Here is a 115343-nt window from a genome sequence, read left to right as displayed (position 1 = left end):
TGGCTAGATGTTGCGACTAAGATATCATATAATACAAGCAATTATAACGAACCATATATGAATTATCAAAAAGGTAACGTATGGGAGGCTATGAAAAATGATCCGGTTCGTAATATGAACATGCCTATTAAAACAGGTCCAAATGATCCGATTCCAGACGCATGGACAGATAATATTCTTGGTTGGTTAGCTTATGGAGCAACACAAAGTACCCAAAAAACAAGTACCGTATTCAACATTACTCCAACTATCACTATTTGTCCTGAATTAAATGTGAAAGCAGAATTATCCTACCGCCCAACAGAATATTTCCAAAAGCGTGTTATTCCGGTTCGTAACTATGTAGTAGATAACTGGAACTCAACAATCAATTCGCATACATATCCTTCTACTGTAAGAGAAGAAACAAGACATTCGGATTACTATACAATCAATGCTTATGCCAATTTTAACAAAGCATTTGGAAGTCATAATGTATCGGGAACTGCCGGTTTTAACCAGGAATGGTATTACTACCGTCAACTTCATGGAGAAGCTGAAGATATTTTGACTAATGATCTTCCTACTTTAGGTATGACAACAGGTTCTCAATACACAGGTGACAATGCTGAACATTGGGCTATCCGTGGTGCTTTCTTACGTGCTAATTATGACTATGCAGGACGTTACCTATTTGAATTCAGTGGTCGTTATGATGGAACATCTCGTTTCGGCCATGACACTAGATATCAGTTCTTCCCTTCCTTCTCTGCCGGTTGGAGAATTTCTGAAGAAAAGTTCATGGCTAATACACGTAACTGGTTAGATAATTTAAAAGTTCGTGGTTCTTGGGGTTCATTAGGGAACCAGGATGTAGCCAATTACGCCTATATTGCCAGCTATGGAGCAGCAGGTTATATTTCATGGGTTATGAACAATGAGCAGATCAAAGGTATGAATCCTACAGGAATCATAGCCAGCGACTTAACCTGGGAAACAGCTAGTACACTTGACTTCGGTATTGATGTAACCACATTAAACGGTCGTTTGGATGCGACTTTCGACTGGTATACTCGTCGTACAACAGACATTCTTATGAGCGGAACAAAACTTCCAGCAGTATTAGGGGCCACGGTTCCTAAACGTAACTCAGGAGAATTAAAAACCAACGGTTGGGAACTAAGTCTGAAATGGAAAGATCAGCTAAGTAATGGTATTCGTTACGATGTAGGTTTAGTTTTATCAGATTACCAATCTAAAGTTGTTAAATTTACTGGCAATGAAAACAACCTACTTTCATCTCTTTATGATGGAATGAAAATGGGAGAAATCTGGGGATATGAAACTATAGGCATTTTACAGGAGAGTGACTTTACAATTGATGAAAATGGTAAATATGTTCTGATAGGCCCAAGTCAAACAAAAATTAATTCAACTATTTACCCGGGAGATGTACGCTATGCAGATTTAGATGGCGATGGTGAAATCACAAAAGGAGATGAAACTGTAGAAAATCCAGGAGACCGTAAAATCATTGGTAACTCAACTCCACGTTTCCAATATGGTATTACAGGAAACATTTCCTGGAAAAACTTCGATTTAAATATATTTTTCCAAGGTATAGGTAAAAGAGACATATGGATTAGTGATAATGTATTTTGGGGTGGTTCCGGAAATGCAGGTAACTGGGAAATGTATAATAACTCTTGGACTCCCGAACATACTGATGCAAAATACCCTATGTATGCAGGACGTATTTCAGGTACAACTCAAAGTGGTTATCTTTTCAATGCAGCCTATCTTCGTTTGAAAACATTAGCTTTAGGTTATACATTACCGAAAACATGGGTTAGTAAAGCTAAACTTTCTAATGTTCGTTTAAGTTTATCTGGTTATAATCTGTTTGAAATCACCCAGATACCTAACCTTTACGACCCTGATCAGATTTCATCAGCTTATCCAATGATGCGCTCTGTTGCATTTGGCTTACAAGTTGGTTTCTAAGTAACACAAATCTAAAAACAAAATATAATCAATTATGAAATTCAATTTCAAAAAATATATATTAGCACTTGGAATAGCTTCGGTTTTACTACCAAGTTGTAACGATGATTTCATGGAGCGCTACCCGCTAGATGAAATTACCGATGAAAGTTTCTGGAAATCAGAAACAGACCTGAAGATGATGTTAAACAGTCTTTATCCACTTTACATTATTGGACATCAGAGTGGTTGGTCTAATTCTAAAAATTATCCTATTGGATATACAGGCAGTCCACTTATGTATGGAGATATATATTCTGATAACTGTGTCAAAACAGGAAACGAATTTAGTAGTTTAGCCGGAGAATTAATTGTTCCTACAGGATCTGGAGAAAGTACAGGTTGGTATTGGTGGAATCTGCGTAAAGTAAATTTCTTCCTTACTCATTATGACAAAGCGGAACTTAGTCAGGATAAGAAAAATGCATACGCGGGAGAAGCGTATTTTTTTAAGGCTTGGGAATACTATAAAAAAGTACTTTATTTTGGAGATGTTCCTTGGATTACAAGAGATTTAAATGTAGATTCAGAAGAATTATATGCACCACGTACACCACGTGCAGAAGTTATGGACTCTGTTCTAATGTGTATTAATAAAGCAGTAAACTGGTTACCTGAAAAAGCTGATCAGGAAACAGATCGGTTAAATAAAGATCAAGCTAATTTCTTAAAAGCTCGTATATGTTTATTTGAAGGTACCTTCCGTAAATATCATACAGAACTTGGTTTACAAGAAACTGCTAATAAATGGTTAGAAGAAGCTGTAAAAGCTAGCGAGGCATTATTAGGGAAATATTCCCTCTATAAAAATGGTGATGAAACCTATTGGAAGATGTTCGCTGTTACAGATCTCTCCGACAATCCGGAAGTTATATTAGCTAGAAATTATTTGGAAAATAAAGTTGGCCATGCGGCACAACGTTATTATAATCAAAACAATTCTTCATACCAATCAATGGGTGCAACACGTAGCTTGATTGATGAGTATCTCTGCCTTGACGGTCGTCCTATTTATACAGGAGGAAGTGAAGGAAACTACGAAAAAAATTCAAACTTCCTCGGTTATGGTAAATGGACTGAATTAGAAAATCGTGATCCGCGTCTAACACAAACAATATGTCGTCCAGGAGAACATGTTACAATTTATAAGGGTGGAATTGTAGATAAAGATTTAAATGGTATTACTTACCCTGGACTTAGTTATACAGGTAGTGGTCCTACAGTAACCGGTTATCGGGTAATTAAACATTGGATGGGAGATGTAGTTGAAGAAGACCGTTTATATAATGGTATCCAGGCTGCAATCGAATTTCGTTATGCCGAATTATTATTAAATTATGCAGAAGCCAAATACGAACTGAATGGAACCTTATCCCAGTCTGATATAGATTTAACTATTAATGCATTGCGTGAACGTGCAGGATTTGATTTTTCCAAATATCCGACAGCAAAATTAACTGTTGGTCAAGAACCAGCAGATCCTCGTTTGGATAAAATTTATGCAGAAAAATTAGACTATACAGTCAATCCTTTATTGCGTGAAATTCGTCGTGAACGTCGTATTGAATTAGCTATCGAAAATCATCGCTATGAAGATTTGATGCGCTGGAAAGCCGGAAAATTACTGACAGTTCCTTTACGCGGCATGAACTTCAACGCCGTAAAAGACTTATATGATGGTACACATACAGATAAACCGGAAATTGCTGTAAAAGTAGAATTAAACAAAACCGTATTCGTTGACGACGAAGGTTTCCTGATTTGCTATCCGAAAAGTCCGTATCAAAATACGATCAAAGGCACATTACCTTGGGATGATTATCGCTACTACTGGCCTATTCCGAAAGAAGAGTTAATTATGAACCCCAATTTGGTACAAAACAAAGGTTGGGAAGATAAATAACTATTTATTACACAACAAAATAAATATATCAATTATGCAAAACTATATCAAGATAATATTTTTGTTTCTACTATTTGTATCATGTGAAAAATCAGTAGAAGCAAGATTTAGCAAAGATGAAAAATCAAATATGATTCTTTCCACTAAAAGTCAAGATTCAAAAGAATCCACTTTTGACCAAGAAAGAATTCCTGATTACACATTTAGGGCTTATGAATTATTAACTCCTATTGTATCAAGTAGTGATAGATTTTTTTATGCAGAAATAAAATTGAAAGAGGATGAGTATCCATTTGAAATAATACCAGAAATACATGGTTACTATCCAAGTTCAAATATTCAAGAAACAGAATATCAAAAAAATTATATCTGTATAAACGACAAAACACTAGGTATTCATATAGGATATGTAAGAGACAATATTTTAGCACTCAAATTCACATACATACCACCAGAATTGTCTGCAGGTGAGTTAATTCTGCATACAGTCGTAAAATGTGGTAACAATGTATATGACCGATATATAATGATCACAGATTTTAGCGGAAGTTTATATTATCAAATATTAAATGCTGGAGAAAATATAACAGATGATGGTATATTAGAATTTGTACCTGGAGGAAAAGCAGACCCTGATAAAATCACTTATAAACCAGGTTTCAGTCCTGTTTATTGTGATGGGAGAGATAATTAAACTGCTACTAATTTATCCCAAGCCTATCCCGAAAGAAGAATTGGTTATGAATACGAACTTAGTTCAGAACAAAGTTGGAAAGAGAGATAATCCAGATACCTGCTAATCAGGAGAGAGGCTATTTAGGTTACTGATAGCCTCTTTCTGTTATGAGATAATAATACTCGCTTTTGATACGATTTTATACATTTCCACATACAAATATCTCATACATTTGTTTCTGTAAATTAAAATAATATCATGAACATGAGATACAAAGCTTTTTTACTTTCCCTTCTCATCGCTTCCCCTTTAGCCGGTAAGACTACGAATGAGACAGATTCCTTTCGCTTTTTGCAGATACATCGTTTGCAACAACAGATTGATTGGGTCAACCCGGAAGCAATCCGTGCCTACCTGGACGATATGAAACCAGCACTGGGCGACCAAGCTCCCGCCCTCTTCCTGAAGCTGAAGGAATTGGATACACTGCTCCCCATCGTGCAACAGGATCTGGCGCGGGATACCACCCGGCAGACCATTGCCGAGGCAGAAAAACTACTCGCTCTCAAACGGGAAATCATACTGGCTAATCCCCTTCTGGATGTCGACAACCTATTGATAGCCCGTTATCATCTGGGCGATAAAGCACGCAAAGCAATGGGACCGTCACTCGGTACATCTACCGCCAACTATAACTCGCTCTTCTCCAACAGACGCAAAGGATATGACGCTGAAATCTGCCGTCTTTCCAATCTGCGCGGAGAAATTCAAAGCAAGACACTCTATAAACCAAACGCCGATGTTCCTATTTCCGATATCCAGCTGCATTGGGATGCCGACCGACTGCTCTTTTCTTCTCTCGACGAAAACCGGAAATGGCAGATCTACGAAATGAACACAGATGGAAGCGGACTCCACCAGAAGATAACGGTCGATGAACCGGACCTGGAATTCTGCGATGCCAACTATCTGCCGGACGGCAAAGTCGTAGCCACCTGCAATATCGGTTATAACGGCGTTCCCTGTGTACACGGAGATGATGTTGTCGCAAACCTCATCTCTTATGATCCGGAAACAAAAAACATACGCCGGCTGACATTCGACCAGGACGGAAACTGGGCACCGATCGTTATCCCGAACGGTCGCCTGATGTACACCCGCTGGGAATACACCGACCTGACACATTATTTCTCCCGTATCGTGATGCACATGAATCCGGACGGTACAGAAAATAAAGCCTTATACGGAAGTGGTTCTTATTTTCCGAATAGTACGTTCGATATGAAACCGCTTTCCAAATACAACAGCCGTTTTATCGGCATCATATCCGGCCATCACGGGACTTCACGTTCAGGGCGGTTGATCATCTTCGATCCGGCCAAGAGCCGCAAAGAAGAAAAAGGAATGATACAGGAACTCCCTTTCAGCAAACGTCCCATCGTCCCGATCATCAAGGATGAACTCGTAGAAGGCGTTTGGCCCCAGTTCATGAAGCCTTATCCGTTGAATGAAAAATATTTCCTGGTAGCTTGTAAACCGGCTCCCGATGCACTTTGGGGAATCTATCTGGTGGACGTATTCGATAACCTGACCCTGATAGCCGAACAGGAAGGCGAAGGCCTCACCGCCCCTATTCCTCTGAAGAAAACGGAAACGCCCCCTATCATCCCGTCCAAGATCAAACCGGGAGAAAAAGAGGCTACCGTATTCATTCAGGACATTTATGAAGGGGAAGGAACGCAGGGAGTACCCCGCGGAACAATCAAATCGCTTCGTATCTTTGCCTACGAATATGCTTATATCCTCGCTCCGTCCGACCACGATGCGCAAGGTATCCAGAGCGGATGGGATATCAAACGTATCCTCGGCACGGTTCCGGTCGAAGAGGACGGTTCCGTCATGTTCAAGATACCGGCCAATACGCCTGTTTCTATCCAGCCGCTGGACAAAAACGGAGCTGCCATCCAATGGATGCGAAGCTGGCTGACGGGTATGCCCGGCGAAATCGTATCCTGTACGGGCTGTCATGAAGACCAGAATACAATCGCTATGCCCAAGCGTACGATCGCCTCGACAATCACTCCGCATCAGTTGAAAATGCCCGAAGGAGGCATCCGGCCGTTCACTTTCCGCCTGGAAGTGCAGCCGGTGTTAGATCGTAACTGCGTTTCCTGTCATAACGGTACAATAGCTCAGCCGGACTTCCGCAAAGACCAGATGGTCACTTACAAACGAGGTGTCCTGACCAAGCTAGAACGTCCTTATGACCAGAGTTACCTGAACCTCCATCCATACGTATACCGCCAGGGACCGGAATCGGATATTTACGTACTCCGCCCTTATGAATATTACGCGAATAACAGCGAACTCATCCGTATCCTGCAGGCAGGCCATCATGGTGTAAAAATCCCGGAACAAGATATGAAGACGTTATATACCTGGATCGACCTGAATGCTCCTTATTTCGGTGCGTTCACTCAATTGGACTTAAAGAAGGAAGCACCAAAGAACCAGGTAGAGCGACGTATGGAACTGGCAGAAAAATACAGTGGCGTACGGGTTGACTGGCAACAGGAAATCAAAGATTACGCTGCCTGGTTAAAAAACAAAGAAGACAATGTTGTCGATGCAACTACCGGTGCGAGTACATCCGCAGAAACCGGTTCTTTGAAAGAGGCAAAAAAAATAAAAACAGTCAAAGTCAAAGGTTTTCCTTTTAGCCGGGAAGAAGCTGTAAAGAAGCAGACGGCAGATAACAAAGCAAACCGCCAGCTGACCGTAGCTCCCGGTATCACCCTCGACATGGTCTGGATACCTGCAGGTACATTTGTTATGGGTGATAACAATGATCCGTCAACCTCCCCAGCTTTCAAGACACAAGTCAGGAAAGGATTCTGGATGAGTACAACGGAGATCACGAACGAACAGTTCGGTGCACTGTTTCCCGAACACGACAGTCGTTTCATTGGTCAGACCTGGAAAGACCATACAACTCCCGGTTATGCTGCCAATCTCCCCAAACAACCGGTTATACGTATCAGCTGGGATGAAGCAAACGATTTCTGTAAAAAGCTGGGGGAAAAGAATCAATGTAACGTCACCCTCCCTACCGAAACACAATGGGAATGGGCAGCCCGTTCAGGATCAGCAAACGATTTCTGGTTTGGAGACCGTCAGGCGGACTTCGGTTCCTATGAAAACCTGGCAGACAGTACGACCGTCGACCTTGCCGTTACCGGTGTAAACCCCAAACCGATGCGCCCGAATGACCCAATGCGTAAATTCTGGGATTTTCTACCGAAAGAGCTGGCTGTAAACGACCATCATCTGATCTCCGCAGATGTGGCATCGATGAAACCGAATCCCTGGGGTGTATATGATATGAACGGAAATGTAGCAGAATGGACACGTTCCGACTATGTTCCCTATCCGCTTAAAGAAAAAGCAGAGAAAGTGAAAGCAGAACAGAAAGTCGTACGCGGCGGTTCGTGGCGCGAACGTCCGAAGTATTCCACTTCGGCTATCCGTAAAGCTTACTATCCGTGGCAACGTCCGTTCAATGTCGGATTCCGTATTATCATAGAAGATTAAAAGCGCATCACTACAGTATAATTCAAAGTACCCTTCAGCCTTCAGGACATCGTTAAGCATTGTTATTCAAAGCCAGATATCTGAAGGCTGTTTTTTTTCAAACGGATAACTATCCGTACATTCATCGACAGGCACCGGAACCATTTCCGGCAGGCAGCGAGAAACATATATGCTTTGAATGTAAAACATATATGTTTTGACTACAAAAGACTTATGTTTTGTGATCTAAATACTTATGTTTTTGTAGACAAATACTTAAGTATTTTCATCAGAATATGCATTGTTTCCTTTCAGGTCAAAACGGTTGTAAATCAACATTCTGAAAACAGCTGAAAGCTGAAAGGTCTATATGAAATAAACCGCAGGACAAGCACTATTTCTTAAATCTTAAATTTGGAACACTCATTCTTCAAAATAGCCATTGCCAGATAATAAAGAAAGCTGTTAATTTGTCATGTTTTTGATGAACTTTATTTTATAATTAATTAAACGAATTTATTATGAGCAAAAAATTACTGTATCTACTTACACTGATTTGTTCTATCTGTTTATTTACAGCATGTAGCGATGACGATGATGAGAAGAAAGAAGAAGAAGTAGATAATAGCTGGGAACAGGTAGTCGGCGATTACAACGGAGAAAAGCTGACATTCTCATACGGTGAAACGACTCTGACAGGAAAAGAAGTGAAATTTTCAGCAACAAACGGAACAAACGGCAGTCTTTTACTAAAGAATGTAATCCCGGGTGAAAACGAAACGACAATCTCTGATATAGCTGTTACCAAAGGCGAATTCTCCGGGACAGCGACTACAACCAATGCAAACGTCGAATATACCGGCTCTGTAAAAGATGAGGTTATGACGTTGAAACTGACTGTGGTTATGAATGATCCGAATGGATGGGCAAAAAAGTATAATCTGGCTGATTATACCACAGGAGAACTTGAATATAACGGACATACAAATCCTAGTGCCGTTCTATCCGGTGCAGGTTATGTAAACTATGTCTGCGTGACTTCTTCCTCCGATTACGGTACTTCCTACGGAGCCATGTTCAGAGGATTGTTCGGCGTATTACTTCCACAGGTATTAAATTCTGTTACTTTAGGTGCAGACGGAACAATCACTGCCGAATATGTAAAAGGGAAAGGGGTTCAATTCGAAACGAACTGGATTTTCCAGTCTCCTGAAAAAGAAATAGCAGAAGCACTTTTCCCTACTTCCGGTTGGGAAGAAGCTCCTAAACACCTGGCCTACTGGTATCATAAAGATGGCAAATTCTATACAAAGCTTGATCTAGGAAACATCATCGGACAAGTAATGGGAAGCAACGCAGAAGGCATGTCTGCCATCATCAACTCTGTATTAACAAGCGAACCCGCTCAATTAAAACAGATATTGGCTGGTTTACTTGGTGTTAGCGAGATTCCGGTGAGTGATGAAACCATTGCTTTATTACAGAATTGGACTATTAACGGGATTCCTATGAATGTAAAAACAGCGAATGGTCATACTTATATTTATCTCGATAAAGCAACATTAACCCCAATCATGAAAATGCGTAGCGGATCTTCTGATTTGCAGAACCTATGGAATATGCTGAGTGCAGCAGGCGTCATTCCGGCAGAAGCCGCTATGGCAGGTATGTTGTTAACTGCGATCAGCAGCAATTGGGATGCTACGGAGACGTTCGATCTAGGTCTTGATCTACAGTAAAAGAACTTATTCTTATCTAAATAAAACAAAAGGATGTGGCGCATACCACATCCTTTTGTTTTATTACCTCAATCTTTCTATACGACTTCCAGATAACTCCTCCCATTCCCTGCCCGATTCACGCGGATCTGTACCGGAATACGCTCCGTCATTTCCTGCACATGTGAAATCACTCCGATTTTACGACCCTGGGTACGCAGGCTTTCCAATGCATCCATAGCAATACGTAACGTATCGGCATCCAAAGATCCGAAACCTTCATCGATAAAGAGACTTTCTACCTTCATCCGGTTTGAAGATAAAGAAGATAACCCCAATGCCAGCGCCAGCGAAACCAGAAATGACTCCCCGCCTGACAAACTATGTACCGTACGTATTTCATCGCACATATCACGGTCGATCACCTGCAAGGCCAACGTTTCGGGTACCCTCTCCAAACGATACCGACGGCTCAGGTCACGTAACTGGACATTGGCATAATTAAGCAAGACATCCAGTGTATAACCCTGCGCAATACGGCGGAACTTGGCTCCATCCGCAGAACCCGCCAGGTCATTCAGTTTCGCCCAACGTTCACTCTGTACACGGCATGCCTCCAGTTCTTTTTGCTGACTGGCTATTTTTTGTTTGTTCTCTGCATTGGAGCGGAGACGGAAAGCATACTCATTTTTATCTTGGGTGACACGAGCCAATAAAGCATCCAGGGACTCCCCTCCGTGTTTCTCATTCCAGGATTCGGACCAGTCGGACAACGCTTTCTGACGAAGCAACAAATCCTCCGATGCTTTTTCCAGATCACGGGCGATCTGGTCGGAAATACCTTTCAACTGATCGGCAATGCCCGATTGTTCAGTCTGGACGGTTTGCAGACGTTTCAAACGTTCTTTTAATTCTTCTTTACGAAGGTTATACTCCTGTTCAACCTGATCGGCAGGTTTACCGGACAAGAGTTTTGAACGTTCCGCCTGTAGTGCGGACAACTCCGTTCGGTTTTTCTCATGCCGTAAGGTAGCCTCCTCCGTCTCCCTGATCAATGAAGGAAGAAAAGAAGCATACGATTCGCACTCGGCTTTCTGAGCGCTTTGCTCCCGTTGCAGTTGCTGTAACTTCTCCGTATTTTCATGCCACCCGCGAGCAAACGCCGTTAATGTTTCCCGGAAAGAATCCGGGTCCTGTAACCATGCTTTCTGCCATTCATCATTCCCGAAAAGCCGGTTTGCGGCAGAGAGGGATTTATTGAGTGTTTCCTTGCTCTCCGCACAGATGGACTCTTCGCGGGTGATCTGGGTTTCAGCCAGTTTCTGTCGTCCCAGAATATCCGTACGGGATTGTTCGGCCTCGGTCAGTTCCTTATGAAGTTGCAAAAGCTGCTGACGTAATTGATTCAACTGCTTTTCACCTGCTCCATAAGCCGCTTTACGAGCCGTCAACTGCTGAAGTTGCAAAGTCAAGGCAGCGATCAACTTCGGCATTTCAGATACGGCAGCATGTGTCACAGCAGGATGATGCAGGCTTCCGCATACCGGACAGGGACTACCTTCCTGCAGTTTTTTCCGCAACTCCATGATATCGCCGCTGGCCGTTTGCCGTGCCTGTTCGACCAACAGATTTTCGCGCTCCACACGAACCGACTCTATCTGTTTATCGAGGGTCTCCATATCCTGCGATTTCAGTTCTTGTTCCTGTTTGCCGATAGCTTCCTCCGTTTTCCGGAGAGCTACCTGCTTATTTCCGGCTGTCTTCTGAACTGTCTCCAACTGGACAACCAGGCGAGAAGCCGTTTGTTTAATGCTCTCTATCGTCTTTGTCGATTTCTCAATGGTTTGCCGTGCGCCGGAAGCTGTATCCAGATGCAGTAATAAAGCAGAAAGTTGTTCCGCGATACTCTCTTTACGCTCATATCGTTTCCGCCAGTCGGTCAAACGGTTGATCTCTGCCATGCTATGCTCCTGTCTGGTCCGGGCGGCTTTCAATTTATCCTCGCCTTCCTTTTTCCGTTGAAGCGCATCCCGAAGACGAGTCTCCGTATCTTTGACGGAACGGATAGCTTCATCTAACCGGACATCCAACCTGCGAGCCTGTTGCAACTCCTGCAGCAAAGCTTTGAAGTCAGCATCCGAACGCTGTTCATCCTGAATACCTTGTTCATATTCTTTACGGGCAGTATTCAGAAGTTCCGTTGCCCGGAGCAGTTTACCGGCAGCCTCCTTTTGTTGTACCTGACGGGTAGCGATCTGTTGCCCGGTGGCTTTAACCCCTTCCTGTAACGCCTGTTGTTCTGCTTTCGACTTCTCCAAATCCGACAAGGCTGCTTCTGATTCTGTCAGGCGTGTTTGCAACTCCTGTTCCGCTTCTTCCGTCAGCAACTCGATGCCCTGGATACGGGCTTGTATCTTATCATAAGCCTCTTTGGCGACAGCATTCTTTTCAAAGATCAGACGGGAGACCGAAGAATAAAGTTCGGTACCAGTCAACTTTTCGAGCAATGAAGCCTTTTCCCCCTGTTCCGCTTTCAGGAAAGTAGAAAAATCATTCTGTGCCAACAGGACAGAGCGGGTAAACTGTTCAAACGTCAAACCGATCAGTTCAACCACACGCGATTGTAATTCCGAGCGGGTCCCCTGCTCCTCCTTTTCCTGATCTATATTATATAAGGCAACACGGGGACTTTGCAAACGTCCGTTCTCTTTGTCACGGGCACGTCCAACCGACCAGCGCGAACGGTAACGATGTCCGTTCAACGCCAGGAAATCGACTTCGGCATAACCGGAAGCCGTCCCTCTCCGCAACAAAAAGCGGGGGTCGCTTTGCGGAAGTACTTCCTCATTCACATCCCGTAGTTTCACATTGTTCTCTTTTGCCTGATCCGTACGCGGCGTACGGGCAAACAAAGCGAGGCACATGGCATCCAATATGGTAGATTTTCCAGCTCCCGTCGGTCCCGAGATAGCAAAGATCCCGGCAGACAACAAAGGTTCGACAGTAAAATCGACTTCAAATTCTCCTTCCAGCGAGGCCAGGTTACGGCCTCTTATCGCTAATACTTTCATAGAGAGACCTCCCGCATTACATCGTTGAACAATGATTCGATATCCTCCGGCAACTCCCCGCCATATTTACTGGTAAAAGCATGTCTCAGCATATCCAGCGGGGCAATCCGTTGCAGGTCGCCGTAAGACAACGGACGGACCGTATCTTCCCCCTCCCGTTTCGGGTAAGAAGGAACGATAGAAGTCAGACGAACCGCCTTACCGGCAAGCGTCTCCTCTACCCTATGACGAAATCCCGGGTCGGGTTCGGTCAGTAACACCCGTACTTCGACGTATGGCCAACGACTCGGATTATCGGAATCTTCCTCTCCGGCAACAGGCAATTCTGCCAGCCGGGCAATTACTTCTTCCGGGGATGCGGGATGTTCCGGAATCCGGTGCAAGTCGACAAGCAAGGGCACAGGCACCGGTTCGACCGTCGACAAACATCCGTTATCGATTGTAACGGCAACAACCTGATGACGATAATTTGTCTCCGAAAAAGACATCGGTAACGGACTACCGGAATAACGCAGGTTCTCCCGGCCACCTATACGCTGTGCCTTATGAATATGTCCGAGAGCAGTATAAGCCAATCCCTCGTCGAATGTATCGGAAGATACAGACTCCAACCCTCCCATAATGATACGTTCACTCCGGTCGTCTTCCGACAGTTCGGCTCCGGTTGCATGCAGGTGCCCCATAGCGACCAAGGCTTCGCCCGGTTGCCGCTTTCCATCGGCATAATCATACAGTTGCCGGTACATACGGTTTATACCGGCAATATAGGTATCGTGTGTTTCTTCCGAAGCCGGATAATCACCCTGCCGGAGATAAGGGACAGCCAGGCACCAGGCTTCACGCTTCTTTTCCTTATTATACAAAGGTATCAGCAGGGAGTCAAAATCAATCTCTCCGGTTTCCGTGCGCCGGATAATTCCGGCGATAGAAGTATTCAACTCTTCCAGCAAAGGGACAGGAGATTCTAACCGGGCCGCCGAATCATGGTTTCCGGCAACAACCACAATTTGCAGGTGCGGATTTCGCCGGTTCGCCTCTTTCAGGAAATGAAAGAAACGCCGCTGGGCCGCGGCAGACGGATTAGCGACATCGAATACATCTCCGGCAATCAACAGTACATCAGTCTGATGCTGCGCCAAGATATCGACCAGCCAGTTCAGAAAAGCATCGTGTTCCTCCTCCCGGTCGTAACCGAAAAAGGTCTGCCCGAGATGCCAGTCGGCAGTATGTATGATCTTTAAAGACATCGTTTGTTTATCTTATTTTCATCAAATGAGTATTCAAAGATAAAAGATAATTCACATATATCCGGCCTGCCGGACACAGAATATGCAAACAGAATTCATTACATCGCATCGCTTATTGATTATTAATAAAATAGAACAACAGAAAAATCCCTTACTGTTTTAAAAGATTCATTATAAGCGAAAGCTAACTTAAAAAGCCCTATCTTTGTAGCTTCAACAAATAACACTGGTATGGATTGGTTGCAGGAAGCTTTTTTTGAGCCGACGATGTTGCAGGCTGTTATAGTGATCTCACTGGTTTCGGCGGTGGGGTTATTTCTGGGAAGACAGAAGATATTCGGTATCTCACTGGGTATCACCTTTGTTTTCTTCGCCGGGATTTTGGCCGGACATTTCGGGATTGTAGTCAATAAGGATATGCTGAACTTTGCACAGAGCTTCGGTCTGATCTTGTTTGTCTATTCCCTCGGATTGCAGGTCGGTCCGGGTTTTTTCTCGTCTCTGAAAAAAGGCGGTGTCGCCATGAACATGATGGGGCTGGGCGTGGTACTGCTCGGATTGATACTGACACTTGTCCTGCACTGGACTACAGGCGTTTCGCTTCCCAACATGGTCGGATTACTCTGTGGAGCAGTCACCAACACACCCGCACTGGGAGCCGCACAACAAGCCCTGTTACAAGTAAACCCTGCAGACAGCAAGGAAGTGACAGACATGGCACTGGCTTGTGCCGTGGCTTATCCGTTAGGAGTCGTTGGCGTTATAATGGCGATCATCCTGTTAAGAAAAGTGTTCGCCAACAAGAACCTGCCGGACGATAAGGAGAAACACAACACGAAACCCAATATCACAGAATTCCATATCAGCAACCCTGCTATCTACGATAAAAGTATCAAGGATATCATGAAGCTGACAGAGAAACATTTTGTTATCTCCCGTGTATGGCATAACGGAAAAGTCAGTATTCCCACTTCCGACACTATACTTCGTGAAGACGACCATTTGCTTATCATCTCCCATAAATCGGACGTAGAAACGATCAAAGTTCTTTTTGGGGAACAGGAGAACGTCGACTGGAACAAGGAAGATATCGACTGGAATGCAATCGACTCGCAACTGATTTCCCGCCGTATCGTCGTCACCCGTAACCGCGTGAACGGGGTAAAACTCGGATCACTCCGCCTGCGTAACCTGTATGGAATCAATATTACCCGCGTAAACCGTGCCGGTATCGACCTGGTTGCAGACTCTGCCCTTCATTTACAGATAGGCGACCGCCTGACGATCGTCGGAGAAAAAAATGCGATAAACAATGTCGGTAAAATCCTCGGTGATGAGATCAAACGCCTGGATAATCCGAATCTGTTAGCCGTATTTATCGGTATCTCGCTGGGAGTCCTGTTAGGTTCTTTGCCAATTATGCTGCCGGGTATGAATACACCGATCAAACTGGGTATTGCCGGTGGTCCGATCATTGTCGGCATCCTGATGGGAGCCTTCGGTCCGCGTTTTCATCTGACCACCTATACGACGATGAGTGCCAATCTGATGCTGCGTCAGCTAGGTATCGTTATCTATCTGGCAGGATTGGGTATAGACTCGGGTGCCCACTTCTTTGAGACGGTATTCCGGGCAGAGGGGCTGCTTTGGGTAGGTCTGGGGTTCCTGCTGACAATCGTACCTGTTCTGATAGTCGGTTTCATCGCTTCCCAGTTCCTCAAACTCGATTATGCCCATAACGTAGGAATGCTCTGCGGCAGTATGGCAAATCCGATGGCACTAACCTATGCCAATACAACGGTCGAAGGCGATGAGCCTTCGGTGGCCTATGCGACTGTCTATCCCCTTTCCATGTTCATCCGGGTGATATCGGCTCAATTGATCATTATGCTATTTATGTAAAGCTTATACCAAACAGGTCCGGATCAACAATACCGATAGCAGAAGAGTAAAGATGAAGACATTCCGCGCCGTATGTCCCAATGTTTTGTTGAGCTCACGCCCTTCAAAACGGTAGAGTTCACGCCAGGTCGCATAGAAAAGGGCGAAAAAGGCAGCGAACAGAAACAAGATCCACCACGGGGCATCAAACAAAAGCGGCATTGCGAGTATAAGGGCGACCGCCCCGTTCAACAGATAGAATATCCGACCGAAGCCACGTCCAAACAAGACGATCGTAGTCCGTTTCCGGGCTGCCTTATCCTGTGCATAGTCACGGTAATTATTCACAATCAGAATATTTGTGGATAGTAATCCGACCGATAATGATAAAAGGAACGATAACAAAGAGAACGACAATGCCTGCACGTAATAAGTGAAGCACACCGGAATAACCCCGTAAAATAAGACCACACAAACATCTCCCAGCCCGTTATACGCCAAAGGAAAAGGTCCGGCAGAATAGGCTAACACGCAAATAGCGATAGCAATCCCGACAGGGATCAGTTCCCAACCGGCATAAAATAAAAGCATACAGCCGCATAGGCAAGACAACCCCAATGTTATAAAGGTAGCCTTCAGCATCGCCTTCGGAGTGATCCATCCCTGGGCAACCGCACGTTCAGGTCCCAGACGATCTTCCTTATCCGCTCCCTTTTTAAAATCGAAGTAATCGTTTGCAAAATTACTGGCAATCTGTGCCAACAAAGCAACACCAAAACATAAAAAAGCCGGTACTAACCGGAATACTCCCTCACACCAGGCTAAAACACAAGCCAATAACACCGGACTTAACGATGCAGGCAGTGTTTTCGGACGTGCCGCTTCCACCCATGATTTCAAAAGGCTCTTCTTCTCTTTCATCTTCTCTCGTTCATATTAACAGGCAAAAGTATAAACAAAAACTACAATGATTTGTTATTTTATTAAGAATTCGTATATCTTTGCAGCATGAAAAATTTTCTGTTCATACTGACTCTGCTTTTCGGCATCTTGCTTTTCTCTCCACAAGAGGAGAATGAAAGCAACGATATTGCTGTGTCTAAAAAAGAAGCAGTCATGAAAGAAAAAAGTTCTGCCGATGTACAATACTATCTTACTGTATTGAGCACAGACCTCAAAGAAAGCAAAGGTCTGACTGCACGCAGAACCGTTCAGTTGACAAATAATACATTTCATTTACGCACGCTGAAAATAGCAGAGAAAGTGCTTCAGGATATTCGCCTGAAAGAAATGAATGCACAACGAAAAGTGTTGGAAAATGTATCGGAATGTCAAACCGTAAATCTGTCTACCCTATTTTGCCGTATGGCACAACATGTGTTCGCCTTACGGAAACTCATTATTTAATTTTTAAAGGATAATTACGTACTTATGTGTAGTGACTATCACTATACGTGTCATTTTACGGACCCATTGATCCGTAAAATCATCGTACACCCGTTCATTTCAGGATGTACAAATCATAAATAGTATTTATTCATTTAAAAATTAAAACATTATGTCTACTAAAAAATCAAATAAAAGCCGTATTTATCTGTCAGTTATTATCACAATCATCGGTTGCGTATTAGCTTGTAGTTCCATCATTCCTAATGACTATCTGAAGTTATTAGTAGTAATGTTTGCTTTAGGGTATGGTTTATTCGGTATAATGAAGGGTCTGAGCAACTCTGGTTCTACTGAAGAAGCTGCCATTGAAGAAAAAAAGTGAAGATAGTTGAACAAAAGTAACCTTTAAAAAGTTTATAAAATGAAGATAAATAAAGATTTGGTAGACGCTGTCATGATGGTATCGTTTATCATATTGGTTTTGATCGGTACAACCGATTTTGAAAATATAATTGCGAAAGATGTAACAATGGGAGCATTAGGGCTACTGACAGTCGGTATGGTCATACTTCGTGGCATACAATTGAGACAGGCTGCCAAAGAGCCAAAGGAAGAATACGAATATTAAATCACTAATACGAATATTCCTAACAACCCTAACTAAATGTCTAGTTGCTTCCTGCTGTTACTCCGAAGTGATTCCGGGGTTATCCAAGGTACGTTTTTCTGCCTAAAAAATAACTTGCTGTTTACTTGGTTACGATAATCATTGATTATTGGGCAACAGGAAGCCGGACATTGTAATAAAAGATTCGTAAATTTGCAGCCATGATAACAAGCGTTACATTATTAATTCTTTCATTGTTTGCTCTCTATATCGGAGCAGGCTGGTTGGTAAAAGGGAGTACGGAATTAGCGCTGAAAGCCAGAATATCCAATCTGGTGATCGGACTTACGATCGTTGCATTCGGGACCAGTGCTCCGGAATTGGTAGTCAGTCTGAATGCCTCCTTGTCCGGACAGGGAGATATAGCTGTCGGAAATATTATCGGTTCCAACATTTTCAATATAGCCGTCATTCTCGGTATTTCCGCCGCCATCCATCCCTTACAAGCCAAACGCCAACTCACACGTCTGGACATTCCCATCCTGATCGTTGCAACTGTTGTTTTCACCCTCCTCTTTTGGAACGGGACTCTCAACAGACTGGAAGGTTGCCTGTTTTTAGCCGGTATCATTATCTATACAGTATTCAGCCTGTATTACTCACGAAAACACGAAAAGAAAATAGAGGAACAAACCGGAGAACTGGAAAAACAACCTGAACCCTGGTATAAAGACGTCCTGTATATTGGAGGCGGATTGGTTATCCTGATATTTGCTTCCAACCTACTCGTCGATAATGCCGTTTCAATCGCTCAGGAGTTAGGTGTCAGCGAAGCTGTGATCGGACTGACAATTGTCGCTGCGGGCACAAGCTTGCCGGAACTGGCCACATCGGTCGTCTCGGCACTCAAGAAGAACCCGGATATTGCGATCGGAAATATCGTAGGTTCCAACTTATTCAATATCCTGGCGATCGCAGGTACCAGTTCGGTAGTCAATCCCATTGTAGCGAAAAACGTGAATTATGTCGATTTGCTGGTCATGCTGGGATTATCCCTACTTCTGCTTCCACTGGCAAAAAGCGGACAAAAAATATCCCGAACCGAAGGATGGGCACTGATAGTAATGTATTTATGTTACCTGGCCTGGTTGCTCAGGGATCTGATCTGATAATGTAAAAGCAGGACTCTTTGAAGGTCTTGCTTTTTTTATACCTTTGTAACTTTCATACATATTATTTTAAACGATCAGCATGAGAAAGTTTTTTACCCTGACGATTTTATTACTTGCTGTTTTCTGTGGGAAAGCACAAAACATTCAGTTACATTATGATTTTGGAGGAGCCCTCTATGACAAAGACCTGGACGGACGTCCGGCATTGACCTCCACGGTGGAAATGTTCAAACCGGATAAATGGGGAAGTACTTACTTCTTCGTGGATATGGATTATAAAAGCAGCGGAGTAGCTTCAGCTTACTGGGAGATTGCCCGCGAACTGAGTTTCTGGAAACCGCCTTTCTCTGTCCATTTAGAGTATAATGGCGGTTTGATGAAAGGAGCCTCCTATAATAACGCCTATCTGGGTGGTGCGACTTATACTTATAACAGCAAGGATTTCAGCAGGGGAATCACCTTCACTGCTATGTACAAATATATCCAGAAACATAAAACACCCAACAACTTCCAGTTGACAACAACCTGGTATCTTCATTTTGCGAAGAACGGATTGTGCACTTTCAGCGGCTTTGCCGATTGGTGGCGGGAAAAGAACGATCACGGAAACTTCATCTTCCTGTCTGAGCCTCAGATATGGGTAAACCTCAACAAGATAAAAGGGATAGATGATAAATTTAAGTTGAGTGTTGGTAGCGAAGTCGAGTTAAGTCATAATTTCGGAGGACGGGACGGCTTCTATACCATTCCCACACTCGCTGTAAAATGGACATTCGATTAAATAAAGTTGTATGATACAAAAACTATTAGGGTTTGATAAACAGACCATGACAATCCGAACGGAAGTCATTGCCGGCATTACTACATTCCTTACAATGAGTTATATCCTGGCTGTCAATCCGTCTATCCTCGGTACAACCGGCATGGATAAAGGTGCGGTTTTCACAGCTACGGCATTAGCCTCCGCCATAGCGACGCTTCTCCTTGCTTTCATGGCAAAACTACCGTTCGCACAAGCTCCGAGCATGGCATTGAACGCTTTTTTTGCATTCACTTTGGTTCAGGGGATGGGATATACCTGGCAGACAGCCATGACAGCCATGTTTGTAGAGGGCGTGATATTTATCCTTATTACCTTTCTTAATATCCGGGAGCTTATACTCAATAGTATCCCCATGAATCTGCGTTATGCTATATCATCGGGGATCGGTATATTCATCGCTTTCATAGGATTGAAAAATGCAGGGATCATCGAGTCAAACCCGGCAACCTTCGTGATGTTCGGGGCTTTTACACCATCTTCTGTCCTGGCGATGGTCGGTATATTATTAAGTGGCATACTGATTGTCAAGAAGGTAAAAGGGGCCTTGTTCTACAGTATCCTGATCTGTACCCTGATCGGCATACCACTCGGGGTGACGGAAATACCGGAGGGGTTCCTTCCTGTTTCCATGCCTCATTCGATGGAGCCTACCTTCTGCAAATTCGATTTTTCCGAGTTCTTCACGTTGGATATGGCAGTCGTGATCTTTACTCTATTGTTCATGAATATATTCGATACGGTAGGGACATTGGTCGGTTTGGCTTCCAAGACCGGGATCATGGGAGAAGACGGACATATCCCGCATGTGAAAGAGGCGATGATGTCTGATGCGATAGGTACTACTATCGGGGCGATGATGGGTAGCTCCACCATTACAACGTATGTGGAAAGTGCCTCAGGGATCGCAGAAGGCGGCCGGTCCGGTTTCACATCCCTGGTAACAGGTTTACTGTTTATCCTGGCGTTGTTTTTTGCACCGTTGTTCCTGCTTATTCCCAGTGCGGCAACAAGCGGGGCTTTAGTCCTTGTCGGCGTCTTCATGATGGATTCGATCTCCAAGATAGATATGGAAGATATGTCGGAAGCGCTTCCGGCTTTCATTACCATTATAATGATGGTTCTTACCTACTCCATCGCCGACGGAATGGTGTTAGGATTGCTTTGCTACGTGCTGATAAAATTATTCTGCGGTAAGCACAAGGATATCAGTATTACGATGTATATACTGGCTGTCCTGTTCTTATTGAAATTCATCTTTGCATAAGAGAATATTTTCCAGATATAAAAAAGGGGATAATCTGCGTAAGATCATCCCCTTTTCTACTTTTATATATCAGTGTTACCAGATCACTACCCGTTCAGCCGGCATCATATACATCGGATCGCCTTCTTTAATATCGAATGCAGAATAGAAAGTATCGATATTACGTAAAGCTGCATTTACACGCCATTTCCCCAAAGAATGCGGGTCGATCTTAGTCAGGCGCAGAATCTCTTCCGGACGGATATTCTGCCCCCAGAGGGTTGCATATCCCAGATAGAAACGTTGTTCGTTTGTAAACCCGTCGATCGGAGCCGGAGTTTCTTTTCCTTTCAATGAATTCAGATAAGCCAGATGCGAAACTAGCAGACCACCCTGATCGGCGATGTTTTCGCCCAAAGTATAACGTCCATTGGCATGAACACTGTCTACGACGATGATATTGTCGTATTGTTGTACCAAACGGTCGGCACGTTCTGTAAACCGTACAGCATCTTCCGGAGTCCACCAGTCGGTCAGGTTACCGTCTTTATCGTAGTTACGTCCCTGGTCGTCAAATCCATGTGTCATTTCATGACCGATCACCACACCGATAGCTCCATAATTGACAGCATCGTCGGCTTCCGGATTGAAGAAAGGAGGTTGCAGGATAGCGGCAGGGAAACAGATTTCATTTGTTGTCGGATTATAATAAGCATTCACTGTCTGCGGAGTCATTCCCCAGCGAGCTTTGTCGACCGGCTTTCCAGCCTGTTGCAACATATAATCCATTTCAAAGATATTTGAACGGCATACATTTGCCCAGTAAGAATCGTCTTTGATCTCCAGAGCCGTATAATCACGCCATTTATCCGGATAACCGATCTTTACGACAAAAGCAGACAGTTTTTCCTGTGCTTTCACCTTCGTCTCATCGCTCATCCATTCAAGACCGGCAATACGTTCCGACAAAGCTTTCTGTAAATTACCTACCAATTCCAACATCTTCTCCTTGGAAGAAGCCGGGAAGTATTTAGTAACATACATTTGGCCTACAGCCTCACCCAAAGCATCATTCACTGTTGACAAAGAGCGTTTCCAACGAGGCTTCTGCTCCTGTTTTCCAGACATTATTTTTCCATAAAAATCAAATTCGGCAGATACAAAATCATCGCTCAGGTAGGCTGCTCCCGCATTCAGCAAGTTAAATGCCAGATAATATTTCTGTTCGTCGATGGATACATTTTTCATAAATTCACCCAATGCGTCATAGAACGGAAGTTGTTTGGCATCCAGATATTCTATTTCCATCAAACCCATGCTCTCGAAATAGACATCCCAGTCCAAAGGATTGTTCCTGGCTTTAAATTCTTCCAGTTTGATCTTATTATAATTCTTCTGTGTATCGCGGAGATCCTCACGGCTAAAAGAAATTTCAGCAATGCCGGTTTCTATTTTCATCACAGCATTTACTGCTGCATCTGCCTGTTCCGGAGATGCTCCGGTCAAAGTAAACAGTTGTTTGATGAATTGCTTATAAGCATCACGGACCTTCACCGTTGCCTCATCGTCAAGCAGGTAATAATCGCGGTCGCCCATGCCTAAACCGGCTTGATACATTTGAACGATATTCATCGAACTGTTCTTTTCATCGGCATCGACAAACAAAGCAAAGAAAGGAGCCATTCCCTCTTTATGCAGAACTGCGACCATTTTAGCAACATCCGCTTTTGTTCCCAGGCGTTGGATAGCTTCCAGCTGTTCTTTGACAGGGGCCATTCCGTCCTTATTCAACTTGATACTGTCAAGACCCATTGCATACAACATACCGATTTTCTGGGCAACACTTCCGGCTTCCTGCGGAGTTGTTCCTAATTCATTGATAAGAGTACGTAATTGTTCCTGATTATTTTCATTCAGCTGGTCGAATGTTCCAAAGCGTGAATACTCCGGTTTAAGAGGATTGTTCTTTATCCATCCTCCACAGGCATACTCATAAAAATCAGTACCGGGAGCTACTGTTGTGTCCAGATTTGCCAGATTGATAGCGTCCACTTTTGCAGTTTCCTTCACAGGTGATTTACTGCACCCCGTCATTGCCATCATACCGGCAGCAACCAACGGAATTACTATTAACTTCTTCATTTTTGTTCAACGTTTACTTGAATTATGCCGCAAAGGTACATAAATTCAGATAAATAGAACCGATTTTAGCCTAATATGACCGATTATTATACCTCTGATCTTTCTTTTTTTACCTACTTTTACCATCGGAAAATATTTATAAACTTAATTTTTATCATGAATCACCTTATGAAGACCGTAACATTTCTAATGTTCATGTTAATTTGCGTACTGTCCGGATGCAAAAACCAATCCGGTGGTAACAGCTCCTTTGAAATCGGAGACAAAACATTCCTGCTGGATGGAAAGCCGTTCGTTATAAAGGCTGCCGAAATTCATTACACCCGAATCCCCGTAGAATATTGGGAACATCGCATACAGATGTGCAAAGCTCTGGGCATGAACACCATCTGTATTTATGCTTTCTGGAATATCCATGAACAGAAACCCGGAGAGTTTGATTTCAGCGGACAAAACGATATTGCGGCATTCTGCCGCCTGGCACAGAAACAGGGTATGTATATCATGCTCCGTCCCGGCCCGTACGTTTGTTCTGAATGGGAAATGGGGGGACTGCCCTGGTGGTTACTTAAAAAAGAAGACATACAACTGCGTACCAACGATCCTTATTTTATCGAACGTACACGTATCTATATGAATGAGATCGGAAAACAACTGGCCGATATGCAGATCACACGAGGCGGTAATATTATTATGGTACAGGTCGAGAACGAATACGGCTCATACGCAACGGATAAGTCTTATATAGCCAAGAACCGCGATATTCTGCGTGAGGCCGGGTTCACAGATGTGCCACTATTCCAATGTGACTGGAGTTCCAACTTCCTGAACAATGCACTCGACGATCTGGTCTGGACCGTCAACTTCGGCACAGGAGCCAATATCGAGGAACAATTCAAAAAACTGAAGGAAGTCCGCCCGAACACACCGTTAATGTGCAGTGAATTCTGGAGCGGCTGGTTCGACCACTGGGGAAGAAAACATGAGACACGCGATGCGGAAACAATGATCGCCGGTCTGAAAGATATGCTGGACCGCAATATCTCTTTTTCCTTATATATGACGCACGGAGGTACGACATTCGGACATTGGGGAGGTGCGAACAGCCCTGCCTACTCGGCCATGTGCAGCTCGTATGATTACGATGCTCCGATCAGTGAGGCCGGCTGGGCCACTCCCAAATATTACAAGTTACGCGAATTTATGGCAAATTATATGGAACCGGGAAAAGTACAGTCCGATATTCCGGAAGCATTCCCGGTTATTGAAATCCCGGAATTCGAACTAAAAGAAACGGCTTTAGTTTTTGATAATTTACCGGAACCCAAAACCAGCCACGACATCAAACCGATGGAACAATTCGACCAAGGTTGGGGCAGCATCCTGTACCGTACGACCTTACCGGCCGTCAAAGCAGGCACGACCTTATTGATAGACGAGGTACACGACTGGGCACAGGTTTTCATAAACGGCAAATTGATCGGTCGTCTGGACCGCCGTCGCGGAGAATTCACGATCAAATTACCGGCTACCACTGCCGGAGCTCAATTGGACATCCTTATCGAAGCAATGGGACGTGTTAATTTCGACAAAGCGATCCATGACCGGAAAGGTATCACAAACAAAGTGGCACTTATCACCGAGTCTTCTACGGATGAATTAAAAGATTGGCAGATTTACAATTTGCCTGTGGATTATTCATTTGCAGAAAATAAAAAATATGTACCCGGAACAAAGGTAGACGGTCCTGCTTATTACCGTGCCACTTTCAATATCGAATCTCCCGGCGACGTATTCCTGGACATGCAGACATGGGGAAAAGGAATGGTATGGGTTAACGGAAAGGCCATGGGACGTTTTTGGAAAATAGGTCCCCAGCAAACTTTATTCATGCCGGGATGCTGGCTTAAAAAGGGGAAAAATGAAATTATCGTCCTCGACCTGAAAGGACCTGAAAAAGCGACTATTAAAGGTTTGAAAACTCCGATTCTCGATATGTTACGCCCGGAATCGCCACTTACCAACCGTAAAGAAGGAGAAGTTCTGAACCTGAAAAACGAAAAACCTGTCGGACAAGGATCTTTAAAAGCCGGTAACGGCTGGCAGGAAGTAAAATTCGATGCACCTGTTCAGGCACGTCACTTCTGCCTGGAAGCAATGAACGCACAAGACGGAAAAGATAATGCCGCTCTTGCCGAATTTTATTTGCTGGATGAAAACGGTAAACCGCTCTCCCGCCAGCATTGGAAAATTGCTTATGCGGATAGCGAAGAGACATCCGGCGGAAATTTTACAGCAGATAAGATATTCGATTTACAAGAGTCAACTTACTGGAGCACAGCCAGAGGAGCAAAATATCCTCACCAAGTGGTTATCGATCTGCGTGAAAACGTAACAATATCCGGATTCCGTTACCTACCCCGTGCAGAAGAGGGTTATCCCGGAATGATCAAAGATTATAAAGCGTACGCGAAAATGACCCCGTTCAGTTATTAAAACGGCTCGTTGTTTTTCAGTTGACAGATGACAGTTGACAAGTGACAGTTTAGCTTCGCGCTCTATAAATCGGCTGAAAGCCGAAATAACTGTCAACTGTCACTTGTCAACTGTCAACTATCTTTGTCCAAGTATTCTTTCTTAAACATGCTGAAGCAAAGTATAAAGACAGAGATCAGGAGCGGTCCGAATATAATCCCCATAAAACCAAACAAAGACAGTCCGATTATTACGCCGAAAATGGTAATCAACGGATGAGTATCCGCCATTTTCTTCTGAAGGACGAAACGTATCAGATTGTCTACATTCGTTATAACGATCAACGCATAGGCTACCAATCCCAGACTATTCACCCAGTCTCCGGTCAAAGCCATATAAACGACAAGCGGCAACCAGACCAAAGCCGTTCCAACCACCGGTATAATAGTCGCAAAACAGGTTAGAAAACCGAACAGGAACGGACTCGGTGCATTAAATATCCAATACCCGACCATCGCAATAGCACCTTGAATAATAGCCAGCAAAGGAATACCGATCGCATTGGAAGTTACGATCATGTTGATCTCTTTCAATACTTCGCGTTTATTTTCTTTACTGAAAGGAAGGATATCATAAATATATGTCTCCATCTTACTTCCTCCGATCAGCATAAAGTAAAGAATAAGGACAAGAACAGCAATGTTCACGGCAAAGCCGCTGATCCCTCCCATCAAAGCCTGGCCGATTTTAGGCAACACCGATACGATGGATGCTATATTATCCTTTTCCAGCAAGTCATAACCTGTTTTCTGCCGGATCAGATCAGCGATATGTTCAAAAGAACTGACCAGTTCGGAAGGATTCAGGTTTATATTCTGTAACTTATTGACAAATAGCCAGACAGCCAGGGATAACGGAATAAGAAAGCATAAAATAGTCTCCAGCAATAACAGGATAGCTACCAGGCTACGATTCAGACGTTTCTTTTCCGTCAGGTATTGCAATTGTTTTCTCAATAAAATATAGATGGTGAATGCCCCTAATATACCTCCCAGGAACGGAGTAAATTCAATAAAAAGTATGATTCCCATCACCACGATAATAGTAATCAGGGAATATTTCCAGTACGATTCTTTCAAGCTCATATTTGTTTACAATATAATATTCGACATCCTATTTAAATTCATAACTTCCGGTCATTTTATATAAAACAAATTATTTACCGGAGTTGTTAAGGTTATCATAACAAAATATCAAAATGACAATTTAAGTATTTCATTACTTGAATATAAGACCCGGGAACATGCACAGGCAATTTTATACGATTCTCCAGATATTGGATTTTATCAAATTGAATCACCCTAGAAGAATAAAGACTTCTTTTTAATAGAGACATTCAATATATGACAGCTATTTATTCTTAAATATCACTTTTCACAAGATACACAAAAGATTATTTCAGTCAACTCCAGGACATCTTCTGTAGAAAAAACATGCCAAAAAACATAAAATAAGAGACAATAAAATAGACAAAACCATCAGGAATAAAGCATATTTAACACTTTTTTCTGCTTAATCGAGCCCCCATTTCATTTAAAATGAAAAAAAATTCGTTTAAAACGAGATGGATTTTTATTTAAACTAAATTCAATTGGACGAAAAAATCGGGAATCAGAAAGGCATATGTTAAATAATGTATTAACAACTTCTCTAAAACTGTTATTCCGAACAATATACACGTAAGTGATTTTGAGAATATAAAATCCATTTGACACAAATAAGCGATATTATATATCCATTCGTAACCACTAACCCAAACATCATTCTTGATGTATGAAACAATACATAACAAACCACCAGCAATAAAAACCATCCAAATTTTCCACAAGTATAAAAGAAATTAGTGTATCTTCGTTGTTATATATAAAGAACTATTAAAATATACTCATATGAAAAGAATTAACAACTCAGTCCTGCGAAGCGCATTTGCTATGATTCTGGGGTTTGTATTGGTTTTATGGCCGGAAGCAGCTATTACCTATCTGGTTATTGCGATCGGTATCTGTTTTATTATACCGGGAATATTTTCTCTACTGAACTACTTCACAAGGGAAAAAGTGGAGGGTGAACCCTCTCCTATGTTCCCCATCGACGGAGCCGGAAGTATTTTATTCGGGGCATGGCTCGTGGTTATGCCGGAATTTTTTGTCAATATATTAATGTATATTCTGGGAGCATTACTGGTCATTGCCGGAATTCAGCAAATAGCCATGCTGGTATCCGCCCGCAAATGGAGTATAGTACCGTTAGGCTTCTATATCATGCCGGCATTGATCTTATTGACAGGTATCATGATCATCGCCTATCCGTTCGGAGCTGCGGCTAACACTTTCGTTATCTTTGGCGTAGCCAGTATCTTCTATGGAGTCATAGAATTAATCAACTGGTACAAATTCCGCCAAAGATAGAAGAGTTGATTAGGACTTGCGGTATTCCATCGGGGAAATACCCATGTGCTTTTTAAAGAATTTTCCAAATGTAGACTGATCGGAAAAATGCAGAATGTCTGCGACCTGTTGCACAGTTGCCTGCGGAGCCTTCAACAAGATCTTCGCCTCAACGATCAATGCATCGTCAATCCATTTATTAGCAGATTTTCCGGTCAGTTCCTTTAAGATCAAAGACAGATATTGCGGAGTGATAAAAAGCTTCTCTGCATAGAAAGTAACCACATGCTGCTCTTTACAATGTTCAAACAGCAATTGAAGGAACTGTTCGAAAAGTTCTTCTTTGCGGGAAAGAGCCGGCATTAACAGACCATCTTTTTTTCCCATAAATATATTGGCAATCTCCAGAAGGAACCCGACAAAAGAATTCTGCATCACTTCTTTCTGGAAAAAATGAGTCCGGTTCTTTATTTTAGTCCTCAGCAACTCGATGTAATTGTCCACCAACTCCGTTTCCTCCGGTTCGAAAGTCGTACAGGGGTTTTTTCTCAATTGCATATAATTAGCCATTGAAGGGCTACGCTTCGCCGTATTACATTCATCAAGAAATTCACGGGAGATAACCAAAAGCTTCCCTTTAAAATCTTTACTAATCTTATTGAGTTGTATCGTATGCGTCGGCATAATAATAGTAAAGCTATTAGTTCCTATAGTATAAGGGACATAATCCAATGCTATTTCCGAAGAGCCTTCCAACACCAGGACCATCAACAGTGCATCCAATCGCATCGGCATAGTATGTTCATAGACTTCCTGATCATCAACTCCCTGATTACCATCAATATCGGCTATCAGAAATATATCCTGGAAACTGTCGCGAATTATTATACCCCTATTTAACTCTGCGAACTTTATTAAAGGGAGATTTTCCATAATTTTATATTTTACTCATCATTATAGTCTGCACAAAGATAGGTATTGTTTACAATCCCGCAAGGAATTTGTTTCATTTTTCACCAATTCAGATGTTTTTTTCACCTATAAGCCTTTATTTATCAAAAACACCTTTCGTTTCAAACCAATCCTGTAACAGAATAAACCTTTTGAGTTTTCTAAATTAGACAGAACTTTGTCACCGAGCATAATGGCTGATGATTCAAAAAAATAAATATGACAAAAGAACAAGTTATGACGACGGCATTGGATCTGTTCTCACAATACGGTATCAAGAGTGTGAGCATGGACGATATTGCCCGGAATATCGGTATTTCAAAACGTACGATCTATGAATTCTTCGAAGACAAGGAAACATTATTACAGGAAGCTATCAAATCCTATAATAATAGCATGCGAAGCACACTTGCCGAACTGGAAAAAGGTCCATACACGGCTCTCGATGTTTTCGTCCTGTTCTACGAAGATTTTATGAAACGCCCCCGTTGGTACAATAAAAAATATTATGATGATCTGAAACGTTATCCGAAAGCATTGGAACAGGTAGAGAAAGACAAAGCGGATTTCACTAAAAGATGTATCAAGTTACTCAATCGGGGAGCTAAAGAAGGTGTTTTCCAAAAAGATGTAAATATCGAAATATTAGCTTTGCTGGCAAAAGAACAATTGAAAATGATCCGCCCGTCGAAAACATTTCTGAACCATTCGGTGGCAGAAGTATTCCAGACGGTATTGTTTACCTTCCTCCGGGGTATATGCACAGAGAAAGGCCTGACGATTTTGGAGCGTTATGCTTTGAAACACTCGCAGGACATATTATTAAGTGAAGAGTAATAGGAATTTTATTCAAAATCAAATCTAGTTTAAATGAAACGAGTATTAATTACTAAGAAGATGATGTGGGTAGTCATGATGTTGCTGCCTTCTCTGGTCTTTTCTACGGTGAAAGCACAGGATGTCCTGAAGCTCGACCTGGAAAAAGCATTGGAGATAGCGTTAAGTGAAAACCCGACCGTAAAAGTCGCTGACAAAGAGATCGAAAAGAAAAAGTATGCACAGAAAGGTACATATGCCGCTCTGTTCCCTCAGATTAATTTTACAGCCGATTATACCCGCACGTTGAAAAAGCAGGTGATGTATATGGATGGTTTCGATATGGGTGGCGGCAGTGACGAACCGACGCCTGGTATGGAAGGTATCGATATGAGCAAAGGTATTGAGGTTGGCCGTGATAACAACTGGACTACCGGCTTCAATCTATCGATGCCCCTTGTCAACGCTACATTATGGAAAAGCCTCAGCATATCTGCCCTCGACGTGGAACTGTCTATAGAGCAGGCCCGGTCATCCAAAATATCGATGGTAAATCAGGTTAAGAAAAGCTTCTATGCCGTTTTACTGGCAAACGATTCTTATCGTGTTTTCAAGGAAAGCTATGATAACGCGATGGAAAACTATCTGGATATCAAAAAGAAATATGACCAGGGAACGGTAGCCGAATACGATCTGATCCGTGCAGACGTGACCGTAAAGAACAGTGAACCGAATATGCTCCAGGCAGAAAACTCGCTCACATTGGCTAAATGGCAATTAAAGGCACTCCTGGGAATGGATCTGGAAATGGCTATCGACTGCGAAGGAGAACTGGCCGATTTCGAATCAGTCCTGTTTGCGGACTATATGGCAACCGATACGACATTGGCTGGCAACACCGATTTGAAACAGATCGATCTGCAGATGCAACAGTTGAAAAAGACTTTGACCATGCAGAAGTTCGACTATCTACCTACATTATCGCTCACAGGTATGTACCAGTGGAATGCCATGAACAATGATTTCAAGTTCAAGAACTATAACTGGACTCCTTACTCGATTGTCGGTGTATCGCTTACAGTTCCTATCTTTTCCGGAGGCAGCAAATATCATAAGATCAAGCAGACACAGGTATCCATGCATCAGATGGATTTGCAGCGCGACGATACGAAACGCAACCTGCAGTTGGCTATCAAACAATATCTGGATAATATGAAAACCTGCGTGAAACAATTCGATGCCGCTCAGAAAGGTGTCGAACAGGCAAACAAAGGATATAAGATCGCCCAGAAGCGCTATGACACAGGAGCCGGAACATTGCTTGAAATGAACGATGCGGAACTGGCACTGACACAAGCGAAACTGAATCTGAACCAGTCCATCTACAATTATATGGTAGCTAAATCGGATATGGAAAAAGTCTTAGGTCAGGAACAAACGAATTAAGAAACAAGAATGAGAACAAAAATAAAAACAGTTTACAATATGAAAACACGTGAAATGCTGAAAGTTGTACCGCTCGTAACATTAGCCCTGCTGATGTCATGTTCAGGTGAAAAGAAAGACACAGCAACAGATACCACTGATGAAAAAGTAAAAGTGAAGATAGAGCAGGTATCGGCTCAGGATGTAGACCAGATAGCGGAATTTACTGCAACCGTAGAGGCAAATATTAAAAACAATATTGCCCCTCAGTCACCGGTTCGTATCGAGAAGCTGTTTGCCGAAGTTGGCGATCATGTAAAAGAAGGCCAGGTACTCGTTAAAATGGATGAAACAAACCTGAAACAAGCCAAAATACAATTGGATAATCAGGAAATCGAGTTCAACCGTATCGACGAACTATACAAGGTAGGCGGTGCGTCCAAGTCAGCCTGGGATGCCCAGAAGACCCAACTGGATGTAAGCCGTGCAAGCTATAAAAACCTGCAGGAAAACACGAAACTGTTAAGCCCTATCACAGGTATCATCACTGCCCGTAATTATGACAGCGGCGACATGTACAGCGGCGGCGATCCGATCTATACGGTAGAACAGATCCGTCCGGTCAAGCTACTCGTAAATGTTTCCGAAAGTTACTTTACACAGGTGAAGAAAGGAAATGAAGTGGATATAAAACTAGATGTATATGGTGACGAAATATTCAAAGGCAAAGTAAGTCTGGTTTATCCGACCATCGATTCTTCTACCCGTACTTTTCCGGTAGAGATCAAGATTGCCAACACCGACGAACGCGTACGTCCGGGAATGTTTGCACGTACAACGATGAATTTCGGTACACGTAACCACGTAGTTACACCGGATCAGTCCATCGTAAAACAATCCGGATCGGGTGACCGCTACATCTATGTTTACAAAGATGGAAAAGTATCCTACCAGAAGGTAGAATTGGGACGCCGTATGGGGAACAAATACGAAATCGTATCCGGCGTAGAAAATGGTGACCAGGTGGTAATAACCGGTCAGAACCGTTTGACTAATGGAATGGAAGTAGAAATTGACAAGTAAGAAATAATACTATATGAGTTTATATGCAACAGCGGTAAAAAAGCCGGTAACCACCGCCCTCGTATTCGTGGCTGTGGTGATTATGGGGCTTTTTTCCTTAACCCGATTATCAGTCGACTTGCTCCCGGAGATCGAGACCAACATGATCATGGTCATGACGGCTTATCCCGGAGCCAGCGCCACAGATATTGAAATGAACGTATCCAAACCATTGGAGAACGTATTGAACAGTGTGAGTGACCTGAAACACATCACCTCACAGTCCCGCGAAAACATCTCTATCGTTACACTGGAATTTGAATACGGTACCGATATCGATGTCGCGACCAACGACGTCCGGGATAAACTGGACATCGTAGAATCGTCTCTGCCAGATGATGTGGAAAACCCGATCATCTTTAAGTTCGGTACCGACGATATTCCAATCCTGTTGCTTTCGGTAACAGCAGAGGAAAGTACCAACGCCCTTTACAAAATCCTGGACGATAAAGTATCCAACCCGCTGGCACGTATCAGCGGAGTAGGTGCCGTATCTATTTCCGGTGCTCCGATCCGTGAAGTACAGGTATATTGCGACCCTTATAAATTGGAAGCTTATGGGTTGACCATCGAAGGAATCTCCTCTATCATTGCACAGGAGAACCGCAATACACCGGGTGGTAGCATAGATATCGGTTCAAACACCTATACACTCCGTGTACAGGGTGAGTTCACCGATGCCAAACAAATGCTGGACCTGGTAGTAGGAAGCAATAACGGTAAAAATGTGTATCTGCGCGACGTAGCACAGGTAAAAGACTATATCGAAGAACGTGCCCAGGAAACCTTCAACAACGGAGGTAAAGGGGGTATGATCGTTATCCAGAAGCAGTCCGGAGCAAACTCTGTGAATATCGCAAAGAAAGTTCACGAAAAACTGCCGGAAATACAGGCCAGTTTGCCATCCGACGTACAACTGGGTGTCATCGTCGATACCTCGACCAACATCCTGAATACGATCGACAGTTTGCAGGAAACGATCATGATCACTTTCATTGTCGTTATGTTGGTGGTATTCATCTTCCTGGGACGCTGGAGAGCGACATTTATCATTATCCTGACAATCCCGATCTCACTGATCGCTGCATTCGCTTACTTGCTGGCATCCGGCAATACACTGAACATCATCTCGTTAAGTTCATTATCTATTGCAATCGGTATGGTGGTGGATGATGCCATTGTGGTATTGGAGAATGTCACGACGCATATTGAAAGAGGTAGTAAGCCGAAGCAGGCAGCCGTACACGCAACCAACGAGGTGGCTATCTCCGTAATCGCTTCTACATTGACTATGTTGGCTGTGTTCCTGCCATTGACAATGGTGACCGGTATGGCCGGTATCCTTTTCAAACAGTTAGGCTGGATCGTTAGTATCATCATGATCGTATCGACAGTAGGAGCTTTGACTTTGACACCGATGCTTTGTTCTCAGTTGTTACGTCTCGATCCGAAGAAAGGACGTTTGTACGTTTTGTTCTTCACTCCTATCGAGAAAGCACTGAACGCATTAGATGTTGCTTACGGACGTTTCCTGACTTGGGCTGTCCGCCATCGTAAAACGGTTATCACAGGCGCCGTCCTGCTCTTTGTAGGTAGTATGATGCTGATCCCGGTAGTAAAAACAGAGTTCTTCCCTACACAGGATAATGCCCGTATCGGTATCACGATCGAAATGCCGATCGGTACTCGCCAGGAGATCACACGTGAACTGGCTTTGCGTATCGACAAACAATTCCGTGAGAAATATCCGGAAATCCTGGTACTGAACTTTACAGAAGGACAGGCCGATACCGATAACACATTCGCACAGTTGAGCGACAACGGTTCACACATCATTGAAATGAATGTCAACCTGAGCAGTGTCGGCGACCGTGAAAGAGGATTGATCGAAATCTGCGATATGATGCGTAAAGACCTGGCAGAATACTCCGAGATCAAAGAGTACAAGGTATTGGCCGGTGGTCAGTCTGGTTCTATGGGTGGTGAGAATGCAGTAGATATAGAAATCTACGGCTTCGACTTTGCCAAGACGGATGCTGTTGCAGCAGATCTGTCAAGACGTCTGGAAGGATTGAAGGGATGTTCACAGGTTAACATCAGCCGTAAAGATTATATCCCGGAATATCAGGTTGACTTCGACCGCGAAAAACTGGCAATGAACGGCCTGAACGTTACCACAGCTTCTTTGTATCTGCGTAACCGTATCAATGGTTCCACCGCTTCCAAGTATCGTGAAGACGGTGACGAGTATGATATCAAAGTACGTTATGCTCCCGAATTCCGCCAGTCTATCGAAGATATCGAAAATATCATGATCTATAACAATGCCGGACAAGGGGTTCGCATCCGCGATGTAGGTAAAGTTGTAGAACGTATGACACCGCCGACTATCGAGCGTAAGAACCGTGAACGTCTTATCACCGTATCTGCCGTTGTCGGTCAGGGTGCTGCATTAAGCGACCTGGTATCTGCCGTTCAATCCGAACTGAAGAAGATGGATATCCCGTCTGATGTAAGCTGGCAGCTGGGAGGTACATTCGAAGACCAGCAGGATACATTTACCGACCTGGGTATATTGATGGTACTGATCATCATCTTGGTATTTATCGTGATGGCGGCTCAGTTCGAATCGCTGACCGATCCGTTCGTGATCATGTTCTCCATCCCGTTTGCTTTTACCGGTGTAATTCTGGGATTGGCAATCACACAGACACCACTCGGGGTGATGGCTTTGATCGGTGTGATCATGTTGATGGGTATCGTTGTAAAGAACGGTATCGTGCTGATCGACTACACGATCCTATGCCGCGAACGCGGAATGAGTATTCTTACTGCTGCAGTTGCTGCCGGTAAATCCCGTCTCCGTCCGGTATTGATGACCACCCTGACTACCGTACTCGGTATGATCCCGATGGCTATCGGTACAGGTGAAGGTGCTGAAATGTGGCGTTCGATGGGTATGACGGTTGCATGGGGACTTTCAGTATCCACTTTGATCACACTGGTTATCGTACCGACGGTATATTGCGTATTTGCCGGAAACGGTGTAAAACGCCGCCGCCGTAAGATCGCCAGGTTGAACCATCTGGAACAATTATAAATTACTGACCGCAGATAATGCTGAGTCTGCAGAATCTGCGGTCAATAATACGGATTTTTATACCGTCTTTATAACATTAAATAAAAGAACAATGAAAGCTATATTCATATCATTCAATCAGGCCTATTACGAGATGATCCTCAGTGTTATGGATCGTAATAATATCCGTGGTTTCACTCATTGGGAAACAGTACAGGGCCGTGGCAGTAAGAATGGCGAACCTCATTACGGTAGCCATGCCTGGCCAACCCTCAACTCCGCTATACTGGCAATGGTAGACGATGAAAAAGTCGATCCTTTCCTGGACCTGCTCCACAAAATGGATATGCAGACAGAAGCTCAGGGACTACGTGCATTCGTATGGAACATTGAAAAATCAATTTGACGGTTATGGAAGCACCTTCTACAACCACATTCAAATTGAGCAGGCATAAAAAGAGAGGGTTGTTTCTGACAACGATCCTCTCTGCCCTGATCGGTGCCGGAGCTTTGTATGCTGCTCATGACCTCAAATATGGGGAAGGACGTTTTGTCTTTATCTTCATCGGTGTCTTTGCTTTACTCACGACATTTTTCTGCTTAATCAGCTATTCATTCCTGACCCGCGAAAGTTTCAAGGCGATCTATATCTCCGACGAAGGGATCAATGATATATCGACAGGCAACCGGATCGGCACAATTTTGTGGAAAGATGTTGACAATATCAAAATAATGGACGACCTTAGCAATCTGAAACGTAAATATATCGTGCTGAAGGTAAAAAATCCGAACGAATATATTGACCGGGAGCCCACACGTAGCAAGAAGCGTTCCCTGGAACTGAAGCTTCAATACTACGGATCGCCTATTTGTATCTCCGACCGCGCGTTGGATTGTACATTTAAGGAACTCGAAAAGGCTGTATTCGAGAAATACAACCACTATAAAACATTACATAAAGAAGCATAATCTTATTACTCGATTTGAAATGACCCTTGATGAGTTTAATATATTGCTGATTATAATGGCGGTCATTGCCGCCATTGTTTTTGTTACCCTTTACTTCGTAGAAGCCGGATACGGTATGTTATTCGACAAAAAATGGGGTATCCCTATACCAAACAAAATAGCCTGGATCTGTATGGAAGCACCTGTCTTCGGGGTGATGCTCTTCCTCTGGAGCCAGTCTGAACGGCAATTTGAAACCGTTCCTCTACTCTTCTTCCTGTTCTTCGAACTACATTATTTGCAACGGGCATTCATATTCCCCTTACTGATCAAAGGCAAGAGCAAAATGCCTGCGGGTATTATGACAATGGGGATTGTCTTCAACCTGCTGAACGGTTATATACAAGGTATGTGGATATTCTACCTCGCCCCCGAAAATATGTATTCAGTCCAATGGCTGACCACTCCGCAATTCATTATCGGAACGCTGATGTTCTTTAGCGGCATGTGGATCAACTGGCGGTCAGACTATATCGTCCGCCATCTCCGCAAACCGGGCGACACCAACCATTATCTACCTAAAGGAGGTATGTTCAATTACGTAACCTCGGCCAACTATTTCGGCGAACTGGTGGAATGGTGCGGCTTTGCCATCCTGACCTGGAGTGCCAGCGGAGCCTTGTTCGCCTGGTGGACATTCGCTAACCTGGTGCCTCGTGCCAATACGATCTGGCACAAGTACAAAACCATGTTCGGTAAAGAGGTCGGAAACCGGAAACGAATCATTCCATTTATTTACTGATTATATAAAATACAACTATAAATAACTGGTTATTAATATGAATAAAGAATCTATGCTATTCACCCCGGCCTCTATCGGTCCGCTCACACTCAGGAATCGTACGATCAGGGCGGCCGCTTTCGAAAGTATGTGCCCGGGGAACGCTCCGTCGGAAATGCTATATAACTACCATACCTCTGTAGCAGCCGGCGGAATCGGCATGACAACTTTAGCCTATGCCGCCGTAACGCAAAGCGGACTTTCATTCGAACGTCAGTTGTGGTTACGCCCTGAAATTATACCTGGTCTGAAGAAGATCACAGATGCCATCCATGCCGAAGGTGCTGCCGCTTCCATACAAATCGGACATTGCGGGAACATGTCTCACAAAAATATCTGCGGATGTACTCCTATCTCTGCTTCCACCGGATTCAATTTATATTCGCCGACTTTCGTCCGGGGAATGCGACAGTCTGAAATAGCCGCTATGGCGAAAGCCTTCGGCCAGGCAGTCCACCTCGCCCGCGAAGCCGGAATGGATGCCGTCGAAATACATGCCGGACACGGCTATCTGATCAGCCAGTTCCTCTCTCCTTATACTAACCGCCGGAAAGACGAATATGGAGGAAGCCTGGAAAACCGGATGCGTTTCATGAAGATGTGTATGGAAGAGGTAATGAAAGCTGCCGGTTCGGATATGGCAGTCCTGGTAAAGATGAATATGCGCGACGGTTTTAAAGGCGGCATGGAGCTCGACGAAACACTGGAAGTTGCCCGTACCCTGCAAAACCAATGCGGCGTACATGCCCTGATACTGAGCGGGGGATTTGTAAGCCGTGCTCCGATGTATGTTATGCGTGGTGCAATGCCTATCCGCACAATGACTCATTACATGCCGAACGGATGGTTGCCAATCGGCGTACGAATGGCAGGGCACCTGATGATTCCTACCGAACCGTTCAAGGAAGCGTATTTTCTGGAAGACGCGCTGAAATTCCGGGCAGCCCTGAAAATGCCCCTTGTATATGTCGGCGGCCTTATCTCCCGTGAAAAGATAGAGGAAGTGCTCGGCCACGGATTCGAGTTTGTCAGCATGGCACGTGCACTGCTCAACGATCCGGCTTTCGTCAACCATATGAAAGAAGACGAACTGGCCCGTTGCGACTGCGGTCACAGCAACTATTGCATTGCCCGCATGTATTCGCTGGAAATGGCTTGCCATAAACATATGCAGAATCTACCTAAAAGTATTGTCAAAGAAATAGAAAAACTGGAGTATAAATAATAATGGAAAAAGGAATAGCCATTATAACCGGTGCTGACGGGGGCATGGGACAAGAGATCACCCTGGCACTGGCCAAAGACGGTTTTCAGATCATCATGGCGTGTAAAGAACCGGAGAAAGCATATCCGGTCTGCGAACGTATAAAAAAAGAAAGCGGGAATGAGCAAATAGAGGTCCGGGGGATAGACCTCTCCTCTTTATCATCCGTCCATGCTTTCGCACAAAAGATACTGGCGGAAGGACGTCCGGTCGGCCGGTTAATGAACAATGCCGGAGTTCTGACCACCCATATTCGTCCTACGGTAGACGGATTGGAAACGATTGTCAGCGTTAATTATGTCGGTCCTTATCTGCTCACCCGGTTGCTGCTTCCCCTGATGCATAAGGGAACCCGTATCGTCAATACGGTATCCTGCACGTATGCCATCGGTAAAATAGAATCCGACTTCTTCACCAAAGGGAAGAACGGACGTTTCAACCGGATATCGGTGTACGGAAATACCAAACTGGCCTTATTGCTCTTTACACGCGAGTTGGCGGAAAGGTTAAAAGAAAGAGGAATTACCGTCAACGCCTCCGACCCTGGTATCGTCAGTACGAATATGATTACGATGAATGCCTGGTTCGACCCGCTGACAGATATCCTGTTCCGTCCTTTCATCAAAACACCGCTACAAGGAGCAGCGACAGCCATACACCTTGCCCTGTCGGAAGATGTGAACGATAAAAGTGGTGCATGCTACGCCAACTGCAAAGAGAAAAAGCTGTCGGAACATATCCGGAACCATCCGGCCCAAGTCAAGCTCTGGGACGATACGGAGGGATTGCTTCGTTCCCGTAATCTACTGGATTAAAAAAATATACACGGGACAGTTGGAACGTATTAATAAAAAACATACCTTTGCACCGCTTTTAACCCCCGTACGTGTGATGGGAAAATTAGGAAGCATAAATACTAATTTTGAGTAACACAAAAAATTAAAGAAATGAAGACATTCCAATTAGAAGGAAAAGGAAGAGAAGTAGCTGCTACTTCTTCTGATCAGAAAAGAGCTTTGAAAGCTATGCGTAAAAATCAGGAAATCCCTGCTGTATTATACGGTGGCGAAAAAGTAACTCACTTTACAGTAACTGTCGACAGTGTACGTAAACTGGTTTATACTCCGGAAATCTTCGCTGTTGAACTGAACATCGACGGAACAAAGACTATGGCTATCGTTAAAGATATCCAGTTCCAGGCAGTAACCGATGCTATCATGCACATCGACTTCATGGAAGTTTCCGACAGCAAACCGGTAACAATGGAAGTTCCTGTTGTTCTGGAAGGTCACGCCGAAGGTGTTAAAGCCGGTGGTAAGCTGACATTGCGTATGAGAAAGCTGAAAGTTAAAGCTATCTATACTCAGATCCCTGAAAAACTGACTATCAACGTTGATCACCTGGGCTTAGGTAAGTCTATGCAGGTTGGTGCTTTACACTTCGAAGGTCTGGAACTGACAAATGCAAAGAACGCTGTTGTTTGCGCCGTTCAGTTGACTCGTGCCGCTCGTGGTGCTCAGGCTACTGCTGGTAAGTAATCTGAAAAAGATAATACCAAATAACGTGAGGGAGGAATATTCAGGAGAATGTTCTTCCCTTTCTTATATTATATAAATAATGCAAGAATCATGAAATATCTGATAACCGGACTTGGTAATATAGGCTCTGAATACTGGGGCACACGGCATAACATCGGTTTCCGTGTCGTGAATGCTTTGGCAGAAGAAGCCGGAGTGCCTTTCACGGAAGAGCGTTACGGGGCAGTTGCCCGGATGCGGGTGAAGAACTGCGAGTTGATCCTGCTCAAACCGAATACATTTATGAACCTGAGCGGAAATGCCGTCCGTTACTGGTTGCAAAAAGAGAATATTCCAGTGGAGAATCTGTTGGTGGTAGTAGATGACCTGGCTCTTCCCTTCGGCACTTTACGTCTGAAACCGAAAGGTAGTGATGCAGGACACAACGGATTGAAGAACATACAACAACTCCTGGGAACACAGGAGTATAACCGTCTGCGTTTCGGGATAGGTAGTGACTTTCCCCGCGGCGGACAAATAGATTATGTATTAGGCAAGTTCCCTTCTGAAGAACTAGAACTGATGCCGGAAAAATTGAAACGGGCCATCGAAATCGTCAAGAGCTTCTGCCTGGCAGGGGTACAGATCACGATGAACCAATACAATAATAAATAGTTGACAGATGACGGTTGACACTTGACAGATAGGCTTCGCACTCCTATCATCAATAACTGTCAACTGTCACTTGTCAACTGTCAACTGAAATTGTTATGAATGAAGTAAGAATAGATAAATGGATGTGGGCTACCCGCATCTTCAAAACCCGGACGATCGCAGCAGAAGCTTGCAAGAAAAGCCGGATCATGATAAACGGTGTCACCGTAAAACCATCCCGTATGATCAAGGTGGGAGAAGTAATTCAGGTTCGTAAACCGCCTGTGACTTTTTCCTTCAAAGTATTAGCATTGACAGAACGCAGAATGGGTGCTAAACTGGTGCCGGAATATCTGGAAAATGTCACGACTCCGGATCAATACGAAATACTGGAGATGAATAAGATATCCGGTTTCGTAGACCGTGCCCGTGGCTTAGGCCGTCCGACCAAGAAAGATCGCCGTGAAATGGAGCAGTTCACTGATCCGGGATTGATGGATGATGGTTTCGACTTTGATTTCGATTTTGATTCGAATGATGAATAATAAAAATTAAGAATAAATTCGGCTATTATCAGAATTGAATGTTTCAAAGATTGTCAGTTTGAGCTATCCCCTTATCAAAGAGACTTCGCCATTATAGGTTTATTTGCCGTCAGTTTTAACTGACGGATTAGTAAATGATCTATTTATTTGGACTTTAGTCCCATTTTCAACAGTTTCTTTATGTGATGAGAAATGTGGCTAAAGCCAAAAAGAAAAACAACTTGTAGACCGTCAGTTAAAACTGACGGCAAATGAACCTGTAACTAAGCATGCCTTATTGATAACAGATAGACGATAGACGAATAGACTCCCGTTTTATATATTCGACTGCGAAGCCTAACTGTCAACTGTCACTTGTCAACTGTCAACTGAAAAAGGTTTCACCTTTTTCTATCACTGTTTCTCTTCTGTCAACAATTTCCCCTCATCACTCCATGTCCGCCAAATTCCACTTTTCTTTCCGCGGGTGTAGAACATTTCAAAACGCATGACACCTTTGTCATTCCAGATACGCCAGGGACCATCTTTCTCACCGTCTTTATAAGAAGCCAGACCGATCAGTTGCCCTGCCTCATTATAGGTTCGCCACTCCCCATGAAAAACACCATGATAATACGAGCGAACCTCCGCAATTTTCCCATCGGGGTAATAGATCACATACGTGCCCTCCGGACGGCCATCTTTCAGATACAACTCCATTTTCAGCATACCATCGTCATAAAACTCCGTATAACGCCCCGTATAAGGCGTTGTCTGTGTTTCGTCCGTATAATACTGACCTTCACTAAGTACCAGGTCCTGTGCCTGGATAGCAAAGGTACTTCCGGCAACCAATGTAGATGTTAATAGCAATTTCTTTATCATTTGTATATGTTTTTACAGTTTCCACCCTCCTGCAAGAAAGGTAAAAGGGCACAGGAAAATGTAACATATCCCGGCCCCTGAACCATTATTCAAAAATTCGAGTAAGAAACAATCTGATTAATAAGCTGTATTCTGTGGATCCCAGTTTGCCCATCCGGCTGTCCAGTCGTTGGTTCCGTCGAAGGCACCTTTGTAAGTAACCTTATCGAAGAAGTTGTCAGACAAAACAGAATCAGAGAAATCCGCACCACCGATCTTGTCGACTACCACTGAAGAATAATCAGCGTTTGTTGCAATCAGGTCGTTGCTGGAAGCATATACCTGATTTTTCAAATTCTCTGTTTCAAAATAGCTCTTGCTGTCATCATCCTTGAAGTTTTCCCACATACCGGCAAAGATCACATTCTTTACTGTTGCACCGGCATTTGCATTCTGCAGGTACAGACCATAAGGCCAACCAGTGAAGACAGAGTTGTAAACATTCAAAGAAGAGTTACGGCGAATATGCATAGCAGCCTGGAACTGTCCACCCTTCGCACCATTAGCTGCATCATCCGTTGTATAAAGGATTTCACTTTCCGCTTTACCAGCTGACTCGCCATAGAACGGACCGATCAGCGTTACGTTAGAGAAAATAGGCTTCGTAATAGGCTCGTCTCCTGAGCCATTCGCATCGTTGTCCGACTCAAAACCGTTGGACTTGGAGGTATCGGCAACCTTCGGATCACGAACACCCAGCAAGAACTGCAATTTTCCGGTATAACCGTAATCCGTATCGAATTCATCATCCCAACCTTTATAAGCAATCAGGTGTTTTGCATTCACCGTTCCGCCAAACCATTCGAAAGAATCGTCACCACAATAAGATACCTGGATATATTCCAGTGTCGTTCCGCTACCGACTCCACCACAGGTAAGGCCATTGATCTCTTTATTCGGTTCCAACGGATAACCGGCAAACTCGATACGTACATACTTCACTATACCGGAATTATCTTCAGGCTTGTTTCCACCATAATGAGTACGCGGACCACCTTCTATCTGCGGATCATTTGCATTAACCGGAGCATTACCACATAAGATCAAACCACCCCAGTCGCCATAAGCACGTGAACCGGCAGGCTGGTTCGAAGTAAAGACGATCGGTTTATCAACCGTACCTTCGGCAATGATCTTGCCCCCCGGTTCAACGATCAGAGAACCTTTTGTGGCTTTTTCCCCTTTGATCACCGTACCCGGTTCGATAGTCAATGTTACACCGGAAGGCACATATACATATCCTTTCAACAAATTATTATCCACAGCACGTAGAGTCATATCGGAAGGAATATCTCCTTCCAGCGTTACGTCTTGGCTTTCCGGAGCATCGGCATCAACCGTGACAACACAAGTTGCCGTTTTACCACCGTCGTCAGTCTTAACAGTGATAGTAGCCGTACCTTCCGCTACAGCCGTAACCGTTCCATCGCTAACGGTAGCTACCTTATCATCGGAAGAAGTCCAGGTCACACTTGTCGTAGTAGCATCCGAGGGAGTAATGGTAGGAACCAACTTGGCTGTCGATCCCGGTTTCAACGACAAGGTCGTTTTATCCAATGCAACCGCAGTAACACTGATTGTCGCCGAGTCGTCATCGTCGCTACAAGCTACGTTTCCAAACATTGTGGCTATGCATAATAAGGCAGCCACACCTTTCAATAAAAACTTGTTCATAATAATAAACTAATTTAGTTTGTATATAAGTGACATTATTTAAAATTTAACCGATACGCCCAGATTAACAGTCACGCCCGGACGGTAGCTGCGAACCAACTGCTCCACTTCCCGTTTCGCACCGGATGTTTCCGTCAGTTCCAGAAACTGTTTATACTCAATCTTCGAGTTCAACAAATCTTTGATACCCCCTTTAATCTCCACATACTTGCCCACTTTCTTCGAGAAACTCAAATCCAATGCGTTACGTGGCATTTCATAGATATCAGGGATATCGTCATTCGGGTTCTGGGCAGGGACACCCACTGTTTCGATACGCTTTCCGATGCGGTTATAGAGCACGGAAGCAGAAAAACCTTTATCTTCCAGTTGATAGAATAACCCTGTATTGATCAGATAAGGAGACTGTCCCTGCATCGCCCGGTCGCGCTCAAAAGAGCCTTCGGCAAAATAGACCTTACTATGAATATAGGCGCCATTGAACACCAGGCTCAGGTTTTTCAACCCGATAAAATCCAACTGCTTCTTAATATCCACCTCCACACCAAAAGCCCTGGCATGATCGGCATTGTGATAGGTGTACTGCAAGCCGGAACCTGCTTCACTATACGTCTGCTCGATCGGGTCTTCAAAATATTTATAGAATCCCCCTATCGTCACCGTCTCACCTGTCGACGGGTAAAACTCATAACGCACATCAACATTATTGGTATAGGCATTCTTTAAATTGACATTCCCGGTAATATTGGCATCTAGTGCAAAGTCATAATACACGTAAGGCACCACTTCACGAAATTCGGGACGGTTGACCGAACGCCCGTAAGCGACCCGCACCTGTTGTTTATCAGTCAGGCTATAGGCAACATTCAAGGAAGGAAAGAACTCGGTCGAACTTTGGTCCAGATGGACTGCTTTGATGCCATCCGATTCATAGCCATCCAATTTCAGCTGGTAATATTCCATGCGGACACCGATATTCGCATTCAGTTTCTCTCCATAATTCAACCGGGCTGCCACATAAGCTGCCCCCAGCAGATTCTCAGAAGTATAAGAGTCGCTTTTATTGGTGCTTTCCTTCATATAAATACGGTTTTCGGAAATATTCTCATCCGAAAAGATCGAACTGTAATCCCACTCGGCAAAGCGGTTATATCCACTTCCCAAAAGATTGTAGAGAAAACGGCGTGCTTCAAACGTGCGGTCTTTATATTCCCCATATACACCAGCATTCAAGACGGGTTTGAAAAGCTCCGACACACTGAAAGTATGCTCGTAATTCGTTCCGAGGGAGAAACTGTTATCCGTCAGATCCTGATAATAGCGGGTCGGGTCGGATACATAATATTTAAGTTCGTCATCCTGCTTCCGTTCCATCGACTTGACGACTTTACGGTCCGGCTCCTTGTAGGCGGCATAAGCATACCCCACCGTCCAGTCCAGCTTGTCGGCTTCGTCGTGCCATTTATGTTCACCGCTCAACTGCCCGGCATAGGTGGTACGTCCGGTGTAAAGTGATTCCCATTTCCGGATATTCTCTTCAGAATAGTAATCTGTACCCTGGCGTTGGGAAAGCGAAGAAGTTCCCCGCTGGTTGAAGAAGTTACGGAACTCGAACTTGTTGTTCCCGTTCAGGAAAGACCAGTTGAACAAGGCACCGAGCTTGGTCGTATTCTTATACTGCACATCGTCGTATTTATAACGGTAAGACGATTGGTCGTTCGTCATATCATACGACAGATAGTTATTGTTCTTCATCTCGTAATAATCGTAGCCCGTACTGTAATTCACATTCGTTATATTACCGATCCGCCAGTCACCCAGGTCGAAAAGGCGGTTCATGGTGAAAGTCAGCTTCTGTTCCGGGAGTGCCGTGAAATGGCTGATATCCCACCCCGTATTCACCCGGCGGGTAAATGTAGCAGCGTCGGAAGTACTTACATCATTCAGGTGAGCAGGTGCATTGGAAGGTAGCATGCGTTTACCGGCACCAAAGCCCAGATAATCGACCGCATACCCTTTCGTCAACTGGAAATCGCGGAAAGTTGCATTTGTATTAAAACCCAGTTGATAAGAGATATTGAAGGTATTCCCTTCCGGCACATTCTTCGTCAGCAGGCGGACGAAACCACCCGAGAAATCAGCCGGTAACTCTGCCGACGGACTTTTGTAGACCATCATATTATCGACCAGGGAAGAAGGCAGCACGTCAAAGGAAAAAGCACGGCTATCCGTCTCGCTCGACGGTGTCGTGGCATTGTTCAGCCACACATTATTATAACGCTGTGCCAGGCCGCGAACAACAATGAAGCGGTCGTCCACGATCGTAATACCGGGTATACGGCGAAGCACCTCAGCGGCATCGCTGTCCTGCGTCTTGCTAATCTGCTGGGCAGATATTCCGCTCACTACAGGAAGGCTTTTACGGACGGTATTCAGTACGGCTGTTTCTGTCCCCAGTTTTCGTTGGGCCACTATCACAACGTTTTGCAGTTGGAGGTCGGCGTCCGATAGTTCGATACGCACGACTGCTTCCTGATGAGCTATCACAGCCACATCTTTTATGGTTTGCGTTTTATAAGATACATAAGAAGCGACCAGTGTATATTTACCCGGTTGTACCTTTTCGATACGGAAATTTCCGTCTATATCCGTTATAGCTCCGATTGTCGTTCCTTCGATAGAGACAGTGGCACCGATCAGTGGTTCCTTGAATTTAGCATCTGTCACGGTTCCGCAGATAACACCCGTTTGTGCCCGGGCCGTCAGCGCAAGAAAACTTCCAAACAGCAGGAGAACCAGCATCAACAGCCCTCTCTTTTCACGCTTATTTCTCATTCCTTTACTTGTTGTTACATTTATTTGCCGCAAAAGTAGAGGCGCGATGTTTCAGCCAAATTTAAAAGAGATGACAATACGGTAACGGTTATTACAATTCGTTGACAAATAAATTTACTACATTTGTACCTTTATTAATCAAAAGCGTAAATGACGATTATAAGATGAAAAATACTAAGATTTTTCCAAAAGACTGGCTGCAACTGCATCCATATAAACAATCCGGACCAACCGACCTTTATTATACCCGTATCGCCAATCAGATACATGATATAATGTTACATACCGACCTGGCAAACTCATTCGACAAAGAAGATGTCATCCAGATCAGTATGCGTATGGCGGCTTATTTCGAGGATGTAATCTCCGGCCTCAACATCTGGCACTCTTTCATCACGGAATATAAGAAACAGACAGGCAACTATCTCCCTTTCTACACTATCAGCGACCATTATTACGATGATGAAGCCAACCTGGAAGATGTCCGTTTCCTACTCTGGCACTACACCCAGCAGTATCACGGTGCCAAGAAAGGAACTTTCGTCAATCCGGACAACCCGACGAACGAAGAGACAGGCCACCTGATCTACCAGCTATTCTGCCAGGAGTGGACTACCGCTCCGGAAAACAGCAAGATGCAGGCTTTATTCGCCCCGGAAACATCCTATGAGACACCGGAAGACTACGAAATACTATTGCATTGGTTCCATTACGATTCGTATTTATTCACGGACACAAAATACAACCTGAGCGAAACGATCAAGGAGTTCTGGCGTCAGAACCCGGGTAATAAGGAGAATACGGAGGTGATTATGACAATCCATAATTCGCTGGCTCACATCGACCGTACTGCATTCCTGGCCTATACGTCGCCCAAATGGTTGTCGCTCATCCTACCGGAAACACACCCGAATCACACTTTCTTCGCGGAACAGGCAGAGCAATCGGAAAACTTCATCGACCCTGCTATCAAAGAAAGGGAAGAAAGCAACAAAGATGCCTACAATAAATTTACCGAAGTGGCCAATGGTAAATTGTTATTCTATATGAAGAGCAAGCAAGAGTTCATCGATTTCGCCTCGCAGCAGTTGAAACTGGAAGAAAACGAATATACTCCGTTGGCGAACTGTATCGAATTCGACAAGTTTGCCGTATATGCTTCTCCCAGAGAGGGCCTTCAATTAGTGGTGGACGGTATCGAATATATCAAAGACGAACAGAATCCTTTCTACAATGAGAAAAAGGCTTCCGAACAGGCATTGGCATTCTTCATCGTCAAACATTGCAGCATGGACTTACTGAAAGCCCTCGAAGAACGCGGTATGCTGGCAGATGCGCAGACAAAGAGCCTGTACAGCCCGGAACGCGGGAAAGATATTATTCATGGGAATTGGGAGTTCCTGGCGAAGTATTTTATAAGAGAGATTTAAAAAGAATTATTAGAAAAAGGTTTCACCTTTTTCAGTTGATAGTTGACAAGTGACAGTTGACAGTTAGGCTTTGCGGTCGAATATGTTTTGTACGCGGATGACATGGATTTAGAAATTCCAATAAACAGGAGGACTTGCTTGTTACAGGTTTATTTGCCGTCTGCTTCAGCTGACGGTTTACAAGTTGTTTCTCCCTTTCGGCTTTAGCCACATTTTTCACATAGAGATTGTGTTTAAAATGTGACTAAAGTCCAAAGAAATAGTTATTAACTAATCCGTCAGCTGAAGCAGACGGCAAATAAACCTGTTATAGCGAATCTCCCTCCACTACCTGTCAGCCGGATAGATAATCCCCAACTGCCTCCGTATTTCGTCGATAACCTCCAGAGTAATCAATGAATTCTCATGACTATTAACAGATGACTCGCGTTTACCCGCCTGTATCAGATCCATAAACTCTGCCACCTCATAATAATATTCATTCTTATCTGTCACTGCGCTTATATCTATCGGTTCCGAAACTGCCGTCTTTCCGGCACCTGTCGGGATACGAGGTGTATAAGTAACCTTTCCTATTATATTTATACGATCCAGATTGATATTCCCCTCTTCACCCTGTATCTCCGTAGGAAGATAAGAGTTAGCAATCTTCGAATAAAGGATAGTCGCATTCATATCGTCATACAGAAAATTCACTGCCCCTTGTCCGTCCGCTCCTGAGGAAAGCACGATACCGGAAGCTTCCACCTTTTTTGGCCGTCCGAACAGGACTACCATCGGATAAAGCGTATAGATACCTATATCCATCATCGCCCCATTCGACAATTCCGGCTTAAAGGCATTCAACACAATCCCTTCCTTATACTTATCATAACGCGATGAATACTGACAATAGCAAGAGAAATAACGGCGTATCGTCCCCAAACGGCTTAGATTATCACGAACAGCACGGAAATTCGGAGTCAATGTCGGCTTCATCGCCTCCATCAACGTTACATTATATGTATGGGAAGCTTCGATCATCTTTTTCGCTTCCAACGCATTCGATGCAAAAGGCTTCTCACACAAAACATGTTTGCCATGTTTCATGCAAAGAATACTCTGTGCCGCATGCAGGAAATTAGGGGATGCAATATAAACAGCATCGATCAGCGGACTTTGTGCCATTTCCTCCAGAGAGGTAAAAGTGTGGGGAATCTGATGTTTGGCTGCAAATTCAGCCGCCCGCTCCTGTGTCCGCGAATAAACAGCCACCAACTCAAAACGTTCATCCTGCCGTGCCCCGGCAATCACCCAGTCTGTTATAAAGTTCGTCCCGATTACTCCGAAACGTATCTTGTTATTTTTTGTCATTGTTCTTATCTTTCAATTGTTTACCAATGTCGGTATTATCTGGTTCTCAAAACCAGGATTCCCTCCTCTATCGTCAATTCCGGCACAACCTCCGCACTGTTCAATGTCAGGCAATAAGGAACCGAATCTGCTAAATGATTTGCTTTCAAACGAGCCATATGATCCGTCGGATCGATATATGTCAGTAAGTTATTCCGATTATTCCTCCACATATCACGGGCTATGATTGCTGCATCGGTAGCCGGTTCATATTCACCGGTAGAGACAAGGACATCGACCAAAGCGCCTCCGAACAAAGTATCTTCTATATTCACCTTATCCTGCCAGCCGGAACACAATACGACAACGTCCCGCCCATGCTTCCGGCAAAAGTCCGCCACTGCCTGTAAATTGATAAATGCCCCAGTGATAACTCGATAAGCCGATTTAGCGATCGTTATCGCCTTCGTTCCGTTGGTTGTCGTAAAAATCACATCCCGACCGGTCACCTTCTCCGGTGTATAGTCGAATGGTGAATTTCCGAAATCAGCAAAATCACATCGTTTCACATTGCGTTCGGCCCCAACCAACCAGCCTTTTCTCTTATATTCCATCGCTTCCTCCACAGATGCAACCGGGCGGATACTACTTACTCCATTCTGAAAAGCCGCCGCCATCGTTGTCGTTGCACGGAATACATCCACCACAACAACGATCGCCTCCGGATCATGATATACCGGATACAGAGCCGGCGAAAAACAAACATCAATCTTCATCTCTTTTCATTTTTATCATCTTATATCATCCACAAAAATACTGGATAATTCGCTGAATACCTAATTCGGAGACTTCGCAACTACCTATTATATAAAAGATTCTATAATAAAAATGAGGATTAACCAAATTACCCTGATAAAATGTTATAGTATCTGCAATCGTCTATTTATTAGAAACCTTTTTATCATCCGCTTGTTTTTTTACTACATTTTGAAAACGTTTTAAACTAAATCGTATGAAAAGAATTGTATCTTTTATCGTCGTTTTCACTCTTGTTATAGGGGGAATGACACATGTACAGGCTCAGAGTAAAGCCGCAGAAAAAGCAGAGAAAAAGTTAGAAAGAGAAGCTAAAAAAGAAGCCAGAGAAGCTAAAGACGCTATCATGGATGAACAGGAATTCAACACAGCCATGCAAGCTATCAGCGACCAGTCTTTCGTTTTGGAGGCCAACTCCGTACAACCAATGAACGGAATGGTTTACTATGTGAACTCAAACACCAACTTCGTCTCATTGAACAATGGCCAGGCAATGGTACAGATCGCATCCAACTCACCGTACCCAGGTCCTAATGGATTAGGTGGTGTTACAGTCCAGGGTAGCGCATCAAACATTCAGACAAAGCAGGATAAAGACGGAAATGTCTACCTGTCTATGAGTGTTCAGGGTATCTTCATCTCTGCCACAGTAAATCTGACACTGATGAACGGCAGCAACAAAGCAACCGTAACAGTAGACCCGAACTTCTCAGGAAGAGACTTGACTATGGTAGGAACATTGATCCCATACGCTCAATCAAACATTTTCCAGGGAACAACCTATTAATTTAGTATCAACTCAGAATTAAATGAAGAAGATGTCTCAAAAGGACATCTTCTTTTTTGTTATCAGCTCCGGTCAGGACATAAAAAGAAGGTATCCTTTTTGGGGATACCTTCTGTATTTTTTAATAAGATTCTTATTTATCAAACGGGATCATATACTGAACAAATGCTTCGATCGCTTCATAAGAAGCCAGGCCCAAATCCTTGTACAGTTCAGCAGTAGCACGGTTACGGTCTTCAGCACGTTGCCAGAACAAACGTTCGTCATCGCCCAGGAACGGTGCGCTTTCTGCCTGTGACTGGTGTTTCAGAATCGCATTACGTTTGAAACGTAATTCTTCCGGACTGATAGGTACTGCCATTTCGATGTGGTCCATTTCCCATTCTGCCCATGCTCCGCGATACATCCAAACACGGCAATGTTTCAGCCATTCTTCGTCTTTCAATTCGTCGATAGCAGCCAATACAGCATCCAGACAAACCTTATGTGTTCCATGCGGGTCAGCTAGGTCACCGGCAACAAACATCTGATCCGGTTGGATTTCCTGCAACAGTTTCTTCACGATAGCCACATCGGCATCTCCCAGATCGTTCTTCTTTACAAGACCTGTTTCGTAGAACGGCAAATCCAGGAAGTGAACATTTTCATCTTTCACACCCGAATATCGGCAACCGTGACGAGCTTCTTCACGACGGATAGTACCCTTCATGAACAGAACATCTCTCTTTTCCGGTTCTCCGTTTTCTACTTTCTCGAAACGCAGATATTTGATGATCTCTTCCGCCTTATCCTTAACGCCCGTATCATTCGGAGAATATTTGTCACAAACATCACGCAGGTATTCGCAGTAACGGATTACTTCGTCATCACCTACAGCGATGTTACCGGAAGTTTCATAAGCGACATGTACATCATGGTGCTGGTCGCATAAACGGCGTAATGTACCACCCATAGAGATCACGTCATCATCCGGATGCGGACTGAATACGATCACTTTCTTAGGATACGGAGTAGCACGTTCCGGACGGTTGGAATCGTCTGCATTCGGCTTTCCACCCGGCCAGCCGGTAATAGTATGCTGGATATCGTTGAAAATCTTGATATTTACATTATAAGCAGATCCGTACAGGGCCAACAGTTCGCCCAAACCATGTTCGCTATAATCTTTGTTTGTCAGCTTCAGGATCGGTTTACCCGTTAACTGGCACAACCATACGATAGCACGACGGATCAGCTTGTTATCCCAATCGCAGTTGGTAACCAACCAGGGATGACTGATTCTTGTCAGTTCGTAAGCAGCAGACAGATCGATAACAGCTTTCGCATTCATATGAGTCTGCAAATAAGTAGAAGGAACTGTTTCGCTCACTTTTCCTTCAACCGTATTAGCAACAATATGCGCCTTATCTTCACCCCAAGCCATCAAAATCACATTTTTAGCTTTCAGGATCGTTGAAATCCCCATTGTGATTACACTTGCCGGAACATTTTCGATCGATTTGAATGTGCGGGCAGCTTCTTTACGGGCATCGTTATCCAGCAATACCAGGCGAGTACCCACATTTATAGAAGAACCCGGACCGTTAAAGCCAATATTGCTTGCATGACCTACACCCAACAGAATATAGTCTATACCTCCGAAGCTCTGGATATGCTGTTCATATTGTCTGCAGAATTCGAATATATCATCCTTCGGCATAGAACCGTCAGGCGAATAGACATTCTTCGGATCGATATCCACATGATCCAACAACGACTCTTTCAGATAAGCGAGGTTACTATTTGTTGAAGCGCTCAACGGATAAAATTCATATACATTAAATACAATCACGTTACGGAAGCTCAATTGTTCTTCCTTGTGCATACGGATCAATTCTTTAAAAACACTCTGAGGAGAACGGCCTCCGGATAATGCAAGAACAAAAGGCTCTCCGGCTTCCTGTTTCTTACGTATTTGTGATGCCAGTTCCTTTGCGATCGCAAAGGAACCTTCATTTGCCGATTCGTAGATGTTTGTCGGAATCTTTTCCAAACGGGTTAAAACAGATTGCTCATAAGCGTTTTCCGGACGATAATACCGGGTAGGTATACGCGTCAGGGTAATTTGAGAACTAAGGTTCGTCTTCATGTTTAATTACGATTTAGTACAACTTTTTTACTTGAATTACAAATATAACAATTCTCCGGCAAATAATGATTAAAGAACCCTATCAAAAATATCTATTTACCTATAAGTCGGTATAACTCCCCTGCCCACTACTTAATATGAATGGATTCGACAGGATCTTTTTTAGCTAAAGAATACGTTATGAATGAAATAGTTATAAAACTAATAACCAATGCAGCGACTCCCGGCAATAAAAGTATCACAGGATCCATATTGATTCGATAAGCAAAAGACTTCAACCATTCTCCGAGTGCAACCCAGATGATGGGTATCGCGATCAAGAAAGACAGCGCAATCCATTTAACAATTGAAACATTCAACAAAACGACAACTTCACTTATTGTAGCTCCAAAAACTTTCCGGATCCCAATTTCTTTTGAGCGGCTACTCGTGGAAAACCAGGTTACCGACAACAAATTGATAAAAGCAATGATACAAGCCAATATGACAAAATGCTTCAGAATCAAATTAAGATGAATTTCATCCTTGAACTGTTGATTGAAATAATCGTCAACATAGTAATATTGGAAAGGGAAATTATCGAAGGTTGCGTTATATCTTTCTTTTACATACGAAATCACATCCGCTTTGTTGTAATTCTCATTTACCTTGATCACATAATATCCCCAGAGCATATTTGTCCAGTTCACCAATATCAGTGAATGTGGTGTTTCAAACATTGAAACGAAATCGAAATCAGAACAAACACCAACTATTTCAGTTGTGTATGAGATCATTCCACTTTCCTCATCTAATGACAAGAGCCGCCCTACCGCCTCTTCAGGTTTTTCATATCCAAGGTTTTTCAAGGTTTTCATATTTATCATACAAGGAAAATTATCGGTTCTTTTATTGTCCGTAAAATTTCTCCCAGCTAAAAGCTTAATGTTATAATTACTCAACAAACTTGAATCAGCTATTATTATACCCGCTTTACCGCCCGATGATTTACCTACTTCTGTAAAACTGTAGTTGTATGGAGGCAAATCTCCCGGAATAATATTAGTGCTTGTCAACATTTCAATTCCAGGATAATTCATAAGATCATTGTCAAAGGCATTAAGATTTTTAACAAGTCGCGATTCTCTGCTAATATTTTTCGGTACAGCGATCGCAATAACATGATCGATATCGTAACCTTTATCCTTGTTTATCAAATATTTAATCTGTATATCGATTCCTATAATAACTCCAATTATTGCAATTAACGTAACAAATTGAACTACCGTTAAATACATTCTTAGAGTACTCTTTGAATTGTTATTAATCAACCGCAGGCAATTGTTCCGGTTTAGAGTATAGAAAGGAATAAATCCATTCAGGAAAATACTAATCAGGAAGACTATTGTAAAACCAATCCAAAAACTATGATTGGCAAGCGAGAAACCCAGCGAAAAGCCAAGGTTGTTCAACAAGTATCCTTTCATCAAAATCACCAGAATAATCGAACAGGCAAGGGCAACCACATGAATGATGAAAGATTCTAAAACAAAACTCACAAGAATATTCTGTTTATCAGCTCCTAACAATTTCTGAAGACCAAGCTTCAGTGAGTTTTTCGCCATACGTGTATAGGCAAAATACACATAGTTAAAACCGGCAAGAATGACAATTAATACACTAATAGCTAAAAGAATATTCAAATAACTGTTTTGAATATTTTCTGATAACTCTTCGCTCAAATGTGATTTTGTATGAATTTCGGTAAGAGGTTGAAGATGATATTTATGAACTGTGCCGGTGCTTTCAAAATAATGTCTCTTTTCGCTACTCACTAATTGATTCATGTTATCCTCAATCTTTTTAATATCTGTACCATCATTCAGTTCCAGGTATGTATAAAATTCAGCAGCCCCCCATTTATCCAAAACCGGCGGAGGTAAACGCATATTCTTATCGAAAGAAAAAAGCATTTGTGGCCTAAAATGTGCCTGTTTAGGAAAATCTTTGTAAACGCCCTGAATTTCAACATTAAATGCCGGATACATAAAGATCATCTTCCCACGGGGATCGTCATTACCAAAAAAATTATGTGCAAAACTCTCTGAGAGTAAGACTTTGTACGGTTCATTCAACAATTTAGAATGATCGTCGTTATGTAGAACCGTGACATTAAGTATGTCTAATATTGAGTTAGAAGCATAAAAACTGTATTCTTCAGAAAAGATATCATCATCAATCCGAAAATTTGAATTCGACAGTTTTCCTACGAAACCGGATTTTTTTACCTCTGGGTGTTTTTCTTTTAAAATCTCCCCTATACCTCTCTCACTTTTTGGTTTGGTTAAAACTTGTCCATTGGGAGAACAAAATTCGGTATAAATACGATAAATGTTTTCATGGTTATTTACATACTTATCGTAACTTCTTTCATAACCAATATAACTTGATAGTACAATAAATGTAAATATCCCAATTATTATTGAGAATATCATCGTCACTGTCGACAATTTATTCTTCTTAAAATTCCTGAAGACAAGCACTGCATCTAACCTATTCATTTTTTACACCTTTCTCTTTGTTTCCAAATCAATCCAACACATTCCGCCAATGGATATTTTACATATGGCTATGGACGATTTTCCATTGTCCGTTTATTTTCGAATAAACAATAGTCCATGCAAATTTGCCGGTTAGGGTACGCCCGTCTTCGAGGTATAAAGAATAATCTCCGGATGTGGTGAGCAATGCGGTATTCTCTCCTAAAACGGTAATCTTTTTATTAATGACGGTCAATTCTTGGGACTTACAACCTATCGCCTTTCCATTAAAATCGTCCATTACTCCTTTAAAAAGCGGGAAGAAACGTCCATTGATAATGAAGCCGGATTGAAAGCTATCGTCTACACAATCTGCCAGTAATTTTGCATCGAGGTTTTCTGCAGCATTAATACTATTTTCAAAAGCCGTTACAATCTCAGAAGTGATCTTTTCTTTTTGTTCAATCGTCAGTTCCTGTGAATATGCATTTAAACCGACACAACAAGACATAATCAAGATAGAAAATAAGCAAAATAAAGTTCTCATACTTTTCGTTTTATTCATTAGTAATAATATCAGAATATCTTTATCTGTATCCACAAGTTACTCAGGTCAATAGTAAACGGATATTTTACAAATATATCAGATTAAACCAGAAATAGGGTTATCTTCTTCAATTTTTTTGTTTAGTTACATAAAAAACGTTCCTCTCGTAAGTCTTCCATTATATCCGCGTCTTATCGTTCTTCGAAAGTCTTTCATATCTTTGCAGGACACATACAGAATATGAAAGGTGAAATTTTATATCAGAAGATCGCAAAGACGATCGCCTGGCAAATAAAAACAGGAATATGGAAACCTGGAGACAAACTTCCTTCTCTACGCACGATAAGCAGAGAATACGGTACAAGCCTGAATACGGCCATACAAGCCTATTATGAATTGGAAAAAGAAGGTTTTATCCTCGCCTCCCCCAAATCCGGATATTTCGTTAATTACAAGCCTTTACATCTATCTGCCCCTACTACGACCCAGCCCAAGATCAAATATGCTGCCGAAGAAAACAACGATTTGATATCGGAAGTGTATCGAACCATAGAAGATTTGTCGATCACCCGTCTCTCTCTGGGCGTACCGGAAGATATATTATTGCCGATAGCCAAACTTAATAAGGAGCTGGTCAGAGCGATGCGTTCACTTCCTGGCTCCGGAACAAGATACGAGGATACACAAGGCAGTCCTAAATTAAGAAAGTACATTGCCCGGTTCACATATAACTGGAACGGACTTTTGAGCGAAGACGACATCGTAACTACGTCAGGAGCCAGCCATGCTGTCTCATTAGCCTTGTCGGCCACCACACAAAAAGGAGATACAATTGCTGTCGAAAGTCCTGTATATTTCGGTTTACTTCAACTGGCAAACAGCATGGGACTCCGTGTTATAGAGTTACCGACAAATCCCGTTACCGGAGTCGAACCGGATGCTTTAAAGAAAGTCCTGCCACAAATTAAGGCATGCATACTGATCAGCAATTTCAGTAATCCGATAGGAAGTTGTATGCCCGAAGAGCATAAAAAGGCTGTGGTGAAAATGCTGGCAGACCATCATATACCGCTGATCGAAGACGATCTGTATGGTGACGTCTTTTTCGGAAATTCCCGTCCCAGACCCTGTAAAGCTTTCGATGAAGAAGGGCTAGTGTTATGGTGTTGTTCCGTCTCAAAGACATTGGCGCCCGGGTATCGTGTCGGTTGGATCGCTCCGGGCAAATTCAAAAAGGAAGTTCTTCGACAAAAGAACATTACATTAATATCCACACCGCCTTTGAATCAGGAAACCATCGCCAACTTTATGGAAAATGACAGATACGAAAACCACCTGCGCAAATTGAGACAAGAGTTACACGCCAATAGTCTCCATTTTGTACAGTCCATTATAGATTATTTTCCGGAAGAAACCAGAATCATTCATCCACAAGGTGGATTTATGATGTGGGTAGAACTGGATAAAAAAGTCGATACAACCGAACTATATTATCAGGCGATGCAGCAAAAGATCAGTATTGCTCCCGGAAGAATGTTTACCTTACAGGATCAATTCAATAACTGCATGCGCCTGAGTTACGGACATCAATGGACTCCTACCCTCGAAGAACGTTTAAAGACCTTGGGAGAGATCATCAAAAAATCAATGTAACCCATCGATATATTCTCTGATTACCTCTCCGATCATCTGAAGACCGGCATCTATTTTCTCCTCCGGCATATTAGAGAAATTGATCCTGAAGGTATTCTCTTTACCTCCATTGGGGAAAAAGGAACCTCCGGGCACAAAAGCAATTTTCTTCTCTATACATGTATCCAAAATCGTGCGTGACGAAATATTTTCAGGTAGTTCTACCCACGTAAACAAACCTCCTTCCGGCCGGGTATATTTTATATTGTCAGGAAAATATTTCCCTATACATTCTATTGCCACATCTCTGCGTTTCCGATAGATCGCTATGATTTTCCTAATATGTTCGTCTATATCATACCGATTCAGATATTCGGCAATGATCATTTGAGCAATTGTATTACATTGTAAATCTGACCCTTGCTTAACTAAAACATATTTCCGGATAATCTCTTTATCTCCGGCAATCCAGCCGATACGGAAACCGGGACAGAATATCTTGGAAAAACTCCCCGTACACAGGATATTCCCTTTTGCATCGAACGACTTGACAGAAGGTAATGGTTCCCCTTCAAACCTCAACTCGCCGTACGGATTATCTTCTACTACAGGAATACTATATTTAGCTGACAATTCCGCCAATCGTTTCCGTCTTTCCAGACTCCAGGTTTTTCCCGTCGGGTTCTGGAAAGTCGGTATTACATATATCAGTTTAATGCCGTTGGTTTTCTTTAAAACATCTTCCAGAAAATCCATGACCATGCCATCCCCATCTGTAGGTATTTCGATAAAATGGCATCCGTATGCTTTAAATGCGCTAATAGCAGCCAGATATGTCGGACTTTCACACAGAACAATATCCCCTTCGTCCAGAAAGACTTTACCGGATAAATCCAATCCCTGTTGCGAACCATGTGTAATAAGGATATTATCCTCATCGAAAGAAGTACTTAACCGGGTATTCATCCGGTCGGCAATCCACTTTCTTAAAGGGGCATACCCCTCTGTCGTTGTATATTGAAGTGCCTTCGTTCCCGACTCTTTCAAAACGACCCGGCTAACTTCATCAATTTCTTTTATTGGAAAAAGTTCAGGAGCCGGAAGTCCCCCCGCAAAAGAAATAACATCTTCCTTCTCTGTCACTTTAAGTATTTCTCTTATTTCCGAAGCCTTTATATCGGACATCCTTCTTGCAAACTGTAACTGCATACTATTTATCTGTTTATTAATTAAAACCTTATTATATAGGTAGAGATTGCAAAGTAAACCACAAAAGCAAAACAGAAACAGATATAATTTTATCTATATTGATAGGTACAGATAAAATGAAATGAGCCCGGTACAATACCGAGCTCATTATATAGAATCATAACGCTTTGATTAAGCCAATGTATTCGTTCCTTCCACCAAATGTCCCATCGACCAAACAGAACGGACATTCAATTTGCGGTCCAGAATAACGATATCAGCATCTTTACCACGCTGTAAAGAACCTTTACGATCACTAACCCCCATCAGGCGGGCAGGTGTCTCGGAAGCCATACGAACCGCATCAGCCAAAGGTACACCCGCATTCTGTGCCATGGTGCGAACCAGCACATCCATCGTAGCTATACTTCCAACCAACGAAGAATGGTCTGCCAGTTTACAAACGCCATCCTCGATAATGATACGGGGATCATCTATCGGCTTTCCTTCATTAGCTGCATAAGCCAAAGCATCTGTAGACAAACAAGTACGTTCCACACCTTTCAGTTTGTAAACCAGACGCAGGATTGTTGAAGGCAAGTGACGGCCATCGGCAATCACTTCCACTGTCATATCATCTTCCAGGAACACACTTTCTACCGTTCCTTCATATTTATATTCACGCCGCTTGTGGAACCCGGGCATAGCATTATAAAAATGAGCCGCATGCGTAAAACCGGCTTCATAAGCTGCTTTAATATCTTCAAATTCAGCCTCTGTATGAGAAACGGCTGCCAAGAGGCCTTTTGAACGGACATAACGGGCAAAATCCAAAGCTCCCGGTAATTCAGGACTTGCATCCCAACGTTTAATACAATTCGTACTTTCCAGCAACGATTTATATTCATCCGGATCAGGATCTTTCAATGCATCCGTCAGCAAACTGCCTGCCATCTTCGGATTCAGATAGGGTCCTTCCAACTGTAATCCCAACACAGGACTGTTTTTCTCTGCCATCACACTTTCACATAAGGCAACCCCTTTCCTGACTTCAGTCATGGGAAGCGGGGCCAATGTCGGGAAAATACATGTCGCACCATATTTCATGTGTGCGTTCACTGCTCCGTGGAAAGCTTCTTCCGTACATTCTTTAAAATCATAACCGCCGCCACCGTGTATATTCATAGCAACGAAACCCGGAATAATATACATTCCTTTGGCATCTACCACCGTAGCCCCTATCACTGCCAGGTCACTATTTGTTACTTCCAGTATTTTACCATCACTGATCAGAACAGAACCGTCTTTTAACCAACCTTGTGGAGTCAGGATCTGTCCGTTTATTATTTGTGTTAACATAACTTTCAATTCTCAATTTTCAACTTTCAATTCTCAAAACAGCTTATTGGTACCTTCCACCAATTTTCCCATAGCCCAGACAGCACGTACATTCAAATCTTTGTCCAAGACCATCAGGTCGGCATCCTTACCACGTTGCAAAGAACCTTTCCGATCGTAAACTCCCATGATACGGGCAGGTGTTTCAGAAGCCATACGAACAGCATCTTCCAAAGGAATTTCTGCTTTCTGTACCACAGTACGGATCAAACGGTCCATAGTAGCCACACTACCGGCCAAAGCCGAACGGTCGGCTAATTTACAAACCCCGTCTTCGATGATCACACGAGGATCGAAAGCCACCTGGCTGTCACTTGCAGCACAAGCCAATGCATCCGTGATCAAACAAGTACGTTCCACCCCTTTTACTTTATATACCAGACGGAGGATCGTCGGAGGAACATGAATACCGTCAGCCACCACTTCCACTGTCATATCATCGATCAGATAGATACTTTCCACCGTACCTTCATATTTATACTCCCGACGTTTATGGAAACCAGGCATCGCGTTATAGAAGTGCGTAGCATGTGTATAGCCGGCTTCGTAAGCAGTCTGGATATCCTCATACTCAGCCTGTGTATGACCGACAGCAGCCAGCACACCTTTAGAAGTAATATATTTACCGAACTGCATAGCTCCCGGCAGTTCCGGGGCTGCATCCCAACGTTTGATGCAATTCGTTTCTTCCAGTAAAGGAATATATTCTTCGGGATCCGGATTCTTGATATTTTCAGGGATCTGACCGCCTGCCATCTTCATATTAAAATAATGACCTTCCAGATGCAAACCCAGGATAGGACTATCCTTTTCAGCCATTAACTTTTCAGTAGTAGCCGCTGCCGCACGTATCATCGGGATCGTTGAAGAAGACAAAGTCGGGAAAATACTGGTCGTACCATGTTGCATATGGGCAGCCACCGCACCACGAAACGCATCTTCCGTTCCTTCCATAAAGTCACGTCCACCCCCACCGTGAACATGGATTTCCACTCCGCCCGGAACGATATACATTCCTTTGGCGTCAATCAGGTTCGCACCAACTATGGCCAGGTCACAGTTGGTCACTTCCAGAATCTTGTTATCACTAATCAGAACAGAACCATCTTTCATCCAGCCCTGTGGTGTCAGGATACGACCGTTAATAATTTGAGTCAACATAATATTTTGTCTATATAAATTAGGCGTTTGTTATTTATCAATCAGTTCAAACTCATGGTATAATAAGCCGAAGCTTACCACTGACAAAAGTAAATACTTTTTATTTAATGCTATCCCTCTTCAATCAATATATTTCAAAAAAAGCGCCGCCGGATCACCGGGACGCTTTTTCATTCAATTCTTCCAACTCTATGGTCAACTCTGTCCATGTATCCATCGTGTCGGACAATTCTTTTTTCAATGATGAATAATCATTATATAAAGAGGTATCGGATGCACCTTCCGGAGTAGCCAGCCTGGCTTCGATAGCAGCTATGGAGTTTTCCAGTTCAGTTATTTTATTTTCGGCTTCAGCGACAGCTTTTTCTACTTTCTTGATCGCTTTACTCTGCTCCTTGCGTGCTTCATACGATAATTTATTTTGCGTAGGCTGCACTTCCGTATCCGTTGTAGAAGAAGCGACCTGTGCAGTACGCTCCAATTCGCGCAGACTGTCCATTTTCTTTCTTTCCAGAAACTCGTAGATACCACCCAAATGTTCCACGACGCGCTGGTTTCCGAATTCATAGACCTTATCGACCAGGCCATCCAGAAATTCGCGGTCATGTGAAACAACGATCACAGTCCCGTCGAACTCACGCAATGCATCCTTCAAAACATCCTTCGAACGCATATCCAAATGGTTGGTCGGCTCATCGAGAATCAGGAGATTGACAGGCTCCAGCAAAAGGCGGATCATAGCCAGACGGCTCCGTTCTCCACCGGACAATACTTTCACCTTCTTATCAGATGCTTCGCCACCGAACATAAAAGCTCCGAGTATATCGCGTATCTTGGTACGTATATCTCCCTCTGCCACATAGTCTATCGTATCGAATACCGTCAGGTTATCGTCCAGTAACTGTGCCTGGTTCTGTGCAAAGTAACCGATCTTCACATTATGTCCCAACTGCAATTTGCCCTCATAGTCGATCTGATCCATGATACATTTTACAAGCGTAGACTTACCTTCTCCGTTCTTACCGACAAAAGCCACTTTGTCTCCCCTATTTATAGTCAATGTCACATCTTTAAATATCAGATGATCACCGTAACGTTTGGCCACATTCTCCATGATCACCGGATAAGAACCAGACCGGGGAGCAGGCGGAAACTTCAGGCTCAACATCGCCGTATCGACCTCATCGACTTCGATACGTTCTACCTTTTCCAGCTGCTTGATACGCGACTGCACCTGAACGGATTTCGTCGCCTTATAGCGGAACCGTTCAATAAAGGCTTCCGTATCAGCCAACTTCTTCTGCTGATTTTCGAAAGCACGAAGTTGTTGCTCGCGGCGTTCCTTACGGAGTTCCACATATTCGGAATATTTGACTTTATAATCGTATATGCTTCCCAATTCGATCTCGATCGTCCGGAAAGTCGTGTTATCGATAAAGGCGCGGTCGTGAGAAACCAAAATCACCGCATTGGCGCGGGTAGCTATAAAATTCTCCAGCCATTGGATAGATTCAATATCCAGGTGGTTGGTCGGCTCATCGAGCAACAATACATCCGGCCGACGAAGCAATAACTTTGCCAACTCGATACGCATACGCCATCCACCGCTGAATTCAGAGGTCGGACGATCGAAATCAGTACGTTTGAATCCCAATCCGATCAAAGTCCGTTCCAGCTCCGCATGGTAGTTACTTCCTCCCAGCAACTGAAAATGTTCAGAAAGATGCGTTACCTTGTCTATCAGTTTTTGATATGATTCAGTCTCATAATCAGTCCGCTCTGCCAGTTCCAGGTTCAACCGTTCGATCTCTTTTTCCATTTCCCGGATATGTCCGAAAGCTTGCTCCGCTTCCTCACGAACCGTACGGCTATCGGTTAACTGCATTTGCTGCGGCAGATAACCGATCGTTGTTTCTTTAGGAACACTCACTGTCCCGGATGTCGGAGTCTGCAAGCCTGCAAAGATCTTCAACATCGTAGATTTTCCCGCCCCGTTCTTTCCGACCAGCGCGATACGGTCTTTCTTATTTACCACAAACGAAACGTCATCAAAAAGCGTAAATCCGCCAAATTCAACTGTTAGTCCTTCAACCGAAATCATATTTATTCTGTATTACGGGCACAAAGATACAATTTCTATTTTGACAATATACTAATGGATATAGTAAGAGGTCCGGAATTTATCAAATATACAAAGCTTCCTGAAGGTTTAAAGGAAAGTTAATTCATCTAAAATAGAGAAGAAGCATTTAATTATCACACATGATACCCCCAAATACCAGATAAACGAATGACTGTTTGATAATCAATATTCCAGCAAAAGACTCTTATACTTAAATAAAAGGGGAAAGAAAGCGGAAAGTCTGTAAATGACATAGTTCCTGTAGAACTATTTAATAATTACACTGCAAATATAGTATTTTTTTAATATGTATACTATAAATATTTAAAATTTAGACCTCTTCTTAATAAAAATACCCCCAAACGTTAAATACGTTCATTGCATTTATCTTAACCTGTTTTAATAAAAAGACATACGTAAAACCACAAACAACTACAATACAACCGATTACCAAAGAAATAAAGTATATAGTTCTACAGGAACTCCATACTAATTACACAGTATTAATATTAATCATAATTAAAAAACACATGAATTACAGGTCTATTTTAAAGCAAAACAAACTCCCTTTGCTTTTAATTGCACTTGCTTTTCCTGTTTCAGTAACCACTTCTTCCTTGTACGCCATTACAACAGAAGTATCTATTACCCAACAGAAAAAAGCCATAAGTGGAGTAGTCTTTGATGGTGGAATGAATGAGCCGCTCATCGGCGCCAATGTTGTTGTTAAAGGCACGACAAACGGAACTGTAACCGATTTAGATGGAAAATTTACAATCGAGGCAAATCCTACGGACATGCTGGTAATCAGTAGTATTGGATTCAAAACATTAGAGATCAAAGCATCCGAAGCTTCAAAAGGGAAAATTGTCCTGAAAGAAGATTCTCAGGCGCTGGATGAAGTGATCGTTGTCGGTTATGGAGTACAGAAAAAAGCAAACCTGACAGGTTCTGTCGCACACATTTCTGCCGAAGCTATTGAATCACGAAGTGTAGCGAGTGTATCTGCCGCTTTAGCCGGCCAGATACCAGGTGTAACTGCCATACAAAGCTCTGGTGCTCCGGGATCACAGACGGCCAGTATTACCATCCGTGGTACAAACTCCATCAACGGTGGTAGCCCCTTGGTTATAGTAGACGGAGTACCCGGTAGTATGAACACGATCGACCCGCAGGATATCGAAAGCCTCACTGTATTGAAAGACGCCGCATCTTCCGCTATTTATGGTGTACAGGCTGCAAACGGTGTCATACTGATCACGACTAAACAAGGTAAGAAAGGAGATAAAGCTCGTATCAACTACTCCGGTTCCGTCGCATGGACATCTCCCGTTGCATTGTTAAAATTCCTGGGATCGGGAGACTATGCTATGTTATATAACGAAGCAGTCAAAAATGAAAATCCCAATGCCATTCTCCCCTACACAGACGAAGATATTGAAAACTATCGAAACGGAACTCTGCCTGACACAGACTGGTATAAAGAAACATTCAAAAAGAATGCAATGGAAACTTATCACAACCTCTCCATCAACGGAGGTTCTGAAAAAACAAGTTACAATGCTTCTATCGGATATACACGCCAGGATGGCCTGATCGATGTAAACAAATACGATCGTTTCAACGGACGTATCAGTGTGGACAGCGACATCAATAAATGGCTGAATGCCGGATTGAATGTTTCAGGCTATAGAGGTACTAAAAATGACGGATGGGAAGGATATGCTTCGCTTCGCCAATATGCAAACCGCTTGTCTCCTACCGTTCCGGTCTATAATGAAGACGGTACATATTATTATAGTGGCCTCAATAACCCGGTTGCCCATCTGAACAATACAGGATTTACACGACAAACAGACCAGCAGCTCAACGCAACAGCCTACGCCAAAGTCAATATTTTACCGGAACTGAATGTCAAAGCCTTATTCTCTGTACGCAACGATACCCGTAATAATGAGGGGTTCAAAAAACTACTGGAATATGGTACCGGTAACAATACTTATAACTCCGGTCTGCGCGAAGGATATCAAAAATATTATGACTGGAACTGGTATACAACGCAGGTATTGGCTAATTATAACAAAACTTTCGGAAAACATTCGCTTGCCGTATTAGCCGGTTTTGAACAAATCTACTATAAATACAAATATACGGAGGCTACCCGTAAAGGTGGTGGAAACGATGAACTTACCGAGTCATTGAACACATTGGACAAGTCTTCCCAGACAAATACAAACGGAGGCCACGAAATTGCACGACGCTCCTATTTCGGACGTATCCAATATGATTTCAGCGACAAATATCTGTTTGAAGCTAATCTACGTGCCGATGCATCTTCCCGTTTCCCGAAAGACTCACGCTGGGGATACTTCCCTTCTGTTTCTGCCGGATGGCGTATTACGGAAGAAAGTTTTGTAAAAGATGCCGATATCAATTGGCTGAGCAACTTGAAGCTGCGCCTGGGCTGGGGACAAACCGGTAATGAGGAACTTGCAGACGACGATATCTATCCGGCTATCCCTACCTATGCATACGGCAGCTATATGTTTGGCAATTCTCTTTACTCTACAGCCTATGAATCACGTTATGTAAACTCCGAGCTAAAATGGGCGACAGTAACCAATTACGAAGCAGCCCTGGAAGCAGGTTTCCTGAATAACCGTTTAGGATTTGAATTGTCAGTCTACAAAAAGAAAACCAAAGATATGTTACTCTATTTGCCGGTGCAGGGTGTCCTCGGCATGGATGCTCCGGCACAAAATGCAGGTAGCATGCAAAATACAGGTTTTGACTTAAGCGTTTTCCATAATAACCGGATCAATAAAGATTTCAGCTATGCTATTAACCTAAATGTCGCCTATGTAAAAAATAAAATTACAGATATGTGCGGAACGGAAGGTGAAAATCCGGATGATAGCAAATACTGGTACCTTGAAGGATATGCTTTAGGCTCATTCTACGGCTACGAAGCTATCGGCTATTTCAATACGGAAGAAGAATTAGCGAACGATGCGAAACGTACCGGAACAGAACAACTGGGAGATATTAAATATCGCGATTTGAACGGTGACGGTAAAATCGATGCAGCGAACGACCGCAAAGTGATCGGTAAAGATAAGCCGTCATGGACAGGAGGTCTGAATATAAGTCTCTTCTACAAAGATTTCGACTTTTCTGCATTTTTCCAGGGAGCCTTCGATGTAGATGGTTACTATACAGGAGAATCCGCTTATGCATTCTACAATAGCGGAAAAGTACTGGAACGTCACCTGGATCGCTGGACTCCTGATAATCACAATGCCTCTTATCCTCGTATCACCAAAGATTCACAGGTAAACTTTTCAACCTCTTCTTTCTGGTTACAGGATGCATCTTATGTTCGTCTGAAAAATATTTCATTAGGATATAATATTCCGTCTGCTCTTACTCAAAAGATAGGAGTCGACAAGGTTAAAGTATATCTATCCGGTGAAAATCTATTAACATTCAGTGGTTTGGAAGGTATCGATCCCGAAGCTCCGGCTTCCAATCGCGGAGCCTATTACGGTAATGTTAAAAAGGTGTCTTTAGGTTTAAAAGTTTCATTCTAATTTCTTACGCTTAAACAGATATGAAAAAAAATATATTATCAGTTACCATATCGGCATTATTATTAAGTCTCTGCTCATGTAGCGATTTTCTGGATCGTTATCCGCAGGAAGAATTGTCTGACGGCAGTTTCTGGACAAAACCAGTCGATGCAGAGATGTTTGTTGCAGATATTTATGGGGTATTACCCGGTAGCGCAAATGGAGATATAGATGGAGATATTAACTCCGATAATGCAGTACATGGCATCAAATGGGCTGCCGGAGATGTGTCAAAAGGTATTTATGATCCGGCTGGTTTCGGTTGGAGCGGAAGTTATTCTTCCATTCGTGCCTGCAACATCCTGCTGGAAAAAATAGATATGATAGAAGATTATCCGACAGCAGATAAAGAAGCTACCATCGGAGAAGCCCGTTTTCTGCGCGGTTACCTTTATTTCGAACTAATCCAGCAGTTTGGCGATGTCCCTTATGTGGAAAGCAGCCTGGCATTGGATCAGCTGGAAGGAATCACCCGTACTCCCCGCGAAGAAGTTTACAAAAAGGTAATGGAAGATTTCGACTATGCTATTGAAAAGCTACCGAAAGAATGGTCGTCCGACAAATACGGTCGTATAACAAAAGGAGCCGCTTATGCAATGAAAGCACGTGCAGCTTTGTATTACGCTGATTGGGAAGTCGCTGCAGCGGCTTCAAAGGCTGTTATCGACTCCAACCAGTATGAATTGTTCGATGCAGAAGGCACCGGAAGGTATGCCGAATTATTCTGGGAAAGCCAGGAAGCGTGTAGCGAAGCTATTCTGGTCCGCCAGTTTAACGCACCGGATAACACCAACTATATCATCGGATGGGAATGTTTCCCGACAAAAGGCTGGGGAGGTATCAACCCGACACAGAGCCTGGTAGATGCTTTCGAATGTATTGACGGCGCACCGATCAGCAAATCGTCGCTATACAAAGAAAACGATCCGTTTACAAACCGCGACCCACGTTTGGAAGTTTGCGTATTACATGATGGTGAAGAGATGTATGGTACAGTCATCAAAGTTGCTCCATTGAAGTCTAGCGGTAACACCGGTATCGCCCAGCACGGTGATGCTACGGCAACCGGTTATTATCAGCAGAAATGGTTGGATCCGAGTATCGATCCGCAATCGACAGGTTGGGATATGGGAAAGGATTGGCATGTGATTCGCTTCGCAGAAGTATTGCTGACGTATGCAGAGGCTAAAAATGAAACGACTCCTTTGGATGATTCTGCTTTCGAGGCTGTAAATCGTGTACGCCGCCGTGCCGGTATTCCCGAACTGCAAAAGACAGATGCAAGCAAACCGACATACTGCGGGACACAGGACGAATTGCGTCAACGCATCCGTAATGAATGGCGTGTAGAGTTTGCCCTGGAAGGAGGCAAACGCCAGTGGGATATTCGCCGATGGGGTATTGCCAGCGAAGTATTGAATGCTCCTTTCCTCGGTTTAAAATACAAACTCGTAGACGACCCCAGCTCTCCCGACGGACAAAGATGTATATTGTATGAGGGTGAAAATATAAAATTAACTGGCAGCCGATATTCAGATCACAACTATGTATATCCGGTTCCTCAATCGGAAATTGACCTGAATCCTGCATTAACACAGAATTCCGGTTATTAAAAACTCAAAGGGACCTGGTTGAATCCAGGTTCCTTCTCCCAAAACGACACCTTATGAAAAACAGCCATTGGTTTCTGTTCATCTGCCTTATCGCTTCATTCATGTTTCTATTCATGGACAGCCTGGCTTATATCATACCTTACCATGAACAGCAGGAACTATTTTTGTTCAGTCGTTCTTACCTGGAAAGCTATCTATATGAAAGCGGTGGGCTCGGTCGTTATATGGCAAATTTCATTATCCAGTTTTTTTACTATCCCTATGCCGGAAAAGTCATTTTCACGCTATTATTATCTTTTATTTATCTTCTTCCCTGCCTGATCTGTCAGCGGATCGCAAGACAAAACGATCCATTACATTTAGCTGTATTGATACCGTTATACTTACTGATCCAATTCGAATCTATTGATTTTAAATTTTATCATGCGTCAAATATCTTTTGTTACCTGCTGATATTCTATTGTCTTTCTTTTCTCAGAAAAAGATATTTCTATTATTCCTTAATCCCCATCTCATTGATAACCGTGTTCAACCTGGGTTGGATGCCTCTATTAATATCCGTTTCTGTGATTATCATCAGTGGGTTATCTGCTAAATATTTATCCCGTTTCTTTACTGACAAAAAATATTACTATTGTCTTTCTATATGCATTTGTCTGTATACCGGCAGCACATCGTATCTGTTTATCATCAACTACAACATGAAAGAACGGTTGCTGCTTGAAGCAGAAGATCATTTAAAAAAGAAAGAATGGGAAAAAGTATTACATTGTGCCGACAAATTCCGTGGCAATAATCAGCTAATGGAATATTTCCGTAACATGGCACTTTTCCATATCGGACGTATGCCCTACGACTTATTGAAATATCCGCAAACCAAAGGAGTCGCCTCCTTATGCCTTCCCTGGACAGGAGAACCCGAAAGAAGTAGATACGGTCATTATATTTATGAACAATTAGGTTATATAAATGAAGCCCACCGTTGGGCCTTCGAAGCGATGGTAGTATATGGAGAAACAGCTCCGATAATAACCAATCTGGTCCGGTATAATATAGCAATTCAACGATATGGCGTTGCACACCGTTTCATCAACGTATTAAAACAATCTTTATTCTATAAACGAGACACGGAAATATACGAAAAAATGATTCGGGAAAAACAAAGTCCATTTCCAAATGCACTCTCGTATAATCCGGAGGAAAAAGTCCGTTTTGCCAATATATTGAATATAGGCCCGGAGTTAAGCTATTTATGCGACCGGGATTCCTCCAATCAAATGGCGTTTGAGTATTTAATGAGCGACTTGTTACTTAGTAACCAGATTACCCGCTTTGCTGAAAACCTGGGGAGAATACGAACTTTTCCATACGCTTCTTTGCCCCGTCTATACGAAGAAGCACTCTATACTTATAAATTGGGAGTGGACAAAGAAACATATGATAAACTTGGTTTTACGATCAGCGAAGAAACGGAATACCGATTCAGAACTTACTATACTCTTTACCGGAAGAAAGAAATAAAAAAATTAAAAGAACAATTCGGAGATACCTTCTGGTATTATCTCCATTTCCTAAGTCCTTACGGTAATAAGATCATCGATAAACAATAGGTCATGAAACATACACAATACATAGTACTCATATATTCCTTATTATGGATAGTATCCGCTTGTAAACAAACAGGCGTAACACCCGACATACAAACAAGTAAATCAATAAATATCTTTCCGGACTACACGGGAGTCACCTTTCCCTCTAATATTGCCCCGCCCAATTTCCGCATCATGGAAAAAGGAGAAGAATATTATACGGAGATAGGTAATCAAAATCAAATCTATACCCGATTGAGAAGTAAACAACCATCTGTCGTTATCCCGCAAAAAAAGTGGAAAGAGCTTTTAAACGATACTACAGGAAATATGTTTTATATCCGTATCTGTATACAACAGGACAATAAATGGATACAATATCCGGATATTATAAATAATATTTCAAAATCGCCAATCGACCCGTATCTGGCTTACCGTCTCATCTATCCGGGATATGAATTATGGAATCAAATGGGAATTTACCAACGCAATTTAAGCACATACGAAGAGAGTCCGATTATCGAAAATAAATCCGTAGAAAAAGGATGTATAAACTGTCACACATTCTGTAAAAATTCGTCCGAAACCATGATGATCCACATACGTGGTAAAATGGGAGGAACGCTTATAAAGCAACAGGAAAATTTCAGCAGGCTGGATATAAAAACGCCTGAAATGAACAACGGAGGGACTTATGCCGCCTGGCATCCGGCAGGACGGTATCTGGCATTTTCAGTCAATGAAATTCAGCAATATTTCCATTCTACAGGCCCCAAAGCAATCGAAGTAGCCGATTCCGAATCAGATCTGATCATTTTAGATACAAAAACAAACCACTTAATTACCTCACCGGCAATTTATGGCAATGAGTGGATGGAAACATTCCCTGCATGGAATCCTGACGGGACTATGCTTTATTTCTGCCGAAGTAAGGCTATCGATAAAAAAACACCTCTAAGTAATATACGATATGACCTGTACAGAATCTCTTTTAATGTAGAAAAAAGAGACTTCGGTTCTCCTGAATGTGTCTATAAAGCCTCTGAAAAGGGGAAAAGCGTCTCTTTCCCCCGTATTTCACCGGATGGAAAATATCTGATGTTTACTTGTTCTGATTACGGAAACTTTTCAATCTGGCATCCGGAAAGTGAACTGTACTTATTAAATCTGGAAACAAACGAAATACGTAATATGGAAGAGGTGAACAGTACGGATGTAGATAGTTTTCATACCTGGTCGTCTACCGGCGAATGGTTCGTTTTCAGCAGCAAACGGCAGGATGGTCTATGGGCTCATCCCTATATCGCCAAATTTGATACTCAAACGGGAATGGCATGCAAACCTTTCGTTTTACCTCAGGAAGACCCGGATTTTTATCTCAAATTCACTAAAACATTCAACTTGCCGGAACTCCTTACAGTACCTGTAAAAAACAGGGATGAACTGCTCATGGAATGCCGAAATAATAAAGAAACAGTAAGTTGGGAAACAAAATTATTATTATCTTCGCCCCAAATTAACTACAAATAATTTAAAATTCATGAAGAAAAAAAGTTTAACATTATTAGTGGCTACAACCTTGGCCAGCAGTGTTCTATTTTCATCTTGCATCGGATCATTCGGCTTGACAAACAAACTTTTGGATTGGAACAGAAATATCGACAGTAAGTTCGTCAACGAATTAGTATTTATCGCTTTCTGGATTGTCCCCGTTTATGAAATCTCAGCTCTTGCAGATATACTGGTTCTGAACTCTATCGAATTCTGGAGCGGAAACAATCCTGTTGCAGATGCAGGAACCGTAAAGACAATCAACGGAAAAGACGGTGTATATACTGTCGAAACCAAGAAAGACGGATATCATATCCAAAAAGAAGGTGAAGAAAAAGCAATCGACCTTGTATTCAACGAAACAGACAAGAGCTGGAGTGTGGAAGCCGATGGCGAAGCGACTAAACTGTTAAAGTTTACTGATAACGACGAAGTGGTCATGTATTTGCCGGACGGTAAAGAAATGAACGTAGAATTGAATCAGGCAGGTGTTCTGGCATTCCGTCAGGTAGTTGAAGGCTACTCTTATTACGCTGCTAAATAAAAAGACAACACTTAAAATGGGAGACTGGTAATTGATATGTACATATAATTACCGGCCTCCCATTTTCAATAAGATACTACCAACCTAAATAAATACAAATGAAACACTCGATTAAGAAAGCAATGCTCACCGGAGCATTCGGTTGCTTCCTTCTGGGTACTGCTTTTGCTGCTCATGCGACAGCCGCCCCGGATACGAAGCCGTACTGGCAGGACATTCAGGTCGTTGCCGTAAACAAAGAACTGCCGCGCAGCTCGTTCATGACGTATGGCGACCGTTCGACAGCTCTCACTTCCAGTTTTGAAAAGAGTCCCTACTATTCATTACTGAACGGAACCTGGAAATTCTATTTTGTAGATTCATACAAGGATCTTCCGGCAAATATCACTGACCCATCCACCAGCACAGCTTCCTGGGATGATATTACCGTACCGGGAAACTGGGAACTTCAGGGACATGGCACAGCCATCTATACCAACCATGGCTATGAGTTCAAACCACGTAATCCGCAACCTCCGCTATTGCCTGAAACAAATCCGGTAGGTGTTTACCGCCGCGACTTCGAGATCCCGGCAAACTGGGACGGACGCGATGTGTATCTGCATATCTCCGGAGCAAAATCGGGAGTTTATGTGTATGTCAACGGAAAAGAAGTAGGTTATAGTGAAGACTCCAAGAACCCGGCGGAGTTCCTGATCAATAACTATCTGCAACCGGGAAAAAATGTATTGACACTGAAGATATTCAGATGGAGTACCGGTTCTTATCTGGAATGTCAGGACTTCTGGCGTATCAGCGGTATTGAACGTGACGTATTCCTATGGTCACAACCTAAGATTGCGGTAAATGATTTCCGCGTGATCTCTACCCTGGACGATACGTACAAGAATGGTATCTTCAATCTGGCTGTAGACATCAAAAACCATACGAAAGAAGCAAAAGACATCACCGTATCTTACGAACTGCTGGATACAAAAGGTCAGACTGTTGCCACAGCAGATAATAAGCTATGGGTCGGAGCTAACAGCATCAAGACTGCCTCTTTTGAAAAAAATTTAAATGACGTAGCTACCTGGAGTGCCGAACATCCGAACCTTTACAAGTTATTGATGACTGTAAAGGAAGATGGTAAAGTAACCGAAGTTATCCCGTACAACGTCGGTTTCCGCCGCATCGAGATCAAACCGATCGACCAGATCGCAGGTAACGGCAAACCGTACACCGTACTGTTGTTCAACGGACAACCGATCAAGTTCAAAGGGGTGAATATCCACGAACACAATCCCCTGACTGGTCATTATGTGACAGAGGAACTGATGCGTAAAGACTTCGAACTGATGAAAAAGAACAACATCAACTCGGTTCGTTTGTGCCACTACCCACAGGACCGCCGGTTCTATGAGCTTTGCGACGAATACGGATTGTATGTGTATGATGAAGCAAATGTCGAATCGCACGGTATGTATTACAGCCTGAGCAAAGGCGGTTCACTAGGTAACAACCCGGAATGGCTGTTGCCGCACATGGATCGTACAATGAATATGTATGAACGTAACAAGAACTACCCGTCAGTAACTATCTGGTCGCTGGGTAACGAAGCCGGTAACGGATATAACTTCTATCAGACTTACCTTTACCTGAAAAACAAAGAAAAAGGTTTGATGGACCGTCCGGTCAACTACGAACGTGCCCTTTGGGAATGGAATACGGATATGTATGTTCCTCAGTATCCGAGTGCCGGATGGCTGGAAGAGATCGGTGCAAAAGGCAGCGACCGTCCGGTTGCTCCGTCCGAATATGCTCACGCAATGGGTAACTCGACAGGTAACCTTTGGGGACAGTGGAAAGCTATCTACAAATATCCGAACCTTCAGGGTGGCTGGATCTGGGACTGGGTAGATCAGGGCATTCTTGTAAAAGACGAAAACGGAAAAGAGTATTATGCTTATGGCGGTGACTTCGGTAAAGATATGCCCAGCGACGGAAACTTCCTTTGCAACGGCCTCGTCAATCCGGACCGTACCCCGCATCCGGCAATAGCAGAGGTGAAATTTACGCATCAGAATGTCGGTTTCGAAGCTGTTAATGCAGCAAACGGTGTATTCAAGATCACGAACCGTTTCTACTTCACCAACCTGAAAGATTATATGATCACCTATACCGTAAAGGCCAACAACAAAGTAATCAAGAGTAATAAAGTTTCACTCGACCTGGCTCCGCAGGCTTCACAGGAAATCACTGTTCCTGTAGCCGATTTGAAACCACAGGCCGGTACCGATTATCTGGTTGACTTTGTCGTTACTTCCACAAAACAGGAAGGTGTTATTCCGGCCGGTTACGATATCGCACAGGATCAGTTCCGTTTGCCTATCGAAGCCGAAAAGGTAGCTTATAAGGCGGGTGGTCCTAAACTGACTGTATCTGAAGAAGGAGATAATGTAAAAGTAACTTCTTCTAAGGTCAACTTCGTATTCGATAAAAAAGCAGGTGTCGTTACTTCTTATAAAGTAGGCGGAACAGAATATTTCAACGAAGGTTTCGGTATCCAGCCGAACTTCTGGCGTGCACCTAACGATAACGACTACGGAAGCGGTGACCCGAAACGTTTGGAAATTTGGGAACTATCCAGCCGCAACTTCAACGTAACGAATGCTTCTGCCGAGATCGTCGACGGTAATGCGATCGTAAACGTCGATTATAAATTACCGGCCGGCAACCAGTTCCTGATCACTTACAAGATCTATCCTGACGGTGTTATGAATGTAGCTACTCATTTCACTCCGGCTCATCTGGATGGCGTGAAGATCGGTATTTCCGAAGCAACTGCCACGGCAACATTCTCCCCGGGTCGTGATAAGGTAAGCGGTCGCGACAAGATGGTCGTTCCCCGTATCGGTGTTCGTTTCCGTCTGCCGGTTACGATGGATCAGCTGGAATACTTCGGACGCGGTCCGCTGGAAAATTATTGGGACCGTAAAGCCGGTTACATGATCGGACAGTATAAGAGCACGGCTGAAGAGCAGTATTTCCCCTATGTTCGTCCGCAGGAAAACGGTCATCATTGCGATACCCGCTGGATCACTTTAGGCGGCAAAGGCAAGAACTTGTTGATCGTTGCCGACGATGAAATGGAATTTAATGCGATGCGTAATTCCGTGGAAGATTTCGATGCCGGAAAGACTACCAACCGTCCGTACCAATGGAACAACTTCACACAGGAAGAGATCGACAACCGTCCGAACCTCGGCCCGTACGACAAACCTCGCCAGACACACATCAACGATATTACTCCGCGTAACTTCGTAGAAGTATGTGTCGACCTGAAACAACAGGGATTAGCCGGTTACGACAGCTGGTATTCTCGTCCGGAACCTGAATACACTTTACCTGCCGACCAGGAATACAAGTGGGGCTTCACTTTAATCCCGGCTTCAAATGCGAACAGTGCACAAAAGAAAGCGGGTTATAGCTACAAATAAATAAGTGCCAATATAAACAGGAAAGCGGTCTCCGATTAATGGGGCCGCTTTTTTATTTGCCATATCTACAATGTAAAGCCAAACCTCATCTGTGAATAAACGGGACACATCAACACAACAAAAGTTTTTCAAAATAATTTCTTCATTCCTTCATCTGTTGCTTAATCGATTGATTACCGATATATTACAATGAATGATTTTGGGACAGCATGAAGGTTATGATCTTTCTTTTGGAAAAACACTTCATATTTCTGCTTAAAGTCAGTACTATTCCGGTTGAATCTGTTCGGCAAAGAGTAGCATCTAAATAACAAACAACAAGTAAAGAACTAATTACTTATTACTCCGAAAGTTATTAACTTTCTATTGTTTGTCATCTGTCGAACGCTTATTCGACAGCAGTCTTCCAAGCGTTTGCCAACTGTCAAACAAGCGTCCGACAAATGGGAAACAGAAAAAGAGATATAATAACGGACCTAAGAGATTACCGGATATATGCTAGAATACTATAAGTTTACAGACAATCCTTCGAAAGAAACCTACTCCTTTTACAGCATCGAATAATATCATCTATGAATAAAAAAAATCAAAAATAAAGGAAGCATCCTTCATCTTAATTAAATACCTTCATCTATAAAGATTAACAATCAGCAAATTACGTAGCAGATGAAGGAATGAAGGATTTATTATGAAAAACTTTTGTTGATATGTCTAAGATCACATCATGAAACTATATAAAGCCAGCCGTATATCCGAATAACGGAATATATACCCGGCAGAAAGTAGCCGGGCAGGATAAGCCTGCTGTCCTTTGGTGACCACCTCCGCACCTTCCCCATATACATATTGGAAAACTTTCCGGGGAATAGTCAACCATGCCGGACGATGCATCACCTCGGCGGTAACTTTTGTAAAAGCCCGGTTTGTCAAAGGCTGGGGAGCAACGAGATTCACGATTCCCGACAAGTCCTTATGATCGATAATGAACTGAATGGCATGCAAAACATCTTCTATATGTATCCAGGAGAACCCTTGTTTTCCGGAAGCAATCTTTCCGCCGACAAAGAAACGGAACGGCAATAACATCTTAGGCAACGCGCCTCCGTCTTTCGCCAGGACAACCCCGAAACGTGCAATAACCAGCCGGATATCTCTCGACAGCTTCTGCGCCTCGTCTTCCCAACGGATACAGACATCAGCCAGGAAACCCGTTCCTTCCGACGTACTGCTTTCCGAATAAATACCCTTATCCGGATAAATACCGACGGCAGAAGCAGAGATGAACACTTCCGGCTTCACCTCCATCCCATTGATGATCGAAACCAATCGCCGGGTCGTATGGATACGGCTGTTCAGTATTTTACGCTTGGCTTTCCGGGTCCAGCGCTGGTTGATAGTAGCTCCCGCCAAGTTGATTACGACATTGCATCCGGTCAGTGCCTGCCTCAGTTTCTCATCCGACCTCGAACGGAACATCGAATGTTTCAAAGGGACAACAACATTTCCTCCGGCAGATAAAAACTCTGTCAGATGCCGTCCTATAAAACCTGAATTACCGCTGATTGCAATTCTCATCTCCTTCTTCATCTATTTATTATTCAATAATAAAACAAGAAGGATTGATTGTTTGTTGTAACTAATTGGATGACAATTGTATTAAAGGTTGTAATTCTTGTTCAAAAATATCTTTACTGATGATACGGTAATGCGGAGAGTAAGTCTCTTCGAACACTTTACTGTGATGACCGACATATTCACCCCGGTTCAAACGGTCGTCGATCTCTTTCCTATCACTTTCATAGTCCGGTAAGGTAAGCTCCATCGAACGGATAATTGCTTCAATCCGGTTCCATTCTTTTTGCCATTCGGCAACGGTCACAGACCGGATTCCGTTCACACTACGAATAAATGCATCAAAAAAGGTCTGGTAAGGAATTTGCCCGTTCTTTATGACGGACAGGTTTACCCGGTAGAAGTTGCCTTCCCAACCGGTCGGCTCTGCCAGTTCACCTTCTGTTTCCGTATAAGAAGCCATTTCACGGCGCAAATAATTTCCGGCAGCAGTCGTATCGCTGATAATATGTCCGGGACCGAACTTATCCTGAAAGAAATTCTTATACAGATCTTTCAACGTCGATTTCGGATAAGCCTGCATCTGCCGTTCGACAGCCGTACGGACGGCTTTATCAAAATCAACCTTCTCCGCAGCGGAAACCCACAGGCAGAGAAGGCAGAAAAAGGATATAAGCAGATTTCGTTTCATGCTTATTTGATTACATCTTTTAAAGTATTATGCAATTCTTCACCTGTGATATTCTTGGCAATGATCACACCGTCAGGATCCAGCAAAACATTAGCCGGAATGCCACGGACACCATACAAGGCCGGTATTTCCGAATCCCAGTATTTCAGGTCGGATACATGTGTCCAGGTCAGGTTATCATCAGCGATGGCCTTCAGCCATTTATCTTTATTATTATCCAGGGAAATACCGATGATCGTGAAGTTCTTATCCTTGTAATCCTGGAATGCTTTCACGACATTCGGATTCTCGCGACGGCAGGGAGGACACCAGGATGCCCAGAAGTCCAACAGAATATATTTACCACGGAAGTCGGACAAGGAAACAGCTACTCCAGCCGTATCCGGTAAAGAGAACTCAGGTGCCGTCTTACCGATCTGTACGTTTTCCAATTGACCGATGATGCCATCCAGATCCTTCACATAAGGGCAGTTAGCCAAAGCCGGAGAGATTTTAGAACGAGTAGCCTTCAACTGATCCAGCGGTAGCTGATACGTAAAATACCGGTACAGATAGAAAGCTGCAGCCGGAGAGTCAGGATATTTGCTGATCAGGCTATCGATATCGAACCCGTTCTCAAAGACCTTGCTCTGGTTCTCCTGGAAAATCACATTAACAGGAGAATTCTGAACGATAATTGTCTCACCGTCATTACCGATCGTTACATCCATAATAGTGTTCTCAACAAAGAGTTGTACCGGATAATTCATATCCTCGGTAGCCAGACCATACAACAGAGGCTGGTCTACTTCACCTTTGAAGGTAAATTTACCATCCTCGATCTCGGCTGTATCCACATCAAAGAACATTTTATTACGGAAGGATTTCAGATAGATCTTGCCATCAGGCATATTCTCCACTACTCCGTTTATTACATAACCTTTGGACGTTTCCTGACAGCTTGCCAACAGGAACAACGCCATAACCATCATTACAAATTGTTTCATTTTTGCTTTGTTTATTGTTTAGTATCGGGATGATGATATCTTCCTTTCTTCAAGGTAATCTTACCATATTCGATGGCACGAACCGGACAGCGATGGATACAAGCGACACATTGTACACAGGTATCAGACCAGACAGGTCTCCCGTCGGTCAGCGTGATCGTTCCGGTCGGACAAACCCGCTCACACAGGCCGCATGAGATACAGTCATCCGTCACCCGAAAAGAATTCTTCCCTATGGCAAAGTTAGTAAAAAGAGGATATATCCAGTAGCTTTTCAGTCCCGGCAGGCTTCCTTTCTTGTATAAATTAACGTTTTTACCATCCCGAATAGCGGCAACAATAGCATCGACAGCCGAAGGGACGTCTTTCAGTTTCTCTTGTTCCACCTCTTTGCTATCGACATCGAAGCCCGGTAACAGGATATAATTGTTCGGCATAATGACTGAGTAACTATCGGTCAGTATAAGACCTTTCTTTTTCAGTACTTTCCGCATTATATCATCCGTATAACCACATTCGTCGCCACAGGTTGAGATAGAATAAACCGGTTGTTTATCGTATCCGGTCAGCTTCAAGCCAGAGATAAAGCGAGTTACAGGAACAGCTGGTCCCCAGGAATGCACCGGGTAAACGAACAGCACTTTCTCGTCTTCCCTGAGCGGACAGACAAATTCCTTTTTACCTGTTTTTAACTCCTCTGCTATCGAAACAACAGGCTCTCCCAAAGCGATGCCCAAAGCATTCGCAACCCAACGGGAGTTCCCGGTTCCTGAAAAGTAAAATATCATACGTGTATTTCTTATTTGGTTACAAATGTAAATATAATTCAGAATTAATGCCTTATCTTTGTTATGCTAGTAAACCAAATAAGAAATATTATGACTACAATGGAATTAAATTTACGGAAACAATGTTTCACCGAGTTCATCCTCTCGATGAGTGAAGAGGAGTTTACAGAGTTGGAGAATTACGCAAAAGCTTTACAGCAAAGAAAGGTTGCATCTAAAAGTAAACCGTATCCTTGGGCACCGACTCTTGATGAAATGAGATCGGTTGTTGCTGAATCTGAAGAGAACTACCGCCACGGGAAGTTTATCGAAGAAGAGGATATGGATAACTACTTGGATTCGCTTAAATGAAAAAGCTTAGATGGGACCCTATCGCCAAAGAACAAATCACAGAAATATTCAACTTTTATAAGACGCGATACGGAGTACGTACTGCCAAAAAAATTTCTGATGCAATCAGACTAAGCAGTAAAAGACTGAAAGAACAACCCCTGTTAGGATTTAAGGAACCTTTATTACTTAGTAATCCTCATGGATATCGTTCGCTTATTGAAGGTAATTATAAAATCGTATATTGCCTGGAAAAGGATAATTATATCAGAATTGCTGCCATATTCGATTGCAGACAAAATCCGGATAAACTGTCCCAAGCCTTATAGATAGAAGCACAGTAAACATCCTTTATACAGATTATTTACTGTGCTTTTCCTATTACATCTCCACATCCCAAACCCCGGCACTCTTCTCCAACTCTACAAGCGCTGTACAATAATTGAACAAAGTCTCTATATATTGTGCCTGCACATCATCATACGTCCGTTGGGCATCCAGGACCTCCAGCAGGGAGACTTCTCCCCGGTTATAGCTATAGATCTTCCCGTCGATCACTTCCTGGGCCGCATGAAGCATGCCATTCTCATAATGACTGACCTGCACCGTCAATGACTGATAACTGCGGTAAGCCTGCATCACTTCCGTCTGTACCTGTAATAAAGCCTGCTGATACTGCGTTTCCGCCTGCTGTTCACGGAAACGGGCTGCACGCACCGCCCCTTTATTAAAGTTGGAAAACTTCAGAGGAATGGCGATCCCCGCCGTCACCCCCGTAAAGGGAGGAGCCGGAGCTTCTTCATTATATACCCGGGCATTCTTGCTTACAGCGATGGAAAGGTCTACATCCGTATTCCGTTCCCGCCGTGTCACTTTCAGAGCACGGGCAGCTACTTCCTTATTCTTCAGGGCAGCCACCAGATCGGCACGGTTGATGGAAGCAGTAGAGATCAGGTCGGCAAGCACAAAATCGCGGGATGACAGATGCAGCGAAGCCTCCGGAATATATAAGGTATCCCGGGCAACCGAACCGGTCAGCAGGTTCAGATTAGAGAAAGCGTTATGCAAATCTGTTTCCGCCTGCAATAATTCATTCTTCAGGATACCAGCCTCCAGACGGCTTTGCGTAGCATCGATCTCCATAATCTTCCCTAAAGTGAAACGAACACTGTCACTTTCCGCCAACTGGCGGATATTCTCATAAGCATTCTGCTTCACCTTATACAATTCATATTGTTTCAATGCCTCCAGGTAAGAGACCGTAGCATCGGCACGCAAGTTGCGGAAGTAATCGGCAAGGAGCGCCTTCGTCAATTCACTTTCACTCCGGGCAAGGGCTATATTCGCTCCCCGTTTCCCGAAAGAAAACGTTTTGCTCAGTTCTACCTCTACTCCTTCTCCCATCTGCAAGCTTCCGTTTTCGTTATTGAAATACGATACGGAAAGGTTCGGGTCGTTGAAGACTTTCGAAGCAACGACCTCCGCTTCGGAAACATCCATATTCAGACGTTCGGCTGCATACTCCAGGTTCCCTTCCGTCACCTTCTCCATATAATTGCGGTAAGAGAGGGGAACCATCTGCTGGGCACTCCCTGCCAAACTTCCGGCAAGCAGGCACATAGTAATATATTGTCGCATATCTTTTATTCTTTTTATCTGCAATTTCTAATTTATTTAAGCTGTCGGCTCTTCCGGATTAACAGCTCCCGCATCTTCATCTAAATAGTGCTTTTCCACCAGATAATACAAAGCAGGAAGTACATAAAGCGTAATAACGGTCGCAAACAGCAGCCCATAGACAATCACCGTTGCCAACGGACGCTGCACATCGGAACCGATCCCCGTACTCAAGGAAGCTGGCAACAATCCCAATACAGCTACTGTTGCCGTCATCAGGATCGGACGGAAACGGTGTTTCGCCCCGGTAATAATGGACTGCTTGAAACCCCGGTCGCGGCTACGCAGGTTATTGATATGAGAGATCATAATCACACCATTCTGAATCGCCACACCGATCAACGCAATAAAACCGACGGCAGAAGACACATTCAGCGTCATCCTCCGCACATTCAACGCCAACATGCCGCCGAAAAGAGCCAAAGGAACCACGCACATCATCAAAGCTGCCTGACGGAACTTTCCACAGGCGGCAAACAACAGCAACAGCATGATACCTAAAGCCAGAGGCACGACTGCCGCCAGACGTTTATAGGCACGGTTCTGATTCTCGAACTGTCCTGCCCATTGCAGATGAACGGTATCATGGTTATAGGCAACCTCCTTATCGATCAGCCGGTTCGCCTTATTCAGAAACTCGGTCAGGTCAACGCCACGCAGGTTGATATGGATAGTCAGATGGCGTTTGTTCATTTCACGGGAAATGGTACTGGCACCGGTTGTCATTTTCACTTCTGCCACCTGCGAAAGCGGTATCTTCGCTCCTGCCCCGTTAGTAAGCAACAGATTACCGATACTTTCGGGCGTATCACGGCTGGCATCGTCGAAACGGCAGATCACGTCGTAACTTTTGCTTCCGACAAATATCTGCGAGATAGCCTTTCCTCCGATCGCCAGCTCGATCATATCGGCTACATCGGAAAAGTTCAGTCCGTATTGCGCGATACGGTCACGGTCGGCGACTATTTGCAACTGAGGTAACGGCGGTTCCTGGTCAATAGCTACGTCGGCAGCTCCGGGAATCGCACGCAGTACATTTACCACTTTGTCGGCTATATGGCGGGTATCGGTAATATCATCGCCATAGACTTTGATTGCCAGGTCACTATGGGCACCGGCTATCTGGTCCATTACCATGTCGATGATCGGTTGCGAGAAGCTGACAGTATAGCCGGGCATGGTCGACAACGTTTCCGACATTTCCTCGATCAGGTCTGCCTTTGTCTTGCCGAACTTCCAGGTGTCGTAGGGTTTCAGACCTACTCCGCATTCGATATGGGAAAGAGAGAAAGCCTCTGCTCCCTCATCATCACGACCTACCTGGGTCATTACATAAGAGACTTCATCAAACTGTTTCACCGCTTTACGCAACTCCGCTCCCATCTCTTTCGACTTCTCGATCGAAATACCTGGAGGTAACTGCACCTGAATCCAGATAGCTCCTTCATCAAGCGGCGGCAGGAAGTCTTTTCCAACCGTATAACTCAAGACACCGGCAGCAACCAGTATAACCAATAACGGCAGTAATACCCGCTTAGGTTTATCCAGCAAAGCGACGATCTGTCTGTGATAGATCTCTCCCAACTTCTCCAGCCAGCGGTTATGATATATCTTACGCGGTTTGCGATAAGCATAAAAAGCCAGTCCCGGTATCAGGAACAAAGCGACAGCCAGAGCACCCAACAAAGCATATCCTACGGTGTAAGCCATCGGCGTAAACAGTTTCTTTTCGATATGTTCGAAAGCAAACAGGGGAAGATAAGCCGTTATGATAATTAATGTAGAGAAAAAGATCGGACGGGCAACTTCTGTCGTACGGCGCAGGATGGAATCTTCAGTCAGTATCTCGTCCGGATGCCGTTCGCGCTTCTTCAGGATAGTTTCCATCATTACAATCGCTCCGTCCACCAAAATACCGAAGTCGATAGCACCCAACGAAAGCAGGTTGGCAGGAATATCCGTCAGGTGCATCAGGATAAAGGCGATCAACAAGGATAACGGAATGGTAAGTGCTACCAATAAAGCGCCACGCCAGTTCCCTAAAAACAGGATCAGAACCAACACCACCAGCACCATTCCCTCAAACAGTGTGTGGGATACGGTATGCAAGGTCATATCAACCAGATTCGTACGATCCATAAAGACATGCAGGCGGGTTCCTTCAGGTAGGGTCTCATTATTCAGTTCGTCCACAGCCAGATGCACACCTTCCAGCACCTTAGACGGATTCTCGCCGCGAAGCATCTGGACAATACCTTCCACCCCATCCGAATGGTCACGCACGCCGTCGAAGAAACCCAGTACGCCCTTGCGTTCCAGATTCCCGTACTTCAATGTTCCCAGATCGTCGAGATAGACAGGTATACCATTCTCGGTTTTGATAACAATACGCCCCAGGTCTGTCAGGTCTTTTACCAGACCGATACCACGGATCACGTAACTCAGGTCGCCCCGGCTCAACATGCTGCCGCCGGCATTTACGTTATTCTTTTCGATCTTCTCGGTGATATCGCCCAATGTCACATTATATTGTTCCATCTTATGCGGATTCACTTCTATCTGATACTGTGTAGTAATACCGCCATAGTTACTGACATCGGCAACCCCTGTCACTTGTTTCAAACGGGGAATGATCACCCACTTATGCAGGTCGGTCAACTCACGCAGATCCAGCCGGTCACTTTCCAGTACATACCGGAAAATCTCGCCGGTAGGTGAAGTCAGCGGGTTCAATCCCGGAACCGCATCGTAAGGTAGTTCCACATCGACCAGACGTTCCTGCACACGCTGGCGTGCCCAGTAATCGTCGATACCGTCGTCGAACACCAGCACGACAGTAGACAGTCCGAAGGTATTCTTACTTCGCATCACATTCAGCCCCGGCATGCCGTTCATCGCCCTCTCGATAGGGATACTAATCTGTTGCTCGATCTCTTCGGCAGCCAGTCCGGGAACCTGCGTTACAACCTGTACGGTGGTATCGGCAATATCCGGATAGGCGTCAATCGCCAGGTTCGTCCACGAATAATATCCTACTACGGCAAGAAACAGGAATAGCACGAACATCAAGCCCCGCCGATGTATCGCCATATAAATTATCTTCTTCATAGGATCTACCGGGCATCAAGTAAATAAAAAGCTCCCGTACTTACAATCGTATCTCCGGGTGTCAGTCCGGAAAGAATCACCGTCTTGCCGTCTTCCGTAACAGAAGTAGAAACTTTCTGCTTCCGGTAACAATTATTGCCTAGCGCAAGCAAAACATAAGCACTCTCCTCTTCCTGCAGAATAGCCGAAGTCGGGATACGGATTACCTCCGTACTGCGGTCGCACAATTTGACCGTCCCATACATAGCCGGTTTCATCAGACGCGAACTGTTATCACATTCGATCAAAACCTCTACCGAACGGGTATCTTCATCCAGCATTTCACTGACATGATAGATCTTTCCAGAAAACGGCTGGTCAGGCATAGCCAGCAAACGGACTTCAACACTGTCGAGTGTCTGTATCATCCCCATATCCTTTTCTTTCACATGGGCAGCGACCCATACTTTACTCAGGTTAGCGATCACCGCCACCGGTTCGGCATCTTCCTTGATATACTGGCCGATCACGATACGGTCGGTCACGATCTCGCCTGCTATCGGTGAACGAACGATCAGAGGTTGTCCCAGCACAAGTTCGTCCGGCTCTATCTGGAATACCTTCAGGGCGGCTACCGCATTCTCATAATCTTTTTTCTTCAGTTCGTAATTGACTTCCGCCTCTTCCAGTTCTTTCTGTACGCCGACTTTGTTCTGCAACAGGTCCTTTTCACGTTTTAGGCTTTTCAGAGCCAGTTCCATCTCTTGCTTGGCCTGGTAATATGCCTTCCCTGTTTCAAAGAAATCCGGCGAACTTATCTCAAAAACCGGACTTCCAGGTATTACCTTCTGTCCCAGGCGTACGAATGATTTGGATATACGTCCGGCAAAAGGAGAAGCGATCTCCGCATAATTGGACGGAATAGCCTTCACGACACCGGAAGTGGTAAACTCCAGGCGGTAAGATTCTTTCTTTACAACATCGGTTTTCAACCGGGACAAGATAGGTGATTTATCCCCTATTTGTATCGTGTCGCCATGCAAAGTTACAGCAATAGCAACCTCATCGTCCTGTTTATTATGGTTACAGGAACATAATACCATTGCCGGAAGCAATAGTAATAGTAATTGTTTCATATTGATTTTCTTGTATTAAATAATTCTGTTTTTCGTTACTGGTAGATTATTTAATACTGAAAGGAGGGGCACGAAGATTGATGTTACGTACAAGACGTACAGGGGTTATATACTTGTGTTGTTGAATAAACACGGCAAGAAGTACCCAAGCTGTTGCCAATGCAAAACACAAGGCAGCGGCTTCCAACATAATATCATCCAATTCCTGGATCGTATTGAAAGCAGTCGAGCTATGTGTATGATGGGGCAAACCGTCCGCTCCCGGCAGGAAGGGATGGGAATGGGTAATAGAATAGGTCGGGAAATAATGGGTATGGGTAAACGCAGTACCACCTACATAGTAACTCATAAAGAGTACTACCAGCAGATATTTCGCTATAGCCATACAGATTGATTTCACACGCTCCCGATTTGGTTACAAAGGTATCTATTTATTTTGGTAATACTTTTACAAATGTGTAACGATTCTGTTATTATTTCCCGTATTTCATTTGGTACACGTTGATTTTATCCATTAATTTGTAATACTTAAAACAAACACAGATATGAAAAGGACTATACTTCTCTTTGCGACCATGGCCTGTATGACCATTTCATCCCTCCCGGCGCAGGAGGCTGCAGTAAACAAAATCATAGAAACCGCACGAACGGACAACCGGGTCATGAACCATCTGGATATTCTGACCAACCGTTTCGGCGGACGCCCGATCGGCTCCGATGCCTATGATAATGCCACCGAATGGGTCGCCTCCAAATTTAAAGAATGGGGACTGGAAGTCGAACTACAGGAAGCTGGCACATTACCGGTCGGATTCAACCGGGGACCGTGGTTCGGCAAACTGCTCGGTGAAAACGGTATGGACCTCCATTTCGTTACCCCTTCTTATACCTCCGGCACAAAAGGTCTTCAACGGGGACACGTGCTGCTCGAACCGCTTACACAGGATGAGTTCGACCGGATGAGAGGTCAACTGAAAGGAGCGTGGATATTAGTCAGCGGGACGAATGTCGGATGGCCGATTGCCCACTCAGCTTCGGCCGATTCCAGCCGTGCCGCGATTATCGCCGAGAATAATGAAATAGCCAAAAAGAACCGTGAAATAATGACTGACAACTGGGTAAATAAGAAGAATACCCCATTGCTGCCTCTTAAAGAAGATGTACCGGCATTGTTCTACAAAGAGATGTGCGAAGCTGGTGTCTTAGGCTTTATCCAATCGGCCCCTGTTCCACTCCGTGCACTTTATGATAAGAACGTCGTATTCGATCAGGAAATGACAATAGAAAAACTCCCGACAGTTCCCGATATTAAGCTGGATGAACATCAATATGCCACCATTAAACAGATGGTAAAAGAACGCCGTTCTTTCATGCTCGAATTCGATATACGTAACCATTTCCGTCTGGGACCGGTAAAATATTACAATGTAATAGGTTCCATCAAAGGGAGCAAATATCCCGGAGAATATGTTATGTTAAGCGGCCACCTCGACTCTTTTGATGTGGGAACAGGTGGTGTGGATGACGGTTCGGGCGTTACCCCTGTTATGGAAGCAGCCCGCTTGATCGCAACATCCGGAGCCAAACCCAAACGTACCATGCTATTCTGTGCCTTTGCCGGTGAAGAATTTGGTCTGCTGGGTGCTACAGCCTGGGTGGAAGGGAATCCGAAGAAACTGGAAAAGATATCCAACCTCTTCAACCGTGATGGAGGCCCTACTCCTCCGGTCGGGATCAGTGTACCTAAAGCAATGTATGATGATTTTGTAAAGATATGCGAACCTATCCAAAAGATCGATCCGGAATATCCGTTCGAAGTCAAAGAAGCAGCTCCCCGCAAACAACCGAAAACACCGGGTGGTACGGATGCTTCAGTCTTCGCTATCGAAGGTGTTCCGACCATAGGCTTTATGGAAAAGGATATCAAAGGGTACAACTTCAGCTACGATGAAATATGGCATACGGAACGTGACTTATACACTAAGAGCATTCCTGAATACCAGGAACATGCAGCGACTGTTATGGCTATCGTCGGACTGGGAGTAGCTAACCTCGACCATCAATTGTCACGCGAAGGATTATATATTAAAGAAGAATAAAAGAAAATCAAGCAACCCTGTTAAACAAGTAAGGCAGACGCCCCTGGGCATCTGCCTTATCTCTTTTGCGGTTATAAACCTTTTTCGATACATGCACCCGGTTATGACTGACCGGACGTCCGTGATTCTCCAGTTCCGCTTCGCGGCTTCCTTTACGGTTCGCCTTGATGTACTCGTCCAGCGGAGAGACTTTCTTTTTCTTCTTCATAGCTGTATTCTTTTACGGCTACAAAGATACAATTATTTTTCCGGATATTGTCTCTTCGGATTTTTAGGAAACCATCCTTTCAATACACGCTCCTCTTGTTCGAACACTTCCTTGATCGTCCAGAACGAAGAGAAAGCAAATACTCCGCAGATAGCAGATACAAAAACACTTTCGATCAATAAGGAAGCAACCGTTCCGGCAATTCCTAAAAGAAGGAATATCCACCAGCATTTGGTTCCCCAATAGTATTCCGCTTTAACAACTATCGGATGAAATAATCCGATTATCAGAAAAGTAACGATCCCAATCAGTAGCCCGTCAAAATTTATCATCTCCATATTTGTATTGTTTAATATAAAACAGACAGGTCGGTTTGTCTGTTTAGACAAAGATACAAAAATTAAATACTCGTCCTGATAAATTGTATTTATCGGACAATAATTAAAACAAAAAAGACACTCCCGGAAAGGAATGCCTTTTTGCATATATTGCTATACTAAAATCTTATTGAGCCTGAGCAGGAGCTTCTGCCGGAGTTTCTTCTTCAGCCGGAGCATTAGCCGATGGCTGTGCTGTTCCGAAATTAGGAGCTACCGTATTCGGGTCGATTGTAACAGCTTCATTTACCTGTTTTTTGATTTCAGATTGCGTAGTAGTTGTTGCTCTGGGAATAAATGCTGTAATAACGATACTACATACAATAACAAAACCTGCCAGGCCCCATGTTGCTTTTTCCAAAAAGTCTGTGGTTTTACGTACACCCATAATTTGGTTAGATGAAGAGAATCCCGAAGCCAGACCTCCCCCCTTTGAGTTCTGGATCAATACTATCAGGATCAGAAGTATTGAAGCGATCAGGATTAGAATAGAAATAAATACGTACATTTTAGTTTTATTTTTTAGTGTTAATAATCAATTTTTCCAAAAATCTAATTTGGTCTGCAAAGTAAGCATTTTTTTCTGGATAATTCAAATATAAGTTTTTAATAATTTGCAATGCCTTCTCATACCGTTTCTGTTTAACATAAATATGGGCTAAAGTCTCGGTAAAATAAGAATCATCGTCCAACGAACGAGGTTGCTCACTCTCCTCTTCTTTCAACGGAGTCAGGGAAGAGAGATCATCCGACTGCAGAGTCAGTGACAAACCGCTACCCGGTGCTCGTTGTTCGTCATTTTTAATAAAAGAATCGATCAGATCATGATGTTGAAGTCTGGCAGCCGGCTCCTCTTCCACCGGTGTCTCATCTTTGGATAACGACCAATAAATATAATCCGACGATACGGATGGTTGAAACAATAAACTCTCATCTGCCGGTTGTTGTTCCCCCTCGCTCTCACGATCAGCCAGAAAGGCTTCTATTAAAGAGAAAGAATCCGCAGCGGAAGTCTCTTCCTTATCCGATGCTGTTCTAAACGCCATACCATAACGTTCTCCTTCGATCAATGTAAATAATTTTCTTCTATCCGGTATATAAACTGCCATCCTTTTCAATTCTGCGGCAAAACGTATATCGTTCAATACAGCCAGATTCTTCAGGTAAAGCATCCGGGCTATATGAAAATAGGGATATTCATCCACTATCTGACGCAACGGGGAAAGTGTCTCCTTCGTCAACAGAGAGGGATCTTCTATCAATAGATATAAGTCTGCAGCTTTCATAATTTTACCAATTGGCTACGGTTGCATTATAAATCTGGTCCGTCAACTCATCGACAATCTCCGTACATAACTCAGCCTGTACATCCTGCAACATCCGGGTCGCATCGAACTCGCGATAAGCCGAAAAGCTCTGTTCGAAATCTTCCTCCGGATTTGTCCGGTTAGAATATCGGACACGCACAGTGATCGTCAACTTCGTCTGGGATGACCAGGCATCTTCCTTGACAGCCATCGGAGTCAGTTCATAACCGGTAATCTCACCTTCCAGATCCAGATCACCATTGTTATTGACCATCTGAAGGCGTGTCTGACGGATATAAATATCCTTCAATGCTTCGGTAAACTCCTGCGATAACGGAGGATACACCAAAGGAGCCTGGTTCGGGAAATCCTTGACAGTAATTGTTTTTACTTTCGTATAGTCAATCGAAGCTCCGTTGAACTTATAGGAAATAGAACAAGCCGTTACTATTACCCCTATCATCAGACAGAGCCAGATCACATTCTTTTTCAACATATTATTCCAAATTATATTCTTTAATCTTTCTGTAAAGAGTACGTTCTGATATTTTCAGGTCGGCCGCCGCATTCTTCCGGCGTCCGTTATGTTTTTCCAACGCCTTACGGATCATATCTTTCTCAACATCTTCCAACGAAAGTGTCTCTTCTTCCTCTACCGCTTCCGCTTCCTGGATCGGTGCCGAATGTACCGGATGGATCGGATGTGCATAAGTAGTCTCGTCGGCTACCGGCATAGGCATTTTTCCTCCCATGATATCGTGAACCAGCTTTTTCAGTTCATTGACATCGTTCTTCATATCGAAAAGTACCTGGTAAAGTATCTCGCGTTCACTGTTGAAAAACTTCTGGTCGCTCTCCTGTTTCTTAACCAGCACCGGATATTTTTCCACATTCAGATCCGGAAGATACAAACGCAGCACGCTGGCTGTAATATCACGGTTTTCCTCGATCACAGAAATACGTTCCGTTATATTCTTCAACTCACGAACGTTTCCCGGCCAGCGGTAAGAGGTCAGCAACTGGCGTGCCTCTTCATCCAACCGGATCGGGGGCATTCGATATTTCTCGGCACAGTCTCCTGCGAATTTACGGAACAGCAGGATGATATCCTCCGGACGTTCGCGCAACGGCGGTATCTGGATAGGTACCGTATTCAAACGATAATACAGATCTTCACGGAATTTCCCGTCTGCCACAGCCTGCACCAGGTTCACATTAGTTGCAGCGACAATCCTCACATTGGTTTTCAGCACTTTCGAAGAACCGACCTTAATAAATTCGCCGGTCTCGAGAACACGCAACAAACGGGCTTGCGTCGGAGTGGGCAGCTCCCCTACTTCATCCAGAAAAATAGTTCCTCCGTCGGCTACTTCAAAATAACCCTTCCGGTCTGCCAACGCTCCGGTAAAAGATCCTTTTTCATGTCCGAACAATTCGGAGTCTATGGTACCTTCCGGAATAGCCCCACAGTTCACGGCTATATACTGACCATGTTTACGCGGACTATTCTGATGTATGATCTGAGGAAAAGTTTCTTTACCGACACCACTTTCTCCCGTAATAAGCACAGACAAATCAGTCGGAGCCACCTGGAGAGCGACATCGATTGCCCTATTCAGGCCAGGGCTATTTCCTATAATTCCAAAACGCTGTTTTATTTGCTGGACGTCAACCTTAATCATCATATCTATTGAATATCTGTAATTATTTCAGTTTGTCTGCCAAAATTACAAATCTTAATTCAAATTCCAGCTATCAAGAGTGGATTCTATCAGCGGATTCTTATTTTTTAGCACCATAAGTACGGTTGAATAGAAATTCAGCCAGTGCCGTATCATCCGTAAAATTCTTTATTTCGTCAGGCGAAATAGGTTCACCTACATACACATCAACTGTTTTCCCCCGTTTGTTAAAAGCCTCGGCAGGAATACGCAAAGTACGTATCTTCCAACTGATACTACCCAGCCAGTAAAAGAAGCGGGAATTTAAAAAATCAAAATAAACGGGATATATCGGAACATTAGCTTTGCGGATCAGACGGATCACGCTGTGTGTCCAGGGAAGATCATGGATTCCCTTGTCTTCCTTATTATAAAAAGAAATCGCCCCAGCCGGAAAAAACCCCATCGGATGCCCTTCTTTCAGGCGTTGTAAAGAATAGCGTACGCCATTTATATTAGCCGGGTTCGGACCATTGCCGGTAGAATCGGGTAGGACTGAAACAAAATTATCCTTCATGGCACCGATCTTTACCAGGATCTCGTTCACCATAACTTTAAAGTCCGGACGACGGGCTGCCATGATATCGATCAGTATAATACCATCGACCGAACCTATCGGATGATTCGATATTGTTATAAATGCCCCTTCTGGCAAATGATCCAATATTTCCGCATTATGCAATTTATACTTGATATCGATCAGGGGATCATTCAGTAATGCAGTAGTAAACGCTGATCCACGCAAATGGCAGTTATTGGCATGTACCTTGTTTACTTTGTCAACACTTAACCATTTAATCAGTAATTTGCCAAGGAAGGTGCCTATACGGCTTCTGAAGAACGGGGCAGCTTCCTGCAAATCATTAATGTCTACTACGCTCTTTTTCATATTCTATTTATTCAATAAACGATGCGCACATTTTTTCGTGCTTGCGCATCGACATGAGCAATACAAAATTCAATACGATTATTTCATACAGGAAATAAACCCAGACCTCACCTACCAACACAACGATAAACATAACGATCGTACGTCCGTTAAATGTCAGCAGATCTATATAACGCATTAAGTCACGACTTTGTTTACGAAAAGCAACCCGTACATTTTCCGGAATATCATCCCCGTATTTGGCATGAAGGCTCTGTAACATACGTTGCAAAGAAGGAGTGGCTTTCACCTGAAGTAAAGTATATCCCCTGTAAAGAAAATAAAATGTTTTATTGATACCCAGTTTCATCTCTTTATGACGGGCTATCACCTGCTCCAGAGACTGGAATTCTGCCCCCTTATCCTTACTGATGAAATAAAGATGTAATGTTTTATAATAATCGGTTATATTCGCCTGTACCAGATGGGATAAGCCGGAGATAACGGCTAAAGCGAAAAACCAATAAGTACCATATTCGTGAGATAAGCGGAGAGCAAAACCGACATAGATAGAAGCAAACCAGATATCACCGGCAAATCCGTCAAGTATTCGCCCGATAGCAGACTTGATGCCGGTCAGACGTGCCAGTTGACCGTCTACGCAGTCGAGTATATTAGCAAAAATCAATAATAAAATACCACAGATATTATAAACCAGATTATCATGATAAAACATGAAACCGACGGCCGCTCCTACAAATATGGAAATGACCGTCACCATATTCGGGGTAATACCCGTGCCACGCAACATACGAGCGATACGGAAACCGATCGGACGATAAAACGCCCGGTCAACCACATTTTCAGTTTCTATCGATTTCAATGATGCTTCGTATTCTTTATCCAAATTACTCATCGATCTATTATTTATACGAATATCCGCCGTCTACAACGACCACTTCGCCATTAAAATAACTATTTTCTATTAACATCTTATACACTTCAGCCAACTCTTCCGGATCACAAAAACGTCCTAAAGCAACCTTGTTCTCTATATTCCTCCGTATCTCGGCCGGTTTAGTCTTCTGCCATTCGGTATCGACAAACCCGGGAGCAACTGCGTTCACACGCAACTCATAAGGTGTCAGGAATTTGACCATATTCTTTACCAAAGCATGCACAGCACTTTTGGTTACCCCGTAAGCCAGAGAAACCGAATGCGGCTGAATACCCATCAAAGAACCGGTAAAAACCACACTGCCCCCTTTATTGATCAATTGAACAATACGTTGTAATAAGAATACAGGGAAATGTACATTCGCAAAAAAGACCCGTTCCCAATCTGCAAGCGATAAGTCCTCAAATGAATCGCGACAAGTCAGTCCTGCATTAAAGACAACAGCATCCAACAGCAAATTATTCTCCCGCAAATAAGCATCTATTTTATCAATGGATTCTTTCTTTGTTATATCAGCCTGTAGTACAGACACGTTGATCCCGAATTGCTGCCGCAAACAATCTTGTGTTTGTTCAGCCTTTCCCGGATCAGAGGCATAAGTAAGCACAAGGTCATACCCGGCTTTTCCCAGACAGAAAGCCACCGCTTTACCTATACCCTTCGTACCACCGGTAATTAAAGCACACTTTTCCATGAGTTCTTTTTATTCTTCCCCTTTTCCCTTTACAGTAGCAGGTTTAGCATGTCGTTGATATTTCAGGTTCTCTTCGTAGGAATCATGAATCGTTTTCTTCAAATTAGATGAAGATACGCCGGTTCCATATGGGAAATAGAAAACCTGTACACCTAAATCTTTCAGATAATCGTATTTGCCGAACCAGTCGTCACCAACCACGAAAGCATCGATATTCAATTTCTTTACAATCTCTGTATGATCCAACGTATGCTGCGGTATGACAATATCCGGAGTTTTCAACGCTTCAATGATTTGAAGACGTTCATTGAACGGGATAATGGGATTCGCTTTATAGGAAGAAACCAGTTCGTCCGTGCTTACTCCTACGATAAGGATATCAGCCAGACTACGAGCATAATTGATCATCCGGAGATGATTATAATGAAACATATCGAATGTTCCGGAAGTATATACGATCGTTTTATCTTTAAACATAATTCATGTTGCAATTTTGAACCACAAACTTACGCAAACTTTTCCTATCAAAAAAAGATTGAAGTCAAAAAGCGCAATATAGACCAGATTATTATAAAATACAACAGGTATAAAGAGCCAGCTTTTATACCAAATATCCCCCGGAAAACAGTTTTCCGGGGGATATTTATTCATTACTTATTGAGGAGAAACCTCTGTATCGTCATCTTTGGTAAGATCCAGCTTTTCATTATCGCCGCCCTTATCAAAATACTGTTTACGGAGCGGATTAGCCGTCGCTTCACGATAGATAGACCGGTTACGGTAAATATCCAGAGCTGTATATAAAGCCTGACGGAACGATTCTTCGGAAGCGAGATTCTGTCCGGCAATATCATAGGCGGTACCATGTGCCGGAGAAGTCCGCACGATCGACAAACCTGCCGTATAATTAACACCGTCATCCATCGCCAGCGTTTTGAACGGCGCCAGTCCCTGATCATGGTACATTGCCAGTACACCATCAAATTTATCATACATCTGGGAACCGAAAAATCCGTCTGCCGCATACGGTCCGAAAGACATCACACCTCTTTTTTCTGCTTCTTCCATAGCGGGTATGATGATCGTTTCTTCTTCTTTACCCAACAAGCCGTCATCCCCGGCATGCGGATTCAAAGAAAGTACGGCAATACGAGGCTTCACAATACCGAAATCCTGTTTGAGCGATTGATTGAATATACGCAACTTCGATACAATATCCTCCACAGTTATTTTGGAAGGAACCTCGGAAAGAGGTATATGTCCCGTTACCAAAGCGACACGCAGACCGTCCTTCATCAGGATCATCAAAGCTTTCCGCCCTACTCCGCCAAAACGTTCTTCCAGATATTCGGTATGTCCCGGAAAATGGAACTGTTCGTTCTGGATATTATGTTTATTGATAGGGGCCGTCAGCAATACATCCACCACCCCTCTTTTCAGATCGGTAACGGCAGCCTCTAAAGCCAGGAATGCAGCTTCTCCGGCGATCGATGTCGATTGCGATAATTCCACTTTTGTTTCATCATCCACACAGTTAATGATATTCACCCGGTTAATACCGGCATCTTCGGCCTGAGAGATGATATTCATATTCACAGGAGGCAACTCCAACGCTTTCCGGTGATAAGCCGCGATCTTCGACGATCCGTATATAACCGGAGTACAAAGTTCTGCAACCCTGGCATCTGAGAATGTTTTAAGTATCACCTCATATCCGATGCCATTTATATCTCCGTGGGTAATGCCCACCTTAATCAATCGTTCTTCCATGTATTATGTTTGTTTATTTCTTACTTTCCGGAATGTCCAGCTTCTCTTCTACCGATTTATCAAACTCACCCGGCAGACGAAGTGTATATAAAGCAGCTTCGATACGGCGGATAAAGTTACGTTTATCTGTTTCAGGAGCAAAGACAAAACCTTCGGCAACAACTACGCGGTTATTTTTTTCATCCAGACGAACATGACTGACAAACGGTCCTCCCATCATATCGCCAACCATCTTCCATAAACCACGTAATACGCCGCAATACTTTCCATTCACGGTGATCGGGGTGTATTCAACTCCGAACCGCGATTCCGTCGTCATGTAAGAATCCGGGAAAGCACCGGGTAAATTCGCTTTCAATACGGAGTCACGCTTCGCAACCAGATATTCGGCAGTGAAGGTATTCGGATCCGTATAAGGGAAAGTATACACTATCAAATCCGTACGTCCGGTATTGGCATTATTGGACGCCCAGAAGAAGTCTGTAGTATCCCGGTAATAAGTCATGTTAGCCGGTGCATTCAGCATCAGATCATAATGATCCTTCAGGTTATCCATAACTACCGTACTATAATCTTTCTCCAGCTGAGCTATAGCTCTGTTCATTTCAACCTTCACGAAGAAATCGACAAGGGCTCTCGGATGCGCCTGTGCATACTCGACTATCGCTTCCGGAGAAGGGGCATTCAGAGTGACGACTACCTGTCCTTTTGCCCAACGATCGTTCTCATAGTTCAACGAGGTCTTCGTATAAATAGAAGGATCAATATTAACAATCAGAATATTGCGCACATAAGTCAATAACCCGTCAAATTGCGAAGGATCTACATAAGTTATTTTCAATGCTGGTTCAGACTGAGGAAGACCTGGGACATCAGATGTCAGCTCTTGTTTAATAGCCTTTCCCGAAGGGCCATCCCAGTTTGCTTTTTTCATTACTACAACAACCTCATAAGCGAGACCAGTAGCCCGTTTTCCAACCGGACCAGAGTTACATGATGCCAGCAATAACAGGAACATGCATAAGCTAATCAGTAAAGAAATCTTTTTCATACCCATTCGTTTTTATTACACAAATATAGTTCTTTTCCATTAAATGACTTGTTTTCTATTCATTTTGTTGCTTTTTTGCTGTCGACAGCATCCCGCAAGCAGCAAATATATCTTCTCCTCTTGAAGCCCGGATCGTACAAACGAGCCCTGCTTTATTCAAAGTATCACGAAAGATTTCCATTTTCACTAAATCCGAACTTTCCAACGGAACATCGGGTATAGCATGGAAACGAATCAGATTAATCCTGCATTCCATTCCATTCAGTAAACAAATCAGGGCTTTAGCATGTTTCGCACTATCATTTAAATTTTTAAAAACTATATATTCAAAAGAAACACGGCGCTGGTGAGTGAAGTCATATTGTTTGATCAGATCGATAACTTCCTGTGCCGGATATGCTTTTTCTACCGGCATCAATGATAAACGTTCTTCATGGAAAGGGGAATGCAGACTGACAGCCAGATGGCAATCGCTCTCTTCCAGAAAACGTTTCAGCCCCTTCGCAACTCCGATAGTAGAAACGGTTATCCTCTTGGGACTCCAGCCATACCCATAAGGGGATGTGAGGATTTCAAGTACTTTAAACAGCTCGTCCACGTTATCCAAAGGTTCTCCCATCCCCATAAAGACCAGATTAGTCAGTAAATCCGACTCGGGAAGGGACTGGATCTGATTCAATATCTGATTCGAGGTGAGATTGGCAGTAAAGCCCTGTTTACCCGTCATACAGAACAAGCAGTTCATCTTACAACCCACCTGTGAAGAAACACATAACGTAGCCCGGTCATCGGTCGGTATATAGACCGATTCGACAAAATTACCGGGACCTGCAGCAAATAAATATTTGATCGTACCATCCACCGATTTCATACAATCGACCGGAGGTACCGCTCCTATCTCGAAAGACTCTTCCAAAAGGCTTCGTTTGGCAACTGCAATATTACTCATTTCCGCAATAGATGCAATTTTCTTCTTATACAGCCAATCAGCCATTTGCTTTGCTGCATAACCGGGTAATCCGACCTGCGCAGCTACCTCTTTCAGTTCGTTCAGCGTCATGCCTAACAATCGTCTTTTCTCTTGCATTGTATTTTGTTCTATAACGATTAATTCAGTTACAAAGATAAAAAAAGCTGCCGGACTTTTTTGAATAAGTCCGGCAGCTTTCCTTGAAAAGGATATACTAACTCCTTTTATAGCTTATTTGTTTAGAAGAAACGGATACGGTTGTCTTCTACATCTGCCTTGTTAACCAATGACTGGATAGCCTGGAATCCGAAACGATAAGCATTTGAAGCATCCAAAGTCTTGATTTCTTCTGCTTCGTTGTATTCTTTAGCTTCCTTATTTCTGTCATATACTTTAAATACATATACTCCATTGTTTCCGGCAACCGGTTCGCTAACCTGACCCACTTCTGCAACAGAAACCATAGCATTCAGTTTCGGTTCTACACCGATTCCTGCAATACGACGAGTTCCGAAGTTGATAAACTTAACAGAATCGACTTTCGAACCCATCACATCGGCATAAGCTTCTACTGATGTCAGATTCTTTGCTTTCAGATCTGCTGCGATCTTTTCACCCTTCTTCTGAGCAGCGATTTCAGCTTTCAGCGCTGGAGTCAAAGAAGCAACAGAACGGTAACCTTCTTTCAATGTACCTTCTACTCCGGCAATCACGAACTTATCATCACATTCAAAAATCTCAGAGATTTTACCTTTATCGTTCTGGAATGCCCAACGGATAACCGGACGAGAATTCTTGATACTACCCAAAGTCTGGTTATCTCCTGTAACTGTTACGCCAGAGATCAGGTTGTAGCCAGCTTCTTTAGCAGCTTCATCCAATTTAGCCAAATCGGTATTCTTAGAAATGAACTGGTTCAATTCATTATAGATATTGCTATATGTTTTTGAACTCGGAGATACAGTCATGTCGATGTCAGCCACTTTATATTTGTTCACATTGGCTGTTTTTTCCGTAACCTTCACCAGGTGAGTTCCATATAATGACTTCACTTTTACAACTTCATTAACCGGAGCTGAGAAGACAGCGTTTTTGAAATCTTCGTTTACACCTCTCAGCGCAGTAATTTCAGTAAACCATCCCAGTTCGCCGCCGTTTTCAGCAGCCTGATCAGCAGAGAACTGTTTTGCCAGTTCTTCAAAGTTTCCGCCATTCTTCAACACGTTCATCAGACTGTCAGCCAGGACAGTCGTACGTGCTTCGTCACCTGAGTTAGCCAACATGATATGACTTACCTTTACAGAGTCAGGAGCCATCTTTTTATCAACCAACTTGAACATTCTGTATTTGTCATTGTCAAATACCGGGCCATATACAGCACCAACTTCAGAAGTCGTTGCAAATTGTTTCATTTCAGGATCGAAAGCATTTTCTGTAAAGAAAGCATCCATATAAGGAACTTCAGAGTTTTCATTTACAATATCAGCAACCTTTTCAGAAGTCTTGAATTCTTCTTTCAGAGATTCGATATCTGCACTGGCTTTGTCATAATCCTCCTGGCTTGGACGGATATCAACAGCGATATATTTGATCACCTTACCTTCTTTTTGTTTGTAAAGTTCTTTACGCTGATTATACAGCTTTTCAATTTCGCTCTTGCTCACTTCAATCGTTGAATCAGGAATACTTGCGTATGACTGCATTGCATAAACGATATCAGAGTTTTCTGCTGCATTGTCGAATGCTTCTTTAGCATCCAAAACATTTGCAGAAACAGCTTTGCTCAGCAACGTAGTATATTTTTGTTCCAGACGCTGGCGTTTGATGTTCTTTTCCCAGAACAACCAGAAATTACGAGCCTGGAGCAATTGAGCCTGCTGATCTGCCGGATAACTGGCAATATTGTCATCATCGATAGTTTTCAGGAAGTTCAATAAAGCAGTCTTGTCAAATGCACCGGTTTGCGGATTTACAAACATCTGCATCTGCTGGATCATCGGTGAAATGTTTTCACCCTGAACCATGTCGAACAACTCTTCCGGGCTTACCCCCATACCTAATTTATCTGCTGCTTCGTCAAGTACGACTTCCTGTACCATAGCGTCGAATACCGACTGACGGATCTGATTCATGTATTCTTCAGGAAGACTGCTCTGACCTGACTGCATTTTATACATCTCAGTCATTTCATCAATACGTCCCTGATAATCTTGAATTTTAATTACTTCCCCGTCAACCTTAGCAACTCTCTCCTGAGTTTGTCTGAAATAAGTAGAACCGGAGTTCAAAAAGTCTCCAATGATAAAAGCGAACAATGCCAAACCCACAACGAGTACAAGCAGTCCTGCTTTGCTTCTGATTTTTTCCAGCGTAGCCATTTATCGTTATTTATTTTTAAAGTTTATATTTTACAGTTTAAGGGCACGAAGATACGAAAAAAAGGATTTGTTACATCTTTTATTCCACTTTTTTTCATCAATTGCCTACTTTCATTCGTACAAGTTCTATTTTCGTCGCCGTTACTTTTATTATTTTGAAAGTATATTTATCAATTACGATTGATTCATTCAATTTAGGAAATTTTTGATAGAAATGCAGTATGTAACCGGCGATCGTTACATAATCGTCTGATTCCGGTAATTCCAGATTAAACTTTTCATTTAAGGTATCGATCTCCATACGCCCCGATATCAGGTATTCATCATCCGAAACCTTACGGGCGACATATGATTTCATATCATGCTCATCCTCTATCTCACCGAAAATTTCTTCAACCAGATCTTCCAGCGTCACAATCCCGGCTGTCCCACCAAATTCATCCACTACAACAGCCATACTCTTTTTCTCCTGCATCAGGACTTTCATAAGCTTATTGGCCGCCATTGTTTCGGGAACGATTGACACAACCTTTATATTTTGTGTCCAGTCTTCCGGGTTCTTAAAGAGTTCCGACGAATGGATATATCCTATAATATCGTCGATATTTTCATTATATATCAAAATCTTAGACAATCCTGTCTCGATAAATTTAGAACGTAGTTCATCGATGCTGGCTGTCGTATCACATGCAACGATCTCTGTCCGCGGGACAATACAGTCACGTAAACGAACATTAGAGAAATCGAGTGCATTCTGGAATATTTTCACTTCGGTATCCATATCCGAATTCAAGGGTGCATCTTCAATACTCTGTTGAATAAAAAAGTCCAAATCGACTTTACCCAGAGTGCGCCTGCTGGACTGAGTGATATTCTTCACTCCCACCAACTTCAGTATCAAATAAGAAATCAGAGCCGAAAACTTTGAAATCGGATATAATATAATGTATATAATCAGTAAAGGAACCGAAAACAAATTCAGGGAGAAATTCGGATTCAGCTTGAAAATCGTTTTTGGAATAAACTCTCCTGTAAACAGGATCAACAATGTAGAGATAATCGACTGGATCAGGACGATCAAAGCCTCATTAGTAACGAACCGGGCAATAAACGGTTCCAGTATAATTGCCATTTGCAAGCCATAAACGACCAATGCAATATTATTACCCACCAGCATCGTTGATATAAACTGGTTGGGATTCCGATAAAATATATCCAGTATTTTACCGGCAATATTTTTATTCTTTTTATCCAGTTCATGCCGCAATTTATTGGAAGAAATAAACGCGATCTCCATGCCTGAAAAAAAAGCTGAAAAAGTCAACGAAATCAATATGTACGTTAAAGCATTCACATCAACTTTATTTTATTGAATCTACCTTTGCCACCTCCACAGCTGTTGAGTCAACTGTTGTTGTATTTACATTCAATGTATCGCGAGGTGTTTCGCTTACCGGGAAAGTACCCTGAGAATCAAAGATCGTGTACTTCGTCATATTTTGATTAGACTCAAAACCAATACCTGTGATGATCTTATCTCCTTCCTGCAATTCAAAATACTCATCTGTATGGATCTTATCTTCCTTCTGGTCGATAAACAAAATGGAAGTATCCAATCTTTTACCTTCCAGGCTCAGGACACTCACATGTCCTATCAGTTTATACAACGTCTTTTTATCCCAATAATAAGCTGTATCCGCTTTTACACTCGCCTCCACATTAAACAGAGAGTCAAATTTTTCTACATAAACCCCCTGGGGTAAATAATGATAAGGTTCTTTGGCCTTACCAAATACCAGCCATTCTTTCGCATTCATCCGGTAACGCGTGATACCGGAGTCCGAAACTAAACTGACAACGTCGGTCGTTCTCATAGTATAGGTATTTTCCGGGTCGAATTCAACCTCGACCACCTCTTTATTCTCCTTGCCACAAGAAGCCATAAATAAAAGAAGCATAACAACTACCACGAAGATAGTTGTTATGCCATATTTGTTCGTTTTACCAAGAAAACGCGTTTCCGTCATAATTATCTGATTCTTGTTGTCTCGCCGATCCAACCACCTACAGTAAATGCTTTACCTTTTTCCAGATCCGGATGCATAAAGATTTCCTCTGTAGAAGGTAAATGAGCACGATAAGTTCCGATCAACTTATTAGCTTCGTCTATAGAGCTTTCATCAACCTGTTTCGCTTTTTCCCACTGGTCGATTGCTACATTATAAGCGGCTCTCGCTAAAACACCATCATTCGGGAATACACTCTTAACAGTTGCAGCATACATCTGTCCGATCAGAATATAAGGAGCACCATAACTCTGATTTATAGATATAGCCTTCTTTGCATATTCTCTGGCTTTTGAATAACTTTTCTGATCGAAGTTAAGCAATGCGATCATATAATAATCTTCAGCTTTTGAAGAAGGATCAGTTTCCATATTGGCTGCTTCTTCAAAATATTTGATAGCAGTGTCATATTCCTTATTCTTTACAGCACGTTTTGCAATACCAATGGCAGCATCAGCACTCGGTTCCAGCTCATAAGCGTAAGCAGCAGCAGCAAAGAATGCATCGATTTCCTGACAACGTACACGTCTCAGCAGAGTTACAATCTCTTTCAAAGCAGCTAAATCGCCTTTGCTTTCTTCTACTTTAGGAGCATACAGGTTCTGCAATGTTTCGCAATCGGCAGCACCACTATTTGCAAACGCACCGTTCACACTTGTTTTAAAGGTAGTCAGGTTGTTTACTTCTTTTTCATTGTTAGCAGCCTGTGCAGCCTGTAACTGAGTATCCAGGATTTTTGAAGCCTTCAGATAATCTTCTACATACTGTCCTTTATGATTAGGATCATTAGCCATCTTCTGATAAGAAGCAAACATATACAAAGAAACACCTAATGCTTCCGTATTGTCGCCATATTCGTTGATGATCTCACCCAACCAATTATACAGTTTATTATAATCGGCCTTTTCGCCCATCTGCTGGATATAATCCTGTGCTTTACGGGAAACGATCCAGTCTTTACCGTAACGTTTGTCATCACCGAAGTATTTCACACGTTTGTCATATACAGCCATCAAATCATCGATCAAAGCAGCTTTCTTAGCCGGATCTTTCTCATTGGCAATCTTCCATGCCATGATTTTTACACCATGCAGATAAATATCCTTTGTTGCCGCAGGGCATTCATCATAAACAATTTTCCAAAAATCATATGCATCCTTGTAATTTCCGGCCTTAGCATAAGGAACGAACAAGCTGATATTGGTTACACAACGAATACTGTCTTCACCAGATCCGAACTGCGTGCCATTATCTACTCCTTTCTGTGCATACGCGCCAAATGCTCCCATGGAACATGCAGCGGCAATTAATAATACCTTTATTTTCATATCTGTTTAATTTAAGTTAGCAATTTAAATTTTCTTCTTCCAGAACCACATTTCATTAAATGTATAATTAATAGTAAAACGGAAATACTGTTCATCGATCATGTTTTTCCCACCAGGTTTAATCTTATTGTATTCAAAAGATATATTTAATAACGAACGGTTATCAATCAACGGCAATCCAAAACCAACACTCACACCATATTCATTATATCCGTTACCCTTATAGGCAGCATCTTCTGTATTATTTATCATCAAATAAGAATTGCTGTAATGAGCACCGGCACGGTATCTTACACGGCTGAAAAAATTACGATTCTGATAGTTTGGAATGATCTCACCACCGGCAGCTACCCGGACACGGTCTTTAAAGCTCTCTTTTGAACCTGAATAAGAAGCCTTATCCCATGTTTCGTACAGTACGTCCGCAGCTAATGTCAGTTTATCCTTTTTCACATACGATGCACCAAAACCAATCGAATTCGGTATATCGAAAGCCAGACTCTTCGTCGTATCGGAAGCTACAACTTCGGCTGAACCGGAACTATTCACATTATACGTTGTATTGATATACGTCGAGTTCAGGTGATTTTTCGGAGAAAAAACTAAACCCAATGTAATCTCTTCCCTTTTACTGATAGGGTGAGTATACTGAATACCAAAATCCAGTTTTATATCCCGCACTTCCAGATTCTGATTCCGGACAGTATTATATCCTGAACTGTTTACAAATGCATTTGCCTGTTCATGCTTGATATTACCAAAGAGGTATCCGACATTTGCTCCGACTGAAAGACGCTTCTTCCATATATCTATAGACAAACCAGCATACAAATCGTTTAATCCGCCGGAACCATTAAATGATTCCACATAATTGGAACCGTCGCTATTCGTTCTTACAGCACCAAAACTATATCCGACATAAGAATAGGGTAAAATACCGACACTCATGGCAATACGTTCATGCAGAGGAAACTGCAATGCGATATATTCAACGTTTCCATTAATATTGTGTTGCTTATTGATTCCATCGTCAAACCAGGACAATTGTCCGGATGCTCCGAAATCAAAAAGAAATGTCAATGAGTCCATACAACTGTAAGAAGCAGGGTTCATCGGGTTTATCTGTTTCGATGATCTCAATCCGAAACCTACACCACCCATTGCCCGTCCTGCTCCAAACGAGCGATCAGCCAATTCACCGTAACCGAAGCGGGTATATGGCGAGTTAGTGTTATTTTGTGCCGCGAGCGACAACTGTGTCAATATAAGAATGCTTGCTATTAGTAGCTTATTAATCTTCAACATTATACTCTAAGATTCTATTTAATCCTGTCAACACTAAATTAATGTCTGCAAAGATGGAGTTTTTTAGCCGTCTTTCAAAATAAAACGAATGACCGCCTGTTAAAAAAACCAAAAGATTAGGATATTTTATCCGTAACATCTCGATGTATCCATCCATCTCGTAGACTATTCCATTTACTACTCCTGCTTGAATAGCACTCTCAGTATTTGTTCCCAATAAAGGGATCTCCTCCTGTTCCGTCACCAAAGGTAGTTTTTTTGTATAAGAATTCAAAGCTTTGAAACGCGTAGTCATACCCGGAGAGATATTCCCCCCCAGATAAGTGCCTGAAGCTTCGATCAGTTCGTAAGTGATTGCTGTGCCAGCGTCGATGACCAGCAGGTCTTTTCCCGGTTCCAGGTAATTAGCCCCGACTGCCGCAGCCAGCCGGTCTTTTCCCAAAGTTTCAGGCGTTTCATATTGAACCGAAATAGGCAATCGGATAGTCTCATCCAAAAAGATGAAACGCTGAAGTTTCCCTCGAAGGTAATCATTCAGCTCTTCGTTCCTGCCTATCACAGTCGACAATATTCCATGTTTAAAATCGTATTTCCCAAAGAGAGACTCCAATTCATCAACATCGAATTTCTTGTATACAAAAGAGGCTTCCATATGCCGTCCGTTGTATACCGCAACTTTTGAAGAGGTGTTTCCTTGTTCTATAATTAAATTCACGTGACTGAAATTTTCCGCAAAGAAAAGCAAAATTGGTGAAATAACAGGCATAACTAAGGTACAACCTGTAAAATAATCAGCAAAAAAACTTTCAGATGCTCCTATTTCTTTTGCTTTACCAACATAATCACCGGATTGTCTTCTTCATCCAACTTCGAAGCTATTTCTTTCAATTTGCCATCTTTCAGTTGGCCTTTCTTGTAAATCTCAACAAGTCGGGATGCATTTAAACTGGTGGCATTTTCGATTTCACGGTTAATTGATTTCGCTGTCATAGCTACAGTTCTTTTTTCTGCATAGTCACCATTGTATACGGCAACTTGGAATATGGCTTTTTCTTCTTTGTCGTACACCAGTTCATCCGTATAGAATCCGTTCCCCTTTTCAAAGTTAAATACATTTTTAAGGGTTTGCATAAAATGATAACGGTCGGTAGAAATACCCATATAAAGAAAAACTTCTGGCTGCATGGTCTGTGCAGAAGGGGTTCTTGCAATAAAGGGAGCTAATGTTCCATCCGGTGCATAGTGATATAATGTATCAGCTGATGTCTCCACAAGTGTCCAAGCGTCGTGGCTCAGGCGTATTGGGTAAGAATAGCTTGCTACAAATCTATCGCCATCTGCCACAATCGGTGTGTTAATCGTTTTAAAAGGAATAAAAATTTCCCGCGTCACACTTCCATCCAGTTTGGATATAATAATATGGTATGATTTGCTTCTATCCTCTCCTTTACTATGATAATCCGACATATCATAGCAAATCAAATTATATTTGTCATAATCAAAAATAGATGAAATCTCCCGATCAAGATTCAAACACCGCTTGAATCCTCCGTAAGGATCGTACACTAAGATTTTATTACCCTGCGACTTTACGAATATTTCACCATTGCCTTCATCTAGTATAACCTCATTCATCCTTGTATATTCTTCCGCCCCTTGCCCTTGCCGATTTATCTTCCTTATCCCTTTACCGGTTTTTCGGTCAAAAAGAAAAATATCCCCATCATTATTTCTATTTGTCACCAATAAATATTCTTTTCCAACATCCCGTACCAAACCTTGCGTGAGAAACTCGTCAGTGGTTTCCAACGCAATATATTCCACATCCATAAAATCCTGAAGAACCAGTTCTTTTTTAGGATAGTTTGTTGTGACATCAACAGTAATGAGATCATCTGCCTGTTGTTTATTTTTTCCACATCCTGCTACTACAAACAGGATAAAAACTAAAATTAAATTTTGATTCTTCATATAAGTACTAACGTTTTCTTTTTAATCTCCGAAAGCTACATAATATTACGAATAAATCGTAAGCAAAAGAGTGAATAATATTTAATCATCTCACATTTCGTACCTATTTTAATTTAATGGTTTGAAATAAACAGAGTGTTTTTCTTAATTTTCTTTATAACAATGACTATCAATGAATTTGCATCATATGCAGCAAATGAATCAAACCCGCCACCTATAGTCAGATCCATAGGCCCCGGTCCAATAGAAGAGTTTACCAAAAATCAGATTCTGATATATTCTTTCATACAAATTAGCAAAAAGATATTTGTAACCATATTTTAATATCAAACAGATTCACTGTATACAAATATACTTACATACACATTATCCGGAATAACTGTTTTAGCGAATAGATATACACATTAATTAACATTCATCTCTCTTATTCCCGCTTTTTTACCTAACTAAATTTGGATTAAACAAAAAACCCATCTCGTTTTAAACGAGTTTTTTTTCATTTTAAATGAGAAGGGGGTTCGTTTTAATAGAAAAACGTGTTAAAGAACCTTTAATATCGAGAAGTTGGTATGTTTTTTTGTTCCGGATTTTATGCTTTCAGGCATATTTTTACCACAGACCACTCTTAGACATGGCACAAAATCATCTTTCACAAATCATCCGGAAACCGATATACCAGAACATAAAGTCACAACAATATACACATCACCGCTATATTCATCGACCAGATCCTTTTTTATCAACAAAAAGACATAATAAAACCGCTGGAGAATCGTCTAAAAAAGCCTTCACTCGCCCCCGGATTCATATATTCAAGTAATGAAACAGATGAAATATCATTTTGACAAAAAGAAGAACAGATTTACTCTCAACCGATTCATTTGTTTAAACATAAGCCCCCGATCCCTTGTTTATTAATAACAACACTAAATTAGGTTATTATGGGAATTATAGGTTCGATTATTATTGGTATCCTTGCCGGTTTTCTGGCTGGGAAGATATTGAAGGGAAGTGGATTCGGGTTGATTGTAAACCTGATAGTAGGTATCATCGGCGGTGTATTGGGCGGATGGATATTCGGGCTGCTGGGATTGAGCGTGAACGGAGTCATCGGAAGCCTGGTCATGTCGACTATCGGTGCCATCGTTTTATTATGGATCGTTTCTCTATTTAAAAAATAGCTTTACCTTTGTGCGATAAAAATTTATCGTATGAAAAAGAACTTGCTTCTGCTTTTTCTGCTCCTTTGCCTGATCCCGGCAAAGGCGCAAAACAGATTAAGCGACGAAGCGCAGATCAGCATATTGACGGCAGCTCCATCCGATGATGAAGTGTACACCTTGTACGGACATACGGCCATACGGGTGAAAGATTCTTTATATAAGCTCGATACTGTATTCAACTATGGTATTTTCGACTTTTCAAAACCGAACTTCATTTATCGTTTTACGAAAGGGGAAACGGATTATAAACTGGCTGCGTACAATTTCTCACATTATATAATAGAATATCAGATGCGGGGAAGCGAAGTGACCGAGCAGGTACTGAACCTCACCCCTGAAGAAATCAATAAGATATGGAATGCACTGATCGTCAATGCACAGCCGGAGAACGCCGTTTACCGGTATAATTTCTTTTTCGACAATTGTGCCACCCGACCGGTCGCTATCGTTGAAAAACTGGTAAACGGGAAAGTTAAATATAACGATCCGCCCGAACCGCAGACATTCCGCGATCTTATTAATTATTGTACGCGAAATAACTCATGGCTGACATTCGGATGCGATCTGGCATTGGGAAGTCCGACCGACCGGATCGCCACCCCACATGAAATGATGTTCCTGCCGGTTTACCTGAAAGATGAATTCGAAAAAGCAACCATTGTCAATCCGGACGGAAGCGAACGGAAGCTGATAAAACAGACAAACAGACTTTCAGAAGAGCTGATCAACGATACTAACACGACGAAAGAGTGGTTCACCCCTATGTTATGCAGCATGATTATTTTCCTGCTGGTACTGTCGATCACATTTGCCGAATGGAAGAGAAAAACCTATTTCCGCCTGATGGACTGCATCCTCTTTTTCCTTGCAGGAGTGGCCGGTACAGTATTATTTTTCCTCTGTTTCATATCGACGCATCCATGCATCTGGCCAAACTGGTCGATCGTGTGGTTACAACCTTTCGACCTGGTAGCTGTTATTTTGTTTGCAGTAAAAAAGTTCAGAAAGGCTGCATATTATTATCATTTTATTAACTTTGCGGCGCTTACGCTGCTGTTGGCGGGTTGGTACTTCATCCCACAACACTTAAATATAGCATTTATCCCGCTTGTAGCCACGCTTTGGCTACGTTCCGGATACGGTATATACAGATGGCGGGCACATATTTGAACAGATGGAGAATCGAATGAGAAAAATAATAACGTCGCTTATCGCAATCCTGGTAGTTACCAACCTGGAGGCACAACAACGTACCCCCAAACTTGTGGTTTGTATTACCGTAGACCAATTAAGAGGCGATTATATCGAATATTTCTACAATACATTCGGTGAACGCGGTTTCAAACGGTTGATGAATGAGGGTTTGGTATATAACAATATCAAATTTGAATTCACGGATGTCGACCAGGCAAGCGCTTTCGCCACCTTATTTACCGGAAGTAACCCTTGTTTTCACGGAGTTACCGGAAATAAAATCTACGATTTCGACAACGATAAAGAAACTTCGGTCCTTTACGATAAAGACTATCTGGGGAATTATACACGTGAGAACTATTCTCCCAAAAAGATGTTCAGCTCTACGATCGGAGATGAGCTGAAAATCGCATCCAAAGGAAGAAGCGACGTTTTTGCGATCGCTCCCGATCCTGAAAGCGCCATCCTTTCCGCAGGACATGCTGCCAACGGGGCATTCTGGATGGATGACATAAACGGGAAATGGGCTACGACTACCTATTACAAAGGAATCCCCTGGTACGTAGATCGTTATAACAATGGGGTAGAATCTTTGTCTGCCCGCCTGGACCAGATGGTATGGACACCTTCCCTCCCACTGGACAAGTATAATGCTTTTCCGTATGTGCTGGATGAAATCCCATTCAAATATACCTTTAATGAGAAGACGAACGATTGTTTTCCAAAGTTGAAAACAACACCTTTCATTAATAAGGAGATCAACCGCCTGGCATTACAGTTCCTGGAATATGGGGCTTTCGGCACACGAAGCTGCCCGGATATGCTGGCTGTTACGTACTATGCAGGTAATTACAAAGGGATACTAAGCAAGGATTATACCCGTGAAATCCAGGATACCTACTATCAACTGGATAAAGACCTGGAACAGTTGCTGGATGCTATCGACAAGAAAGTCGGTCTAGCCAATACATTGGTCGTATTTACCGGTTCCGGTTATTACACCAGTGAAGAGGAATATGCGGACGGGCTACAGATAAACGGCGGCGAATTTCATCCGAAACGTTGCGTAGCGCTGCTCAACATGTATCTGATGGCTATCTACGGCCAACAGAGCAATTGGGTAAAAGGTTTCTATAATAACCAGATCTATCTGAACCGTAAGGCTATTGAAGATGCCAAACTCAGCCTGACAGAGATTCAGGATAAGTGCGCCGAGTTCCTGATGGAATTCAGCGGAGTTCAGCATGTAACAACCGAGCATGCCCTTCGAACCGGTGAATGGAACGAAGGAACGGTTAAATTCCGTCAGGGTACTCATCACCTGAAACGTGGTGACCTGATCATCGAATTACAACCGAGCTGGATCATCAACAACGACAATCCGAAAGAAAAAGTTAAAATAATTCGTAACAACGCAGTCATTACTCCGCTTGTATTTATCGGTAACGGCATCAAGCCGGAACACATCTACCGCGAAGTAAAAGCCACAGAGGTAGCCCCCACGGTAACCCATGTGCTGAGGATACGGCCACCTAACGCTTCTCAAAGCTTACCCCTTTGGGAGTTGACGATCAAAAGATAAGACCTGACCGGTCATTCAATATTGTTGTTAACCTCCCACTACTCGATAAACAAAATTTGACAGGTATTAATTTTGGCATGGAATTTGATAGAAATATATCATTCCGGTGATCAATTTAATCCGATCGTCAACAAATAAACACTTTACGAAATAAATAAATTAATATATATCATGGGATTTAATGAATTTATGACGAAGCTGTTCGGCAATAAGTCGCAGCGAGACCTGAAAGAGATCACTCCGTACGTGGATAAGATCAAGGCCGTATATCCGTCAATCCAAAAGCTCTCGAACGATGAACTGAGAGCAAAAACAGATGAAATCAAACAACGTATTCAGGATTATGTAGCTGCTGAACGGGCTCAGGTAGAAGAGCTTCGCAAAGGCATCGATGATAAAGAACTGGAAGAACGTGAAGCTATCTGGGCTGAAGTAGATAAAATCGAAAAGGCAATCACCGACAAGATGGAGATCGTTCTGGAAGAATCTCTTCCGGAAGTTTTCTCTATCATGAAAGAAACAGCCCGCCGCTTCACTGAAAATGAAGAAGTAGTAGTTACTGCAAGCGATTTCGACCGCGATCTGGCAACCAAACACGATTTCGTTCGTATCGAAGGTGACAAGGCAATCTTCCTGAATCACTGGAAAGCCGGTGGTAATGAGATCGTATGGGATATGGTACATTACGATGTTCAGCTGTTCGGTGGTGTCGTTCTGCATAAAGGTAAGATCGCTGAAATGGCAACTGGTGAAGGTAAAACATTGGTAGCAACCCTGCCGGTATTCCTGAACGCCCTGACACGTAACGGTGTACACGTTGTAACCGTGAACGATTACCTGTCAAAACGTGACTCGGAATGGATGGGACCGCTTTATATGTTCCACGGACTTTCCGTAGACTGTATCGATAAACACCAGCCGAACTCGGATGCCCGCCGCGCTGCTTATAACGCCGACATCACATTCGGTACAAACAACGAATTCGGTTTCGACTACCTGCGTGACAATATGGCGATCAGCCCGAGCGACCTGGTACAACGCAAACATAATTATGCCATCGTCGATGAGGTCGACTCCGTATTGATCGATGATGCCCGTACACCGTTGATCATCTCCGGTCCGATCCCCCGTGGTGAAGAACAACTGTTCGAACAGTTCCGTCCGAACGTGGAAGTCGTGGTAAACGCACAGAAAGAGTTGTGTTCCAAAATGCTGATCGAGGCCAAGAAAAAGATGGCCAGCAGCGATCCGAAAGAAGTAGAAGAAGGTTCTATCCAATTATACCGTTCATTCAAAGGATACCCGCGTAACAAAGCGTTGATCAAATTCCTGAGTGAACAGGGTGTGAAAGCCCAGATGTTGAAGACTGAAGAATATTTCATGTCGGAAAACATGCGTCATATGCACGAAGCTACCGATGAACTGTACTTCGTGATCGATGAGAAAAATAACAGCATCGAACTGTCGGATAAAGGTATCGACCTGCTGACAGGCCGTTCCGATGATCCAACTTTCTTCGTTTTACCGGATATCACTTCCGAACTGTCACAGTTGGAAAACTTCAAAGGCTCGGAAGAAGAAAAACAGGCTAAGAAAGATGAGATCCTTGCCAACTACTCTGTAAAAAGCGAACGCGTACATACTATCAACCAGTTGTTGAAAGCCTACACATTGTTTGAGAAAGACGATGAATATGTGGTGATGGATAACAAGGTGATGATCGTAGACGAACAGACCGGACGTATCATGGACGGCCGCCGTTACTCTGACGGTCTGCACCAGGCTATCGAAGCCAAGGAAGGTGTAAAGGTTGAAGCTGCTACACAGACATTCGCTACCATTACTCTGCAGAACTATTTCCGTATGTATCACAAGCTGTCGGGTATGACCGGTACAGCCGAAACGGAAGCAGGCGAGTTCTGGGACATCTATAAACTGGATGTAGTGGTGATCCCGACAAACCGTCCGATCGCCCGTAACGATATGAACGACCGTATCTACAAGACCAAACGCGAAAAATATGCTGCCGTGATCGAAGAGATCAGTGCATTGGTAGAAGCGGGACGTCCGGTACTGGTCGGTACGACTTCAGTCGAAATCTCCGAGTTATTGAGCCGTATGCTTACCCTGCGTAAGATCAAACATAATGTATTGAATGCGAAGTTACACCAGAAAGAAGCTGAGATCGTTGCTTTGGCGGGTCAGAGCGGAACGGTGACTATCGCAACCAACATGGCCGGTCGTGGTACCGACATCAAGCTGTCGCCGGAAGTAAAAGCCGCAGGCGGTTTGGCCATCATCGGTACGGAACGTCACGAAAGCCGCCGTGTAGACCGCCAGTTGCGTGGTCGTGCAGGACGTCAGGGTGACCCGGGTTCTTCTGTATTCTACGTATCACTGGAAGATAACCTGATGCGTCTGTTCGCTTCCGACAAGATTGCCGGACTGATGGACAAACTGGGCTTCAAGGAAGGTGAAGTACTGGAACACAATATGCTGAGCAAATCGGTAGAACGTGCACAGAAGAAGGTAGAAGAAAACAACTTCGGTATCCGTAAACGTTTGCTGGAATATGACGATGTGATGAACTCACAACGTAACGTGATCTATACCCGCCGCCGTCACGCCTTGATGGGAGAACGTATCGGTCTGGACGTACTGAATACGATCTACGATACTTCTATTGCCATTGCCGACCAACATTCGGACGGAATCGACTACGAAGGATTCAAGTTGGAACTGTTCAAGACTTTCGCTATGGAAAGTCCGTTCACAGAGGAAGAATTCAAGAACATGAAAGGCGGACAGTTGGGTGACAAGTTGTTCGAACAGGCTTTGCAGACATTCAAACGCCGTATGGAACGTATGACACAGGTAGCCCACCCGGTTATCAAACAGGTTTACGAACACCAGGGCGCTATGTACGAAAATATCATGATCCCTATCACCGACGGTAAACGTATGTACAATGTTTCATGTAATCTGAAAGAAGCATACGAAACTGAAAGCAAAGCGATCACGAAAGCATTCCAGAAATCGATCGTACTGCATACCATCGACGAAGCATGGAAAGAACATTTGCGCGAAATGGACGAACTGCGCCACTCGGTACAGAATGCAAGCTACGAAAACAAAGATCCGTTGTTGATCTACAAGCTGGAATCTTACAACCTGTTCAAATCGATGGTCGACACCATGAACCGTAAGACAGCCGCCGTATTGATGCGCGGACAGATCCCGGTGCGTGAAGAGCCGACAGAAGAAGAAAGACAGGCAATGGCTGAACGCCAGGCGGCTGCACAGCAAGCTCAGCAGCAGGCTGCCGCAGCAGAGCGTCGCCGTATCGAAGTAAGACAGGCTGGTCCGGAACAACGCCAGGACATGAGCCGTTACCGTACGGAAAAAACCGACATCAGCGGAAACAATGATCCGGAAGAACGTGCTCCGCAGCAACCTCGCCAGGAACCGGTTCGTGCCGAAAAGCGAGTAGGACGTAACGATCTCTGCCCTTGCGGAAGCGGCAAGAAATACAAAAACTGTCACGGACAAGGTTTATAAAACCTGACAAGATAACAGATAGA

General features: G+C 43.2%; 88 protein-coding genes (1 of these 88 only partly in view). 42 read left to right on the top strand and 46 right to left on the bottom strand.

Going from position 1 to position 115343, the window contains the following annotated elements:
• From DWW23_RS09200 to DWW23_RS09180, 5 genes are all read left to right on the top strand, one after another.
• Window positions 1-1983, top strand: the 3' portion of a protein-coding gene (locus DWW23_RS09200; protein WP_122352990.1) for a TonB-dependent receptor. 1173 nt of this gene lie to the left of the window's left edge; only the last 1983 of its 3156 coding nucleotides appear in the window; its start codon lies beyond the left edge, outside the window; its stop codon occupies window positions 1981-1983.
• A gap of 34 nt (window positions 1984-2017) precedes the next feature.
• On the top strand, window positions 2018-3925 hold the full coding sequence (locus DWW23_RS09195) for a RagB/SusD family nutrient uptake outer membrane protein (RefSeq protein WP_122352989.1): 1908 nt from the start codon (window positions 2018-2020) through the stop codon (window positions 3923-3925).
• A 34-nt stretch (window positions 3926-3959) separates the two neighbouring features.
• Window positions 3960-4619: a hypothetical protein gene (locus DWW23_RS09190; protein WP_122352988.1), complete on the top strand. Its 660-nt coding sequence runs from the start codon at window positions 3960-3962 to the stop codon at window positions 4617-4619.
• 246 nt (window positions 4620-4865) lie between these two features.
• Window positions 4866-8192: an SUMF1/EgtB/PvdO family nonheme iron enzyme gene (locus DWW23_RS09185; protein WP_187576733.1), complete on the top strand. Its 3327-nt coding sequence runs from the start codon at window positions 4866-4868 to the stop codon at window positions 8190-8192.
• Between the two features lie 500 nt (window positions 8193-8692).
• Entirely contained in the window at window positions 8693-9910 is a 1218-nt protein-coding gene (locus DWW23_RS09180; protein WP_122352986.1) for a DUF4925 domain-containing protein, read from the top strand.
• Window positions 9911-9987: 77 nt separating this feature from the next.
• Here the strand turns inward: DWW23_RS09180 and DWW23_RS09175 are convergent, their stop codons facing one another.
• Together DWW23_RS09175 and DWW23_RS09170 are read right to left on the bottom strand one after the other, a co-directional pair.
• Window positions 9988-12960, bottom strand: coding sequence for an AAA family ATPase (locus tag DWW23_RS09175; protein WP_122352985.1), 2973 nt, complete (start codon window positions 12958-12960; stop codon window positions 9988-9990).
• Entirely contained in the window at window positions 12957-14207 is a 1251-nt protein-coding gene (locus DWW23_RS09170; protein ID WP_122352984.1) for an exonuclease SbcCD subunit D, read from the bottom strand. The genes DWW23_RS09175 and DWW23_RS09170 overlap by 4 nt, the downstream gene beginning before the upstream one ends.
• Before the next feature lie 231 nt (window positions 14208-14438).
• Between DWW23_RS09170 and DWW23_RS09165 the strand changes: the two genes are divergently transcribed.
• Entirely contained in the window at window positions 14439-16109 is a 1671-nt protein-coding gene (locus DWW23_RS09165) for a putative transporter (RefSeq protein WP_122352983.1), read from the top strand.
• 3 nt (window positions 16110-16112) lie between these two features.
• Here DWW23_RS09165 and DWW23_RS09160 read toward each other — a convergent pair whose 3' ends face one another.
• Complete coding sequence (locus DWW23_RS09160; RefSeq protein WP_122352982.1) at window positions 16113-17009, bottom strand: 1,4-dihydroxy-2-naphthoate polyprenyltransferase; 897 nt, start codon at window positions 17007-17009, stop codon at window positions 16113-16115.
• Between the two features lie 87 nt (window positions 17010-17096).
• Here DWW23_RS09160 and DWW23_RS09155 point away from each other — a divergent pair, with 87 nt between their 5' ends.
• The 6 genes from DWW23_RS09155 (at window position 17097) to DWW23_RS09130 (ending at window position 21343) form a co-directional block, all read left to right on the top strand.
• Window positions 17097-17495 carry a hypothetical protein gene (locus DWW23_RS09155; RefSeq protein WP_122352981.1) on the top strand — a complete coding sequence of 133 codons (399 nt, stop codon included), beginning with the start codon at window positions 17097-17099 and terminating at the stop codon, window positions 17493-17495.
• A 151-nt stretch (window positions 17496-17646) separates the two neighbouring features.
• Window positions 17647-17859, top strand: a complete 213-nt coding sequence (locus DWW23_RS09150) for a hypothetical protein (protein WP_122352980.1) — start codon at window positions 17647-17649, stop codon at window positions 17857-17859.
• A 39-nt stretch (window positions 17860-17898) separates the two neighbouring features.
• Complete coding sequence (locus DWW23_RS09145) at window positions 17899-18105, top strand: hypothetical protein (protein ID WP_122352979.1); 207 nt, start codon at window positions 17899-17901, stop codon at window positions 18103-18105.
• Window positions 18106-18305: 200 nt separating this feature from the next.
• Window positions 18306-19253 (top strand): calcium/sodium antiporter, encoded by a 948-nt coding sequence (locus tag DWW23_RS09140; protein WP_122352978.1) that lies wholly within the window; start codon window positions 18306-18308, stop codon window positions 19251-19253.
• Between the two features lie 82 nt (window positions 19254-19335).
• Window positions 19336-20037: a DUF5020 family protein gene (locus DWW23_RS09135; protein WP_122352977.1), complete on the top strand. Its 702-nt coding sequence runs from the start codon at window positions 19336-19338 to the stop codon at window positions 20035-20037.
• A 10-nt stretch (window positions 20038-20047) separates the two neighbouring features.
• Window positions 20048-21343: an NCS2 family permease gene (locus DWW23_RS09130; protein WP_122352976.1), complete on the top strand. Its 1296-nt coding sequence runs from the start codon at window positions 20048-20050 to the stop codon at window positions 21341-21343.
• A gap of 75 nt (window positions 21344-21418) precedes the next feature.
• Here DWW23_RS09130 and DWW23_RS09125 read toward each other — a convergent pair whose 3' ends face one another.
• Entirely contained in the window at window positions 21419-23464 is a 2046-nt protein-coding gene (locus DWW23_RS09125; protein WP_122352975.1) for a M13 family metallopeptidase, read from the bottom strand.
• Between the two features lie 156 nt (window positions 23465-23620).
• Here DWW23_RS09125 and DWW23_RS09120 point away from each other — a divergent pair, with 156 nt between their 5' ends.
• Complete coding sequence (locus tag DWW23_RS09120; RefSeq protein WP_122353107.1) at window positions 23621-25960, top strand: beta-galactosidase; 2340 nt, start codon at window positions 23621-23623, stop codon at window positions 25958-25960.
• A gap of 113 nt (window positions 25961-26073) precedes the next feature.
• Here DWW23_RS09120 and DWW23_RS09115 read toward each other — a convergent pair whose 3' ends face one another.
• On the bottom strand, window positions 26074-27084 hold the full coding sequence (locus DWW23_RS09115) for an AI-2E family transporter (RefSeq protein WP_122352974.1): 1011 nt from the start codon (window positions 27082-27084) through the stop codon (window positions 26074-26076).
• Window positions 27085-27888: 804 nt separating this feature from the next.
• On the opposite strand from DWW23_RS09115, the gene DWW23_RS09110 reads away from it, so the two are divergent.
• On the top strand, window positions 27889-28407 hold the full coding sequence (locus DWW23_RS09110) for an HdeD family acid-resistance protein (RefSeq protein ID WP_122352973.1): 519 nt from the start codon (window positions 27889-27891) through the stop codon (window positions 28405-28407).
• A gap of 9 nt (window positions 28408-28416) precedes the next feature.
• Here the strand turns inward: DWW23_RS09110 and DWW23_RS09105 are convergent, their stop codons facing one another.
• Window positions 28417-29319 (bottom strand): AraC family transcriptional regulator, encoded by a 903-nt coding sequence (locus DWW23_RS09105; RefSeq protein WP_122352972.1) that lies wholly within the window; start codon window positions 29317-29319, stop codon window positions 28417-28419.
• 237 nt (window positions 29320-29556) lie between these two features.
• Here DWW23_RS09105 and DWW23_RS09100 point away from each other — a divergent pair, with 237 nt between their 5' ends.
• The 12 genes from DWW23_RS09100 (at window position 29557) to DWW23_RS09045 (ending at window position 41548) form a co-directional block, all read left to right on the top strand.
• A complete protein-coding gene (locus DWW23_RS09100) occupies window positions 29557-30174 on the top strand; it encodes a TetR/AcrR family transcriptional regulator (RefSeq protein ID WP_122352971.1) in 618 nt (205 codons plus the stop codon).
• Between the two features lie 33 nt (window positions 30175-30207).
• Window positions 30208-31599 carry a TolC family protein gene (locus DWW23_RS09095; protein ID WP_122352970.1) on the top strand — a complete coding sequence of 464 codons (1392 nt, stop codon included), beginning with the start codon at window positions 30208-30210 and terminating at the stop codon, window positions 31597-31599.
• A 39-nt stretch (window positions 31600-31638) separates the two neighbouring features.
• The gene (locus DWW23_RS09090) at window positions 31639-32661 is read left to right on the top strand and encodes an efflux RND transporter periplasmic adaptor subunit (RefSeq protein ID WP_122353106.1); all 1023 of its coding nucleotides are present in this window, start codon (window positions 31639-31641) and stop codon (window positions 32659-32661) included.
• Window positions 32662-32674: 13 nt separating this feature from the next.
• Window positions 32675-35800, top strand: a complete 3126-nt coding sequence (locus DWW23_RS09085) for an efflux RND transporter permease subunit (RefSeq protein WP_122352969.1) — start codon at window positions 32675-32677, stop codon at window positions 35798-35800.
• Window positions 35801-35891: 91 nt separating this feature from the next.
• Window positions 35892-36185 (top strand): PG0541 family transporter-associated protein, encoded by a 294-nt coding sequence (locus DWW23_RS09080; protein ID WP_122352968.1) that lies wholly within the window; start codon window positions 35892-35894, stop codon window positions 36183-36185.
• Between the two features lie 5 nt (window positions 36186-36190).
• Window positions 36191-36748 (top strand): STM3941 family protein, encoded by a 558-nt coding sequence (locus DWW23_RS09075; RefSeq protein ID WP_122353105.1) that lies wholly within the window; start codon window positions 36191-36193, stop codon window positions 36746-36748.
• Between the two features lie 19 nt (window positions 36749-36767).
• The gene (locus tag DWW23_RS09070) at window positions 36768-37529 is read left to right on the top strand and encodes a DUF1295 domain-containing protein (protein ID WP_187576734.1); all 762 of its coding nucleotides are present in this window, start codon (window positions 36768-36770) and stop codon (window positions 37527-37529) included.
• 37 nt (window positions 37530-37566) lie between these two features.
• Window positions 37567-38793, top strand: a complete 1227-nt coding sequence (locus tag DWW23_RS09065; protein WP_122352967.1) for an NADH:flavin oxidoreductase — start codon at window positions 37567-37569, stop codon at window positions 38791-38793.
• A 2-nt stretch (window positions 38794-38795) separates the two neighbouring features.
• A complete protein-coding gene (locus DWW23_RS09060; protein WP_122352966.1) occupies window positions 38796-39647 on the top strand; it encodes an SDR family oxidoreductase in 852 nt (283 codons plus the stop codon).
• A gap of 132 nt (window positions 39648-39779) precedes the next feature.
• Window positions 39780-40370, top strand: coding sequence for a 50S ribosomal protein L25/general stress protein Ctc (locus DWW23_RS09055; RefSeq protein ID WP_122352965.1), 591 nt, complete (start codon window positions 39780-39782; stop codon window positions 40368-40370).
• Window positions 40371-40460: 90 nt separating this feature from the next.
• The gene (gene pth / locus DWW23_RS09050) at window positions 40461-41024 is read left to right on the top strand and encodes an aminoacyl-tRNA hydrolase (protein ID WP_122353103.1); all 564 of its coding nucleotides are present in this window, start codon (window positions 40461-40463) and stop codon (window positions 41022-41024) included.
• A gap of 95 nt (window positions 41025-41119) precedes the next feature.
• Window positions 41120-41548 (top strand): RNA-binding S4 domain-containing protein, encoded by a 429-nt coding sequence (locus DWW23_RS09045; protein ID WP_122352964.1) that lies wholly within the window; start codon window positions 41120-41122, stop codon window positions 41546-41548.
• A gap of 393 nt (window positions 41549-41941) precedes the next feature.
• Here the strand turns inward: DWW23_RS09045 and DWW23_RS09040 are convergent, their stop codons facing one another.
• The 3 genes from DWW23_RS09040 to DWW23_RS09030 form a co-directional block, all read right to left on the bottom strand.
• A complete protein-coding gene (locus DWW23_RS09040) occupies window positions 41942-42412 on the bottom strand; it encodes a toxin-antitoxin system YwqK family antitoxin (RefSeq protein WP_122352963.1) in 471 nt (156 codons plus the stop codon).
• 117 nt (window positions 42413-42529) lie between these two features.
• Window positions 42530-44125 (bottom strand): Ig-like domain-containing protein, encoded by a 1596-nt coding sequence (locus DWW23_RS09035; protein ID WP_122352962.1) that lies wholly within the window; start codon window positions 44123-44125, stop codon window positions 42530-42532.
• Window positions 44126-44164: 39 nt separating this feature from the next.
• Complete coding sequence (locus DWW23_RS09030) at window positions 44165-46960, bottom strand: TonB-dependent receptor (protein WP_122352961.1); 2796 nt, start codon at window positions 46958-46960, stop codon at window positions 44165-44167.
• A gap of 164 nt (window positions 46961-47124) precedes the next feature.
• Here DWW23_RS09030 and DWW23_RS09025 point away from each other — a divergent pair, with 164 nt between their 5' ends.
• Window positions 47125-48390: a DUF3843 family protein gene (locus DWW23_RS09025; RefSeq protein WP_122353102.1), complete on the top strand. Its 1266-nt coding sequence runs from the start codon at window positions 47125-47127 to the stop codon at window positions 48388-48390.
• Between the two features lie 327 nt (window positions 48391-48717).
• On the opposite strand, the gene DWW23_RS09020 is transcribed toward DWW23_RS09025, so the two are convergent.
• The gene (locus DWW23_RS09020) at window positions 48718-49743 is read right to left on the bottom strand and encodes a Gfo/Idh/MocA family protein (protein WP_122352960.1); all 1026 of its coding nucleotides are present in this window, start codon (window positions 49741-49743) and stop codon (window positions 48718-48720) included.
• A 35-nt stretch (window positions 49744-49778) separates the two neighbouring features.
• The gene (locus DWW23_RS09015; protein WP_122352959.1) at window positions 49779-50498 is read right to left on the bottom strand and encodes a 2-phosphosulfolactate phosphatase; all 720 of its coding nucleotides are present in this window, start codon (window positions 50496-50498) and stop codon (window positions 49779-49781) included.
• Between the two features lie 236 nt (window positions 50499-50734).
• On the opposite strand from DWW23_RS09015, the gene DWW23_RS09010 reads away from it, so the two are divergent.
• A complete protein-coding gene (locus DWW23_RS09010; protein ID WP_122352958.1) occupies window positions 50735-51325 on the top strand; it encodes a DUF4251 domain-containing protein in 591 nt (196 codons plus the stop codon).
• A gap of 133 nt (window positions 51326-51458) precedes the next feature.
• On the opposite strand, the gene DWW23_RS09005 is transcribed toward DWW23_RS09010, so the two are convergent.
• The 3 genes from DWW23_RS09005 to DWW23_RS08995 all read right to left on the bottom strand — a co-directional run bounded on the left by DWW23_RS09005 (window position 51459) and on the right by DWW23_RS08995 (window position 56519).
• Window positions 51459-53453 (bottom strand): glucosamine-6-phosphate deaminase, encoded by a 1995-nt coding sequence (locus tag DWW23_RS09005; protein WP_122352957.1) that lies wholly within the window; start codon window positions 53451-53453, stop codon window positions 51459-51461.
• 128 nt (window positions 53454-53581) lie between these two features.
• The gene (locus DWW23_RS09000) at window positions 53582-55993 is read right to left on the bottom strand and encodes an ABC transporter permease (RefSeq protein ID WP_122352956.1); all 2412 of its coding nucleotides are present in this window, start codon (window positions 55991-55993) and stop codon (window positions 53582-53584) included.
• A 58-nt stretch (window positions 55994-56051) separates the two neighbouring features.
• Entirely contained in the window at window positions 56052-56519 is a 468-nt protein-coding gene (locus DWW23_RS08995) for a nuclear transport factor 2 family protein (RefSeq protein ID WP_158583168.1), read from the bottom strand.
• A gap of 240 nt (window positions 56520-56759) precedes the next feature.
• On the opposite strand from DWW23_RS08995, the gene DWW23_RS08990 reads away from it, so the two are divergent.
• Window positions 56760-58172, top strand: coding sequence for a PLP-dependent aminotransferase family protein (locus DWW23_RS08990; RefSeq protein ID WP_122352954.1), 1413 nt, complete (start codon window positions 56760-56762; stop codon window positions 58170-58172).
• Here DWW23_RS08990 and DWW23_RS08985 read toward each other — a convergent pair.
• From DWW23_RS08985 to DWW23_RS08970, 4 genes are all read right to left on the bottom strand, one after another.
• On the bottom strand, window positions 58164-59360 hold the full coding sequence (locus DWW23_RS08985) for a PLP-dependent aminotransferase family protein (protein WP_122352953.1): 1197 nt from the start codon (window positions 59358-59360) through the stop codon (window positions 58164-58166). The two genes, DWW23_RS08990 and DWW23_RS08985, sit on opposite strands and share 9 nt — an antisense overlap.
• Window positions 59361-59531: 171 nt before the next feature.
• A complete protein-coding gene (gene nagA / locus DWW23_RS08980; RefSeq protein WP_122352952.1) occupies window positions 59532-60698 on the bottom strand; it encodes an N-acetylglucosamine-6-phosphate deacetylase in 1167 nt (388 codons plus the stop codon).
• 33 nt (window positions 60699-60731) lie between these two features.
• Window positions 60732-61898 carry an N-acetylglucosamine-6-phosphate deacetylase gene (gene nagA, locus DWW23_RS08975; RefSeq protein WP_007658849.1) on the bottom strand — a complete coding sequence of 389 codons (1167 nt, stop codon included), beginning with the start codon at window positions 61896-61898 and terminating at the stop codon, window positions 60732-60734.
• Window positions 61899-62052: 154 nt separating this feature from the next.
• Entirely contained in the window at window positions 62053-63999 is a 1947-nt protein-coding gene (locus tag DWW23_RS08970) for an ABC-F family ATP-binding cassette domain-containing protein (protein ID WP_122352951.1), read from the bottom strand.
• Between the two features lie 551 nt (window positions 64000-64550).
• Between DWW23_RS08970 and DWW23_RS08965 the strand changes: the two genes are divergently transcribed.
• The 6 genes from DWW23_RS08965 (at window position 64551) to DWW23_RS08940 (ending at window position 76425) form a co-directional block, all read left to right on the top strand.
• Window positions 64551-67610: a TonB-dependent receptor gene (locus DWW23_RS08965; protein ID WP_122352950.1), complete on the top strand. Its 3060-nt coding sequence runs from the start codon at window positions 64551-64553 to the stop codon at window positions 67608-67610.
• 20 nt (window positions 67611-67630) lie between these two features.
• The gene (locus DWW23_RS08960; protein WP_122352949.1) at window positions 67631-69262 is read left to right on the top strand and encodes a RagB/SusD family nutrient uptake outer membrane protein; all 1632 of its coding nucleotides are present in this window, start codon (window positions 67631-67633) and stop codon (window positions 69260-69262) included.
• 53 nt (window positions 69263-69315) lie between these two features.
• The gene (locus DWW23_RS08955) at window positions 69316-70872 is read left to right on the top strand and encodes a DUF6057 family protein (protein ID WP_122352948.1); all 1557 of its coding nucleotides are present in this window, start codon (window positions 69316-69318) and stop codon (window positions 70870-70872) included.
• A 3-nt stretch (window positions 70873-70875) separates the two neighbouring features.
• Window positions 70876-72381: a PD40 domain-containing protein gene (locus DWW23_RS08950; RefSeq protein WP_122352947.1), complete on the top strand. Its 1506-nt coding sequence runs from the start codon at window positions 70876-70878 to the stop codon at window positions 72379-72381.
• 10 nt (window positions 72382-72391) lie between these two features.
• Complete coding sequence (locus tag DWW23_RS08945; RefSeq protein ID WP_122352946.1) at window positions 72392-72946, top strand: DUF3332 domain-containing protein; 555 nt, start codon at window positions 72392-72394, stop codon at window positions 72944-72946.
• A gap of 98 nt (window positions 72947-73044) precedes the next feature.
• The gene (locus tag DWW23_RS08940; protein ID WP_122352945.1) at window positions 73045-76425 is read left to right on the top strand and encodes a glycoside hydrolase family 2 TIM barrel-domain containing protein; all 3381 of its coding nucleotides are present in this window, start codon (window positions 73045-73047) and stop codon (window positions 76423-76425) included.
• 717 nt (window positions 76426-77142) lie between these two features.
• On the opposite strand, the gene DWW23_RS08935 is transcribed toward DWW23_RS08940, so the two are convergent.
• The 4 genes from DWW23_RS08935 to DWW23_RS08920 are packed head-to-tail and all read right to left on the bottom strand — an operon-like array spanning window position 77143 to window position 80462.
• On the bottom strand, window positions 77143-78012 hold the full coding sequence (locus tag DWW23_RS08935) for a TIGR01777 family oxidoreductase (protein WP_233564292.1): 870 nt from the start codon (window positions 78010-78012) through the stop codon (window positions 77143-77145).
• 49 nt (window positions 78013-78061) lie between these two features.
• Complete coding sequence (locus DWW23_RS08930; protein ID WP_122352944.1) at window positions 78062-78688, bottom strand: hypothetical protein; 627 nt, start codon at window positions 78686-78688, stop codon at window positions 78062-78064.
• A 2-nt stretch (window positions 78689-78690) separates the two neighbouring features.
• A complete protein-coding gene (locus tag DWW23_RS08925; RefSeq protein WP_122352943.1) occupies window positions 78691-79674 on the bottom strand; it encodes a TlpA disulfide reductase family protein in 984 nt (327 codons plus the stop codon).
• Window positions 79675-79685: 11 nt separating this feature from the next.
• Window positions 79686-80462: an EFR1 family ferrodoxin gene (locus tag DWW23_RS08920; RefSeq protein WP_122352942.1), complete on the bottom strand. Its 777-nt coding sequence runs from the start codon at window positions 80460-80462 to the stop codon at window positions 79686-79688.
• A 99-nt stretch (window positions 80463-80561) separates the two neighbouring features.
• Here DWW23_RS08920 and DWW23_RS08915 point away from each other — a divergent pair, with 99 nt between their 5' ends.
• Both DWW23_RS08915 and DWW23_RS08910 read left to right on the top strand, forming a co-directional pair.
• Window positions 80562-80813: a hypothetical protein gene (locus DWW23_RS08915; protein WP_233564291.1), complete on the top strand. Its 252-nt coding sequence runs from the start codon at window positions 80562-80564 to the stop codon at window positions 80811-80813.
• Entirely contained in the window at window positions 80810-81121 is a 312-nt protein-coding gene (locus tag DWW23_RS08910; protein ID WP_122352940.1) for a type II toxin-antitoxin system RelE/ParE family toxin, read from the top strand. The genes DWW23_RS08915 and DWW23_RS08910 overlap by 4 nt, the downstream gene beginning before the upstream one ends.
• 52 nt (window positions 81122-81173) lie before the next feature.
• Here DWW23_RS08910 and DWW23_RS08905 read toward each other — a convergent pair whose 3' ends face one another.
• Genes DWW23_RS08905 through DWW23_RS08890 form a run of 4 tightly spaced genes read right to left on the bottom strand, consistent with a single transcriptional unit; the run spans window position 81174 to window position 87077 of the window.
• Complete coding sequence (locus DWW23_RS08905; RefSeq protein ID WP_122352939.1) at window positions 81174-82430, bottom strand: TolC family protein; 1257 nt, start codon at window positions 82428-82430, stop codon at window positions 81174-81176.
• Window positions 82431-82466: 36 nt separating this feature from the next.
• Window positions 82467-85577, bottom strand: coding sequence for an efflux RND transporter permease subunit (locus DWW23_RS08900; RefSeq protein ID WP_122352938.1), 3111 nt, complete (start codon window positions 85575-85577; stop codon window positions 82467-82469).
• A gap of 5 nt (window positions 85578-85582) precedes the next feature.
• A complete protein-coding gene (locus DWW23_RS08895) occupies window positions 85583-86692 on the bottom strand; it encodes an efflux RND transporter periplasmic adaptor subunit (RefSeq protein ID WP_122352937.1) in 1110 nt (369 codons plus the stop codon).
• A 46-nt stretch (window positions 86693-86738) separates the two neighbouring features.
• On the bottom strand, window positions 86739-87077 hold the full coding sequence (locus tag DWW23_RS08890; RefSeq protein ID WP_222941154.1) for a hypothetical protein: 339 nt from the start codon (window positions 87075-87077) through the stop codon (window positions 86739-86741).
• Between the two features lie 160 nt (window positions 87078-87237).
• On the opposite strand from DWW23_RS08890, the gene DWW23_RS08885 reads away from it, so the two are divergent.
• Window positions 87238-88791, top strand: a complete 1554-nt coding sequence (locus DWW23_RS08885; protein ID WP_122352935.1) for a M28 family metallopeptidase — start codon at window positions 87238-87240, stop codon at window positions 88789-88791.
• A 7-nt stretch (window positions 88792-88798) separates the two neighbouring features.
• Here DWW23_RS08885 and DWW23_RS08880 read toward each other — a convergent pair whose 3' ends face one another.
• From DWW23_RS08880 to DWW23_RS08785, 20 genes are all read right to left on the bottom strand, one after another.
• Window positions 88799-88999: a hypothetical protein gene (locus DWW23_RS08880; RefSeq protein ID WP_122352934.1), complete on the bottom strand. Its 201-nt coding sequence runs from the start codon at window positions 88997-88999 to the stop codon at window positions 88799-88801.
• Between the two features lie 32 nt (window positions 89000-89031).
• The gene (locus tag DWW23_RS08875; RefSeq protein ID WP_010802445.1) at window positions 89032-89337 is read right to left on the bottom strand and encodes a DUF4491 family protein; all 306 of its coding nucleotides are present in this window, start codon (window positions 89335-89337) and stop codon (window positions 89032-89034) included.
• Window positions 89338-89503: 166 nt separating this feature from the next.
• Window positions 89504-89884: a preprotein translocase subunit SecG gene (gene secG, locus DWW23_RS08870; RefSeq protein ID WP_122352933.1), complete on the bottom strand. Its 381-nt coding sequence runs from the start codon at window positions 89882-89884 to the stop codon at window positions 89504-89506.
• Window positions 89885-89891: 7 nt separating this feature from the next.
• Complete coding sequence (locus DWW23_RS08865; protein WP_122352932.1) at window positions 89892-90662, bottom strand: hypothetical protein; 771 nt, start codon at window positions 90660-90662, stop codon at window positions 89892-89894.
• Window positions 90663-90666: 4 nt separating this feature from the next.
• Entirely contained in the window at window positions 90667-91179 is a 513-nt protein-coding gene (locus tag DWW23_RS08860) for an LptE family protein (RefSeq protein ID WP_122352931.1), read from the bottom strand.
• 1 nt (window position 91180) lies between these two features.
• Complete coding sequence (locus DWW23_RS08855) at window positions 91181-92365, bottom strand: sigma-54-dependent Fis family transcriptional regulator (protein WP_122353100.1); 1185 nt, start codon at window positions 92363-92365, stop codon at window positions 91181-91183.
• Window positions 92366-92465: 100 nt separating this feature from the next.
• Window positions 92466-93293: a lysophospholipid acyltransferase family protein gene (locus tag DWW23_RS08850; RefSeq protein WP_122352930.1), complete on the bottom strand. Its 828-nt coding sequence runs from the start codon at window positions 93291-93293 to the stop codon at window positions 92466-92468.
• 7 nt (window positions 93294-93300) lie between these two features.
• Window positions 93301-94188 (bottom strand): CDP-alcohol phosphatidyltransferase family protein, encoded by an 888-nt coding sequence (locus tag DWW23_RS08845; protein WP_122352929.1) that lies wholly within the window; start codon window positions 94186-94188, stop codon window positions 93301-93303.
• A gap of 7 nt (window positions 94189-94195) precedes the next feature.
• The gene (locus tag DWW23_RS08840) at window positions 94196-94924 is read right to left on the bottom strand and encodes an SDR family NAD(P)-dependent oxidoreductase (RefSeq protein WP_122352928.1); all 729 of its coding nucleotides are present in this window, start codon (window positions 94922-94924) and stop codon (window positions 94196-94198) included.
• A 9-nt stretch (window positions 94925-94933) separates the two neighbouring features.
• Entirely contained in the window at window positions 94934-95401 is a 468-nt protein-coding gene (locus DWW23_RS08835) for an adenylyltransferase/cytidyltransferase family protein (protein ID WP_007658908.1), read from the bottom strand.
• A 177-nt stretch (window positions 95402-95578) separates the two neighbouring features.
• A complete protein-coding gene (pdxA, locus tag DWW23_RS08830; RefSeq protein WP_122352927.1) occupies window positions 95579-96694 on the bottom strand; it encodes a 4-hydroxythreonine-4-phosphate dehydrogenase PdxA in 1116 nt (371 codons plus the stop codon).
• Between the two features lie 13 nt (window positions 96695-96707).
• Window positions 96708-97745, bottom strand: coding sequence for a DUF4837 family protein (locus DWW23_RS08825; protein ID WP_122353099.1), 1038 nt, complete (start codon window positions 97743-97745; stop codon window positions 96708-96710).
• A gap of 55 nt (window positions 97746-97800) precedes the next feature.
• Window positions 97801-98832: a 23S rRNA (adenine(2503)-C(2))-methyltransferase RlmN gene (gene rlmN, locus DWW23_RS08820; RefSeq protein WP_122352926.1), complete on the bottom strand. Its 1032-nt coding sequence runs from the start codon at window positions 98830-98832 to the stop codon at window positions 97801-97803.
• Window positions 98833-98954: 122 nt separating this feature from the next.
• Window positions 98955-101093: a SurA N-terminal domain-containing protein gene (locus DWW23_RS08815; RefSeq protein WP_122352925.1), complete on the bottom strand. Its 2139-nt coding sequence runs from the start codon at window positions 101091-101093 to the stop codon at window positions 98955-98957.
• A gap of 97 nt (window positions 101094-101190) precedes the next feature.
• The gene (locus DWW23_RS08810) at window positions 101191-102447 is read right to left on the bottom strand and encodes a hemolysin family protein (RefSeq protein ID WP_122352924.1); all 1257 of its coding nucleotides are present in this window, start codon (window positions 102445-102447) and stop codon (window positions 101191-101193) included.
• A 7-nt stretch (window positions 102448-102454) separates the two neighbouring features.
• Complete coding sequence (gene lptC, locus DWW23_RS08805; RefSeq protein WP_122352923.1) at window positions 102455-103120, bottom strand: LPS export ABC transporter periplasmic protein LptC; 666 nt, start codon at window positions 103118-103120, stop codon at window positions 102455-102457.
• A 2-nt stretch (window positions 103121-103122) separates the two neighbouring features.
• Entirely contained in the window at window positions 103123-104487 is a 1365-nt protein-coding gene (locus DWW23_RS08800; protein WP_122352922.1) for a lipopolysaccharide assembly protein LapB, read from the bottom strand.
• A 24-nt stretch (window positions 104488-104511) separates the two neighbouring features.
• Complete coding sequence (locus DWW23_RS08795) at window positions 104512-105792, bottom strand: hypothetical protein (protein ID WP_122352921.1); 1281 nt, start codon at window positions 105790-105792, stop codon at window positions 104512-104514.
• On the bottom strand, window positions 105779-106558 hold the full coding sequence (locus tag DWW23_RS08790; RefSeq protein WP_122352920.1) for a type III pantothenate kinase: 780 nt from the start codon (window positions 106556-106558) through the stop codon (window positions 105779-105781). Before DWW23_RS08790 ends, DWW23_RS08795 begins: the two co-directional genes overlap by 14 nt.
• 50 nt (window positions 106559-106608) lie before the next feature.
• Window positions 106609-107763 (bottom strand): 6-bladed beta-propeller, encoded by a 1155-nt coding sequence (locus DWW23_RS08785; protein WP_122352919.1) that lies wholly within the window; start codon window positions 107761-107763, stop codon window positions 106609-106611.
• Between the two features lie 941 nt (window positions 107764-108704).
• Here DWW23_RS08785 and DWW23_RS08780 point away from each other — a divergent pair.
• The 4 genes from DWW23_RS08780 to secA all read left to right on the top strand — a co-directional run bounded on the left by DWW23_RS08780 (window position 108705) and on the right by secA (window position 115320).
• The gene (locus DWW23_RS08780) at window positions 108705-108944 is read left to right on the top strand and encodes a GlsB/YeaQ/YmgE family stress response membrane protein (protein WP_122352918.1); all 240 of its coding nucleotides are present in this window, start codon (window positions 108705-108707) and stop codon (window positions 108942-108944) included.
• A 30-nt stretch (window positions 108945-108974) separates the two neighbouring features.
• On the top strand, window positions 108975-110156 hold the full coding sequence (locus DWW23_RS08775; RefSeq protein ID WP_122352917.1) for a DUF4105 domain-containing protein: 1182 nt from the start codon (window positions 108975-108977) through the stop codon (window positions 110154-110156).
• A gap of 16 nt (window positions 110157-110172) precedes the next feature.
• Window positions 110173-111762 carry an alkaline phosphatase family protein gene (locus DWW23_RS08770; RefSeq protein ID WP_122352916.1) on the top strand — a complete coding sequence of 530 codons (1590 nt, stop codon included), beginning with the start codon at window positions 110173-110175 and terminating at the stop codon, window positions 111760-111762.
• 171 nt (window positions 111763-111933) lie between these two features.
• Entirely contained in the window at window positions 111934-115320 is a 3387-nt protein-coding gene (gene secA / locus DWW23_RS08765) for a preprotein translocase subunit SecA (protein WP_122352915.1), read from the top strand.
• Window positions 115321-115343 lie beyond the last annotated feature (23 nt).

Origin of the sequence: Parabacteroides sp. AF14-59 (assembly GCF_003479515.1) — a bacterium.
GTDB classification, from domain to species: Bacteria; Bacteroidota; Bacteroidia; order Bacteroidales; family Tannerellaceae; genus Parabacteroides; species Parabacteroides faecis.
The sequence above is the reverse complement of the archived record's forward strand: the minus strand, read 5'-3'. Positions and strand labels throughout refer to the sequence as shown.

Coding starts and splice junctions, on each gene's coding strand:
- DWW23_RS08850 (WP_122352930.1), bottom strand. CDS start 93,293: ATGAAAAAGAGCGTAGTAGACATTAATGATTTGCAGGAAGCTGCCCCG.
- DWW23_RS09130 (WP_122352976.1), top strand. CDS start 20,048: ATGATACAAAAACTATTAGGGTTTGATAAACAGACCATGACAATCCGA.
- DWW23_RS09180 (WP_122352986.1), top strand. CDS start 8,693: ATGAGCAAAAAATTACTGTATCTACTTACACTGATTTGTTCTATCTGT.
- pth (WP_122353103.1), top strand. CDS start 40,461: ATGAAATATCTGATAACCGGACTTGGTAATATAGGCTCTGAATACTGG.
- DWW23_RS09195 (WP_122352989.1), top strand. CDS start 2,018: ATGAAATTCAATTTCAAAAAATATATATTAGCACTTGGAATAGCTTCG.
- pdxA (WP_122352927.1), bottom strand. CDS start 96,694: ATGGAAGAACGATTGATTAAGGTGGGCATTACCCACGGAGATATAAAT.
- secG (WP_122352933.1), bottom strand. CDS start 89,884: ATGTACGTATTTATTTCTATTCTAATCCTGATCGCTTCAATACTTCTG.
- DWW23_RS08885 (WP_122352935.1), top strand. CDS start 87,238: ATGAAAAGGACTATACTTCTCTTTGCGACCATGGCCTGTATGACCATT.
- DWW23_RS08815 (WP_122352925.1), bottom strand. CDS start 101,093: ATGGCTACGCTGGAAAAAATCAGAAGCAAAGCAGGACTGCTTGTACTC.
- DWW23_RS09135 (WP_122352977.1), top strand. CDS start 19,336: ATGAGAAAGTTTTTTACCCTGACGATTTTATTACTTGCTGTTTTCTGT.
- DWW23_RS09100 (WP_122352971.1), top strand. CDS start 29,557: ATGACAAAAGAACAAGTTATGACGACGGCATTGGATCTGTTCTCACAA.
- DWW23_RS09120 (WP_122353107.1), top strand. CDS start 23,621: ATGAATCACCTTATGAAGACCGTAACATTTCTAATGTTCATGTTAATT.
- DWW23_RS09110 (WP_122352973.1), top strand. CDS start 27,889: ATGAAAAGAATTAACAACTCAGTCCTGCGAAGCGCATTTGCTATGATT.
- DWW23_RS08985 (WP_122352953.1), bottom strand. CDS start 59,360: ATGCAGTTACAGTTTGCAAGAAGGATGTCCGATATAAAGGCTTCGGAA.
- DWW23_RS08960 (WP_122352949.1), top strand. CDS start 67,631: ATGAAAAAAAATATATTATCAGTTACCATATCGGCATTATTATTAAGT.
- DWW23_RS09070 (WP_187576734.1), top strand. CDS start 36,768: ATGACCCTTGATGAGTTTAATATATTGCTGATTATAATGGCGGTCATT.
- DWW23_RS08965 (WP_122352950.1), top strand. CDS start 64,551: ATGAATTACAGGTCTATTTTAAAGCAAAACAAACTCCCTTTGCTTTTA.
- secA (WP_122352915.1), top strand. CDS start 111,934: ATGGGATTTAATGAATTTATGACGAAGCTGTTCGGCAATAAGTCGCAG.
- DWW23_RS09095 (WP_122352970.1), top strand. CDS start 30,208: ATGAAACGAGTATTAATTACTAAGAAGATGATGTGGGTAGTCATGATG.
- DWW23_RS09125 (WP_122352975.1), bottom strand. CDS start 23,464: ATGAAGAAGTTAATAGTAATTCCGTTGGTTGCTGCCGGTATGATGGCA.
- DWW23_RS09165 (WP_122352983.1), top strand. CDS start 14,439: ATGGATTGGTTGCAGGAAGCTTTTTTTGAGCCGACGATGTTGCAGGCT.
- DWW23_RS09085 (WP_122352969.1), top strand. CDS start 32,675: ATGAGTTTATATGCAACAGCGGTAAAAAAGCCGGTAACCACCGCCCTC.
- DWW23_RS08890 (WP_222941154.1), bottom strand. CDS start 87,077: ATGGCTATAGCGAAATATCTGCTGGTAGTACTCTTTATGAGTTACTAT.
- DWW23_RS08775 (WP_122352917.1), top strand. CDS start 108,975: ATGAAAAAGAACTTGCTTCTGCTTTTTCTGCTCCTTTGCCTGATCCCG.
- DWW23_RS08845 (WP_122352929.1), bottom strand. CDS start 94,188: ATGAGTAATTTGGATAAAGAATACGAAGCATCATTGAAATCGATAGAA.
- DWW23_RS08785 (WP_122352919.1), bottom strand. CDS start 107,763: ATGAAGAATCAAAATTTAATTTTAGTTTTTATCCTGTTTGTAGTAGCA.
- DWW23_RS08940 (WP_122352945.1), top strand. CDS start 73,045: ATGAAACACTCGATTAAGAAAGCAATGCTCACCGGAGCATTCGGTTGC.
- DWW23_RS09015 (WP_122352959.1), bottom strand. CDS start 50,498: ATGAAGATTGATGTTTGTTTTTCGCCGGCTCTGTATCCGGTATATCAT.
- DWW23_RS08910 (WP_122352940.1), top strand. CDS start 80,810: ATGAAAAAGCTTAGATGGGACCCTATCGCCAAAGAACAAATCACAGAA.
- rlmN (WP_122352926.1), bottom strand. CDS start 98,832: ATGCAAGAGAAAAGACGATTGTTAGGCATGACGCTGAACGAACTGAAA.
- DWW23_RS09060 (WP_122352966.1), top strand. CDS start 38,796: ATGGAAAAAGGAATAGCCATTATAACCGGTGCTGACGGGGGCATGGGA.
- DWW23_RS08935 (WP_233564292.1), bottom strand. CDS start 78,012: ATGAAGAAGGAGATGAGAATTGCAATCAGCGGTAATTCAGGTTTTATA.
- DWW23_RS09075 (WP_122353105.1), top strand. CDS start 36,191: ATGGAAGCACCTTCTACAACCACATTCAAATTGAGCAGGCATAAAAAG.
- DWW23_RS08900 (WP_122352938.1), bottom strand. CDS start 85,577: ATGAAGAAGATAATTTATATGGCGATACATCGGCGGGGCTTGATGTTC.
- DWW23_RS09160 (WP_122352982.1), bottom strand. CDS start 17,009: ATGAAAGAGAAGAAGAGCCTTTTGAAATCATGGGTGGAAGCGGCACGT.
- DWW23_RS08895 (WP_122352937.1), bottom strand. CDS start 86,692: ATGAAACAATTACTATTACTATTGCTTCCGGCAATGGTATTATGTTCC.
- DWW23_RS09170 (WP_122352984.1), bottom strand. CDS start 14,207: ATGTCTTTAAAGATCATACATACTGCCGACTGGCATCTCGGGCAGACC.
- DWW23_RS08855 (WP_122353100.1), bottom strand. CDS start 92,365: ATGATTAAGGTTGACGTCCAGCAAATAAAACAGCGTTTTGGAATTATA.
- DWW23_RS09055 (WP_122352965.1), top strand. CDS start 39,780: ATGAAGACATTCCAATTAGAAGGAAAAGGAAGAGAAGTAGCTGCTACT.
- DWW23_RS09025 (WP_122353102.1), top strand. CDS start 47,125: ATGAAAAATACTAAGATTTTTCCAAAAGACTGGCTGCAACTGCATCCA.
- DWW23_RS09065 (WP_122352967.1), top strand. CDS start 37,567: ATGAATAAAGAATCTATGCTATTCACCCCGGCCTCTATCGGTCCGCTC.
- DWW23_RS09145 (WP_122352979.1), top strand. CDS start 17,899: ATGAAGATAAATAAAGATTTGGTAGACGCTGTCATGATGGTATCGTTT.
- DWW23_RS08950 (WP_122352947.1), top strand. CDS start 70,876: ATGAAACATACACAATACATAGTACTCATATATTCCTTATTATGGATA.
- DWW23_RS08915 (WP_233564291.1), top strand. CDS start 80,562: ATGGAATTAAATTTACGGAAACAATGTTTCACCGAGTTCATCCTCTCG.
- DWW23_RS08800 (WP_122352922.1), bottom strand. CDS start 104,487: ATGAAAATAAAGGTATTATTAATTGCCGCTGCATGTTCCATGGGAGCA.
- DWW23_RS09190 (WP_122352988.1), top strand. CDS start 3,960: ATGCAAAACTATATCAAGATAATATTTTTGTTTCTACTATTTGTATCA.
- DWW23_RS09010 (WP_122352958.1), top strand. CDS start 50,735: ATGAAAAGAATTGTATCTTTTATCGTCGTTTTCACTCTTGTTATAGGG.
- DWW23_RS09040 (WP_122352963.1), bottom strand. CDS start 42,412: ATGATAAAGAAATTGCTATTAACATCTACATTGGTTGCCGGAAGTACC.
- DWW23_RS09155 (WP_122352981.1), top strand. CDS start 17,097: ATGAAAAATTTTCTGTTCATACTGACTCTGCTTTTCGGCATCTTGCTT.
- DWW23_RS09045 (WP_122352964.1), top strand. CDS start 41,120: ATGAATGAAGTAAGAATAGATAAATGGATGTGGGCTACCCGCATCTTC.
- DWW23_RS08770 (WP_122352916.1), top strand. CDS start 110,173: ATGAGAAAAATAATAACGTCGCTTATCGCAATCCTGGTAGTTACCAAC.
- DWW23_RS08840 (WP_122352928.1), bottom strand. CDS start 94,924: ATGGAAAAGTGTGCTTTAATTACCGGTGGTACGAAGGGTATAGGTAAA.
- DWW23_RS09035 (WP_122352962.1), bottom strand. CDS start 44,125: ATGAACAAGTTTTTATTGAAAGGTGTGGCTGCCTTATTATGCATAGCC.
- DWW23_RS08835 (WP_007658908.1), bottom strand. CDS start 95,401: ATGTTTAAAGATAAAACGATCGTATATACTTCCGGAACATTCGATATG.
- lptC (WP_122352923.1), bottom strand. CDS start 103,120: ATGACGGAAACGCGTTTTCTTGGTAAAACGAACAAATATGGCATAACA.
- DWW23_RS09080 (WP_122352968.1), top strand. CDS start 35,892: ATGAAAGCTATATTCATATCATTCAATCAGGCCTATTACGAGATGATC.
- DWW23_RS08920 (WP_122352942.1), bottom strand. CDS start 80,462: ATGATATTTTACTTTTCAGGAACCGGGAACTCCCGTTGGGTTGCGAAT.
- DWW23_RS09030 (WP_122352961.1), bottom strand. CDS start 46,960: ATGAGAAATAAGCGTGAAAAGAGAGGGCTGTTGATGCTGGTTCTCCTG.
- DWW23_RS08925 (WP_122352943.1), bottom strand. CDS start 79,674: ATGAAACAATTTGTAATGATGGTTATGGCGTTGTTCCTGTTGGCAAGC.
- DWW23_RS08945 (WP_122352946.1), top strand. CDS start 72,392: ATGAAGAAAAAAAGTTTAACATTATTAGTGGCTACAACCTTGGCCAGC.
- DWW23_RS08880 (WP_122352934.1), bottom strand. CDS start 88,999: ATGAAGAAGAAAAAGAAAGTCTCTCCGCTGGACGAGTACATCAAGGCG.
- DWW23_RS08930 (WP_122352944.1), bottom strand. CDS start 78,688: ATGAAACGAAATCTGCTTATATCCTTTTTCTGCCTTCTCTGCCTGTGG.
- DWW23_RS08970 (WP_122352951.1), bottom strand. CDS start 63,999: ATGATTTCGGTTGAAGGACTAACAGTTGAATTTGGCGGATTTACGCTT.
- DWW23_RS08955 (WP_122352948.1), top strand. CDS start 69,316: ATGAAAAACAGCCATTGGTTTCTGTTCATCTGCCTTATCGCTTCATTC.
- DWW23_RS08795 (WP_122352921.1), bottom strand. CDS start 105,792: ATGTTGAAGATTAATAAGCTACTAATAGCAAGCATTCTTATATTGACA.
- DWW23_RS09115 (WP_122352974.1), bottom strand. CDS start 27,084: ATGAGCTTGAAAGAATCGTACTGGAAATATTCCCTGATTACTATTATC.
- DWW23_RS09090 (WP_122353106.1), top strand. CDS start 31,639: ATGAAAACACGTGAAATGCTGAAAGTTGTACCGCTCGTAACATTAGCC.
- DWW23_RS09140 (WP_122352978.1), top strand. CDS start 18,306: ATGATAACAAGCGTTACATTATTAATTCTTTCATTGTTTGCTCTCTAT.
- nagA (WP_007658849.1), bottom strand. CDS start 61,898: ATGTTGACTCAAATTATTAACGGTCGTATCCTGACACCACAGGGCTGG.
- DWW23_RS08995 (WP_158583168.1), bottom strand. CDS start 56,519: ATGAGAACTTTATTTTGCTTATTTTCTATCTTGATTATGTCTTGTTGT.
- DWW23_RS09150 (WP_122352980.1), top strand. CDS start 17,647: ATGTCTACTAAAAAATCAAATAAAAGCCGTATTTATCTGTCAGTTATT.
- DWW23_RS08825 (WP_122353099.1), bottom strand. CDS start 97,745: ATGAAAAAGATTTCTTTACTGATTAGCTTATGCATGTTCCTGTTATTG.
- DWW23_RS08905 (WP_122352939.1), bottom strand. CDS start 82,430: ATGCGACAATATATTACTATGTGCCTGCTTGCCGGAAGTTTGGCAGGG.
- nagA (WP_122352952.1), bottom strand. CDS start 60,698: ATGTTAACACAAATAATAAACGGACAGATCCTGACTCCACAAGGTTGG.
- DWW23_RS09175 (WP_122352985.1), bottom strand. CDS start 12,960: ATGAAAGTATTAGCGATAAGAGGCCGTAACCTGGCCTCGCTGGAAGGA.
- DWW23_RS08780 (WP_122352918.1), top strand. CDS start 108,705: ATGGGAATTATAGGTTCGATTATTATTGGTATCCTTGCCGGTTTTCTG.
- DWW23_RS08990 (WP_122352954.1), top strand. CDS start 56,760: ATGAAAGGTGAAATTTTATATCAGAAGATCGCAAAGACGATCGCCTGG.
- DWW23_RS09185 (WP_187576733.1), top strand. CDS start 4,866: ATGAGATACAAAGCTTTTTTACTTTCCCTTCTCATCGCTTCCCCTTTA.
- DWW23_RS08860 (WP_122352931.1), bottom strand. CDS start 91,179: ATGTTGAAAAAGAATGTGATCTGGCTCTGTCTGATGATAGGGGTAATA.
- DWW23_RS08865 (WP_122352932.1), bottom strand. CDS start 90,662: ATGAAAGCTGCAGACTTATATCTATTGATAGAAGATCCCTCTCTGTTG.
- DWW23_RS09005 (WP_122352957.1), bottom strand. CDS start 53,453: ATGAAGACGAACCTTAGTTCTCAAATTACCCTGACGCGTATACCTACC.
- DWW23_RS09105 (WP_122352972.1), bottom strand. CDS start 29,319: ATGGAAAATCTCCCTTTAATAAAGTTCGCAGAGTTAAATAGGGGTATA.
- DWW23_RS09020 (WP_122352960.1), bottom strand. CDS start 49,743: ATGACAAAAAATAACAAGATACGTTTCGGAGTAATCGGGACGAACTTT.
- DWW23_RS09000 (WP_122352956.1), bottom strand. CDS start 55,993: ATGAATAGGTTAGATGCAGTGCTTGTCTTCAGGAATTTTAAGAAGAAT.
- DWW23_RS08790 (WP_122352920.1), bottom strand. CDS start 106,558: ATGCCTGTTATTTCACCAATTTTGCTTTTCTTTGCGGAAAATTTCAGT.
- DWW23_RS08875 (WP_010802445.1), bottom strand. CDS start 89,337: ATGGAGATGATAAATTTTGACGGGCTACTGATTGGGATCGTTACTTTT.